Origin of the sequence: Salibacter halophilus (assembly GCF_008806325.1) — a bacterium.
GTDB lineage: Bacteria > Bacteroidota > Bacteroidia > Flavobacteriales_G > Salibacteraceae > Salibacter > Salibacter halophilus.
The window spans coordinates 115,343-230,685 of record NZ_WACR01000008.1; the positions used below are offsets into that span (position 1 = coordinate 115,343).

The window sequence follows — 115,343 nt, forward strand, 5'->3', positions numbered from 1 at the left end:
GTTCGTTGAGCCTCTTGAGGTAATCGAGCCTGATAGCTTCCTCGTATTCGCGTCCGCGTTGCTGGATCTGACTAACGAGAGTAGGAACAGAAGCACGCAGGTAAATCAATAAATCCGGTGGTTGAATGAATGAATTGATGAGGTTGAAAAGAGAAAAGTAATTTTCAAAATCACGGGTTGTCATGAGGCCCATTGCGTGCAGGTTAGGAGCAAAGATGTAAGCATCCTCATAGATCGTACGGTCCTGGATTACCGTTTTTCCTGATTGGCGAATATCGTTGATTTGACTGAAGCGGCTGTTCAGGAAATACACCTGTAGGTTAAATGACCAACGCTGCATTTCAGTGTAAAAATCGTTGAGGTAAGGGTTTTCCTCAACATCTTCAAAATGAGCTTCCCAGTTGTAGTGGTCAGCGAGTAGTTGTGTGAGTGTCGTTTTTCCAGATCCTATATTACCTGCTACTGCAATGTGCATAGTGTTGATTTTTCTCAGTTGTCATTTTGAATCGACCAAAAATAGGTAATCTGTTAAAGTTTTACCTGATAAATATCCAGTTGGTCAGATCCCAGTAAAAACAAATAATCACCATAGACAGCTATGTCTATGTAATTATTGTGTGGTAGTGAGATTGAATTGGTGTTGTTTTCTGAATCTAACACCGTTATTTTCTCATCCTGCAAAATAAAAACTCTATTCGCATAACTGGCAATTGTTTTGCAGTTTTTAAGCGGTAAATGTTTGTAGTAAGTCCCGTAAATGTCAAACACAAAAATCCCTAATTCCTGATCTCTGATATAAAGCCTTTTGTTGGTCTCCAGGAGTTGATCAGCCTGTAGTTTTTTACCGGTTATTTGAAGCAAATTAGGTGTTTGGTTGGTTACGTTTGTTTGCTCATTGAAGCGGACGAGTTCGTAATTGCTCATGTCGTAAATCCAAAAACCGTTGTTATAGGAAGCACATGACGCACTGATTTGGCTGTAACCCAAAAAGTCGAGTGCAACATTATCGCCACGTTTGGCAAGCCGGTTGTCTAAAAAAACGAGTTGCAACTGGTTTTTGAAAAACACCTGTGGCTTTAGCGGATTGGAAACATCAAATGAGGTGATATTTCCAAAACCTTTTATGCTGTTTGTCTGCAGGACTTTCCCTTTTGTGTTTCGCTGTTCAATCAGGTTTTTTCCATATGTGAATACATTTCCCAGTTCATCAACTACCACACCTTCAGCTTCAACCTTTTGGTTAGAGATGAGCTTGAGATCCGGCTTTTGACCTTGGGCTCTGACCGTGAAAAAAATGAAAATGATCAGAGCCGAAAAAAGCCAACTACTGTATGAATTCGAGGATTTCATCAATGTATTTACGATTGTTGGAAAGTCGCGGAACTTTGTTTTGACCACCCAGCTTACCGCGTTTCTTCATCCAGTCGTAGAACGTGCCAGCGGGCAATTTATGTATAATCGGTTCTGACAAAACAAAACTTTTGTATCGTTTTGCTTCATAATCAGAGTTTTGCGACTTGAGTGCGTTGTCAAACGTATCCTTGAAAAACTCGAAGTTTTCGGGCTCCTGGCTAAATTCAATTGCCCATTCGTGACTTCCTTTGCTGTCACCTTCCATGTAAACGGGAGCAGCAGTGTAATCCTTGACAATGGCCTTTGTCTTTTCACAAGCTATAGCCAGCGCTTTTTCGGCATTATCAACGATGAGTTCCTCGCCAAATGCATTGATGAAGTGTTTAGTACGTCCGGTAACACGAATTCGATATGGTTCAAGTGAGGTAAACTCAATAGTATCACCAATTTGGTAACGCCACAATCCGCCATTTGTGGTGATGATCAAAGCGTAATTCACTCCCGTTTCAACTTCGTGGAGCGAAAGCGTTTCAGGATGATCTTTACCCAGCTCTTCCATGGGCATGAACTCGTAAAAAATTCCGTAGTCGAGCATGAGGAGCATTGAGTTGTCTCCATCAAACTGATCCTGAATTCCAAAGAAACCTTCAGAAGCATTGTAAGTCTCTAAATAAGTGACCTTTTCACTATTTAAAATGTTCCTGTATTGCTTTCTGTAAGGGTCAAAACTCACACCACCGTGGGCAAACATTTCCAGATTTGGCCAAACTTCGCTTATGTAATCTTTACCCGTTATTTCCAAAACTCTTCTCAACAGAACGAGCGTCCAGGAAGGAACTCCAGATATACTTGTGATATCTTGCTTGGCGGTTATTTGCGCCATTTTTTCGAGTTTCTCTTCCCATTCTTCCATGAGCGCCACTTCCATTGAAGGTGTTCGCTGAAACTCAGCCCAAAAAGGGAGGTTCCTGATAATCACGGCAGATAAGTCTCCGTAGTAAGAATCTTTATTGAGTTGATTTACCGTGCTACTTCCGCCAAGAACGAGCGCTCTTCCTGAAAAAATGCGTGAATCAGGTTTGTGGTTGTAATAAATCGAGATCATATCCTTGCCACCTTTGTAGTGACAATCTTCGAGTGATTCTTTCGAGATGGGAATGAACTTGCTTTTGTCGCTTGTTGTTCCGCTGGATTTGGCAAACCACTTTATTTCCGTAGGCCACAAAACATTTTGTTCGCCCTTCATGATTCTTTCAATATATGGCTTGAGTCCATCGTAATCGCTAACGGGAACAGCTTTTTTAAAATCAGCTAAGCTTCTAAGTGAAGCGTAATCGTGTTTTTTACCCCATTCTGTTTCGCTACCAGAGTCGATTAGTTCATTGAACCACTCGGCCTGTACTTCATGAGGGTATTTCATGAAAAGCTCTATTTGGTGATAGCGCTTTTTCATGACCCACGACATTATTGAATTTCGTATATCTACCATAGTCTATAGTGAGCAATCTATCCTGACAAAGGTAATAGAACTAAAAAGCCCCGACTATTTGAGTCGAGGCTTTTGTTGCGTAATTATGAAGAAATAAACTATTTGATACGCATTACATAAGGCATTCTCGTTTGAATACCATCCATGTTACGAGCTTTTTCAAGCTCCATTAAGTAGTTGTAGTCAGATCCTAAAATCATATCAGCATACATGTATTTAGCTTGAAATTGCATGTCGCGGAGGAATTTCTCGAAAGGATCTTCCTGTTTAGGGTATTCACGAACTTTGTAATCTCCTTCTTCGAGTTCGGCCTGAGCTGCAGCATAGTTGATGGCGTCTTCGAGTCCGCCCAATTCATCAACCAACCCGATTTCTTTTGCATCAGCACCGGTCCACACACGACCCTGACCAATTTTATCGACTTCTTCAACAGTCATTCCGCGACCTTTAGCGACTCTGCTCAGGAATGTAGAATAAACATCTTCCACACCATCCTGAATTTTGCTGTATTCAAAGTCGTCAAGCGGCTTGCTGATTGTCATGAGATCTGAATGAGCATTTGTTTTAACGCCATCAAAAGTGATCCCTAGTTTATCGTTGAAGAACTTTTTCGCGTTCGGAATAATACCAAAAACACCTATTGATCCTGTAATCGTTGTTGGCTGAGCAAAAATGCGATCACCGTAAGCAGAGATGTAGTAACCACCTGATGCAGCGAGATCACCCATCGAAACAATGAACGGCTTTTCTTCTTTTGCTAATTCAGTTTCACGCCACATTATGTCTGATGCAAGAGCACTACCACCCGGTGAATTAACTCTGAGTACAATCGCTTTTACATTTGAATCTTTTCTCGCTTCGCGAATCGCATTTGCGATAGTTTCAGATCCCATTGTTTGAGTACCGTCACTTTTTCCGGTTTCAATACTACCCTGGGCATAGATGACTGCCACTTTATTTTTGATCTTATAAGAAGGCTTATCGTCATCGTCTTTCTTCTTGAGCGATGTCTTTTTGTATTTGTTGTAAGAAATGAATTCGAGGTCATCGTCTTTTTCAATACTCAGGCTATCGCGTAATTCTGCAGTGAACTCATCGTAATAACGAGTGCCGTCAATCACTTTGTGTTTTAGGGCATCATCAGCAGATGTAATCATCAAGCTATCTGCGAGAAGATTGAGTTGATCTATTGAAAGTCCGCGCTCTGTAGAAATATCACCCAGCATTTTACCCCAAATTGAAGTGAGGTATTTTTTAGTTTGTAATCTATTAGCCTCACTCATTTCAGATTTCATAAAAGGCTCAACAGCACTTTTAAACTTGTTGTTTTTTCCTCTTATTATTTGAGGTTCAACTCCAAGTTTATCCAAAGTGTTTTTGAAAAAAGTAATCTCAGCATTGAGGCCTTTCCATGATAATTCTCCTTCAGGGTACAGGTAAACTGAATTCGCTACTGAAGCAAGATAATAGCCGCCTTGAGAATAATTAGAGGAATAAGCCATTATCCATTTGCCACTCTCTTTGAAGTCTTTAAGAGCGTTGCGCAATTCTACCATGCTGGCCATTCCGCCCGGGTAACTTTTTAAATCAAGGTAAATACCTTTTACGCGGTCATCTTCTTTTGCCTTTTCAATCGACTCTAATAACTCATTTAAACCTATTTGTCCGGCATTTTTGAAAGGACCAACATCTAATTTGGCAAACGGGTTTTCCTCAGCACGGTCTACAATTGGCTGATTGAGTTTGAGGTGCAAAACCGTATTTTCTTTAACTGAAACTTTCTTTTCAGATTTTATTCCATCTTCGAGGCTAGATACTAGCCCGGCAATTGAAATAAAGAAAATAAGCACCAGTAATCCGCCAGCGATTATGAATCCAAAAGCGGATGCGAACATGAATTTAAAAAACTGCTTCATGGTAATTGATTTGAATTTAACTTTCTACAATTGCAAATTTAATAGCAATTTTGGCGACCCTTTCACCAAATACATCAAAGGTGGAATGTCTATATGGATGGATTAAACACAGCATATCTTTTACTCGGAGGTAATCTGGGAGATGTTAAGCAAACCTTTTTGAGGGCTGTTGAAGCCATTGATGAGTTTGCTGAGATAAATGAAAAGTCAGGTTATTACCGGTCAGAGCCGTGGGGCTTTGAGAGCGAATACGATTTTTTGAATCAGGTGTTGTTGGTCAGAACCGGACTCAATCCAAAAGAGCTCCTTCGTAGCTTGCTCGATGTAGAGCAGAAGCTAGGGCGAGAAACTAAAAGGCACAACGAAACCGGTAATTACCAGTCACGGCTGATCGACATCGACTTGCTTTTTTACGAGGACTTCGAGGTGAGCGAAAAGGATCTGACCGTGCCACATCCAAGATTGCATGAAAGGAAGTTTACACTTTTGCCACTCGTAGAAATAGCACCTGATTATATTCATCCATCAAAAAATAAAACGATTAACCAGCTGTTGCATGAATGCGATGATAATGCTGAGGTTGAAGAGATATGAAGTACAGGTACATTGCAATAGAAGGAATAATTGGAACGGGGAAAACATCGCTCGCGCAAAAATTTTCTAGTGATTTAAACGGGAAGTTGCTTTTAGAGGAGTTCGATGAAAATCCGTTTTTACCCCTTTTTTATGAAGAGCCGCAACGCTATGGGTTTCCTGTTGAAATGTCTTTCTTAGCAGAACGCTACCACCAAATCAAAAACAAAATTCAAACGAAAGATCTCTTTCAGCCAATTTTTAGTGATTATATTTTTGAAAAGAGTTTACTTTTTGCACACCTCAATTTATCAGAAGACGAATACGCACTATACAAGCAGATTTTCAAGATAATAACAAGCTCACTGCCAGCTCCTGAAGTCACTTTCTTTCTCTATAAAAAGCCGGAGATTGCATTGGAGAATATCAAGAAAAGAGGCAGATCTTATGAGCAGAATATAACAATTGATTATCTTGATGACCTTCAAAGTCAGTATATAAGCTTTTTTAAACAAAAACTTGATTGGCGTGTGGTATTTATAGACTCATCAAAACTCGATTTTGTGAGTAACATCAGCGACTATAAATTTTTATGTTCGCTGTTAGATAGAGAATATGATGAAGGAATTACCAGAATCATTCCTTAAATTGTCAATCATTTTAATGTAAAAAGTCATTTTTGCAATTGAAGAAACAATAAAATAGATTTGTAACGCACTAAGCATTCAATATAAGAATTTCATTTAAAGTAAAATAACACAACATGAAAGCAAACACCGCAAGAAATCTCTCACTAGTTGTTGCAGCATCTTTAGGAGTGATAGCGTGTAACCCATTGAATAAAATGGCGAAAAACTCTAATGATGTCAATTATTCGGTTACACCAGATCCTTTAGAAATGCACGGAGATAGTGTTGAAATAACCGTCAAAGGTTCTTACCCTGCTAAATATTTCAACAAGAAAGCAGTCGTTGATGTAAAACCTGTATTCGTTTCAGATGGTCAGGAAGTAAAAGAATTTGAAACTATTACACTCGTTGGCCAGGACGCTGAAGAAGACGGAAGAAAAGTCAATTATGATAAAGGAGGTTCTTTTACTTACGTAACAAAAGTTCCTTACAAGCCTGAAATGATGAGTGGAGAGCTCAAGGCTAAAATCGTTGGCCGTTACAAATCAAAATCTCAGGAGCTAGCTACTGTGAAAGTTGCTGATGGTACAATTGTAACGCCTAATCTCGTTGAAGATGACGACAAGCCAATTTTAGGTGCTGACGAGTTCCAACGCATCACAACTGATGTTCACAATGCTCAAATTCACTATTTGATCAACAGTTCTTATGTACGCCCTTCAGAACTTCGCGATGAAGATATGGAGAAGCTCATCGAGATGATCGAAAAGAAAGCTGCTGATTCAAATTACGTTTTCAAAAAAGCAGATATTCAGGCATATGCTTCACCGGATGGTGAATTGTCACTCAATGAAAACCTCGCTGAAGATCGTGCAGGGTCTGCTGCTAAGGCATTGAAAAGACAAATGCGTAAAGCTGATGCTGAAAAAGGAACTAAAGATGAGTTCTACAACCTCGTAGGAAAAGGTGAGGACTGGAAAGGTTTCAAGAAAGCTATGCAAGCTTCTGATATCAAAGACAAGGATCTTATCTTGAGAGTTCTTGAAATGTATCAGGATGTTAAAAAGCGTGAGCAGGAAATCAAAAACCTCGCAGAAACTTACACGGTATTGAAAGATGAAATTCTTCCAGAATTGAGAAGATCACAAATCGCACTTTCAATCGATAAAGTTGGTAAGTCTGACGAGCAAATTGCTCAACTTGCAGCTGATAGCGCTAAAGGTCTTAACGTTGAAGAGCTTCTTTACGCTGCTACTTTAACTGATGATCTCAGCAAAAAGCTCGAGATTTACAAAAAAGCAGCTAAGATCTATCCAGATGACTGGAGAGGTCACAACAACGCAGGTTATGTGAAGCTGATGCAAAATGATGTTAGCGCTGCAAAGTCTTACTTTGAAGCTGCTCAGTCTAAAGCATCTAACAATCCTATCGTGATGAATAACCTCGGTGTTATCGCTCGCCTCAATGGAGACAGAAGTGCTGCAATGGACTATTACAACAAAGCTAACGGAGCAGGTGATGAAGTGAATTACAACAAAGGTATCGTGAATATCCTCAATGGAAACTACGATGCTGCTACTTCAAACTTCTCTAGCTTTAATAGTGTAAATAAAGCACTTGCTCAAATTCTTGCAGGATCTGCTGATCAGGCTGTGAGAACAATTGATGACAGTGATGAGAAAACAACGGCTAAAGCTTATTACCTAAAAGCTGTTGCCGGTGCAAGAACAAATAACAAAGAGTTGGTAATGAATAATCTTAAAACAGCAATTAGCAAAGATCCTTCAATGAAAGATCGCGCTATGAAAGACGCTGAATTTATCGATTATGACCTCTCAACTCTTTAATGAGAACTAATAATTTGAGAAAGGGCGAAATTTTTGTTTCGCCCTTTTTTATTTTCCACTATTTTAGCAACATGAATAAGTGGTTCGTTATATTATTTGCTGCTTTTTTACTCATTGGATCAACTTCGAGTTGTAAGAAGTGCTACAATTGTCGCAAGAAGATTGTAGTGGAGATCAATAATCAGGAAGTTGAAACAGATGAGTATTATGAAGAAGATGTTTGTACAAGCGAAGAAAAAGACGATCTTGAACGCGATGGTTTTCGCTGTTCGAGCAAACGATAGTTTCATCGTGTTTATATGAATGTTATATTTGTGGTTTAAATGAAGATTTTAGATATGAAAAAGATAGTCGGTATAGCGGCAGTATTTGTAGCCGTTTTGGGTTTTACTTCTTGTGAGCAGTGTGCAACGTGTACTTTTAACGACCCTGATAGAGGTCAGCTTACTGAAGATTTTTGTGATAGAGGTAAGGTCTATGACGATACAATGGAAACTTACGATGACGCAGGTTGGGATTGCGTTGAAGATTAATCGAATAAGTCGCAGTTTTTTACTGCTTCCCATATAACAATACCGGCACTCACTGAGATATTCAGTGAGTGTTTTGTTCCCAGCTGAGGGATTTCAATTACGCCCTCACATTTATCGATCACTTCCTGTTCCACGCCAAAAACTTCGTTTCCAAAAACGAGTGCGACTGGATTCTTCCTGTCGTTCTTCCAATTATTCAACATGCTGCTATTTTCAGTTTGTTCAATTGCCCAGGACGAATAACCTTTTGAAGAAAGTTCGTCAATAGCATCAGTTGTTTTTTCAAAATACTTCCATTTGACAGATTCTTGCGCTCCCAAAGCTGTTTTTTGAATTTCTCTGTGTTGTGGAGTAGCTGTGATTCCGCACAGGTAAATCGCCTCAACTCTAAATGCATCTGAGGTTCTGAAAACAGATCCCACATTGTTGATGCTCCTGATGTTATCTAACACCACGATAACCGGAGCTTTGTCTGATTCCCTGAACTCGTCTTTTGATATCCTGTTGAGCTCTTCGTTTTTTAATTTTCTGTTCATAAAATTTGATAACTCATCTGGCTCTGACCGATAAAAACAGCATCACCTTTGTAAATTCGTTCATTGCAAAAAACGACAGTATTTTGGCAAAAACAAAGGAAAAAAATAAGGGGACTGAAACTCCCCTGATGAAACAGTACAATAAGATCAAGGCAAAACACCCTGATGCAATCCTCCTTTTTAGAGTGGGCGACTTTTACGAAACCTTTGGGGAAGATGCGGTGAAAGCGGCTGAGATTCTAGGAATCGTACTCACGAAAAGGAAAAACGGATCTGCTTCACACATTGAGTTGGCGGGCTTTCCGCACCACGCCATGGATTCTTATTTGCCAAAACTGGTCAGAGCCGGTCACCGCGTAGCCATTTGTGATCAGCTCGAAGATCCCAAAATGACGAAGAAAATTGTCAAAAGAGGAATTACTGAGCTCGTAACGCCTGGTGTTTCTTACAACGATAAAATTCTTCACCATACTGAAAATAATTTCCTCGCTGCGGTTCATCTCACTGATGAATTCAGCGGAATTGCTTTCCTCGATATTTCTACTGGAGAGTTTATGTGCGCCCAGGGGAATATTGATTACATCGATAAGTTGTTGCAGAGTCTTTCACCAAATGAAGTGCTGGTTCAGCGGAATAAAATCTCGCAATTTGAGCAGGAGTTTGGCAAGAGTTATCACACTTACCATCTCGAAGATTGGGTTTTCACTTCAGAATTTGGAAATGATTCACTTCTCGAACACTTTAAAACGAAAAGCTTAAAAGGGTTCGGGATAGAAAATCTCGAAAAAGGAATCATTGCTGCCGGTGCCTGTCTCCAGTATTTGAAAGAAACACAGCACCATCAGGTGAGCCACATCAACACGATTCACCGCATCGAGCAGGATAAGTATGTTTGGTTGGATAAGTTTACTATTCGGAACCTCGAACTTTTTTATTCACCAAATGAAGGAGCCAAAACACTTTTCAATATTCTCGATCGCACTGAAAGCCCGATGGGCTCCCGTTTGCTCAAACGCTGGTTAGCGTTACCCCTCAAAGAGAAAAAAGTCATTGAGGAACGACTCGATGCAGTAGAGTATTTCACCAAAAAACCTGATGACAAAAAAGATATTTGGAGTCAGATTTCTTCAGTTGGTGATTTGGAAAGATTGATTTCAAAAGCAGCAGTAAATCGTGTTTCACCGCGCGATGTTATTCAGTTGAAAAAGGCGCTACTCACCATTCCGCCTATCAAAGAAAAGTTGCTGAATGTGAAAACCGAATCGCTCAAGTCGATCGGTGATCAATTGCACCCTTGCGAACACATCAGGCAAAAAATTGAAGAGCAAATTCAGGATGATCCGCCATTGAATGTCGCGAAGGGGAATGTGATTAAAGATGGTGTGAATGATGAGTTGGATGAACTCCGCAAACTCGCCTTTTCTTCTCGTGACTACCTCGAAAAAATGCAAAAGCGCGAGGTTGAAAAAACAGGAATCTCTTCCTTGAAAGTTGGGTTTAACAATGTTTTCGGCTATTACTTTGAAGTCCGTAACACGTTTAAATCGAAAGTGCCTGAGGAGTGGATAAGAAAGCAAACGCTCGTCAATGCTGAGCGCTATATCACCGAAGAGTTAAAGGAATACGAATCGAAAATACTGGGAGCTGAGGAGAAAATCCAGCATCTTGAAACGCAACTTTTTTCAGAACTCGTTCAATCGTTGCAGGAGTATGTTGGTCAGATCCAGCAGGATGCTCAACTCATCGCTAAACTCGATTGCCTGTTGGCCTTTGCCGATTTAGCTATGCGTAATGATTACGTAAAGCCGGTTCTGAACGAAACACTCAAAATCGATATTGAAGAGGGCAGACATCCTGTCATTGAGCAGCAACTTCCACTCGGTGAAGAATATATCAGCAATACGGTGAGGCTTGATAACGATCAGAACCAAATCATGATGATTACCGGACCTAACATGTCTGGTAAATCCGCTATTTTACGACAAACGGCTCTGATTAGCCTGATGGCGCAAATCGGTTGTTTTGTGCCTGCTAAAAAAGTTACACTTGGGCTCGTAGATAAAATCTTTACCAGGGTGGGCGCATCTGATAATATTTCAATGGGTGAATCGACTTTCATGGTTGAGATGAACGAGACGGCCAGTATTTTGAATAACCTCTCTGAACGCAGCTTGATTTTGCTCGATGAAATTGGCCGCGGAACCAGTACTTATGATGGCGTTTCGATTGCCTGGGCAATTGCTGAGTACATTCACGAGTCACCGTTTAAACCGAAAACGCTTTTCGCTACTCATTACCATGAACTCAATGAAATGGCGAATACGTTTGAGAGAATCAAAAACTTCAATGTTGCGATTAAGGAGGTTGACAAGAAAATCATTTTCATAAGAAAGTTGGTGCCCGGTGGGAGCAATCACAGTTTTGGTATTCATGTAGCTGATATGGCCGGAATGCCGCCTGAGGTGATTTCAAAGGCATCGCTCATTTTGAAAAAACTGGAAGATAGTGGAGAAACAGAAACGGGGAAAGAGCAGTTGCAACAGGCACAAAAAGACTCCGATTATCAGTTGAGTTTTTTCCAGCTTGATGACCCTACTTTATTGCAGATCAAGGATCAAATTATGAAGACTGAAATCGATACGTTGACACCCGTTGAAGCCCTGATGAAGCTGAACGAGATTAAAAAACTAATAGGCGGAAAGTAATTTTTAAAAAGATTTTTGAAATTCGAATAAAGTATTACTTTTGCCACCCGTTGCGAAAGTAGCTCAGCTGGTAGAGCATCACCTTGCCAAGGTGAGGGTCGCGGGTTCGAATCCCGTCTTTCGCTCTATTTTTTCCCTCTCACCGAGAGGGTTTTTTATTTTTGAGATGAAATCTCTGCCCGGGTGGTGGAATTGGTAGACACGCAGGACTTAAAATCCTGTGGCCAGTAATGGCCGTGCGGGTTCAAGTCCCGCCCCGGGTACAAAATCAGAGTGAGTGAGAGAGCGAGAGCGAATCACTCCTCTGATTTCTTCACACTCGAACTCGCTCTTTTCTCCTCAGTTATTCTGTATCTCCACTTCTCGTTTCCTTTTTTTCCTTTGAAGCTTTGTTGTGGTTGTTTTTCGTTAGGGTGCTAACAAAGTTGAAGATCATAGTGATGACAGCTCCTGCGATAACACAGAGAATCATGAGCAATGCCAACGATACATCGATTTTCCATGTAGCGAACTTCACGGTAACTGAAGAGGCATTTTGAACGCTGAACATTACCAAAATGACAATTAGTATTATGTTAAGAACTAAAACAACTTTTTTCATTTCAATCTATTTGTTATAATGTAGCAAATCAAAAGTACAGAAATGATTAAAGAGATTAAGAATCGCAGAAGTATAAGAGCTTTTAGTGATAAAAACATAACAGACGATCAATTAAACGAATTGCTCGATGCTGCGCGCTGGGCGGCATCATGTTTTAATGAACAGCCCTGGAAGTTCGCTATTGCCAGTAAAGGATCTGATCATTATGATGGTTTGTTTGAAGCGTTAGCTGAAGGCAATAAAAAGTGGGTGAAAACGTCACCTGTACTAGGTGTCAGTTTGGCTAAAAAGACATTTGATCACAACGATAAACCGAATAAGCACGCATGGCATGATGTTGGCATGGCAATGGCAAACATGGCGATTCAGGCAACAAGTATGGATTTGTACATTCACCAAATGGCAGGTTTTTCGCCCGAAAAGATTGCTGCGTATTTGAATTTGGATGAAAACTACGATCCCGTTGCGATGTTTACAATTGGCTATAAAGGTGAAGTAGATCAATTACCAGATGATTTAGCAAAACAGGAAACAGCCGACCGAAAACGAAAAACAATTGACGAAATAAAATTTTGGTAAAATAGTGATAAGTAGGCTTTTTATTTGTTTCAACAATTGAGCAAAATTGTTGGAAACTATTTCGCTGTATTTCAATATTTGAGTTGATTTACTTCATAAAAAAACCTTAGTTTCGCTACTTTCCAAGGACCACGATTTACATGGATCGAATGAAACTCTACAGGATAAAGCAGTTTTTCATGCTACTTCTTATGGCGCTGATGATTGCCGTTGGCTCATCCTCGTGCTCTGACCGTATTCACTATTCAAGTGACAGGGTCTTTAACGCGCGAAAAGCAATCAATAAGCGTTTAAAGAAAAAGGGGTATAGCAATCAGCAATACCGTTACAATCCGCGGAAGAAATCTCGCTGGAACAAAAAGCGGAAAAGACGCTTTAAAAAGAGCAAGTACAAAACTGGAGGAGGTTTTTTCAGGAGGTTATTCCGCAAGTAATCTCTTCTTGATGCCTGCGTAAATTATATCGACAGCACCTGTGTTTTCTGAAACGTAATTTTTCGACTTTAGCGATGCTTTTTGAAGTTTCGATTCATCACTCAAGATGTTGAAAACTTTGGTCAGATCACTGTAGACTTTCACCTCAAACGCAGCTTCCTGCATCATTAAATCTTGAGCTTCCTGAAAACGTTCATTGTTGGGCCCAAAGATGGTGGGGACTCCGTAAGTAGCAGCTTCCAGAATGTTGTGGATTCCGCTCGTAAAGCCGCCACCAATCAAAGCGATAGTCGCATATTGATAAAGTGATGATAAATGCCCGATTGTATCCACAATCATGATTTTTTTGTCTTTTAAATCTTTAACTGTTTCCCGATCAGTGAAGCGGAATGTTTGCCCGGGCCATTTTTTCTCGTAGCCCTTTAATTTGCTCTCTGTTATTTCGTGCGGAGCAATTACAATCTTGAAATCATTGAGTAATCCGTCATCGATGAGTTTTTCAGTAAACTCATCTTCTTTTTCCCAGGAGCTACCGGCAATGAATACCTTTTGATCCTCAAAAAATGGATTCAGCTCATTAAAGCTTTTTACTTTTTGGCTGAGCTGCCACACACGGTCAAATCTGGTATCTCCGCTCACCTCAACGTTTTCTACCCCGTGAGAGGTAAGTAAATCTTTCGATTTTTCACTTTGCACATAAAAGTGATCTACAAGTTGTAGCGATTTCAAATACCACTTGCCGTAATTCTTGAAAAAAAGTTGTTCATCCCTGAAAATCGCTGATGCCAGAATCAGTGGGATATTTTTATCGTTCAGAGCCTTCATGAAATGGTACCAAAACTCGTATTTGACAAAAACGGCCACTTTTGGTTTTACTAAATCGAGAAAGTCACGAGCATTTTTAGGAGTATCGAGCGGGAGGTAAAGGATTAAATCGGCATGTGGGTAGTTTTTTTTGTTTTCGTACCCTGATGGAGAGAAAAAAGTAAGTACAATATTAGTGTTCGGACTTTCTTCTCTAACGCGCTCTATCAGTGGGCGACCTTGTTCAAATTCACCGAGTGAAGCGCAATGGAACCAAATCGTTTTTTTATCAGTCAGATCCAGTTCATCCACATCAGCTTTCAGTTTCTCGCGCCAGTTTTCACGGCCCGCTAACCACTGTTGTGCTTTTTCTTTTCCGGCAATGGCCGCTACGGAGATTGCTGCTCTATAGGCTCTGACCGTTACGTTGTAAAGGAATTTCATTAGCGGAAATAGTACTCGTCAGGTTGTTTTTGATAGAGAGGAAGTGTCCACCCGAGGCGAATTCCGTAAAGAAGATCGAGGCGTGTTTCATCAGAGGGGCGTCCAATGTCGTATTGGTAATCGCGCCTTGCTTTTGTAAATCCCTGCATGAATTCAAACCCGAAGAAGAAATTGATCAATCTACGGTCGCTGAGGTAACGGTAACCGATGAACTGAGAAGTCATGGCACCAAATGAGAGTCGGTCAAATCCTACCTTATTATCTTTGTAATTGAGCATAGGAACATCAGCGTATTCATCTTCAATGCGAATTTTGTGCTGCATGAAACCACCTCCAACTTTGATCAAAAGCCCGCTATTTGGATTGCTGAAACCGAGCGGAATAACTTTTCCAACTTTTGCCTGAACGGTGAAACCTCTTTCGTATAAAAATATATCAGCAGGAAGTCCACTGAGTCCGAGTACAATTCCCTGGTCATCAGTAAATGGCTCCAGCATCCGGTCGTCTTTTACCTGTCTGCCAAATAGGAGAGAACCGCTCAATCCAAACTCCCAGTTCGATTTCAACTTGACAGAAAAACCACCGCCAATATTGTTGTTATAGCCAAATCGATCAGCCATATCTCCGCCCGGAAACTGGAGGGCGTATGAGACATCAATCAAAGAAGTGAAAACAGCGGAATCTTTAATGCTCACCTGGCTTTTAGCTGCCATTATTGAGAACAAAAAAACTGTTCCAAAAAGTAGTTTTTTAACCATAGCGCGAAGATAACGAAATAAACAGCGATTTATGGTGTTGTTTTTTATTGGTAATTACAATTACATCAGGGTAATTGCGTTCCAAATTTATTATGCAATTGCCAACGTAGAGTTTATCTTCGCAGGGTATTAAAAATATTTTTCTTCAATGGAACCAATTCAACTGGTAGATTTAAAAAATCAATATCTCAAAATAAAAGACGAAGTAGATAAAGCAGTAATCGATGTAATGGATTCCTGCGCGTTTATCAACGGACCTGAAGTAAAGGGTTTTCAAAAAGATTTAGAAAACTATCTCGATGTAAAACACGTGATTCCGTGTGCAAACGGAACGGATGCGCTTCAAATAGCTTTGATGGCTGCCGGAGTAAAAGCAGGAGATGAAGTAATTACTCCCAGTTTTACTTACGTTGCAACCTGTGAAGTAGTAGCCTTGCTAGGCGCTAAACCGGTTTTTGTTGATGTATATCCCGATACTTTCAATATCAATATTGAAGATCTCGAGAGTAAAGTAACAGATAAAACAAAAGCGATTATTCCGGTTCACCTTTACGGTCAATGTGCCAATATGGAAGGTGTAATGGAAGTAGCCAATAAACACAACCTGACTGTTATTGAAGATACGGCTCAGGGTATTGGTGCTGACTACACTTTTAAAAATGGTGACACCAAAAAAGCAGGAACAATTGGCCACATTGGTTGTACTTCATTTTTCCCGTCCAAAAACCTGGGCTGCTATGGAGATGGTGGTGCTATATTTACTAACGATGATGATTTGGCTAATGAATTGAGAATGATCTCAAATCACGGTCAGTCCAGGCGTTATTACCACGATCAGGTTGGAGTTAATTCGCGGCTCGATAGCATACAGGCGGCAATTTTGCGCATTAAACTCAAACACCTGGACGAGTACAACAAAGCGCGAAATGAAGCTGCGAGCTTTTACACAGAAACATTCAGTAAAACGGACAAGATTGTTCCGCCATTTGTTGCTGATTTTTCTACGCACGTTTATCACCAGTACACGGTAAAGTTGAAAGGTGTTGATCGAGCAAAACTTCAGGATTATTTACAGGAACAGGGTGTTCCTTCAAATATTTACTATCCGCTTCCCAACCACAAACAAAAAGCGTTTGAGCACAACGGAACTGATGCCGTTTTGCCTGTCACTGAGCAGTTGGGAACTGAAGTTTTATCGCTTCCTATTCATACAGAACTGACAAACGAACAACTAAATCATATAACTAAATCAATCCTGGACTTTATTAATCAATAATTATGAATATTGCAGTAGTGGGTACCGGTTACGTAGGACTTGTAACCGGAACATGTTTAGCAGAAAGTGGCGCAAATGTTATTTGCGTTGATATAGATGAAGAAAAAGTAGCCAAAATGAAATCGGGGATCGTGCCCATTTACGAGCCACACCTCGATGTTCTTTTTGAGCGCAACATAAAAGCAGGCAGATTACATTTTACAACTGACCTCAAAGAAGCGGTTGAACCTGCTGAATTGATTTTCCTGGCTCTTCCAACGCCTCCCGGTGAGGATGGATCAGCAGATTTGTCTTACGTGTTACAGGTTGCTAAAGACCTGGGCGGAATGATCGAAGATTACAAAGTGGTAATCGACAAGAGTACCGTTCCTGTAGGCACAGCAGATAAAGTGCATGAAACATTAGCCAATGAACTCGACAAGCGTTTTGATCGTGACGATCAGAACCGACCAGAGTTTGACGTGGTTTCAAACCCTGAGTTCCTGCGCGAAGGATTTGCGGTTGATGATTTCATGAAACCCGATCGTGTTGTTGTTGGAACGAGTTCTGACCGAGCGAGAAAATTGATGGATGAGCTTTACAAGCCGTTTGTTCGTCAGGGAAATCCGGTGATTTTTATGGATGAAAAATCTGCCGAGTTGACAAAATACGCTGCAAACGCATTCCTGGCAACCAAGATTACTTTCATGAATGAAGTTGCCAATGTTTGCGAACGAGTAGGCGCTAATGTGGACAAGGTTCGTATTGGTATCGGTTCTGACGAGCGAATAGGAAAACGCTTCCTTTTCCCGGGAATCGGTTACGGAGGAAGCTGCTTCCCTAAAGATGTTCAGGCATTAGCGAAATCGAGTAAAGAAGCAGATTACGACTTTAGAATTTTGGATGCAGTAATGGATATCAACCAAACTCAAAAAACGGCTTTGGTTCCGCGCATTAAAAAATATTTTGGTGATTCACTGAAAGGAAAAAAACTCGCAATGTGGGGGTTGGCCTTTAAGCCTGATACGGATGATATCAGGGAAGCGCCATCACTTTACATTATTGACGAGTTGACTAAAGCAGGTGCTGAGGTTATCGCTTACGATCCTGAGGCAATGGATAATGTAAGAGGGCAAATTGGTGATAAAATCCATTACGCAAACGATCAATACGAAGCACTCAATGACGCTGATGCGCTCGTCATTTGTACAGAGTGGCAAATCTTTAGAAGCCCTGATTTTACAGCTATAAAAAACAAGCTAAAGGAACCGGTAATTTTTGATGGCCGCAATCTTTACTCGCTAGACAGCATGGAAGAAAAAGGTTTCTATTACACGTCAATTGGGCGACAAACAGTAACAAACAAGTAACTCATGAAACGAGTTTTAATAACAGGTGCAGCCGGCTTTTTGGGATCTCACTTATGTGATCGATTCCTTAGGGAAGGTTATCATGTAATCGGGATGGATAATCTTATTACCGGTAATCTCGATAACATTGAGCATCTTTTTTCAGAAAAAAACTTTGAGTTTTACAATCACGATGTAACCAAGTTTGTCCATGTATCGGGTGAGCTCGATTACATCCTGCATTTTGCTTCACCGGCTTCACCAATCGATTATCTCAAAATCCCAATTCAAACACTCAAAGTGGGTGCGATGGGAACACACAATCTTTTGGGATTAGCCAAAGCAAAAAATGCTCGTATCCTGGTAGCTTCAACAAGTGAAGTTTATGGCGATCCGCAAGTTCACCCACAAACTGAAGACTACTGGGGTCATGTGAATCCGGTTGGTCCGCGCGGTGTTTACGATGAAGCCAAACGCTATCTCGAAGCTATCACGATGGCTTATCATACTTACCACGGACTCGAAACTCGTATAGTGCGCATTTTCAACACTTACGGTCCACGGATGAGGTTAAATGATGGTCGTGTACTTCCTGCTTTTGTAGGTCAGGCGCTTCGCGGAGAAGATCTCACGGTTTTTGGAGATGGATCACAAACTCGTTCTTTCTGCTATGTAGATGATCTCGTTGAAGGAATTTACAGATTGTTGATGAGCGACTATGCCAAGCCTGTTAATGTTGGAAATCCAAGCGAAATTTCAATTGCAGATTTTGCTGAGGAAATTATCAAGCTAACAGGAACAACTAATAAAGTAATCTACAAGGATCTTCCTAAGGATGATCCAATGCAACGCCAGCCCGATATCACAAAAGCGCGAGAGATTTTGGGATGGGAGCCTAAAGTCGATAGGAGTGAAGGGTTGAAACGCACTTACGATTACTTTAAGTCACTACCCGAGGAAAAACTCTACAAGAAAGAGCACAACACATTTGAAGAATACATCAAACGCTAGTATGACCAAAAAAATTCTCATAACAGGCGGAGCCGGTTTCATCGGTTCGCACGTGGTTAGGAGGTTTGTTTTAGAGTACCCAAACTATGAAATTCACAATCTCGATTGTCTCACTTATGCTGGCAATCTTGAAAACATTGCTGATATTGACGGGCGTGATAATTACAAGTTCATAAAAGGGAATATTGAAGACGCTGAGTTTATCAACTCACTTTTTGGTCAGAACCAATATGACGGGGTGATTCACCTCGCGGCTGAGTCACACGTTGATCGATCTATTGAAGATCCGCTGGCTTTTCTCAAGACGAATGTAATGGGAACAGCTAACTTGTTGAATGCGGCTAAAGAGGTTTGGGGATCTGACCAAAGCAAAAGATTTTATCACGTTTCAACGGATGAGGTATTTGGGAGCCTGGGAGCAACCGGACTTTTTGAAGAGACGACAGCCTACGACCCAAAGTCGCCATATTCAGCGTCTAAAGCGAGCTCTGATCATTTGGTAAGAGCTTATGGAAATACGTATGACTTTCCATTTGTCATTTCTAACTGCTCAAACAACTACGGACCAAACCAGTTTCCAGAAAAACTGATTCCGCTTTTCATCAATAATGTGAAACAGCGCAAATCTTTGCCGGTTTACGGTGACGGGCAATATACGAGAGATTGGCTTTACGTGGTTGATCATGCAATTGCTATCGATAGCGTTTTTCACGATGGAAAAAATGGTGAGACGTATAATATTGGTGGTTTTAACGAGTGGACGAATCTGGATTTGATTCACGCTCTTTGTGATTTGATGGATGAAAAGCTGGGCAGAGAAAAAGGAGAATCTCGCGAGCTTATTACTTACGTGAAAGATCGCCCGGGGCATGACAGGCGTTACGCTATTGATGCTTCAAAAATCAATAAGGAACTGGGGTGGAAGCCTTCTTTGCAATTTGAGGAAGGTTTATCCAAAACGATTGACTGGTATCTCGAAAATGAAAAGTGGCTGGAGAATGTGACCTCGGGAGATTATCAGGATTACTACAAAAAGCACTACGATAATCGGTAAATGAAATATTCAGGCACAAAAAAAGGTTAGCGTGAGCTAACCTTTTTGCTTTAAAGTATCAGTTTATACTTAACTTAATAATTCAATTTACTTTGAGAAACTTTTCGCCCTTCTAACCAACGCTCGTAAGACTGCTGATCAAGCTTATACCATGCTTTCGCGATATTTTTCTTGAGGGATTTTTTAATTTCTCCTTTCACATTTTTAGGTTGTTCACTCATACTTTCAAAGGTTTAGTTTTGTTTTGCTTGTTAAAAGTAAGCATTTTCCAATAGAATGCAAGATGATTTCCACATTGACTTGTGAAATAAAATTGGCTTAACTTTAACTTTACATGACAAAACGCTTAGTGCACAACGTTTACGATTCTACCTGGCACAACAATAATTTTTTTCGGTTCGTTACCTTTTAATTGTTGTGCGGTTCTCTCGTGTTCGAGTACTGCTTTTTCAACTTCATCCTTTGAAAGGTTTGCATCAACTTTGAGCTTGAAGCGCATTTTACCGTTAAATGAAACCGGGTATTCTATTTCATCTTCAGTGAGGTAATCTTCGTTGAGCTTTGGCCAGTCAGCATCTATGATTGAACTTTCGTGACCTAGCTTTTCCCACAGTTCCTCAGTGATATGCGGTGCGTGACAAGATGCCAAAATAGTCAATGGCTCTAGAACTTCATGTTTGTTGCATTTCAAACTCGAAAGTTCATTTACGCAAATCATGAGGTGACTCACACAAGTGTTGAAGCTGTCTTTTTCCAGATCTTCAGTCATTGCTTTGATGCAAGTGTGGAGTACTTTTAACTCATCTTTAGTTGGTTTTTCTTCAACCACAGAAAATTCATCTCCACTGTGAAATAACCTCCAAAAACGTTTAAGGAATTTACTCACACCATCAATTCCCTGCGTGTTCCAGGGCTTGTGCATCTCAACCGGACCTAAAAACATTTCGTGGAGCCTCAATGCATCAGCTCCGTACTGATCACATAGATCATCGGGGTTTATAACATTGAATTTCGACTTGGACATTTTTTCGACTTCACTACCACATTTATAAGTGCCGTCTTCTTCAGTTATAAATGTAGCGTCTTTAAATTCAGGACGCCATTTTTTAAAGGCTTCCATATTGAGCTTATCACCATCTACAATATTTACATCGACATGAAGTCTTTGTGTTTTGTGTTCTTTTCTTTTACTGAAAGTGACAAAATCATTACTGTCCTCTATCCGGTAAACAAATCTGGAATCTCCCTGAATCATACCCTGGTTGGTGAGCTTTTGAGCCGGTTCATCAAAGGGGATGTGTCCGCGATCGTTGAGGAATTTCGTCCAAAAGCGGAAGTAAAGTAGGTGACCGGTTCCGTGTTCAGCACCGCCCATGTAGAAATCCACATTTTTCCAGTAATTCACTGCTTCCTGCGATGCAAATTCTTCACTGTTATTCGGGTCTTCATATCTAAGGAAATACCAGCTAGATCCGGCCCAGCCCGGCATTGTTGTGAGTTCGAGTGGAAATCCTTCTCCGTTAGGTACAACTCCTTTTTCCGGATCGTAATTCCATTTATCGGCACGTTTTAGAGGTGGCTCGCCATCTTTTGTTGGAAGGTAACTCTCAACTTCAGGTAGCTCGAGTGGCAGGTGTTCGGTTCTGACCGATTTGGGAACTCCGTTTTCATAATAAACCGGAATTGGCTCGCCCCAGTAACGCTGGCGACCAAATACAGCATCGCGGAGTTTGTAGTTGATTTTCTTTTCTCCAATTCCTTTTTCGATGAGCGCACCAATCGCTTTTTTTATGGCACCTTTTACTTTGAGGCCATCGAGGAATTGCGAGTTGGTGAGTTTCCCGCTTTTTTGATCGTTTGCACCTTCGCTGATGTCAGCACCTTCAATAACATTTGGAATAGGAAGATCAAAATGCCTGGCAAAATCCCAATCGCGCTGATCGCCTGACGGAACGGCCATAATTGCTCCGGTTCCATAACCTGCAAGTACGTAATCGCCAATCCAAACCGGTATTTGCTCTCCTGTAAACGGATGCTCAACATAAGCACCGGTAAACGCTCCCGATACGTTTTTCACATCGGCCATGCGGTCACGCTCGCTGCGTTTTTTCGTTTGATCAATGTACTTTTCAACATCATCGTGCTGTTCATCAGTTGTGATTTCCTGCACGAGTTCATGCTCAGGCGCGAGTACCATAAATGATACGCCAAAAATGGTATCAGGGCGCGTTGTAAAAACTTCAATTTTTCGGTCAGATCCGGAAACATCAAACCAAATAGCAGCTCCCTGTGAACGACCGATCCAGTTGCGCTGCACTTCTTTGATAGCATCGGGCCAGTCGAGTTTGTCGAGTCCATCGAGTAAGCGTTGAGCGTATGCTGTGATGCGCATACTCCACTGCTTCATTTTTTTCTGCTCAACCGGGAAGCCACCGCGTTCTGACACGCCATCTTTAACTTCGTCATTAGCGAGCACTGTTCCCAATTCAGGGCACCAGTTTACAACTGCTTCAGACAAATAAGCGAGTCGGTACTTTTGAAGTATTGCTTCTTTCTCACTATCTGAAGCATTTTTCCAATCGTCAGCAGTGAAAATCTCAGTATCCTCATCACAAACAGCGTTGAGGTTTTTGTTGCCTTCCTGTTCAAATACTTCGATGAGTTCTGAAATTGGAAGTGCTTTATCAGCATCTTTACAATACCACGAATCAAAAAGCTGGAGGAAGATCCACTGTGTCCATTTGTAATATTCAGGGTCGCAGGTTCTCACTTCGCGATCCCAGTCAAATGAAAATCCCAGTCTGTCGAGTTGCTCGCGGTATCGTTTTATATTTTGTTCAGTTGTAACAGCAGGGTGCTGACCCGTTTGAATAGCGTACTGTTCAGCGGGTAATCCAAAAGCATCGTAGCCCATTGGGTGAAGCACGTTGTAACCCTGTAGCCTTTTAAAACGAGCGTGAATATCACTCGCGATATAACCCAACGGATGACCAACATGTAGTCCCGCTCCGGATGGATAAGGGAACATATCAAGGACGTAATGTTTTGGCTTTTCGCTATTGATTTTAGCGCTGTAAGTCTTGTCTTGTTGCCACTTTTTGCGCCATTTCTCTTCCACCTGTTTGATCAAATCAGCTGAATATTCCATGCTGTTAGTCTGCGTTTAATACCTACTTTTGAAGCAGCGAATTTAACTAAAAATAAGCCTTATTAAAGGTTATTATTAAAGTGCGCTCCGGCTAAATTCTTATTTTAGCAGCGTTTACTAAAAAGAACGTCCATGTCTAACAAGTTTGAGAGAAGGCGATTGAACACTTCTTATTTTTCTGTTGTGGTGAGTATATCTCTAGTACTCTTTATGTTAGGTATGGTGGGTTTGATTCTTTTGCAGGCAAATAAGCTCAGTAATTACGTAAAGGAAAACATCGGAATATCGATTTACATCAAAGATGATGTGAATGAAGCTGATATCAAGCGACTTCAAAAATCACTTGATGCTTCAAAATATGTGAAGTACACTGATTATGTGGATAAACAAGAAGCTGCAACTCGTTTGCAGGAAGATTTAGGAGAAGACTTCATCGATTTCCTCGGCTACAATCCGTTGTCGACTTCTATTGATGTTTATTTAAAGGCAGAATACGCGAATCCTGATAGTGTGCAAATGATTGAGCAGAGTTGGCTCGATAACCCCAAAGTGAAAGAGGTTGAATACCAAAAGAACTTGCTGAGTATTGTCAACGAAAATGTCCGCAAGATTTCGCTATTGCTCTCAGGCTTTGCGATTTTACTACTTATTATAGCTGTGGCTCTGATCAATAGTACTATTCGCCTCGCGATATATTCAAAACGCTTTTTGATTAGGAGTATGCAGCTCGTTGGAGCTACGCAAAGTTTTATCAGAAAACCGTTTGTCAATCAAGGAATTGTACACGGCTTGTACGGAGCTCTAATTGCTCTGGTATTACTCGCTGGCGTAATTTATTATGCGCAGAGCGAAATGCCGGAGATTTTTGATATGCAGGATGTAGAAATATTTGCTGTACTCTTCGTGATTGTTGTGTTGCTGGGTATGTTTATCTCCTGGCTGAGTACAACTTTTGCGGTGAATCGTTACCTCAAATTAAAAACCGATCAACTTTACATGCGATGAGTAACAAAATTGAACAGAAAGAAGATCTTGCATTTGGCAAGACAAATTATATGATCATGATTGCCGGTGTAGTGCTGGTAGTATTAGGGTTTATTTTAATGTCTGGCGGAGGAAGTGACGATCCAAATGTCTTCAATGAGGAAATCTTCTCATTTAGAAGATGGACACTCGCTCCGGTAGTTGTGGTATTGGGCTACATTGCAGTTTTTGTAGCGATTATGAAAAAAACGAAAGACCACAACCAGGAATAATCAATGGATTGGATTGAAGCGTTGCTCCTCGGAATTATTCAGGGGCTTACAGAGTTTTTGCCCGTAAGTAGTAGCGGTCACCTCGAGATTGGTAAAGCACTTTTTGGATCTGATCGTGTACCTGGAGAGAGTTTGCTTTTTACAGTTGTTCTTCATGCGGCTACAGCTCTTAGTACGTTGGTAATTTTCAGGAAAGATGTCGCTCAAATTTTCAAAGGACTTTTTCAGTTTAAGAACAACGAAGAATCTCAGTTTTCGCTGAAGATTATCGTGTCGATGATTCCGGCAGCGATAATTGGCGTCTTGTTCGATGATGCAATAGAATCATTGTTTGCAGGACAAATATTGTTGGTCGGAGCCATGCTCGGTATAACGGGATTACTCCTTTTCTTAGCTGACAGGGCTAAACGAACGGAAAAAACAGTGAGCTATCAATCTGCATTGATAATCGGGATATCGCAAGCTATCGCTATTTTGCCGGGTATTTCGCGTTCGGGAGCTACGATATCTACATCGGTACTACTCGGAATCGATAAAGACAGAGCTGCGCGTTTCTCCTTTTTGATGGTTGTTCCGCTCATCCTCGGAAAAATGGCCAAGGATATTTTGGATGGAGCATTCACGAGCGGACAGATAGATGTCCCGGCTCTGACCATTGGTTTTGCTGCCGCTTTCATAACAGGACTTTTTGCCTGTACCTGGATGATCAGTTTGGTGAAAAAGAGCAAGCTCACTTATTTCAGTATTTATTGTTTCGTGGTTGGTGCAATCACGATTGTCATTGAACTTCTTTAACTTTTTATATGGATTTTTTAGCCGGTGAAGTGCTGCTTATCGACAAGCCTTTGGAGTGGACATCTTTTGATGTTGTGAAAAAAGTGCGGGGCAGGTTGCTGAAAAAGTTGAACCGCAAAAAAATCAAGGTAGGCCATGCTGGAACGCTCGATCCGCTCGCGACAGGGTTGTTGATTTTATGTACTGGCAAGGCGACTAAGAAAATCGAAACCATTCAATCGGCAGAGAAGGAATACACCGGAACGATTACACTCGGTGCCACAACTCCCAGCTATGATATGGAAACAGAGGTTGACCGGGAGTTTGATGTTTCAGATTTAACTCCGGAAAAGCTCAAAGAAGCTGCTCAATCTTTCGTTGGCGAGCAATTGCAAACTCCACCCGTTTTCTCGGCTAAAAAGATCGATGGCCGAAAAGCTTACGATTACGCCAGGAAAGGTGAGGACGTAAAAATGCGTCAAAATCTCGTTCACATTTACGAGTTTGAATTGACGAGAATCGAATTACCTGAAGTAGATTTTAGAGTGAAATGTTCTAAAGGAACTTACATCCGCAGTTTAGCTTATGATTTTGGTCAGAGCCTGAACAATGGCGGCTACCTGAGCGCCTTGAGGCGTACCGCAATTGGCGACTATCGTATTGAAGATGCTTTGAGTATTGAGGAGGTTGTTGAGCTGGTACTAGAATCATAGGTTTCCCAAATCAGGAAATATATACCATGTGAATTATTAGTTGTTGGTGGTTGCTCAGGGTTCTTACCGTTCTGGTTTACTTTTTGTAACTTTAACCATCAATGCCTATTTCGCTAAAAAGCATACTTGTTATAGTTGTCGTTTTTTCGAGTTTTTTAGTCAGCGCGCAAATGCTGAAATATAAAATACCGAAGATGGGAGTTTGGAAGAGTGCTTTGAAAGTCTGACCAAACTCAAAGTTCAGTTAAAAAGCTAATACATGAATAATACTACTAATCAATAAAACCTATATCAATTATGAAACATTTTCTACTCATAGCAATTGTATTACTCTCCACTTCAGTCTTTTCTCAATCTGTCCTCTACAACGATTCAGATTTAGAGGGTAGAATTGAAAAGAACTATGAAGATGGCTCAATATTGATGAGTTATATCGAGAACAGAGAGTTTTACCTCGATTCAATTTCACCATATGGAGACGACTTCCCGGTAATGAATTTCATCATTCAGGATAGCGGTGATTTAGATGGGTACTATTACGATGATTCATTGGGCTTGTTTGTCGTTAATGTTGTTCCAGATACTTTGGCTTTTGGAGGCTGTGAATTATGTACTAAAACTCATGTTGTTCGATACGATTTTAGTGGAGCTGTAAATTGGGAAATAACTCAAAAGTTGGGGGTGAATGGAAGAAGTAATTTCGAGCTGTTCATAGCCAGGGATAGTATTGTGGTTTTTGGTCATTCCTGGCAGGAAGGAGACTGTTCACCAGATGCCTTTTATCATTCGTTTAGTTTTAATGGCATTAAAGGAACCGGTAAGCAAGTTGGCAGCTGCACAACAAAGAGACTTGCTGAATTTGATGATGGCGTTTATTTTCAACCTATGAGAAGATGTTGGTGCGGAGATTCACATTTTGGGGCAACAAAAATAAGTAGGCTCGAAAGCAACAACACATTAACTACACTAGCTAAGTTTGAAAAAGATAACCATCCATTTTTTTCTGATGATGCAAGAGCTACTCATGTAGATATTATTGATGAGAATTTCTTTTTTGGAAGTATCTCTGAGTATTACAGTAATGCGAGAATGTTCTCAATAATTGAAGTTGAAGACACAAATCAGATTTGGCACAACCTCAATCCGTTGTATGGAATCTCTAAATATTCCGGTCCTTTAAGTCAGGGTAAAAAGGTCTTTGACGTGGTGAAATACGATGATGGCTTTTTGGTTTTATTTGGAAGACAGTACACTTCAAATCTACAGGACACGATAGGTACAAGGTACGACTCAACTGAACTTCAAATCGATTATGTGAATGATGAAGTGACATTCAATTTGCCCATGTGGAAGAAGAGTTTTGAAGGAAAAATTGAAGTGACTGATTTTAGAATTAACGAAAGAACTGGTGAAATATCTGCCTATGTAAATCATAACACTAGAACCGGAACATCTGTAAATGGTAATTATAATGAATTTCTAATGCACATAGAGTTTGACGATCAACCGAGCACATTTATCGAAGATAAAAAAGTAAAATCTGCACTTGAGGTTATTCCTAATCCTGCGAAAAATTTCATCCAGCTCAAAGGAATTGAGCAGGGAGATTATAAAATCTGCAATGTCAATGGAGCTGTTATAAAAAGAGGTAAATTGAGAGGAGGCTTGAAACGAATATCTGTTCAGCAACTCAAATCGGGCTTTTATGTAGTGGATGTTACAAGTGGTTCTGACCATTACAGAGCAAAACTAATTGTTGAGTGATGAAATATTTCATTGAGAAATCCATCTTTTTAATTTTCCTTTTGGCTACTGTGACTGCTCATACACAGTCTGTCATTTATCAAAATGAAAGGGATCATGTGGAAATTGAAAAATATTTCGATGACGGTTCAATTCATATAAGCTACCTCAATAACGATACGTTTTATCTCGATTCGGTTTCGCCAGCAGGACAGTACATAAACTTGATAAATGTTGAGTTGAGTAATGAGGGAGAGTATTATACGAGATATAATTATAATGAAGATTACGGAATATTCACATCTAGGAGCGTTCCCGATACATCTTATTCTCCGGCAGAGGTGAGTTTCTTGCAGCTTTCTAGATATTCAAAAGCTGGCTCTTTGATCTGGCAAAAAGAGGTGAATCCGGGAGAGTTATACGGAAATGGGCAACACTATTTATTGTCGGTTTTAGATGACACTTTATACGCTTACGGTTCAACTTCAGAAGTAGGTGAGTGCGTACCCAAAGCTGTATTTATATCTCTATTGACTGATGGTCAGATCCTCAAAAATAAAATAATGGGAGAGTGTACTGATGTCCGATTTGTAAAAAGCGAAAACGGGTTTACTTTTCAGTTTAGTCAAATGTGTTCTTGTGGAAATTCGCCTCCAAGACCAGCAAAGATTTCTTACTTCAACCATAATCTCGAAAAAGAAAACGAGCTTGTCGTGAGTGGTGAAAACACACCATTTGTTGAGGATGATAAAATAATCACACATTTTAAATTCCTGAGTGAAAGCACATATTTTGGCAGTGCTACCCTACAACATTCTAGTGATGAAGATCCAGTTATAGGTTCCAATTATAATGGAAGTATGAAATGGTTGAGTTTGTCAAATTTCACAACATATACTTATGATGATGAATATCAAGCTAATGGAGAGGTTTATGATGTGATAAAATATGATAATGGTTACTTGCTCTTTTATGGTGCTGGCTTCCATAACGGCTCTTTCGACTCAACTATTTTATTTCTCGATTATGTGGATCAAACTGTTTCTTATGATATACCTTTATGGCAATATACTTCTACTGGGGACCATGAAATTGGCTTTTTGTATGCGCATGAAAATGATGTCTTTTTACAAACGACTAAACGGGAAGGGGATATAAACAATTGGATTAGACAACGACATTTTTGGAGAGTCAATATTCCAGAAACCTGGCAAGGTCAAAAGAGAAAAGTGGAGCTTCCTCCCAAATTGAAAATCTTTCCCAATCCGGCTAATAATTTTGTGATTATTGAAACGCTCACCAGTAGTGAATTAACAATGTTCAGTTCTACCGGGCAATTGATAAGAGAGCGAGATTTAAATATCGGTCAGAACCGGCTTTCACTAACGGGGCTGGCGAGCGGAGTTTATTTTCTCAGATGCAATTCTGAAATAACTGGCAGTGAAGTTAAAAAGCTAATCATTAGATAATTTCTAATTGGACTGGTGTTTGTATATTTACTTACCGACTACAAAAAACCATTATAATGAAATACGTTGTACTTTTTATTTTGAGCCTACTATCGATAAAAGCATCGACACAATCTTTGATCTACAATATTCAGGATCCCAATGCCAAAACCGAAAAAATATTTGATAACGGGGCACTCCATGTTAGCAAGATGGTCGGTTCTGATCTTCGAATAGATTCAATTACACCAAACGGACAAATCATTAATCTGAAGCAATTCCCGCTAAGGCAAGATACTCTCCTGCATGGAAGAAATGTTTTTGTAGGTTATGATTATGAAGATGGAATAGGAGTTTTAACTACCTATTCTTTATCTCCTGATATGACGTATAGCTATCAATATGTAAGACTTTATAAACACGATGATGACGGTAATTATATCTTTCAAAGAGATATTTCACCAACAAATACGAGCCACTTCATTGAATCTTACCTCCCGTATTGGAGAAATGATTCTGTAATGCTTTATGGAAACTCTAACGAAGAGGGAGATTGCCATAGCGATGTTTATTCTGTATTTCTCAATGAACATGCATATAAATTGCATTATAAAAATCTCAGTTATTGTGGTGGCAATAAGCCTTGTTTTAGAGGTGGTTATATGATCGTTAAGCGAAAAGGGGTATGTCAGTGTCACGATCAACCAAATGAACCGCAAGGCTTTAGTGCATTTGATAACAATGGAATTATTCAATCAACATTTGAAGTTGAAAAATGGTACTTTGATGGTTTTAACTACCTAAAAGGAGTAGATTTAAAACCGATTGACGCTGAACATGTTTTTGGAGCAGTTGCTGATGATGACGATGTAATTAGGTTAAAAAACATTCTTGTTACCTATCAGAATCAAAGTAGCCAAAAATGGGAAAAACTCGATACCATTCTCAATTACGGGAACAACCAAAGCGGAAATAATCACACTTACCAAATTATCCCTTTTGGAAATGGCTACCTGGCGTTTATCGGTCAGTCAGCAACAGGATTTGCCGGCAGTACAGAATATTATTACAATACAAATCTGAGACTCATTGAACTCGATCATAACTTCAACGAAGTTCAGGAGCTGTGGAACAGTAATGTAAATGGTAAAACAATTTCAGGGACTATTACATCTGATGTTACTGCAACTGGAGATACCAACATATATTTGAATATAGAGAGCAAAATAGGGAACTCCAATAGCTTCACAAACTCTAATAGATTTGTGAGAATTGGCAATCCGTCAGTTGTGAACTCAAGCAAAAGAAAAGTTCATGACAATAACTTTCATGTTTATCCCAATCCGGTTAATGATAGAATTACTATAAAAGGTCTTTCTAGCGGGAAGTACCAATTTTACAACATAACCGGAATGGTAGTCAAAGAAGGTGAAATCAATGCTGAAGTCTCAAATGTTGATGTTTCTGATCTTACTCCCGGAACTTACATTATAAAGACTTTACAAAACAGCAAAACCCACCATACTAAATTGATCGTAAAATAATTCTATATCAACTTATTGAAAATAAAAATTTTAGGTTATTCTGATTTAACCGCGTCAAATTCAATAGTTTTTCTATTTTTGCAGCCCTCAAAAACGTTGCCTTCATGAAATTATCGCAATTTAAGATTGACGTTCCCAATGAGCTTGTAGCTCAACACCCTGCTCAAGAGAGAGACGAATCGCGTTTAATGGTAGTCAACCGAAAGGAAGGCACCATCGAACACAAAATGTTCAAAGACATTGTGGATTACTTCGGTGAAGGTGATGCAATGGTCATGAACGACACCAAGGTGTTTCCGGCTCGTCTTTACGGGAACAAAGAAAAAACAGGTGCGCGCATTGAAGTTTTCCTTCTGCGTGAATTGAATAAGAAAAGTCGCCTGTGGGATGTATTAGTAGATCCTGCTCGTAAAATCAGAATCGGAAATAAGCTCTATTTTGGAGAAGACGACAGCCTCGTAGCCGAGGTGATCGACAACACCACTTCGAGAGGTCGTACGCTTCGTTTCCTTTTTGACGGACCTTACGAGGACTTCAAGAAAACGGTTTACACGCTCGGTGAAACGCCACTTCCAAAATATATAACTCGCCCTGTTGAGCCTGAAGATGAAGAGCGTTTTCAAACGATTTTTGCAGAAAAAGAAGGCGCTGTAGCGGCTCCAACTGCCGGTTTGCATTTTAGTCGGAACCTGATGAAGCGTCTCGAGCTCCACGGAGTTGAGTTCGCTAATCTAACTCTCCACACGGGACTGGGAACCTTCCGCCCGGTTGAGGTTGAGGATCTGACCAAACATAAAATGGACTCTGAAGAAGCATTTATCAATGAAGATTGTGTTTCTAAAGTCAACAAAGCAAAGCGCGAGAAAAAACGTGTTTGCGCGGTCGGAACCACGGTTATGCGGGCTCTTGAGTCATCAGTCTCAACTGACGACTACCTGAAGCCGTTTGAAGGATGGACGAATAAATTTATTTTCCCTCCTTACGAATTCAGTATTCCAGATTCGATGATCACCAATTTCCACAACTCTGAAAGTACGCTCCTCATGATGGTGGCAGCTTTTGGAGGGTATGATTTGATCATGGAAGCTTACGAAACTGCAATAAAAGAAAAGTATCGTTTTTACGCTTATGGCGATGCGATGCTCATTATTTAAATAGCATTAGTAACTAGTTGCATAAGCTGTTCGTATCTTGCGGACAGCTTTTTTAGTTTTTATGGATCAGCAGGTTAAGCCAAATATTAGAGATTTAAGTTTCGATAAACTCGATAAATTACTGTCAGATCGCGGTGAAAAACCATTCCGCGTCAAGCAGATAAGCGAGTGGCTTTGGAAGAAGCACGCCCGCTCGTTCGATGAAATGACCAACTTGTCTAAATCGACTCGTGCCTGGCTCGGATCTGAATATGACATCAAAAGAGTTGAGGTTGCCGAAGAACAAAAAAGTGAAGACGGAACGATTAAAAGTGCTTTTCGACTTCCTGATGGCCACATCGTAGAAGGTGTGCTCATTCCGGCTGAAGGGCGAATGACGGCTTGTATCTCTTCTCAGGTTGGTTGCAGTTTATCGTGTGCGTTTTGTGCTACCGGAACCATGAAAAGAATGAAAAACCTGAGCGGATATGAAATTTACGATCAGGTTGTGAATATTGCCAGGCAGGCAGAAAAATACTACGATCATCCGCTCACGAACATTGTTTTTATGGGAATGGGAGAGCCTTTGATGAATTTCAAAGGAATGATTGAGAGTATCGAGTATTTGACATCAGAGAAAGGTTTGGGGATGTCTGCAAAACGAATTACAGTTTCAACTGCCGGAATTGCACGCATGATTAAACGAATGGCTGACGAATGTCCAAAAGTGAATTTAGCTCTTTCCCTTCACGCAGCCAGTGAAGAGAAGCGCGATAAGATCATGCCCATTAACCAGTCAAATTCTCTCGATTCATTAGCTGAAGCACTTTCGTATTACCGCAGCAAAACCAGGGCGAATCTTACTTACGAGTACATAGCGTTCAAAGACTTCAACGATTCTATTGAAGATGCTAAAAACCTCGTTAGTTTTTGCAAAAAAGTACCCGCCAAGGTGAACATTATCGAATACAACCCTGTTGATCACGCAGACTTTGAAAGGCCTTCAATTCAAAAAGTGGATGCTTTTGCAGCCTTTTTAGAAGCGAATGATGTACGGGTTACAATTAGGCGAAGTAGGGGAAAAGATATCGATGCGGCTTGCGGACAGCTCGCCAATAAAAACGATGCAGTAAAAAAACCGTAAAAAGGCTACCGAAAATGTTTCAGCCTGTTTTTTAGCGTTTATATTTGTTGGCACACAGAAGCATGGCATTACTCGAAGAAATAAAAGCGCCTATAAAATCTGAAATGGAGACGTTTGAAAAGAAGTTCAGACATTCCATGAAAAGTTCGGTGCCTTTATTGGACAAAATCACGCATTACATCATCAAGCGAAAAGGGAAGCAAATGCGTCCTATGTTCGTTTTTCTCTCGGCAAAGCTCGTGGGAGACGTCAATGATTCAACGTACAATGCTGCTTCGCTCATTGAGTTGTTACACACAGCAACTCTGGTTCATGACGATGTTGTTGATGATGCTTATGAACGCAGGAGTTTTTTCTCGATCAATGCTCTTTGGAAAAATAAAATAGCTGTTCTCGTTGGTGACTACTTACTGTCGAGAGGTTTGTTGTTGAGTGTTGACAAAGGTGAGTTCGACTTGTTGAGGTTGGTGAGTAATGCTGTAAGAGAAATGAGTGAAGGCGAACTTCTTCAAATGGAGAAGACGCGCAAACTCAATATTGATGAAAAAATCTATTTTGATATCATCCGCCAAAAAACAGCAACTTTAATTGCAGCTTGCTGTGCAACAGGGGTAGCTTCCAACAAAAAAGATGAAGAAACAATTCAGCGAGCTAAAGATTTTGGTGAAGCTGTGGGAATAGCATTTCAAATCAAGGACGATCTCTTCGATTACGGTGACGGGTCTAAAATTGGCAAGCCCACCGGAATTGATATCAAAGAGAAAAAGACAACGCTTCCATTGATTTACGCACTCAATAATGCTGATAATTCAACGCGTAGAGGGCTGATTTACAAAATCAAAAATCAGAATAACAACGACAAGAAAGTAAGGGAAGTCATCGATTATGTAAAGGAGAGTGGCGGAATTGAATATGCCCGCAAAACGATGATGGAATACGTTGATAAAGCACTGAAAATCCTTCACACTTTTCCCGAGAATGATGCGCGCAATTCTCTCGAGCAATTAGTCGAATACACGGTTAACAGGAAAAAGTAATTTCGGTTCTGATCGAAAAGAAAAGCCCCATCTTGTTCAGATGGGGCTTCCTTGCTTTTTTAATCAATTACTCCAAGATCTTTTCCAACCTTTTTAAAAGCTTCAATTGCTTTATCGAGGTGTTCACGTTCGTGGGCTGCTGAAAGCTGAACGCGGATTCTGGCTTGTCCTTTCGGAACCACGGGATAGAAGAACCCGATTACGTAAATTCCTTCTTTCAGGAGTCCGTCAGCGAATTTTTGGGATAGCGCAGCATCGTAAACCATTATGGGAACAATTGCTGAGTCCCCGTCTTTGATGTCGAAGCCGGCACTTTTGATGTTTTCTTTGAAGTAATTTATGTTGTCTTCAAGTTTATCTCTCAGATCTGTGCTGTCACTGAGCAGATCAAAAACAGCAATAGATGCTCCCACGATAGATGGAGCCAATGAGTTAGAGAAAAGGTAAGGGCGAGAGCGTTGACGAAGCAAATCAATGATTTCTTTACGGCCGGTTGTGAAGCCGCCCATCGCGCCACCAAGTGCTTTACCAAGCGTTCCGGTGATGATATCGACACGGCCCATTACATTTTTGAGTTCGTGTGTCCCGCGACCTGTTTTACCAATAAAGCCGGTTGCATGACATTCATCAACCATTACGAGGGCATCGTATTTTTCTGCTAAATCACAGATTTTATCGAGTTGTGCTACGTAGCCGTCCATCGAGAAAACACCATCAGTCACAATGATCTTGAAACGAGCTCCTTCAGCATCCTGAAGTTGCTTTTCGAGATCTTCCATATTGTTATTCTCGTAGCGGTAACGCTGAGCTTTAGAAAGGCGCACACCATCAATGATAGATGCGTGATTGAGTGAATCTGAAATGATAGCATCTTCTTTAGTGAGAAGCGGTTCAAAAATTCCACCATTTGCATCAAATGCCGCAGCGTAAAGGATTGTATCCTCGGTTCCCAGGAAGTCTGCAATTTTAGATTCTAGCGTTTTGTGGATGTCCTGTGTTCCGCAAATGAATCTAACTGATGACATTCCGAACCCGTGCGTGTCGAGCGTTTTGTGCGCTGCCTCAATCACTTTTGGGTGCGAGCTTAAACCCAGGTAGTTATTTGAGCAAAAGTTGAGTACTTTTTCACCTGTTGAGACCGTAATCTCAGCACCCTGCTCTGAGGTGATGATGCGTTCGTTTTTATAGAGTCCGTCAGCTTTTATTTGTTTGAGTTCTGACTGTAAGTGTTCTTTGAGTTTTCCGTACATAAACATTCTATTTTGTGCAGGAACAAATATAAGGAATGGAAAGTTGGGAGTAGAATGACTTTTTATTTAGGCTTAACAGTATTTTTATTTTGAAATTAAAACAGTTATTGTTGTGGTAAAATTATATACTATGATCCGGAGAACCCTCTCATTAATAATCCTTACCGTAACATTTATAAACCTATCCTTTTGTCAACCTGTATCAGTGAACTGGCAAACGACTTTTAGAAAAAGTGGAGCCACTGTTTATGATGGAATTGAGTTGAATGATGGTTCAAAATTGATTGTGCTGGGTAAGCAGAGAAAAGAAAAGTATTACTATGCATATATAAATTCAAATGGAGAAAAAGAAAAGAAAAAAAGAATAAGAGCATCAAAGGGGATGAAAAAATTAGACTTTAAGAAGATGATTAATTTTGAAGGAACCCCATATTTTATTTTTACTTCTGTAACCTCATTTGGGAATAAGCTAAATGTTTATTTATTTCCATTCGATAAAGGGAAATATAAAATAGGAAGAGATCCAATTTCACAAATATCTTTAGATGTAGACGGTTCAAGGCACTACAAGTATATTTTGTCTAGTATTCATTATACGCCTAATAAAAAAGGCGCTGTAATTTCATTTTCATCAAAGAAAAAAGCAAGATCTGATTATATCGCTAATAAAGCTGTTGAAGTTTTTCAATCAGATTTAGAATTAAAAGAGGTTGATACGCAATTAAAAGAAAAAGATGAATTTGATCTTCAGGCGGTTGACTATGCTGTGAATAATAATGGAGTTAAGTTTATTTATTATTCAGATTATGTCCCGTCCCATTTGACTTTTACTTCAAGTTCATTGAATGATTATAATCCTCAATACAGAGAGAGAAGTGGGCTGGGAAGACTCTATTCAAATCCATTGGGTCGCTACACTTTAAAGAGGTATAATGGCAATGGACTGAGGCAGGGGCTACGTAATTACTTGAAAGTAATTTATCCAAATGGTGAATCAAAATCATTCAAGATTAGAAGAAATGAAAACGACTTAGGGGTTAATGATTATTACATTTCATTGAATGAAAGTGGAAATGGTTTGCTTCTTTATGGTATTTCAAACATTGAGGATAAAGCATGGATATCGATACATGAATTTGATACGGAGAAAAGTGAGTTTAATTATAAAAAAGCTCAACTTAACCTAGACATTGATGTTGAGGATGACAAAATTAGTTATTATCCAGATGAGGTGAAGTATATTGATAATAAGCCTTGTATAGTTTTTGAAGGTTTTAGATTAGACTACAATAAAAAAAATTTAGTCACCCCTGCAGCATCTTCAAGCATACATCATAAAAGTACTTCTTATACTTTTAAAACAAAGTATACTGATTTATTAGTTGTCGTTTTAGATAGTAACTTGAATGAAGTATACTCAACCAAAATCAATAAAAGGTATAATCACACTTATAGAAAAATAACTAAAAAACCTGAGAGGATTGAGTATTCTTTAGATCCAAAGCTAAATACAGCAAACAAAAAAGATTTTATAGGCGGATATAGCGCGTTTGTGATAAATAGTAAGTTGTATGTGTTTTTCAATTCAGGAGGAGCAGAATATGATAGGTCAGGTGATTATTACAGCCAAAAGGATGATTTGTATATGTATCAATGTGTTATTAATCCAAAAGAGAAAAAAACTATTAAGCGGCAGTTAAGCGATGATGGAAACAATGAATTTATTCCGTTGAGATTTTATCAGTCTTCAAATAAGGTGCACTTATTTAGAAAAGAGTACGGTCGTTTCAGCGTAGGCTATTTGACTTACTAATTTACCAGCTCTGCAATATCATTCTTATTAAAACTCAAGAACACTTTTAAGTTTAATGGGGAGACTATGCTTACAGAGTAAACTCTTGTACATGATTTATGTAAGCTGAAAGGAGATGTGTTTTCTACCATAGCCTCGTAATATTTACTGATCACTCAGCAATTGCTCTTTCTTGATGATTGCGGCCAAACTACTGCGTTTTAAAATCTCTACAGTTTCGTTGCGGACTTCATAAAAAACCTGCCTGATACCGCAAGTTGCTTCATCAATACATTCCTCGCAGCGTTCGTAGTACTTGTATGTAACACAGGGGAGAAAGGCGATTGGCCCGTCAAATAATCGCATCACATCAGCGAGGTTGACTTCCTCTGGTGCCTTAATGAGATAGTATCCGCCACCACGCCCTTTTTTGCTACTCAGTATTCCGGCATTTTTCAGATCCAGCAATATGGACTCCAAAAACTTTTGTGGGATGTTTTCCTGTTCAGAAATATCGCTGATCAAAATAGGTCCTTTCTCGTATTGTTTTGCGAGATGAACGAGAGCGTTGATTGCGTATTTAGCCTTTTTCGAGAGCAATTTTCAGATTTTGGTCAAAGGTAATAAAGCAAAATAAAGGCCCCCGATTGGGAGCCTTTATATTACATCTATTTTAAAAAGGATTATATAACTCCCTGATCCATCATAGAATCAGCAACTTTCACAAAGCCTGCAATGTTTGCACCTTTGATGTAGTCGATATTTCCTTTTTCTGTTTTTCCGTAATGAGCTGTTGCAGCGTGAATATCGCGCATAATTTTGTGTAGCTTTTCATCTACCTCTTCAGCAGTCCAGCTCAAACGCATTGAGTTTTGTGTCATCTCAAGACCAGAAGTTGCAACACCACCGGCATTTGATGCTTTACCCGGAACAAACATAACACCATTGTTTTCAAAATATTCAACCGCTTCTGGGGTTGTTGGCATGTTAGCCCCTTCAACAACAGCTTTAACACCAGCCTTTACAAGACTTTCAGCATTGCTTTCGTCCAGTTCGTTTTGCGTGGCACATGGAAGTGCTACATCGATTGAATCTACAACATCCCATGGACGAGCTCCCTCAAAGTACTCAACATCAAATTTTTCAGCATATTCTTTGATTCTGCCGCGTTTGTTGTTTTTCAGATCCATCAGGAACTCGAGCTTTTCAGCGTGAATCCCATCGTGATCGAGGATTGTTCCTGAAGAGTCAGAAGCAGTTACAACTTTACCACCGAGCTGATTCACTTTTTCGATAGCGTACTGAGCTACATTTCCAGATCCCGATACAGCTACTTGCTTTCCTTTGATGCTGTCATCGTGGTGGTTGAGCATTTCTTCAGTGAAGTAAACCACACCGTAACCGGTAGCCTCGGGTCTGATCAAAGAACCGCCCCAGTTTCTTCCTTTACCGGTAAGAACGCCAGTAAACTCATTTCTCAATCTCTTGTACTGGCCAAACATGTAACCGATCTCACGACCACCAACACCAATATCTCCGGCAGGGATATCAGTATCAGGACCAATGTGACGAGAAAGCTCAGTCATGAACGACTGGCAAAAACGCATTACTTCGCCATCAGTTTTCCCTTTAGGATCGAAGTCGGCACCACCTTTACCACCGCCCATTGGGAGCGTAGTAAGTGCATTTTTGAAAATCTGCTCAAAACCGAGAAATTTCAAAATTGACTGATTCACTGAAGGATGAAAACGTAGTCCACCTTTATATGGTCCAATTGCCGAGTTGAACTCAACACGGTAACCGCGATTAACCTGGATATTTCCATTATCATCAACCCATGGAACGCGGAATGTAATGATGCGCTCCGGCTCAATCATTCGTTCAAGGATGTTTGCTTCCTTGTACTCAGGGTTATCCTCAATGAAAGGAATAATGGTTTCAACAACCTCTCGAACCGCTTGCATAAATTCTGGTTCGTGTGAGTTTTTGGTTTTTACTTTTACCATAAACTCGTCAACGAGGGCTTCATGTTTTGCTGATGACATACTTAAATGCTTTTAATTTTATGGGCAAATCTATGCTTTTTTTTGTCATTTTTAGAACGCCATATAGCCCATAGCCGACAAAAGCTTTAGCAATTTGTTAAATCAGTTGAGTTGGTACATTTTGCCCGGTAAAGATTTTATCAACCCATTCATTTCAAGGTTGAATAAATGTGTGCTTATTTGGCTGGAACTTTTGTTCAACTCGAGCCCTATTTCATCCACAGCTAGCTTTTTATCCTTCAGTAAATCTAAAATTGACTGCTCTTCTTCACTCAACTCTACAAAAAGCTTTTTCTGAACTTTCTTTTTCTTTTTTGATTTTTCCCATCCCATTTGATACTCAATATCTTTTACGTCTTCAATCAACGCAGCCTGATGAGATTTTATGAGAAAGTTGCAACCGCGAGAGTTGTTGTCAGTGGATTTTCCGGGAAAAGCAAATACGTCCCTGTTGTATTTGAATGCGAGTTTGCCCGTGATGAGTGAACCGCCCTGGAGTCTGGATTCCATAACGAGTGTAGCATCGCACAGACCGGCAATTATTCTGTTGCGCTCGGGAAAGTTGCCCATGTCAGGGTTTGTGCCGCTCCAGTAGTCAGTGATTAAACCACCATTTTCGAGCATTCGCTTAGCTGTTTGAGTGTGCTCTCTCGGGTAAATTCTGTCGAGACCATGAGCTAAAACTGCTGCAGTTTGCAGGTTGTTTTCCTGCGCTGTTCTGTGAGCTGTAATGTCAATCCCAAAAGCCAGTCCGCTTATGATGGTGACATTGTGCTGAGCGAGTTCTGACACGATCTTTTCTGTTTGTTCCTTTCCGTAAGGAGTTGCTTTTCGCGTTCCTACAACAGCAACCATTTTTTCAGCGTTCAAATCCATCAATCCTTTTGTGAAAATGCAAAGCGGAGCATCTTTACAAAACTTCAACCTGCGCGGGTATTCACGGTCAGAGATGAAATGAACCTGAATATCGTGTTTCTCGATAAATTTCAGTTCCTGTTCAGCTCTTTTCAGGGCGACATTATCGGCCAGATTGTTGACGATTCTTTCGGTAATCTTACTGATTTTCACCAGTTCTTTCTTGGGAGCTTTGAAAACTTCCCTTGCTGATCCGTATTCATCGAGGAGCGTACGACCAATTGAAGGGCCTATGTGAACAGTTTTGGCGAGCGCAATTTGGTAGAGTGTTTCTTCTGTGAGTGGCATGAAAAAAGATTTACGGTTAAAAGTAAGGATTTTGTTTTTCTTTTCCAGAATTTGTCACTGGAAGTTAATACCTTGTAAGATCGCATTAAAATTGGTTGACCACAGCGTTTAATTTTTATCAATTATTAACCTATTTTCGCAATATGCGACCCGTTGAGGAACATATCTACAAATTGCTTTTTGATCACGATTGCGTGGTGCTGCCCAATGTTGGCGGTTTTTACACTGTTCAGTCGTCAGCTAAGCTAAAAGCAGGCAATCACAAGATTGACCCTCCCGGGAAATTCGTGGCATTCAACAAGGATTTACGCCACAATGACGGATTGCTGATCAATTCAATTTCGTCTTTTGAGAACATCGATTACGATAAGGCAAAAGAAGTCGTAAGAGACTTTGCCCGGCCGTTGGAAACTGCTATTCGCAAACGTGAAGGGTTTGCCTTAAACGGATTGGGCACAGTGCATTTCAATAGCGAGGGCAGCCTGCAGTTTGAGGCTGATAAAACGGTGAATTTTGACCGCGATGCGTTTGGATTGGAGTCTGTGATAGCTCGACCTGTTTCTGCTGAAAGAGCAACTTCTTCAGTTGAGTCACGGTCAGAGCCGGAAACCGATACCTCACGTTCCACATCCTGGAAGCGCGTTGCAGCCGCAGCAGTTTTGTTGCCGATATTGGGATACGGTGCGTGGTTCTTCACTGCTACTGATGTCCTCAAGCCGAATTACAGGTTTCATACAAGTGATCTCAATCCTTTCACTGATAAGATTTGTGAAGTTTATCATCCCAGATCGGGGAGTTTTGATTTGAGTTTTGAAGAGATTAGATCTCAAAAGAATCTCAAAAGTCTCACACTTGTTGAGGGCGGTCGCTCTATTCCGGTAGTAGACGAGAAGCCTGCTGGTTCAGGCTCTGACCGAAAAACAGCAACAAAATCTCAACGCGGAAATTATCACCTCATTGTGGGGTGTTTCAGCGAGAAGCAAAATGCTGAGCGCTACATGAACAAGCTGACAAACCTGGGGTATGATCCGTACATCGTTGATGTTAAGAACGGGTTGTTGAGGGTAAGTGCTGAAAACGTATCGAGCAGATCGGCTGCTGAACAGTCTTTATCAAAGGTGAAAACCGAAGTTCAGTCTGGCGCCTGGTTACTTACAAAGTGATTTTTGAACATAAAAAAAGCCGATCCTGAGATCGGCTTGTAATGTTGTATAGCACTTTTTACAAGTAGTGCTTGAGTAAATTCGAGTTTGCTTTCTTTCTCAAACTTCTCAATGCTTTTTCTCTTATTTGACGAATTCGCTCACGAGTTAAACCTAAACTATTAGCGATTTCTTCAAGCGTCATGGGTGTTTCACCATTTAATCCGAAAGATAATCTCACAACATCAGCTTCGCGTTGCTTGAGCGATACAAGTACGCGCTCAATATCTTTGCAAAGTGATTCACGCATCAATGTGTCTGAGGGGTGAGAAGAATTTTCGTTAGTCAAAACATTCAAAAGACTGTTTTCTTCACCTTCGATAAGTGGAGCGTCAACAGAAACTTGTTTTTGACTGTAAGTAAATAGATCGGCAACGTTATCAGAGTTGCTTTCGAGCAGATCGGCAATTTCTTCATTTGACGGGGGCCTTTCGTGAGTTTGCTCGAGTTTAGAGTAAGCGTTGGCAATTTTTTGAATTGCACTTACTTTGTTGAGTGGGAGGCGTACAACGCGTGAGTTTTCAGCGATAGCCTGCATAATGCTTTGACGAATCCACCAAACTGCGTAAGAGATAAACTTAAATCCTTTGGTTTCATCAAACCTTTTAGCAGCAGTAATAAGTCCGATATTACCTTCAGCGATAAGATCTTCAAGTGTTAAACCGTGACCCTGATACTGTTTTGCTACTGAAATTACGAACCTCAAGTTCGCATTGACCAAACGGTTGAGTGCAATTTCATCGCCTTGTTTAATGCGTACCGCTAAGGAAACCTCCTCTTCAGGAGTAACCATTTCCTCTTTTGATACATCACTTAAATATTTGTCGATTGATTTGCTATCCCGATTGGTTAACTGTTTCGTAATTTTTAACTGACGCATGTATGACCTTTTATCGTTTTAGAATCTTTGAAAATACAATAAAATTTTGTTCTTCAACAAGTTTTTGTTGAAAAAAGCTCCTCGTTAAAACGAGGCGGCAAAACTACTTAATAATTTAATACTGGTCCAGAAAAATATTATCCTCGCAATTTATCCAGTAGGTTATTAAGATTTTCTGCTTCATTTACGGAGAGTGTGTGAAATTGTTGTTGAAATTTTCGAAATTCTTCATCTAACACTTCCAAAAGGTCGAGTCCTTTTTCGGTAATAGCGATTTCTTTTTGGCGTCTGTCGTACTTGCTTGTGGTTCTAACGATTAGTTCTTTGTCTAGCAGTTTGTCTACTAATCTTGAGGCATTTGAGTTTTTGTCGAGCATTCTTTCGCTGATCAAGCCAATACTTGCCGGATCAGGATGTTGGCCGCGCAAAATTCTCAATACGTTGTATTGTTGTTGTGAAAGACCTCTTGGTTTTAAAAACTTCAAATGAGCCCCGTTGAGCCAGCTGGAAGTAAAGAGTATGTTAACTAAAAGTTTTTCGTATTCCGTTTTAAACTTTTTCTGTTTAATTTCATCCTCTAATTTCATAACTCATTTGTGTAATTTAACATAACCGTTCAGCAAGTTTATTTTGTTTGTAGGTACAAAATACTTCATTGAAGATAACAAATAAACAAAATATTATAAACCTGAGTTTGGGTTATTGAAAATCATTTACTTGATAACGATGGAACACGTAAATATTACAGTTAAAGGGAAAGTACAGGGTGTTTTTTTTAGGAAGTCTACACAGGAAAAGGCTTACGAACTTCAAATTTCAGGCTATGTACAAAACGAACGTGACGGTTCAGTTTACATAGAGGCCGAAGGCGAAAAAGAGAGGATTGATGAATTTATAGAGTGGTGCAAGAAAGGGCCTAAAAATGCTGAGGTAACTGAAATTAAAATCCGAAAGGGGAATTTTCAGAATTATGAGGATTTTGAAATTGCTTATGTGTGAGGTTGTAGCGTTTAAGGTTTAATTAGGTTTAGTGTTTAAGGGGGTGAGTTTTGCTTCTAAGCGTTAAACCCGGATGCTGAGCGGAGACTTGGCGGAGTCGAAGTAGAAGGGAATTAGGAGGTCGAGGATGAGGCCTAGAGAGTTCCAATTGTGCTCTTTGAAGGGTTACACTCAGCATTCAAGATGAACATTAATGCTCTACGAAATGAAAATTCTACGCTCTCTTCAATTCAATAACAGTAATTTCTGGAGGCATACCAACTCTGCCGGGAAACCCGATATATCCGATTCCGCGGTTGACGTAGAGTTTTTGTTTTCCTACAGAATATTCACCGGCCCATCTCGGATATTTGTACTTTACCGGGCTCCATTTGATATTGCCTAATTCTACACCAAATTGAGCACCGTGTGTATGACCTGATAGTGTGAGATCTACATCCTTATGATTTTTGATGGTTTCGTAATCCCAATGAGAAGGATCGTGAGACATCAAGACTTTGAAAGGAGTATTCTCAACACCATTTTTAGCCTTTGAGATATCACCTAATTGGGGAAATGGTTTAACCCCCCAGTTTTCAACTCCTAAAACAGCAATCTCTTCTCCGCTCCGTTTCACAGTTCGGTTTTCGTTTCGCAACAGGTCGAATCCCATTTCTCCGTGGATTTCTGTAAGTCTGTTAAAGTTTTCCTGTTTTGCTTCTTCACTGGGCCAACTGCTGTAATCTCCATAATCGTGGTTTCCTAAGATTGAAAACTTTCCGTCTTTCGCCTTAATCTCTTTGAAATAAGGAATCCATTCTTCAGCTTCTTTTGCGAAATTGTTTACCAGATCTCCGGTAAAGAGAACGAGATCAGCATTCAGGTTATTGATGAGTTCGAGCGCTTTTTCTACGGGTTTGTAATTGCTGAAAAATGAACCAACGTGAGCATCTGATATTTGAACAATTTTATACCCGTCAAATGATGCCGGGAGATTATCAAACTTCATGGTTTTACGTACAATTCTGAAATCCCACCTGCCTTTTATCATTCCGTACGCTGCTCCAATGAACGGGATGGAAGCCACCACAATTCCGGTATGGTAGAGAAAACGGGCGCGTGACATTCCGCCTGCGGATTCACTCGGTTCTGACGAGAATTTTTTGGCTATCCATTGCGTCAGCATCCAGCCGTCATCAATTATTTGGAAAAAGCTGAGGACTAGTTTAGGTAAGTAGAAGAGCAGCGTGATGCCAAAAAGGAAGTAGTAGAACTTGTAGTATTTATAACTGCCCATGAACGGCATATTGAAATACATGAAAAGGTACCAAATGGCTACACCGGCAAAAATTGCCCAGTGTACAATTGATAAAATACGTTTTGTGTAAGCTCCCGGCAGGTCAGATCCAATTATTTTAATGCTGCGATACGTGTACAGGTCAAAGATGAAGAGTACGGCTAAGAGGATTAAAATTGGGGTGATTGACATAGATTTCATTTGACTGTCTACTAAACTTTAATCTTTGTTTTTTGTTCGCAGGCGCTTGTAAATTCTAATGGTCAGCATCAACATAACCGCAAAAAGTACCAGGCCGATTAACCCGTAAATCCAGTTCATCGACTTCACGACTATGATGAACACAATAGCTACCAAAAAAAGTGTGGCTACCTCGTTCCAAATACGCAATTGCGTAGGTGAGTACTTTACGTTGTTTTGTTTCAATTTGTTATAAATGTGCTGGCAACTGAAGTGGTAGAGGTACAGGAAAAAGACAAAGGTGAGTTTGAGGTGCATGTAAGGAGCGCTCCACAGGCCCATTTTGGTGATGAGCCAAATCCCAAAAATCATGGTCAGAACCGCGCTCGGCCAGGTTATTCCGTACCAAAGCCTTTTTTCCATTAGCTGAAATTGTGACTGGAGGATTGATTTCTCCGGCTCTGACCGTTGTTCAGCTTCAGTGTGATAGATGAATAACCTTACGATGTAGAATAACCCTGAAAACCAGGTAACCACAAAAATGATATGAAGTGCTTTGATGTAGAGCATAATGAGGAGCAAAATTAGCGAAAGTCTCGATGTGTGTTTGGAGATTGGGTTTATTTATTTTGAATTGAGTTTTAAGGCAAGGTTGAGGTCGAGGCTGAGGAGATAAGTTCTCTCGCTTTGCTCAAGAACGAAATAGTGAGATATGTTTTTCGCGAGGCTCAAAACGAGATAGGAGAGTCAAGGTCAAGGTTGAGGTCAAGAGAAGTTCTGATGGTAGTTTTGGTTAGTTTGATGCTTGAGGTGTTAAAGATTTGTGGGTTTGGTAGTTTGGAGGTTTGGAAGTTGGGTGGTTATGAATGATGAGTGATGAATTGGGTGAGGTTAGTGTTTAAGGGGTGGTAACGCAGCGTTCGCAGCGGGTTCGCTGGCGCTCCCTTTTTTTAACCATGAAGAAGTTAAGGGGCATTAAGGGTTGATTTAACCCGGATACCCGTCCCGCAGCAAGTGCGTGGATATAAGAATTACAAACCATTGACTTGCGTCAAGTGGTAAGTTCTTCTAAGAGATGCCGAGCGGGGCATTGAGCGGAGCCGAAATGCGGAGTCTAGGTATTAGGGAGTTAGGAGGTTGAGGTCAAGGTCGAGAGCCTTCCAATGATGATTTTGGTTTGTTGTAATAGTGAGTTGTTATTGATTTTGACGGTAGAGGTTTGTTACAGCTAACAATCCAAAGCCCAATCTTAAAATTCATAATTGTAATTTCGCTCGCAGATTTTTACATATTTATGAAAAAGAAAAAAACACCTTCAGATTCTAAAACGGTTTCAACTCATATCGTTTTACCTAACGACACGAATACACTTGGTAATTTAATGGGAGGAAAGCTACTCCACTGGATGGATGCCGCTGCAGCTGTTTGTGCTCACCGCCATGCTGAGCGTGTTGTTGTGACAGCTTCAGTGAATCATGTGGCATTTAACCACGCCATTAAAGTTGGTGATTTTGTTACTCTTGAAGCAAAAGTTGCCAGGGCGTTTACGTCATCGATGGAAATATACATCGATGTAATGGTAGATGACCACAAAACCAACGATCGCAAAAAATGCCAGGAAGCGATTTATACGTTCGTTGCAGTTGACCAGTACGGAAATACAATTGATGTTCCACAGCTCAAACCCGAAACAGAGGAAGAGAAAAGCCGATTTGACGATGCACTCAAGCGCAAACAACTTGCCTTACTACTTGCTGGAAAAATAAAACCTGATGCTGCAACTGAAATAAAAGCTTTGTTTGAGTGATGTTGATCTAATTGTGAGAAGGATGAATGGTGTTTCTAGTTTGATACAGAGTCGTCTTCCACAAAACGTATTTCATTGGGAGGTAAATCAAATAAAGCCTTAATCTTTTTAAGAGATTCAGCATCTGCTTTTTCTATTCCTTTTGCTCTGTTTATAAGACTATCTAATACAAGAGCTTCTTCATAAGTCAAGTAGTCTTTTGTTGAAATATTTAGAGAGATGGTGTAAAAATTTGTATTAAATAATTCTGTTTGATTACTTTTATATAGCCTTTCCAATAAGACCTCATGCGCATAATACTCTAAAGGTGTTATATCTTTTATGATTATTCTTACTATATCTGGATATAATATAAATGATTCAGGTATGTCACTAAAGCCCTCTTTTTTTTGAATAGTTACAGATATTTCATTTTCTTCCTTTCTATTAAGAAGAAGTTTTAATTTGTACTCATTATTAGTGTTAACTAGTTTTCTTGTTATACTATTTTTATCAAGTTCAAATGAAGTAACTTCAAGTACACTATTAGACCAGTTCCTATTATAGAAATCGTAGGGTAGGTAAAACACCAACTCTGGAATATTTTTGGCCGAGTCATATTTTATGCTGTCAGCTATTTCACTTAGAGTTATGTGCTTTTTGATTTTTGGTTCAATACTGACTTGCTTCTCAGGTTTGTGTTTGCAATTGCTCAATACTAATACTAATGCAATCAATACAGCAAGAGGTCTCCATGTATTATTGACATGGCGTTTCATATTTTATACTTGTTAGTAACTGATCTTTTATTCCCACCTACCAAAAGGAAAAATAGTCCATTGGAGTATGCAAGATAGCGTAGTAACAATCAAAATAACTAAAATAGTAGTAAGGTTATATTTCAGTCTTTGATTTTTTGGATAGCTTGAGAATTCTTCGTGAATCTTCATCCATCTTTTATTTCTAAATGAATACCACATAAGGATAATGACAAGTGGTACAAACGGAATGGCCATCCAGTATTTACTGTCTAATCCCCAGTAGATATCATCAGGTATTAAAAGGAAAAAGACTGGATTTAATACCATGAAGAAAATGTATATCGCTAATAGTACAAGAAGATGTGTAAATGATGTTTCTTGATAATCCAACGATTTTTTCTTGTGTAGCTTTTTCACGAAAAGGCTAAACCAGTATATGATAGTGTTGAGTATTACCACAAAAAATAATTTACAGGAACAGCTAAAGTACTGAAAAGTGTTGGTTTACAGATATAGTCTGTAAGGTACATAGTTGTACGTATCATCCTGCCTGTTTCCCGAGTTGGGAGAGTATGTGGTTGTTAATCCTGAAAGTGCAAATTGAAACATGAACTACGTTTATTAGTAAATGATAATTTTTAATTCGATTGTTAATCATTTCCTACAATCCCTAGTTCTGATATCGGAATAATATCATCAGAATACCCACTAGTAAAGCCGATTGTTCTTCTCTTTTTTATATCGAAGACAAAACTATCTCCATGGTTTGCTCCCGTTACATTAAAATAAGCATAATCACTTGAGTAATGTCCGAAGACACAATATCGGTGGTCCTCTTCCATGATAATTGGATAATAATACTTATTACCAACATTTATGAATCTATTAGTGTTATTTGCAAGGTATCTACTATAATTATTTATACTTCCACTTTCATCAAATACCTTTTGGCTTGTTGAAAATTCAGATAAAATAATATAGTAAAACTCACTGTCTTCAGTTGTTTTTCTCATTAGATCGAGATACTTGTTATCCAAATTTTCAAGATTATTACAGTATTCTAATAACACGCTGTCAAGTATAGGGTCAAACTGCATGTCAATAACATTTTCGTTTTTAATATCTTTAACAAGTCTTATTTGAGCTTTAATGGAGCTGAATGCAACTGTTAAAAGAAGTAAAAAAATAATTTTTTTCATTTTAGTAGTCATTTTTGAATGAAGAGAGAGTGTAGTGTTCACTGCTCCCACGGGAATTGATTGCGTGGTTGTGTCTATACGCTTACAAGCTAAAACTACAAATTTTAGGCTATTAATTCTCTATCACACGTTATAGCTTAGCGAATCCTGCGGTATAGGGGGTAATTAAACTATTTTAATAAGCCTTGCTTTTTTTCGCTTCTGTCCATCAGTTTTTAAAGTGGAAAGAACTTAAAAGTGCAAATTGAAACATGACCATTGTTACTAATTGAGCTTATATATTACATAAGCAATACACATTATGAGGGAAAACCCAATTAAAAAATTTAATAATGATTGACTTCTGTATTTCTTTATTAATTTTTCTTGTTTGGAACTACTAGAGTCACGAAATAGTAGTTTACTGACAATTATTCTAAGTTCTAAACCGATCCAACTAAATAAAAGAGTTATTTCATGTCCTAGCCACAGCATAGTTAGTTTTTATTTCTGATCAAGTGATTTTGTTTTAAAAACATTATACCCAGCTCCCGCGCAACTCCATCGCGTGGTTGTTTCAAGCTTTTTTCTACTGTCAAGCTAAAACTACAAATTTTAGGCTATTAGTCTCAGTCACATGTTATGCTATTGCGAATCCTGGTGTATTGAGTGAGCTTGAAATATTATAAAGCCTTGCTCTTTTCGCTTCTGTCTATCAGTTTTTTATAGTTGAAAAAAACCTAAAAGCGCAAATTGAAACATGACCAAAAGGGTTATGTCTTCGTTTATTTCCTTATTTTGTAAATAAAGCATGGTACTTTATTTTCAAGTTTTTCCAAAATAGCTTTGTCTTCAATGTCTTTTGAAACAGTAATTTTCACCTTACGGAGGTTAGGCAACTCAAGTAGAGATTTAGGTAAATATGGGATTTTTTGAGCATCAAATTCAATGAATTCAATTTTGTTTAGTTCACTAAACATTTCATCTGTTAGCCACAGTTCATTTGAGCCTAAATAGATCAATTTTAAGTTGCTTAGTTTTCCTATTTCATTAGGTAGATCACCTTGTTTAAAGTCAGCTTCAAGACGTAACTCCTCTAAATTTGATAGACAATGTATTTTATCCGTTACCTGTAGTCTCGAACCAGCATTTGACATTTCAATTAGAATGATATTTTGAAAGCGTGTTATTGAAGCTGGAATTGAATCATTATCATTTGAAGTTGGGCCTTTTTTAGGTATGTTCGAAATCCAACAGGCAGAATCTATCGTTCTCTGGTGGAGTTCATTTATACTAACTGTATCATTGAATTCGACTGAATAAGAGTCTGAATCAGAAAAATAAATTATTTCAAAGCATTCATCACTTGCCAGGTAGGTTTTAATATTTCTATAAAAATAATTTTCTATAGTGTCGCAGTGTTTAATACTTTGAGAAAATAACAATGGAGAAAAGCTCAAATAACTAACGGTTATAAGGAGCTTTAATATTTTCTCTGTTTTCATTTCCATTTTTCCAAGCTTTTTTTCCATAGCTATTGCCCCCAGCTCCCTCGCAACTCCATCGCGAAGTTGTTTTAAGCTTTTTTTTACTGTTAAGCTAAAACTACAAATTTTAGGCTATTAATTCTCAATCACATGTTATCCCATTGCGAATCTTGCGATTGTAATCTCATTTATCTCAAAAGTAATGATTTGGGCTCGATAGTTTTAGTTGGAGGGTTGATTGAGGCATATTGATAAATATTCAATTTGTGTACCTTTGGTTATCAGTGTATCGTTCCATAAGTAGTTATTAGACTGAAAATAATGGATGTGATGAAAAAACAGGTTGTGTTGAGTATTGAGGAAAGTAAGTACAAAAAGTTTCTGTCTCTTTTGGAGACGTTGGATTATGTTACAATAACTGAGCAACAGGAAATCCCTGATTGGCAGAAAGATGAAGTTAGCAATCGAAAAAAACTCATCAAAAAAGATGTGATGAAAACTCGTCCCTGGGAAGAGGCTGAAAACGATATTTTCAAGTAGGAATGGGTTATCATGTTGCTATTGCAGAGGAAGCTGAAGCCGATATTAGAGAAGCTTTTCTTTGGTATGAAGATCAAAAAAACGAATTAGGAGATTTATTTCAAGATTACATTTTTAAAGCTGTTAAAAGTGTTAGAATAAACCCTTTAAAGTATCAGGTAAGGTATGATGATGTAAGGATTTGTTTTTTGAAAAAATTCCCTTACGGTGTTCATTTTACAGTTACTGAAGATGAAATCCTCATCATTGCTGTATTTCACACATCTTTAGATCCGCAAAAGAGATATAAAAGATGATTTTTTTATCTTTAATCTTTCTTCTACCCCTGCGCTTTCTTCCTCTTCAACTCAAAATTCTGACCGAGGTAAACTTTTCTCACCTGTTCATCTTCGTCTGTTACCCGCCCGGTTGTAGTGGAGTGCATCAATCAAGACAATAGCTTTATTTTAATTTAAATGTATTTAGAGGTGAGAGGTTTTCTTTGTTGTTAGCGAGAATAATAACCATTAATAGCTTCCCTTTCTTGTTAAAGAATGTGACATTAAAATCTTTCTTGTTTCTAGTTTTTATCAGAAGTTTTACATCATATTCATCATCGGAAAGAGCAAAGCCATCTGAAATAAAATTTAAATTTAGATAGTCATTACTTCTATTATGTGATTTATATTCATTGTCTGGTGGCATGAACAATATTAAGCTGTCAATTATGACATCTTCTTTTTCTGGCTTCATTATAAAATTGATATTATTACTATCAAGGGATAAAGTAACGTTAGGATTAATTAAAATATCATCATAATTGTAGTTGTCATAGACTGAAATGTTTGAAACTTTCACCGGAGAGTAGTTTTCCAAGGAAAAGAAATAAAGGTTACTTTTCTTTTTGGTTTCTAAAATATGTATTTCAGAAATTTTGTTTTTGTAAGAGTTAACTAAGATTAATTCATTAAATAAAGAGTCAGAAAATAGAGGGTAAGCAGTTTTTAACTTGTTTTTATTGAAATTATTATCTTCTTCAATGTAATATTGATTGATGCCTTCCATCTGATATACACCTACTCCAAAACTTATAATAATTATAGAGATGGATATGATTAAAATAACTTTAAGGTATTTATTCATAATCTTTACAAGTTAGCCGGGTTAGGTCTTAATATTGGTGATTTAGTCCAAGGCATAAGAATTAGTACTACATCTCTGGAATCCCTCTTCCCACAATTCAACCACTTGTATAGTATCAAATGCACCTAACTAACCTCACTTCAACTTTCTGTTAACGTATTCCTCATAATCCATTTCGCCTGTAACAACTCGTTTTACGGGAAAAAGGAGTTTGTTGAAATTGAAGAAACGGTCAAAAAATGAACGCTCTTTACTACGAATCAATCTTCCAGTGTCGCTTGAATAAGCCCAATTTTTAACAAGCTCTCCATTTTTGTATTTGCTAACTCCATTTCGGTGTAAGTATTTCCCGTCTACTATTTTGCCATTTTTATATATTAAAACTCTATCCAATTCACTATTTCCGTCCAGGCCATATTCAAAAGCAGGGCCATGTTTTTTACCGTTTTTATAATTATATACGTAAGAAGCTAAAGATATTCTATGCCAGTTAATAGTTGAGTCCCTGAACTGATTTTTGAAGTAGTATTTTTTACTGTAGTACCATGTGCAAACTCCTTCAGCTTTGCTAGTATTTGGAGATATCATTATTGAATATTGTAAGGCTTTAAATGTTATGTTCTTTTCAATCTTATATTTATGCGCAATGAATTGACCACATGGTTTTCCACTACAGTAGTAACCTGTCATAATTTTAATTGTGTCATAAATAAAATACTCGATTTTACCATGTTTAATTCCTTTATAATATTGGCAGATAGTCTTTACTTTTATAGGATTATCATTCCTTTCTTCATCAGATAAGTACCAATCACTTATATAAAATACTTTATTTAAACTTTTTTTAAATACATAATACTTGAAATTATTTTTCGCATAATCTTGAGTAAGAGGTAGAAATACAGAATCGGGTGTTTCCTCCACTATTCTGAATTCAGTGTTTTGTGATAAGATGAAAACAGGCAATGAAGCAAAAAGAAAAAACGATAAAGTGTACTTGATAATTTGAGTCATAGAGTTGTAATTGACTCAAATATAGAAATTAGAAACAACAGTTAGTTCATTGTTCCGTGAGCTGGATTAAGCTAATCAACTACCCCTGCGCCTTCTTTCTCTTCAACTCAAAATTCTGACCGAGGTAAACTTTTCTTACCTGTTCATCTTCGGCTAGTTCCTCGGCTGTTCCGGCTTTAAGGATGTTGCCTTCAAAGAGGAGGTAAGCGCGCTCGGTAATGGAAAGTGTTTCCTGCACATTATGGTCGGTGATGAGAATGCCGATGTTGCGATATTTGAGCTGGTAAACGATGGTTTGGATGTCTTCAACGGCAATAGGGTCAACACCCGCAAAGGGTTCATCTAACAGGATGAATTTTGGATCGACAGCAAGCGCTCTGGCAATTTCTGTCCGCCTGCGTTCACCGCCTGATAATAAATCACCGCGGTTCGTGCGCACGTGGTTCAGACTAAATTCATCGATCAACGACTCCAGTTTTTCTTCCCGTTCGCGTTTGTTGAGATCTGTCATTTGCAGTACGGCCATGATATTGTCTTCAACACTCAACTTTCTAAAAACCGAAGCTTCCTGGGGTAAATAACCAATTCCAAGTTTTGATCTCTTGTACATCGGGTATTTGGTGATGTCCTGTTGATCGAGGTAAACGTTTCCTTCATTGGGTTTTATAAGTCCCACTATCATGTAGAATGAAGTTGTTTTACCTGCTCCGTTAGGACCCAGTAAACCCACAATTTCACCTTGATTTACCTCAACAGAAACGCCCTTTACAACAGTTCTGCTCTTGTATTTCTTGACAATATTTTCGGCTCTGAGCTTCATGCTATTTCCTTAAAATGAAATTTGAATTTTACCGCGTATGCCGTAACCTTTAACGCCCCATAACTCACTAACTCCTTCATTATCTAGGTAAGTGAGTCGTTTCACAATATCAAAACGAAAGAGCTTTAGTATATTTTCAATACCGGCACTCACCTCAACGTAAGGTTTGCGCTCAAGGGTTCCCATTTCTTCCGGTAAAACGACAAGGTCAGTATTTGTGGTATCCGTATTGGCATCGCTCAATGATCCCATCACAGCTTTAGCTGATACAACAGCTCTCCATTTTAGGCGATCCATGAACGGAACATTACTCGTCAATAATCCATTAAAATGATGTTGAACCATGATGCTGGCAGATTGATCACTACCAAATTCCACAAAATTCATCAGGTTAAACGAGCGGTCGTCATAGGTGAAGGTCTCATTCCCGCGGTGGATGACGAGCAATGGATAAGGCACAGCACCAAAGATTTTGTTTCCTTCAATCTCAACGTCAGAGAAACCGAAGATTCCCAACTTAAAGCGCTTGGTGATGCTGAGGTACAATTTGTGATATTCGTAATCGCTGATTTGTGGCGGACTATAAGTGTAGTCAAACGTGAAAACCGGAGCCGTTGTCTTGATCTGCGATCTGGCAAAACGCCCCTGAACGAACTTCTCGTTGATGGCCAGTCTGGTTCTGAGTGTTAACTCTGTAACGTTAATCGGTTCAATTTTGTCGATTGGATCTCCCTGTGGCGTATAGTCAGAACCGAACTGAACAAAGTCGTTAAAAGCCGAGCTCATGAGGTTTTTGTTGTCGACCCTGAATGTGTTTTGCAAACCGATGAACCACTCTTTTTGAAAATAGGCAGTCCACTTTTGCTGGTAGAGCATATTATCGGCCGGACCTCTCCTCAGCGAAAGGAAAATGTTGTCGTTATCGCTCCAGTTGACATCAAAACCGGGCTGATACACATCATCAGTGTAGCTGAGATGCAGCTTCGTGAGCGGAGTTTTACTGAAGTAGTACTCAGCCGTTCCGGAATATTTCCAGCGCTCATCATTTAATCCGTAAGCGCCATATCCTTCAAAGCGCCAGTTTTCGTGAAAGTTGAGATTTGTTCGGCCACCAACTCGAAACCGGATGCCCTCAACATCATTGTAGCTCATGAAAGAAGTAATAGGCCCTATGTCAATTGGCCCGGCTTTCGTGTATCCGCTCAGCAAAAACTCACCCACATTGGCAACCGTTTTAAACTCAGGAAGGCTCTGAATAGTATCAGCCATTTGGTAAATCCCTTCTTCCTGATCGGTGAGTGTGTCGTGGCGCATTTCCTTCCAAAACTCATCATCCCTGTCGGTTGCGCTGTCGGCAATCACTTCATTGTTCAGACCCGAATAAATATCGTCAGGTCGCGGTTTGTTGATGATGAAATCATCGTAGCTCACGGTTTTCGTGTTGTAGAGTCCCAGCCCTTCGTCAGCGGGCTGAATATCAACCGTCATTTTATCTTTTGTGAGAATCCAGCCGATGCTGTCGTGATAGGTGAACTCCTGGTTAATGCGCAAATCTTCCAGGAAATTGATGTTGATGCGGCTGTCCACATTCATTTCAATTTCTTTCACAACGTAGTTGAGTGTGCTGTCGCCAACCAGCATTTTTCCCGTGAAAGCAACCAATTGCGGATCTCTGGGTATAAATGAAAGTTCTTTGAATTTGACTCCGTCAATCATCATGGAATCGGTGATGTAGTAACGGTAAACATTTGGTCCGAGCCCTGATATTGGCGAAGTAAACGACTTATCCAACAGGTCGATGGTGTTGTCGTAAATATCCACTTCAGAACCGAGCTTATCGAGAAACTGACTGACTCCTTCACCAAAAACGCTGTTTTCAAATCCCGATAGTTTGAGGCCTTTAACAACTTCCTTTTCAGACTCAGGATCTGACCGGTAATAGACTTTCGATACTTTTTCTTTGATGAGAATTGGGATGTAAGGTTTCCCGTTCATATCACTGGTGTCGATGTACTGGAAAGCGATTTTGAAACTTCTCAACGAATTTCGTTTGGTCCATTTATCGGTAAAGTTGTTGAGATCGTACTCGTCTTTCGTGTACTTGTTGTATTCCAAGTACTCCAGGTTCTCGCTGTTCATGCGGTTTTGATCGCGGTACTTGAGCACATTCCTGATGAGGATCACAGCCGGATTGTCTTTGTTGCGGTATCGTTTTTTCTTGTCGGCTTTGATTTCAACTTCTTTTAGTTGCTCAGCAGTTTGTTTGAGCTCGAAGTTGACTTCTTGCTTTTCACCGGGCTGAATCATTCGTTCCTGCGGCTTGTAACCAACGAAAGAAGCCCTCAATTTATCTGAAGCCCACTGGGTTTTGATTTCGTAATAACCGTTGAGGTCAGTTGTTGTGCCAATGTTCTTGTTGACAAAAGAGATGTTCACGAAGGGGAGTGGTTCACCCGTTTTGGCATCTGTAACTGTGCCTGAAACGAAGGTGTATTGGGCTCTGACCATTGAAGCAGAAAAGCTCACTAAAAGCAGTGTTAAGGCGAAATATAGATATGTTCGCAAGCTTGTTTTCATCAATGGGGTTTACACAGTTTAGTTAAGTTGGCTAAAGTAATGAATGCCTTTTAACTGGCTCGTTCTTTTTTAGCTTCCTTTTTGGTTATGTAAATGGAGAGCAAGATACTTATTTCGTAAAGGATCATCAAGGGCAGGCAAACCAGTATTTGGCTGAACAGATCTGGAGGTGTGATAATAGCTGCGATAATCAACGCAATCACGATGAAATGCCTGCGGTATTTTCGCAAAAATTGCGGTGTTATGAGTCCTATTTTCGTGAGGAAATAAACTAAAATTGGAAGCTCAAATAAAACGCCACTGGCCAAAACAACTGTTGTTACGGTTGTGATGTAAGTACGCAATGTGGGAATCGTTTGAACTGCTTCACTCACAGAATAGGTGGAGAGAAAATTGATCGATAGTGGCGCTATTACGTAATACCCGAATAGCACTCCAGTGAAGAACAGCAGTGATGTAAAGAACACGAGTCCGCGCGTCATTTTTCTTTCACTCGGCTGGAGGCCGGGTTTGATGAAACGCCACAGTTCCCAAATCAAATAAGGGAACGCGATTACGAGCCCGGCCACGATAGATACCAAAATGTGAGAGGTAAACTGACCGGTCATGCTGATGTTTTGCAACTTTGGGATGTTTTGACCAATGCACAAAAAATCAGGATCGCTAAAAAGCTGAGGCAGTGATGTGTTGAGCCAGTTTGAGAATGAGCAAAGTTTTTGAAAAGTCCAAAACTCAGGACTTTTTGGAGCGAAAATGATTCCGTCAAAAATGAGTGATTTATTGGCAAAGACTAAGATTGCGCCAATGATAATAGCTGCAGATCCTCTTACGAGGTGCCATCTCAATTCCTCGAGGTGATCGAGAAACGACATTTCAGATTCTTCGTGTTGCGGAAGTTTTTTCGCCATAATTAAGTGGGCAAAAGTAAAATTTTTGTTTTCAGAAAAACTGTTAAAGAACTTATTCGTTTGATAAATAAACTATACATTTGAAATATTCTTTAAAGCATTCACTATGAATAGATTCATTCTTTTCTTAACAGCGGTATTCTCACTGGGGATGTTTGTTCTATTGAATGAAACCACCTCAATCAAAACGGATAACAACAATACTTCGATTTATAACGGTCAGAGCCAGCTTTCTTCAGTACAGTTGAGCAGTGATTCACTGGGTTTGAGCCCGTCAAATATCGATGGCTTAAAAGGATCTGACCAAAGCTCAGATAAAAACCAAAAGCCAAATCAATCTGATGAAAATGGTTTTTGGGATTACGTGAAAGAAAGCCTCGATAAACACAAAATCGATTTCCCTAATTTTTTCGAATTACTTCCGGCAATTGCTATTTAATTAGCACTTTTGACGCATAACTTCGTTTTTGTGTGAATGATGAGGAAAGTAGCGCTCAATTTAGCCCGCGTATCTCTGGTTTTTTCCATGTTAGTTGTTTTCGCGGGGAGCTTTGTGAGGATGACAGGATCGGGGATGGGGTGCCCGGATTGGCCCAAATGTTTTGGACACATTATTCCGCCAACTGATGAAGATCAGGTGAAATGGGAGTCTGAAAAATTCTTTGAACAGGGGCAAATGATTTTGCATGAAGAAGCGCTCTGGATTGCGAATGCCTCATTTGAAACAAGTGAATCTTTCAACCCAAATAACTGGGAAAAATACACGCGCCACGATTACGCTCATTTCAATGTTTATCACACCTGGACAGAATACATCAACAGGTTAATCGGTGCCGCAACCGGAATTCCAACTTTCTTTCTATTCCTGGTAGGTCTTTTCTACTGGAAACGCGATAAGGTTGTTACGCTTTTTGCTGCAGCATCTCTTTTTTTACTTGGATTTGAGGCCTGGCTAGGGAAACTAGTCGTAGATGGCAATCTCGTACCCAATCAAATTACCATTCACATGTTTGGAGCGCTGTTGATTGTGACGATTCTCACTTTGTTGATCAACAGGCTCAAAAATAACTCAAGATCACTCATAGGGAAAAAAACGTTCTACCTGTTCTTGATTGTGATCGGAATATCGATTTTGCAAATCTTGCTGGGAACAGGTGTTCGCGAAGAAGTTGATCATTTACTCAAAAGCGGAATTGAACGCATCAATTTGATTGAAAACTTACCTGTCATTTATGCTATCCACAGGAGCTTTTCTATCCTGGTAATGTTGATCAATGGATATTTGATCTATAAGCTGATTAAGGCCGGAACCGGACAAAAAGCCTATCTCTTTATGTGGGGAGGGATTTTGCTGATTGAAGTTTTACTCGGAATTGGACTCACTTACTTAGGATTTCCAAAAGAAATGCAACCCGCACATTTGATTTTTGCTTTTTTGCTATTCCTCGTTCAGCTTTACGTGTTCTTGCAGGTAAAACCGGATAGGGATTAATCACGGTCAGAGCCGAATTACTTCCACTTAAATGATCTTATGAAGTGCTCGATATCCTCCTTGACAAATTGCTCAGCCGGAGCGATAGAATCTGGTTTGGGAGCCGTTTCAAAGTAAAGAGAAGCGTGTAAATAATGATCAGTACTATCTGTGATGAAAAACTGGTAGTTCGATGCGGTACTCCCTTTGAAGTCGTATGAAATACCGTAAACGTCATCTTCCCTTTTCGTTATCAGGCTTTCTTCGATGTCATTTGCTTTTACGATATGCTTCATCACGAGATCTCGACTATCTTCAGTAAGCTGACGCAATGAATCTTCAACGTGTTCACCAAAGTAAGAAACGTAAATGCGAGCTTTGAACTGAGGGTAGAGGATGTTGAACCAACACGGATTTCTGTTCGTGTCTATTCTTTTGTAGTCTAGTTTGCTGTGCTCGCTGTATTCAAAAGTGAAAGGGCAGTTACCTTCAAACTTGTCGTAAGAGTGTTGTGGTAATTCAATCCTGTGGTAACCGCGCGGTTTTGGCGTATAATCATCTGAACAGGCCGAGAAAAACGACACAATAATAATCAGTAAAAAACTCAGTAACTTATTCGTTTTGGCTCTCATTGTCATCATTCATCGATTCATCTTCAATAGTGAGTTTCACTCGCTTAATCCGTCTCTTGTCTGAAGCTTCAACAGTGAACGTGTAGTTCTCAAATGTAACGCGTTCATTCTTTTGCGGAATTTTCCCGGCAAGCTCCAGGACAAAACCTGCTAATGTATCAGCTTCGCCCTTGCTCTCTTCAAAAATATCTCCTTCGATATCCAGGACGCGGTACACATCGTTGAGCGGTGTTTTTCCTTCAAAAACGTAATTGTGGTCATCGAGTCTGGAATAAACCAAATCCTCATCGTCAAACTCATCACTGATTTCGCCTACAATTTCTTCAATGACGTCTTCGAGTGTTATAATACCGGAACTTCCACCGTATTCGTCAACAACGATAGCGAGATGGATTTTCTTGTCCTGGAACTCCTTGAGCAGATCGTCAATTTTTTTGTTTTCCGGAACGTAAAAAGGCTCTCTCATGAGCTTTGTCCACTCGAAAGATTCTTCTTCATTCAGATAGGGAAGTAGATCTTTGAGATACAGAACACCTTTAACATTATCGAAGTTTTCTTCAAATACCGGAATTCGCGAATACCCCGATTCTGTAATTTCTTCCAGCAACTCTTTGTACGGAGTAGCTTCATCGATGGCCACAACATCGAGGCGTGGAGTCATAACTTGCTTGACATCAGTTGTGCCAAACTTCACGATCCCTTTCAATATGCGTTCATCCTCTTCGCGGATTTCGTGCGTATCAGTGATCTCAAGAGCGTGAGAAAGTTCGTTGACAGAGATGTTATTCCCTTTTTTCTTCATCCTACGGTCGATGAATCGTGTGGATCTGACCAAAAGTGTGACGAGTTTTATACGATCGAATATTTTGTAAGCTGTGTGTAAAGGCAACGCCATTGTGCGCGATAACTGCATCGGATATTTTGAGGCGTAAACTTTTGGAATCACTTCACCTGTCAACAGAATGAGGAATGTGATGGCGACAACATTCACCAAAAAGGCAATCATGCCAGATGAAATGTAAATTCCCAATAAGGTGGTGCTCTCAAAGCTAAACAGCATTTGACTCAAGAGTGATGAGAGTAAAATGATGGCAACATTGATGAAGTTGTTGGATATCAGTATGGTTGCCAACAGTGATTTAGTGTGATCCAACAGGAATAAAATCACTTCAGCCGTTTTGCTGTTTTCTTCTTCCAGATCTTTCTTGTGAGTGGGAGAGAGGCTGAAAAATGCAACCTCAGAACCCGATACAAGTGCTGATCCCAGCAAAAGTATAATTAGAGCTACAATACCTGAGATAACTTCCCAGTTTAAAATTGTGATGTCAGCGATATAGAGTGAAAGCGAATGACTACTCGGTTCGTCCAATTCAGTTTGATTTAGTTCGACTTAAAACGGCAAATCATCATCCATCTCAGCTGAGTTGTCCTGAGCCTGATTTTGTGCTGGCGGAGCCTGGTCGTATTGAGATGAATTACCTCCGTAGCTCTGCGATTGATTACCCTGACCAGATGATTCGTTTGGTCCGCTCAACATAATCATTTCATTAGCTTCAATCTCGTAAACTTTACGCATGATTTTGTCATTATCCTCGTAAGTTCTCGAGCGAATTTTACCTTCAATGTAAACGCGATTTCCTTTGTTGAGGTATTTTTCTGCAACTTCAGCAAGCCCTCTCCACATAACGATATTGTGCCATTCAGTTCGCTTTACGAGCTCACCGCTTTTGTTCTTGTAAGTTTCGTTGGTAGCCAGTGTAAATCGAGCTAAAGTGGCACCACTTTCAAATGTCCTCATTTCAGGATCCTGACCTAAATTACCTATTAATGTCACTTTGTTTAAGCTCGCTGCCATAATTGATCTTTGTTTTTAAAGTAGTAAACAAAGCTAAGTAAAACGCAGGCTATTTCAAATAATGAGGAGCCTCCTCTTCAACAAAACGCTCAATTAATCTCGGGATAGGGTAACTTTCAAGCGATTTGGTTCTCACTATGCTTTCGTGATAAACCGTTTCGCTTTCAAATTCAACCTCGTAAAAACGAGCCCAAATTCTTTGATGACTCAGCAAATGTTTTCGGTCTGATCCGATTTGCGTCACCTTACTCACCTTGTGGTTCTGAAAGCGGTCATCGGTTTCAATCAGCTTTTTCAATTCACTGAACTGGTGCTTGTGGTTTTTGGTTTCAATCATCGGGAACTGGTAGAGATTTTGCCAAATTCCTTTTTGATCGCGTTTTTCAATTGCCAGTCCGCTCGCGTTATTGGTGATAATGAAATTGAAGAAACGCTCTCTTACTTTAGTTTTTTTCTTTTTTACCGGGAGATCTTTTACTCTGTTAAGAACCAGGGCCGTGCATTGATCGCTAAGCGGGCACTTGTCACATTTTGGATTAGTAGGCGTGCAGTGAAGGGCACCAAACTCCATAATTGCCTGGTTGAACTCATCGGGCCTGCTGTTTTCCATCAGCTCGAGAGCAGCCTCACTGAAAATTTTATAAGATTTTGGAGTGTTAATCGGTTCGTCAATATTCAAATATCTACTGATAACCCTGTAAACATTACCATCTACAACCGGAACGCGTTCGTTTTTTGAGAAAGAAGCAACAGCAGCGGCAGTATATTTTCCAACACCTTTAAGCTTTAGAAGGTTTTTATAGTCGGTTGGAAATACGCCATTAAACTCAGTTATGACCTGGTCAGCAGCTTTTTTGAGATTTCTGGCTCTACTGTAATACCCGAGTCCCTGCCACATATTGAGCACTTTTTGTTCATCAGCATTAGCCAATGCCCTAACTGTGGGAAATTCTTTTTCGAACTTCAAATAATATGATTTTCCCTGTTCTACTCTCGTTTGTTGGAGGATTATTTCAGAAAGCCATATATAATAAGGGTTTTTGGTGTTTCGCCACGGCAATTCACGCTTGTTCTTTTGATACCAATTGATTAAGTCGACCGAAAAACTCATGTATTCTACTTTTCAGATTTCAAAAATACATTGATTTTATTTTCGCATTACAAATATTACAGTATCTTTGCAGGCCTCGAAATAGAAATTATAAAACCGTAATAATTAAAGACTTACAATTATGACTAAGGCAGATATCGTTACAGAAATCTCTGAAGAAACAGGAATTGAAAAGGTGATGGTGCAGGCGACTGTAGAAACTTTCATGGAGCAGGTAAAGGCAGCATTGACTAAAGGAGAGAATGTTTACTTGAGAGGTTTTGGTTCGTTTATCGTGAAAAAACGCGCTGAAAAAACTGGTCGTAACATCTCAAAGAACACTACGATCATTATCCCAGCTCACAATATTCCAGCATTTAAGCCGGCAAAGACGTTTGTTAATGACGTTAAAGAAAACGTAAAAGTTAAAAAGTAATTGACATTTGAAGTTTAGCGGATTACAAATAATTATCATCCTAAGTGCTGTAGCCATTGGTGCAGCACTCTTTTTTGCGCGGACAACCCCGAACGAAAAAGAAGTTGCTGCTAAACAAAAAGTTGAAAAAAACGTAGAAGATCAGAGTGGATCTACAGGATCTGAAAGTGATATAAACGCACAAATTGATTCAGCTCTAACGAAGGTTAGGAGCGAGGCCCCAATGGCCGGAATCATGAAGTTGCGAGAAATCGCTGAGAATAATCCTGAGAATATTCGTGTTCAAATGGAACTAGGAGCGCTGTCCATTCAAACAGGACAGCTCGACAAAGCTGTTACACGTTTTAAGCGAGTGATTGAACTCGATACCAACTTTATTGAGGCGCATTACCTGTTAGCTGTAGTAAACGCTAATAAAGGTGATACGCTATCGGCAACAAAAGGGATGGAATTTGTCGTTGATAATGCCGGTAATCCTGAATTGCTGAAGCAAGGAAAAGAATTTTATAAAGAACTTAAAAAGAATTAATATGCCAAGCGGAAAGAAGAGAAAAAGACATAAGATGGCGACTCATAAACGTAAAAAACGCTTACGTAAAAATCGTCACAAAAAGAGAAAGTAATTCAATAACGTATTCTTTCTTTAGCCCCCACGTGGGGCTTTCCTCATTTTAGCGTTTTTCACTTCTAAATTGACATTACGTGAAAAAAGATCTCATTGTAAATGTTACAAATAAGGAAGTTGAAATTGCGCTGCTCGAGGATAAGAAGCTGGTTGAATTACATAAGGAAAAGCACAATAACGACTACACCGTTGGTGATTTATACCTGGGGAGAGTAAAGAAACTCGTTCCCGGGTTAAATGCTGCATTTGTTGATGTTGGGTACTCAAAAGATGCCTTCTTGCATTATTTTGATTTGGGTCCGCAAGCTGCAAATGTGCTGTCGTATCTGGGAGACGTTCGCTCGAAAAAAGCAAACGCTTCTAACCTTAAAAACTTTAAGCTGTTACCTGATATTGATAAAGGTGGCAACATTAAAGAAGTACTAAAGCCAGGCCAGGAAATTCTTGTCCAAATAGCGAAAGAGCCAATTTCAACTAAAGGCCCCCGCATTTCAACTGAGTTGAGTATTGCCGGGAGGTATCTGGTTTTAGTCCCTTTTACAGACAAGGTATCGGTTTCTTCCAAGATTAAACATCGCAAGGAAAAAGACCGGCTGAGACGTCTTGTACACAGTATTAAGCCAAACAACTTTGGTATCATAGTCAGAACCGTAGCTGAAAACAAAAAAGTTGCGGATCTCGATCGCGATCTCAGGGAGTTGTTGCAAAAATGGGATGAGTGTTTTCATAACCTAAAAGGTGCTAATCCGCCAGTTAGGGTATTAGGAGAACTCGACCGCACTTCAGCTCTGCTGCGTGACGTGTTGAACGATTCCTTTAACAACATTGTCGTCAATGAAGAGAAGTTGTACAAGGAGATTCAAAATTACATGAAAAGTATTTCCCCTGATCAGGCAAAAATTTGCCGACAGTACAAGGGAAAGAAAAGTGTATTTGATCACTTTGGAGTCGAGCGTCAAATCAAAGGTTCATTTGGGAAAAATGTAACCATGTCAAGTGGCGCCTACCTCGTGGTAGAACACACTGAGGCGCTTCATGTAATTGACGTCAATAGTGGTAATACAGCCAAGAAAGAAGATTCTCAGGAACGCAATGCGTTGCGAACAAATCTCGAAGCAGCTGAAGAAATTGCTCGTCAACTCCGATTGAGAGATATGGGCGGAATCATCGTTGTCGATTTCATCGATATGCAGGATTCCAATAACCGTAAAACACTCTTCAATAAGGTCAATGAAGTGATGAAACTCGACCGGGCTAAACACTATGTTTTGCCACCGAGTAAGTTTGGGTTGGTTCAGATCACTAGACAGCGAGTAAGACCAGAAATGGATATTAAAACCGCTGAAGAAATCCCCACTAAGGATGGAGATACACAGGAAGTTCAGGCTACGATCTTACTCATAGATGATATCGAAAATGCTTTGCGTTTTGCCATTAAAGATCAAAACGAAAAAGTTGCTTTAATTAAAGCTCATCCATTCATCGATGCTTACTTTAAACAGAACAAAAAGAAATACCAGTGGAAGTGGTTCATGAATTACAAACGCTGGATTAAAATTCAGCCCAGAACGGCTTATCCACTCATGAAGTTCAAGTTGATCAATGCCTCTAATGAAGAAGTGACAACCAATTGATTTTGCTATGTCATTCGGCAAGCAACACGTATATACTGTTCAACAGGCTCTTACCAAAGCGATGAAGTACTGCGCTTACCAGGAACGTTGCCAAAGTGAAGTTTATAAAAAGCTTCGCGATTGGGGCATGAGTCACAATGATAGCGAAGAAGTACTGGCGGAGTTGATCTCTGATAATTTCATCAATGAAGAGCGATATACTGAAGCATTTGTTCGAGGAAAGTTGCGGTCTAAAGGATGGGGTAAGTTGAAGATTTCCTACAAACTGAAAGAAAAACAAATCTCCAACTACAATATTGATCACGCTTTAAAACACATTGAGCAAGAGGAATATTTGAGTATTCTGGAAAGAGAAGCCAAAACAAAACTAAAACTGATCAATTCAAAACCTGATAGAGAAAAGAAAGCCTCGTTATTGAGGTTTCTTCAAAGTAAAGGTTTTGAGAATAACTTGATTTGGGACTGGATTAATAACAACTTGTAATATGGTATCACAAGACGAATTGAAGAAACTAACCGGGCGCCTGGATGCGTTAAGGGGGTATCTTTGACCTGGAAAGCAAACGGGAAGAGATAAAGGAAAAGGAACTCAAATCTCAGGATCCAGAGTTTTGGGATGATCCTAAAAAAGCTGAGTCAATCCTCAAAGAGATAAAAAGACTCAAAAACTGGACAACAGCTTTTGATGCAATAAGTGAAAAGAAAGATGAACTCGAAGTTTTAATCGAATTTCACGAAAGCGGAGAAGGATCTGAGGAGGAAATCGATAAAACGTATTCTCAGTTAATCGAAGATGTAGAGGATCTCGAGTTCAAGAATATGCTTTCAGAACCGGAAGATGAGTTAGATGCGGTCCTTGAAATTAATCCCGGAGCCGGTGGTACAGAAAGCCAGGACTGGGCTTCAATGCTTTACCGCATGTATTTGATGTGGGCAGAGAAGAACAACTTCAAGGTAAAAGAAATCGACTATCAAAAGGGTGATGAAGCGGGTATTAAATCTGTTACCATTGAGATCCAGGGTGAATTTGCTTACGGTTATTTAAAGGGTGAGAATGGTGTTCACCGACTCGTGAGAATATCACCTTTTGACTCTAATTCAAGGCGTCATACATCCTTTGCCTCGGTTTTTGTTTATCCTGTCATTGATGACACAATTGAGATTGAAGTAAATCAATCTGACATCAACTGGGAAACATTCAGATCGGGTGGTGCCGGTGGGCAAAACGTAAATAAAGTTGAGACCGGTGTTCGTTTAGAGCACAAACCATCAGGTATAATCATTCGTAATACTGAAACCCGTTCTCAGTTGAAGAATAAAGAGAACGCGATGCGTCTTTTGAAATCTAAGCTTTACGAAATAGAGATGCGTAAGCGTCTTGAAGAGCGCGATTCAATAGAAGGAGACAAGAAGAAAATCGAATGGGGTTCTCAAATCCGCAGTTACGTATTCCATCCATATAAAATGGTTAAAGATGTAAGGACAGAGGTAGAAACCTCCAATGTTCAGGCAGTCATGGATGGCGATCTCGATAAGTTCATTAAAGGATACCTCATGGAGTTTGGAGGTAGCAAGAAAGAGGACTAATAAATAACTTCCTTTTTTCAAGGCATAAAAAAAAGGCTTCTCAATTGAGAAGCCTTTTTTGTTGGTTTAAAGAAGTTGGAGTTACTTCACAACTACTTTGTATGTCGCAGATTTACCTTCTTGATCTTGAACTTCAATTAGGTAAATTCCTTTGTTCATGTCAGATAGGTTGAAACGTTTTTGAGCGTTTCCAGAAACATTAACTCTATCCTGAGCAACAGTTTGTCCAACGATGTTACGAACAACAATGTCGTAAGCACCATTAAGACCGTTGAAGTTAACTTCAAACTGACCGTTGTTAGGGTTTGGATAAACTTTGATGTTATTAGTTAATGTTAATTCACCATAACCAACTAAATCATCAACGACTTCAGAGCCTGTTATAATACATCCGTTATCATCAGTAACAGTAATAGTATAAGTATCATTAGTTGTAACAACAATGTTGGCAGTTGTTTCACCAGTACTCCACTCATAACTGTAAGGTGTTGTACCACCAGAAACTGAAGAAGTTACATCACCTGATGCGGGATCATGGTCTGTATTTAATGTCAATGGAGAAGGCTCGTCAACAAATTCAGTTCCACCAACTGTTTCACAACCACCAGCATCAGTAATAGTAACACTGTACTGTCCTGGAGCTAGTCCAGAGATGGTTTGACCCGATTGTCCATTACTCCATGTGTAAGTGTAAGGAGTAGAACCACCAGTTGCATTTGCTGTTAGTGAACCATCGTTATCACCATTACAAGTAACATCAGTTACATCGTATCCACCAAATAGTGGAGCGTTTGCATTAGTCATGATAACTTCAACTGTACCTGTACAACCGTTAGCATCAGAGATAGTTACCATATAAGAACCAGCTGCCAAACCTGAGTTAGTAGCAGTCATAGTTCCGTCAGGCCATTCAACATTGTAGTTGTTAGCTCCAAAAGTTACTGTAGCTACACCATCAGCAAGACCACAAGAAGCTTCAGTATCAACATTAAAGTTTCCAGTTAACTCATCACATGCAAAACCAGCAACGTTAGCTTTAATCTTAGGATTCAGGCTAGTGAAGAACCAGTCTTGAGCTGCGTTGTTATCAGGTCTTACGAAAACAGTTTGTGGATCAGCACCTGGTTGGCCCTGTGCCATAGATACTGAGTCACCAAATGTTTGGAAACCTACGATGTAATCACCAGGAGTAAGGTTGAGATCAGTGATGTCATAATTTGACCATGCACCAATATCACCAGCTCCAAGGTTATAGAATGAATTTGGATCTGTTGATGTTAAGTTGTTAAAGTTAGCATCCCAAACACAAATTTGAACCTGAGCATTTTCAGCAGAAAAGCTAGAGAAATAGATGTCTACAGACTCAAGTGTATCAAGTTCTTTAATCGTCATGCTAAATCCAATAGCATAATTGTAACCCTGGTAGAAGTTACCCTGGTCTAAAGTGATACTATCATCAGCACGTGAATAAACATCTTCAGTAATATTCAAATTAAAGTTAGTCGTGTCGTTTACTGGGAAATCATCTGTGTTATCAGAATTCGCAACAAAATCAATTGAATAATTACCAATTGGTTTGTTCATAATTACAGTACCAGAGTTACCTAGTGAATCTGAACTACCAGTAGCCAAGCTTGGATTTGATGTAGTTTGAGTTTCTAAAGAACCGTTAAAGAATACATCAACTCTACTATTTGGTTGAGTTTGAGACCCCTGATTTGTTATTTCACCACTGAAAGACACTGTATCAGTACTAGCGTGATTCAAAGGAATATTAGCATAGTAATAGTTTTGACCTTGATTTAGACCCCAGTTAAAGAAGTTATCATCAAGAGTAAGGTCATTATCTGGGCCTTGAACAAACTGGATGTCGTCAATTTGCCAGAAATAATAACCTGAACCATTCGCATTACTTACTGTAGCACCATCAAATACGAACTGTGCCTTTACGTTATTGTTACCAGGAATATTAAATGGTATTGGAACGTATATCATTTCAGCGTTTGGTGTTGCTGAATTCACAGTAAAATCATCAGTATAGATATCTACTGTATCAGGATAAGTCATACCACCATCAGTAGAAAAAGCTACATGTGCAGTAGCCTGGAATCTTCTAAAATAAGAAGTCATTCTCAGGTAAACACTTTGGTAACCTGTAAAGTCCATTGTTGGAGTTTCAAGAATACCAATGTGTGGAGTAGGAACTGGTCCACTACCCATTGTTTGAGGACTACCATTGTTATCGAGGTAATCACTGTCAAAAATCATGAAACCATTAGAATTGGTCATTGATGCGATTGGACCTCTTTGACCATTGTAAGCACCTCTTGAACCTGTAGTATTATTAGGATTGGTACTTGTACCTCTGTATTCCCATGCTAGAGGAGCTGATGAGTTGTTGAGAATGAAAGAACTCCAGGCTCCATTAGAGCCATCACCTGCTAAACCATTTCCGAAAGTTTCTTCGAAAATTGTATCTCCGTTAAGAGCTGTTGGTGCGTTTCCACCAGAGCGGGTAAATGTGTAACCTTGATCAGATGTCCTTTCCGCGACATTCATTGCCTTAGGGGCTTCAGGTACATCTTGCAGGGCAGTTTGAGCACTTAACCCGCCAGCTAATGCCAGCCCTGCGACTGTTAGTAAATATTTCTTCATAATTTAATTAATTTAATTTACTCTATTCGAGTCCGTGAAATTAATAATAATTTAATTCACAAACGAATTCTTAAAGAGTAAAGTTTGTTATTCGATCATTACAAATATAGTGACTTTACCATATGTTGTCAATAAAATAATAATTCCTCATGCTTATACAGCCTGATACTCTTCTATAGGTAAGCAACTACATACTAAGTTTCTATCGCCATAAGCGTTATCAATCCTTCTCGAGTAACTCCAAACTTTAGCATCGAGCAAATAAGGAACAGGATAAGCAGCTTTTTCACGGCTATATGGTTTGTCCCATTCACTGGTAGCTATCATACGAGCTGTGTGAGGAGCATTTTTCAACACGTTCTCCTTCTTGTCTGCTTCACCTTCTTCAATCAACCTTATTTCTTCTCTTATTTGGCGCATTGCTGTTATGAATCGGTCGAGCTCATCTTTGTCTTCACTTTCTGTTGGTTCGATCATCATTGTGCCTGCAACAGGGAATGATACGGTTGGTGAATGGAAGCCATAATCGATCAGTCGCTTGGCCATATCTTCAACTTCAATGTTTGCAGTTCTCTTGTAGTTGCGACAGTCGATAATCATTTCGTGCGCTACAGTATTATTAGAGCCAACGTAAAGAACATCATAGTGATCTTTCAGCTGTGCTCTAATGTAATTCGCATTTAAAATTGCCATTTTAGAAGATTTCGTCAATCCTTTTTGTCCCAACATTTTGATATAACCGTAGGAAATCAACAGAATCAATGCTGAACCATAAGGTGCCGCAGATATTGATGAAATTCCATTTTCACCACCCGTTTTATGAAGTGGATGAGTTGGGAGGAAAGGTGTCAAGTGTTTTGCAACACCAATAGGCCCCATACCAGGTCCACCGCCACCGTGCGGAATAGCAAATGTCTTGTGAAGGTTGAGGTGACAAACATCAGCACCGATTAATCCCGGAGATGTAAGGCCAACCTGAGCGTTCATATTTGCTCCATCCATGTATACCTGTCCGCCATGAGCGTGAATGATATCGATGATCTCTTTTATTTTCTCTTCAAATACTCCATGAGTTGAAGGATACGTTACCATCAAAGCAGATAGCTCATCACTGTACTTCTCAGCTTTTTCTTTCAAATCATCAACATCGATGTTTCCGTTGTCATCGCATTTTACCACAACTACTTTCATGCCTGCCATCACTGCTGATGCCGGGTTAGTTCCGTGAGCAGATGAAGGAATCAAACAAACATGACGCTGATGATCGTTATTGCTTTCGTGATAAGCTTTGATAACCATCAATCCGGCATATTCGCCCTGAGCGCCAGAGTTTGGCTGAAAGGATACGCTGTCAAATCCTGTGATTTCCGAAAGATCCTTACCTAACTCATCAATAATTTCTTTGTAACCCTGAGTTTGATCTACCGGAGCAAATGGGTGAACGTTTGCGAAATTTTGATTTGAAATTGGAAAAAGCTCAGATGCTGCATTCAATTTCATTGTGCAAGACCCCAGTGAAATCATCGAATGCGTAAGAGAAATATCTCTGTTTTCGAGTTTCTTCATGTACCGCATGATTTGTGTCTCAGAGTGGTACATATTAAAGATGTCGTGGTTGAGGAAAGAGGTTGTACGTTTAAATTCATTTGGCACTTTTACCTGATCTGCTCTATCAAATTGTTGGTCAGATCCGGCAAGAGTTGAAACGAGAACTTCGCTCATCCTTTCTGCATTCTCCCAGGTTTTCGTTTCGTCCAGGCTGATGGAAATCGTGTTCTGACCGTAATAAAGGTTGAAGCCGGCTTTTTCCATTTCAGCCTTGACTTTCGCCATTTGGCTTTGATCGGCTCTGACCGTGAGCGTATCAAAATGCGTGTTGTTCACGATTTCAATTCCGGCCTTTTCAAGTGTGTTGCGAACGCTTTGTGTTTTGTCGTGTATCGTTTGTGCGATGTCAATGATTCCTTCAGAACCGTGGTACACAGCATAAAAACCGGCCATTACCGCGAGAAGTGCCTGAGCCGTGCAGATGTTTGAAGTAGCTTTATCTCTGCGGATGTGTTGTTCGCGTGTTTGAAGAGCCATGCGGAATGCGGGATGACCATCTTTGTCTTTACTCACACCGATGATTCTGCCCGGTATGTGTCGCTTGTATTTTTCGTGTGTGGCAAAATAGGCTGCGTGCGGACCACCATATCCCATCGGGATACCGAAACGCTGAGTTGATCCTACTGCACAATCGGCATTCATGCTGCCCGGTGATTTCAGCAGTGCGAGCGACATGATATCAGCGGCCATACACACTTTAATATCGTTTGTGTGGGCCTTTTCAATAAAGTTAGAATAATCGACTACTCTTCCTGTTGCAGTTGGATATTGAAGGAGTGCTCCAAAATAAGTGTTGTCGAGCACAACATCTTCAAAGCTGCCTGTTTCCAGCTCAATACCTAGCGGAGTAGCGCGTGTTTTGAGAACTTCTTTAGTTTGCTCAAACACATCTTTATCGATGAAGAATTTTTTGACACCGGCTTTTTGAGCTTGTCTCGAGCGAGTGTTGTAGAACATGATCATGGCCTCTGCTGCTGCAGTTGCTTCATCTAAGAGAGAAGCGTTGGCAATTTCCATGTTGGTCATGTCCATGACCATCGTTTGAAAATTGAGAAGCGCTTCGAGCCTTCCCTGAGCAATCTCGGCCTGATAAGGTGTGTAGGCAGTGTACCAACCAGGGTTTTCCAGAATGTTGCGCTGGATTACGGCTGGTGTAATTGTTCCGTAATATCCCTGACCGATGAAGTTTTTCATCTGTCGGTTTTTTTGTCCCAACTCGTTAATGTGGTTAGTAAACTCAAACTCGGTCATAGCCTTTGAAATATCTAAAGGCTTTTGCATCCTGATTTGCTCAGGAACAGTTCTATCAACGAGTTCATCGAGGCTGTTACAACCAATAGCCTCTATCATTTCTTTAACATCTTGTTCAGATGAACCTATGTGTCTGCGCTCAAAGCTACTCCACTTCATTTTCAACACTTTTTAATGAATTTGGCTGGCAAAATAACTCAAAAAAAATGGCTATTTAAACCTTGTTCACGTTTATATTTTACCTAACCAATTTTCTGTTATCTTGTTTGAGAGAACGGGTTAATAATTGGAGAGTTTCTTTTCTTTGTTTATCACTTTGATTGTATGAACAAGCTGTTGAACTTTTTTCTCTTCTCAAACCTGTATGTGTTGCTCGTGATAGCAGCGCTGATAGGCTGTACACAGCTCGCAGTAATTGGAGAAACTCAAGTGAACGATACAGTTTGGTTTATTCTTTTTTCAACTCTCGCTCTATATCCTGCTCATCGCTTGTATGGAGTAATAAGGAGTAAAAGCTCGCGATTGGTTGAAAGAGTGTATTTCATGAATGATTACAAAACGGTTTTGGCGGTAATCGTTTTGATCGGACTAGCGGGAACCGGATATTTTTTTCTTGAGCTCTCATGGGAGCAACAGAAAAAAGTTTTCATCCCTTCATTTTTGGGGTTAGCTTATTCTTTTCCTGTGATTCCGGTTAATGGCAAATTCATTCGTTTACGCGACTTACCCTACATCAAAGTATTTGCAATATCAGCTGTTGTCAGTTATCTCACAACTGTTTTTTTACCGGTGACTGAAATGTTGAACTCATCAGCTTCGTGGGGACTTTTTTTTAAGCGTTTTTTCTTTTTGTTAGCTATTACACTTCCGTTTGATATTAGAGACTTAAGAGTTGATAAAAGGGAAGGGTTGCGAACAATTCCCAATCAAATGGGCGTAAAAGTTTCAAAGTGGATATCGGGAATCGCGTTGTTTAGCTATGTGTTGTTGGCTTTGCTTTTTGTGGCTCTGACCGATAGTGAAGTTATTCTTTTTGTCGCGCAATTTATCACGGCTGCGTGGGTGCTTTTCTTTTTGGTCAGAACCAAACCAAACCGCTCAGAGTATTTTTATTCTTTTGGATTTGAGGGAGCAGCTATTGTCGAGGTGGTTTTACTTTTAATCCTTGTAAACCTGATATAATCGGCTGGTTACAGTTTTGTTGCTGAAATTCTTTTCGCTGACTAATTTGTGCTTGAAATTGCCGAAAAAGAGGTTGTAATCTGGCAGACTCATTTGAAGTTTTCCGCGGAAAGGCAAGAAAATGAGATAGAGGATTAACATTTTCAGTTTTGAAAAGGCATCTTGCTTTTGAACGAAGTCGCTGAACAGAATAAATCCTTTGTGTTTCACACTCACAATTACTGATTTGGCAACGGCCTTCATCTTTCTTTCGGGAATGATATCCAACACGAAAGGGAGAACCATGACATCAATATCTTCCAGGTTGATGTCTTCCATGTATTCTTCTTTGAAGAAAATTCTCCTTGAAGTACCAAATCGCTTTTTGGCTTTTTCCATCATCGATTCTGACGGTTCAATAAAGTAGATCGTGGCATTTTTGAATTTTTCGAGGAGCGGATTCAGGATGTCACCCGAGCCACCTCCTACAACTGCGAGCTTCGTTACGAGCTTAGGGTCGAGACGATGAAATTCGCGCTGAGCCTTTGAGATGGAAGGAAAGAAGAAGTTCCGCATTGTTTCGTAGAACGGAGCAACGAGTCGGTAACCTACAAATCGCACGATTGATTAGCCTTTTGTGAGTTTTTGGAATACATCTTCTAAGTTCATCTCTTCAGAGTTTAATTGCAATACTTTCATTTTTTGCTCAACCGCGAATTCAAAGATGAGCGGTCGTACATCGCTACCGGTTTCGCATTCTATTCGGTAATGTGTTCCGTGAACATTTTGAACGCGCGTTACACCTTCAATCTTATTGATGAGCTCAATGTTAGGATCAGTGTCAAATTCTACTTCGATGAGCTGAGAAGCACCCGAAACTTTTCTCAATTCAGTCGTGGGTTTGTCAGCGACAATTTCTCCTTTGTTGATGATGATGACGCGATCACAAATAGCCTCAACTTCCTGCATAATGTGCGTACTCATCATAACCGTTTTTTCGCGGCCGATGTTTTTAATCACATTCCTGATTTCCACAATTTGATTGGGGTCTAGTCCGGTTGTGGGTTCATCCAAAATCAATACCTCCGGATCGTGCAAAAGAGCCTGGGCTAGACCAACACGCTGGCGATAACCTTTTGAAAGAGCACCGATTTTTTTGTTTTGCTCTTTTTCCAGCCCAACCAAATCGATCATTTCCTTAATGCGCTCTTTCTTGTTCTCTACATTGTGCAACCCTGCACAAAAAAGCAGATACTCTTTGACATACATTTCGAGATATTGCGGGTTGTGCTCTGGCAGGTAACCGATGCTCTTTTTGACCTTCATCGGCTGTTCTTCCACATTGTGACCCGAGACGAACGCCTCGCCAAGAGTTTGCGGAATAAAACACGTCAAAATTTTCATCATCGTACTTTTTCCGGCACCGTTTGGCCCCAAAAAGCCTACAATCTCTCCCGGCTTCACCTCAAATGAAACATCATTTAAAGCCTTCTGCTCTCCGTATATTTTGGTTACGTTCTTTACTGTTATCGACATAGTTTGCTTTTGCGAATGGTCAAAAGTAAAAAAATACAATCTTCGCGTTGTAAATACTCAGTTATGGTTCATGGAGTAGTGGTAAAATCGACTGGTAGCTGGTACAAAGTGAGAACGCCAGATGGCCAGGTTTATGATTGCCGACTTAAAGGAAAGTTCAGGCAAAAGGGAATTAAATCGACTAACCCGGTTGCTGTGGGCGATGAGGTTGCCATAAAACTCAGTGATGACAACAGCGAAAATGTCATTACAGATATCGCTGATCGCAAAAACGCACTTATTCGTAAATCAACCAAACTCTCTAAACAAACACACATCATCGCTTCCAATGTCGATCAAATTGTGATAATCTCCTCAATTGTCGACCCCAAAGTGGCGTTCGGATTTATCGATCGCATTTTGGTGAGTGCCGAGGCTTACCGAATCCCGGCTCTGATCGTGTTCAATAAATTTGATCTTTGTCGGTCAGATCCTGCAATCGACACCCTTGCTGAAGCGCTGGCGATATACGATTTAGCCGGCTATCCGGTTCTGCTTACTTCAACCAAAACCGGGAAAGGTTTGGAGGAATTCAAAGCACTTTTACACGATAAATATTCGGTACTCACCGGGCAGAGTGGTGTGGGGAAATCATCGCTTATCAATGCTATTCAGTCGAATCTCGACCTCAAAACGGCAGATGTTTCGGGTTATAATGACAAAGGACAGCACACAACTACCTTTGCTGAGATGCACGAACTCGATTTTGGTGGTTTCATCACGGATACTCCCGGGTTACGTAGTTTTGGTGTTGTCGATTTTGAAAAAGAGCATTTGAGTCATTACTTTCCTGAGATGCGTGAGCGAATTCAGGACTGTAAGTTCAATAATTGCATGCACATCAACGAGCCAGGCTGCGCGATTAAAAAAGCAGTTGAAGAAGGTGAGATTGCAGGTAGGAGATATGATAATTACATCGAGATGTTGAATGACGATTCATTTCAAAAACAATTTTAATGAGGGCATTAATTCAGCGTTCAGGAAACGGGAAAGTTGTGGTTGATGACGAAGTTACGGGTGAAATCTCGAGCGGACTTGTCGTTTTGTTGGGAATCGGTCGTGATGATACTGATGAGGATCTCGATTGGATTGTTCGAAAAACCGTCAACATGCGGCTTTTTGAGGGATCTGACCAAAAAGAAGTTTCAGTGCTCGATACTGAAGGCGAAGTACTACTCGTGAGTCAGTTCACGCTGCATGCCAGTACTAAAAAGGGAAACAGACCTTCATACATCAACGCGGCAAAACCCGATGTAGCGGAACCGATGTATGAAAAAGCAATTCGTAAATTTGAGGAAAGTGGTGTATCGGTCAGAACCGGAAAGTTTGGAGCCCACATGGAGGTTTCGTTTACGAATGACGGTCCCGTTACAATTTGGCTCGATTCAAAAAATAAAGAATAATGGAAAAGGAAAAGTTTGAAGCCATCCAGGCTGAGGTTGACGATTGGATCAAAAACGTGGGAGTTCGCTACTTTAATGAGCTCACTAATATGGCTCAATTGAGTGAAGAAGTTGGGGAAGTAGCACGCATAATCGCCAGGAGATATGGTGAGCAAAGTGAGAAAGAAAAAGACAAGAACAAGGATTTAGGTGAAGAGCTGGCTGATGTAATCTTTGTAGCAGTTTGCCTGGCAAATCAAACGGGAGTCGACCTGCAAAAAGCCTGGGATGAAAAGCTACAACTCAAAACAAAGCGTGATAAAGAGCGTCATCAGAGTAATGAAAAGTTAAGGTGATTCAACTTTTAACCGAAGCCCGTTTAAGTCGGTCGTTGATTGCAAGACCCAGTCCTTTTTCAGGTACAGGCTCAGTAATTAATATCTCGATATTTGATTTTTGAAAGTCGCGGAGGTAACTGAATAAGTTTTGAGCTGCTTCGCTTAGTGATCCTGTTGGCGAAAGTACTTTTACTTCAATAACATTCTCAAAATTTTCAAACCTATTGCTGTCAAAAGCTAGTACCCCGACTTTTTTATTCTTGTGTTCTGATAAAAGCTTTTGGGTATCTCCAAATTCTACTTTAACTCCGGGATTGTAATGAGAACTGAGCATGCCCGGAGCTGTGGGGTTTGATGACGATGTTTTGACTCTTTTAACTTTCTTTCCAATTACTGATTCAATTTCTTCAACCGAAATGCCTCCCAATCTCAGCACTTCAACGTCATTATCTACGACTTTTACGATGGTCGATTCGAGACCTACTTCACATTTTCCTCCATCGAGAATGTAAGGAACCTTTTCGCCTAATTGGTTCTGAACGTGAAGAGCTGTAGTTGGACTGGTAAACCCAAAAGGGTTGGCACTTGGGGCTGCCAGTGGAAATGAGAGGTTTTTTAAGAGATCGAGCGTCAATTGATGATTGGGGATTCGCAGACCAACAGTATCGTGTCCGCTCGTGACAATACCGGGAATGACGTCCCGCTTTGGTAAGATAAAAGTGATCGGACCCGGGCAAAACTTTTCAGCCAGTCGATAGACGATATCACTTTCTACAACTGCATACTTCTCGAATTCATTTATATCATGAGTGTGTACGATCAACGGATCAAATTTAGGTCGCTGTTTGGCCTCGAAAATTTTGATGACCGCATCTTCATTGAGCGCGTTTGCTGCTAATCCGTAAACCGTTTCGGTTGGAATGGCAACAAGCTCTCCACGCGTTAAAAGTTCAGCTGCATATTTTTGGTCGGCCCCAATCATAAATTCACAAAAAAGGGGAAGTCAAAGCTTCCCCTTAAATTTAGAAATATCGATAGAAATTATTCTGCGAGAATAATAATCTTGTTTTTCAATACCTCCACAACACCACCGTTTATAGCAAAGTCGAATTCGGTATCCTTCGCGATATCCGTAATGAATTCGCCAGAAAGCTCATCGAATTGTTTGTTGCCACTCACCGATTGCTCGATGTAAACGCGACCTTTTTGAAGTGCGCTAATGAGCGGTGCGTGATTATTCATAACTCCAAATGAACCATCGATACCCGGCATTTTGACGTGGTCAACTTTGCCGCGATAGAGTAGTTTTTGAGGAGTTAAAACTTCGAGTAACATATTGCTTGTTCTTTAAATTAAGCTTCAGCTAACATTTTTTCACCGGCTTCGATTACATCATCGATATCACCTTTGAGGTTGAATGCAGCCTCAGGGTATTTATCGAGTTCACCGTCAATGATCATGTTGAAACCTTTGATTGTATCTTCGATCGGAACCAAAACTCCTTTGAGGCCGGTAAACTGCTCCGCTACGTGGAACGGCTGAGAAAGGAAACGTTGAACGCGTCTTGCGCGGTGAACAACGAGTTTGTCTTCCTCTGAAAGTTCATCCATACCTAGGATTGCAATAATATCCTGAAGTTCTTTGTATCGCTGAAGAATCTCTTTTACATCCTGAGCACATTTGTAGTGTTCATCACCTACAATGTCTGGAGAAAGAATTCTGGAAGTTGAATCCAACGGATCAACAGCTGGGTAAATACCGAGCTCAGCAATTTTTCTCGAAAGTACTGTTGTTGCATCGAGGTGAGCAAATGTTGTTGCAGGAGCGGGGTCTGTCAAGTCATCCGCAGGTACGTAAACCGCCTGTACAGATGTGATCGATCCACTTTTCGTTGAAGTAATACGCTCTTGCATTTCACCCATCTCAGTAGCGAGTGTTGGTTGGTAACCTACCGCTGATGGCATACGACCTAGAAGTGCTGATACCTCAGAACCTGCTTGGGTAAAGCGGAAGATGTTATCGATAAAGAAAAGGATATCTTTTCCACCGCCATCACCACTACCATCACGGAAATATTCAGCTAATGAAAGACCTGAAAGGGCAACACGTGCACGTGCTCCTGGAGGTTCGTTCATCTGACCGAATACAAATGAAGCGCGAGATTCTTTGAGTTTATCTTTATCAACCTTGCTGAGATCCCATCCGCCTTCTTCCATAGACTTCATGAAATCATCACCGTAAGTGATAATGCCTGATTCAAGCATTTCTCGAAGAAGGTCATTTCCCTCACGAGTACGCTCTCCAACACCGGCAAAAACACTAAATCCATCGTATCCTTTTGCAATGTTGTTGATGAGTTCCTGAATCAATACTGTTTTACCAACACCGGCACCACCAAACAAACCAATTTTACCACCTTTTGAATAAGGCTCGATGAGGTCGATCACCTTAATACCGGTAAATAGGATTTCAGAAGATACTGATAGATCTTCAAATCTTGGAGCTTCCTGGTGGATAGAACGGCTGTTCTCTCTCGATACCTGTTCCAAACCATCGATGTTGTTTCCAATCACGTTGAACAAGCGACCGTTTACTGCGTCTCCTGTTGGCATTGAGATTGGCTTGCCTGTAGCAATAACATCCATATTTCGCTGAATACCTTCTGAGGAATCCATCGCAATGGTTCTGACTGTATCTTCACCAATGTGTTGTTGAACTTCGAGTACAACAACTTCACCGTTTGGTTTAGTCACTTCGAGTGCATCGAGGATATCCGGGATACCTGTTTTATTATCGAAACGGACATCGATTACCGCACCAATTACCTGACTAACTTTACCTTTCATTTCAGACATTTCTGAGCTGAGTTTAATTACTTATGCCTTTAGTTAAATTCGGGTGCAAAAGTAGAATATTCTATGAATTAATTTTCCTTTGTGAATAACTTTATCACTTTTTAAAGAGCAATTTTCACAAAAGGCGATCATACTGTACTTTTTTAACAAATTTGCATCAAAATTTTATTGAGTCAGGTGAAAGTATACAGAGGTATTGATGAGTTTGAGAAGGTTGATAATGCGGTAGTTACAACCGGAACTTTTGATGGAGTTCACATAGGGCACAGGAAAATTCTCAATCGGCTTGGGCAAGTTGCTGAAAATGTGGATGGAGAGTCTGTTTTGCTCACTTTTTACCCGCATCCCAGATCTGTCCTACAGCCCGAGTCACAGATTAAAATGCTCAATACTTTAGATGAAAAAATAGACTTGCTCGAAAAGGCAGGTATCGATAATTTGATTATTCATCCTTTCACAAAAGAGTTTTCACGTACATCTTCGGTGGAGTTTGTTCGAGATATTTTGGTGAATAAGATCGGGACGAAGAAACTCGTAATCGGTTATGACCATCATTTCGGTCGGAACCGTGAGGGCAGTTTTGAGCACCTCAAAGAATTTGGTCCTGTCTATGGTTTTGATGTTGAGGAAATCTCTGCGCTCGATATAGATGAGGTGAATGTGAGTTCAACGAAGATCAGGAAGGCCCTGGAAGAAGGTGATGTGCAAACGGCTAACACTTTTTTGAGTTATTCTTATCCATTAAGCGGAAAAGTAGTTAAAGGTGAAATGCTGGGCAGATCACTCGGCTATCCTACTGCGAATATCGATATTGAAGAATCGATAAAATTGATTCCGGCTAATGGTGTTTATGCCGTTAAGGTGAAAGTTGGTGGGGAACAATTTAGTGGAATGCTCAATATTGGCGTTCGACCAACTGTTAGCGAGTCTCACGAAAAGTCTGTAGAGGTTAATATTTTCGATTTTGACCGCTATATCTACGGTGAGGAAATTACGGTAGAGTTTATACAGCGCATTAGAAACGAGAAAAAATTCAGTTCGGGCGAAGAGCTCGCGGAACAATTGAAACAAGACAAGGAAGCATGTCAGGAAGCACTCGGAGCACAATAGTTTTGCTGGTTCTGACCATGCTAGCTTTTTGGGGCTCTGACCATGAGCTCAATGCACAAGTTGATTCCAGTAAAGTTTATAAATCGATTGAAAAGGCTTCTGAAAACCCGGATGAAGTGTTTCACTTAAAGCTCAAATGGAACCGATACGAGTCTTTTCCAGCAGAGGTTTTTCAATTTAAAAATCTGATCTCACTCAATTTAGATCGCAACAGGATTGATTCGATTCCGGCTGAAATATCAAAGTTGAAGTCTCTCGAAAAGCTCAGTCTTGAGTTTAATAAATTGGTATACGTTTCTCCTGAAATTGCTCAATTGAATAACCTCAAAGAACTGAGACTCGGTGATAATGAAATAGCTACTCTGCCAGAATCAATGGGTGAATTGCAGAAGCTCGAGATTTTGAGTTTGTGGAGCAATAATATAGTTGAAGTACCCGGATCGTTTAAAAGTTTAAGTTCGCTGAAAACTGTTGATCTGCGACATATTCGCCATACCGAGGCTGAGCAGGGAGCGATAAGAGCTATGTTGCCCAATAATATTGAATTAAAATTTTCAACAACCTGTAACTGTGATTAATATGAAAGCTGTTGTAGAAATATCTATGTATCCATTGACTGATGATTATATTCCGCCAATTGATGTTTTCCTGGAAAAAATAAGGACTTATCCTGAGGTGAAAGTGTCAACCAACCCAAGCAGTACGCGAATAATTGGTGAATACGATGAGGTGATGAGTTGTGTAAACGAATCGATTAAAAACAGTTACGAAGGTGGTGTCAAAGCAACTTTTGTGATGAAAGTTCTGAATAATCCCGCAGAGAAAACAAAATGGGATGATTGAGGCGATCAAGTCTTCTTACCAGGAGATGCCCTGGATCGAGCTTATTGCGGTTTTATCAGGTGTTTTGTACCTGGTTTTAGCTGCATTTGAGAACATCTGGTGCTGGTTTTGGTCGCTGTTATCAGTTGTTTTGTACATGTACATTTTGTCCAATGCTAAACTGTGGGCAGAGACTGGTTTACAGTTTTATTATCTCGGAACAACAGCTTATGGATTCTATGTGTGGAAGTTTGGCGGAAGAAATAAGGCGGAGAAAGCCATCGAGAAGCTCGATATAAAGCAGCATTTTTTATTTTCCGGATTGATTGTTTTGGGAGCTCTGGGGCTGGGAAGCTTTTTACATTTCAATACTGATGCTTCAATGCCGTTTGTCGATTCTTTTACCACTGTTGGAGCTATTGTGGTCACTTACATGGTAACCCGAAAATATTTAGAAAACTGGCTGTATTGGATTGTAGTTGATGGAGTTGGTGTTTACATGTACTGGAGCAAGGAGCTTTATTTAACTGCTTTACTATTTTTGGCCTATACAATAATGGTTGTTTTCGGCTATTTCAAGTGGCTGAGAGATTATCACAACCAGGATTCAAATTAAAAGGGGGAATCTTGAAGAAAGTATTAATTACAGGTCCGGAGGCTACGGGTAAATCTAAACTTGCCCGTCAACTGGCTCAGCACTTTGATAGTGATTGGGTTGAAGAGTATGCACGAACTTATTTAAATAAAAATGGACCGGGCTATTCACGGTCAGATCTCGACCATATTCTTCGTGGGCAGTTGGATTGGATTCAGCAGGCCGAGAAGGGACAAAATGAATGTCTCTTTTGCGATACCGGTCCGGAGGTGATTTATATTTGGAGTAAGCATAAGTACGGGGTTGTTTCTAATGAGATTGAACGAGCTGCTGATGAATACAGGTTTGACAAAGTCTTACTGATGAATATAGATCTTCCCTGGGAGCACGACCCACTCCGTGAAGCACCTTCACTGGATGAACGAAGAATCATTTTTAACCGGTATGTCTCCTTTTTTCAAGAGCGAAATATCGACTATACTTTGATTTCTGGTAGTGGGCTGGATCGATTTTCTTCTGCGTTAAATTCTTTGAAGTGCTGATTTTGCAGCATTCTTGAAACGTTAAAATTCTGTTAAAACAATACACTATCTATACTCTAACTATGCTTGATCTATGCTTTTGGTATACGTGGGTTTGGAGTTGGGAGGTTGGGATGTTTGTTCCAGCCAACGGCCAATTGCAAACAGCTAAGGCCGAGGTCAAGGTCAAGGCTGAGGCTAAGGTTGAGGAGTAGAGTTCTAATGGTGCCCCCGGTCGTTGCGTCACGAGCTTTTAGAACTGACCGATAGCGTCAGTAGGTCTAAGTTCATCTAAGTCTTGACTTTCGTCAAGGACTAAGATTCACTAAGATTTGGGAGTTCTTGTTGTATGAAATGTGAAATACCGCACACCATTATGTTTTCACTTTTCATGTAGGGTTCTGACTGTGGTGTTACAATAAAATTTTTTGTTGTGTCAAGTCCTTTAATTCCATTTCTAAAACCTTTTGTGATTTTAGGAGCTGTTGAAAATTTCACTTCTACTGATGCAATAGGTTTTCCAGCTCTAGTGATCACGAAATCTATTTCTGTGCCTCCTCGCGTGCGGTAAAAGAACAGTTCAGTATTTTCAGGTTTGTTAGCTGTAAGCTGTTGTAGAATGAATGCTTCAAATGATGCTCCGGCTACAGGCATTCCCAGTAAGCTGTCATAATCAGGTATTTTTAGTAATCTGTGTAAGATTCCCGTATCCGTAATGTAGATTTTAGGGGATTTGACCAGTGATTTTTTCTTGTTAGATGAAAAAGGGCGTAGGGTTTGAATCATGAACGAACCTTCGATGAAGTCCATGTAGTTTTTAACTGTATGGTAGGTGATTCCGAGTGAGTTTCCTATTGCAGAAAGATTCAGTAGATTTCCGTTTTGCCAGGCTAACATTTCCCATAATCTTCGAGTCATAATGGGAGAAGTAGGCATTCCCAAAAGTGGCAGATCCCTTTCTATGTAGGTTTTTATGAAGTTTTCGAGCCGGTTTTTTGCTCTTTTCTCGGTAAGAGCCAGAATGCTATCGGGGAATCCGCCAAGGAAGTGAAGTTTTCGTAAATCAATTTCATCGATTTCATCAATTGAGAAGGGGTACATGTGGATATAGCTTACTCGACCTGCAAGACTTTCAGAACTTTCTCTCACGATATCAGGACTAGCTGATCCTAATATAATAAATCTAGCAGGGGTTTTATGTTCATCCACTTCAGATCTCAATATTTTGAAGAGGTCTGGCTTTGTTTGTATTTCATCAATGATAATGCATTTATCACGGTGTGATGCGAAGTACCATTCAGGATCAGAAAGTTTTTCATAATCTGATGGCTTTTCAAGATCAAGGTAGATACAATTCTTGAAGTCAGATTTCATTATTTGTTTTGCGAGCGTTGTCTTCCCTACTTGTCGCGGGCCTAAAATTCCTATAACAGGGAATTGTTCGGCAATTTCGAGTACTTGCTTTTGATATTTACGAACTACCATGATGTAAAAATAGAAATTATATTTCTAAATTTACATGATCATTGAGGTTAAATTAGATCGAGGGCGTTCTATTTATATTTTAGGTTTGCTTGGTGGTTAAGTTGTTAAGGGTTTGGAGTTGGGAGGTTTGAGGTTTGTATCGCAGCGGTCGCGAAGATTTTTTTATGTTAGTTCTGCTGAATAACGCAGCGTTCGCAACGAGTTCGCTGGCGCTCACTGTTTCTTTATAAACCATTAAGAGGTTAAGGGGCATTAAGGTTTGATTAAATCTGAATACCCTGCTGCCGAGCGGTGCACTGAGCACAGTCAAAGGCGGAGTCGAGGTATAGAGAGTTAATAGGTCGAAGCCAAGGTCTAGGTCAAGGTCAAGGTTGAGGCTGAGGTTGAGGAGGAGAGTTCTAATGATATTTTGACTTATTTGATTACTTAAGTCGCTAAGGGTCCCGACCCTGCGGGTCGAGCTTTTAGTGCTGACCGATAGCGTCAGTAGATCTGAGTTCATCTAAGCTTTGGCTGTGTTAAGTATAATGTCTAAGATCCCGTTCCTTGCGTCACGAGCTTTGAGTGTTTACCGATAGCGTCAGTAGATCTAAGTTCATCTAGTCTTTGACGTGGTCAAAGAGCAAGATTCACTAAGATTTGATGTTATTTCTGCTGGTGTCGCGGAGGTCGCGAAGTAGACACAAAGCTCACGGAGGGTTAATAAGTGCTTTTATCAGCTGTGAATTTTCAGGTTTCTTTGTGATTTGAAGAGGGTAGCTTATCAGCTATTTGCCAATCAACAGCTCAAATTGAATTGTTAGAAGTCGATATGACAATTTTATATATTTAAGTGTATTGGTTATTTGTGCTGATGGTTATGTTTGTGTAGTCAATCAGGTAATTGATTTTGTGATTGTTTAATAGTTTGAGTAAATTTGTTACTCGAATTAAGTTGATTGATTCAATCATGCCTGCACTCAAAAAAAAGTCTAAAGGACCTCAATGGTTCGTCATTTACACGAAATCCAGAAACGAGAAAAAGGTTGCTGAACGGCTCACGGATATGGGGTTTGAAATCTATTGTCCGCTCGTTAAGACTGTCAAACAGTGGAGCGACCGCAAAAAGAAAGTAGAAGAGCCGTTGTTGAGATCTTATGTTTTTGTTTTTATCGAAGAGCATTTGCGAGAAGGGGTTTTTGAAGTCCCCGGAGTTGTGCGGTATTTGTATTGGCTCGGAAAGCCGGCTGTGGTAAAGCAGGAGGAGATCGATGCGATGAAGAAATTCTTGAGGGAAATTCCGACCGAGAATGTCAAACTCGATTTTGAGAAGTACGATGAGGTTGAGGTGAAATCCGGAGCGTTTGCTGGTCAAACGGGTAGGTATCTCTATCAAAATGGAAATGAGGTCGTGTTGCAGTTGGAGAGTCTGGGGACTGTTGTGAAGGTTAGTGTTGGGGTTGAGAGTTTGTGATGGGGGGTGAATGATGAATGTTGAATTATGAATGTTGAGTTGGGTTTTTTGAGATTAGTGTTTAAAGTGGGGTAACGCAGCGCTCGCAGCGAGTTCGCTGGGGCTCACGTCTTTTAAACCATTAAGAAGTTAAGGGGCGTTAAGGGTCCCGACCTTTGCGGGTCGAGGATTTAAGAGCTTCTAAATTCTGACTTTTGGTCAGAATAAGAATCTCTAAGATTTGGAGTTGGAAGGCTTAGGAGTTTGGTTAGCCAACCAGCCAACCAGCCAACCAGCCAACCAGCCAACCAGTCAATCAGGCTAGAACGCTTGTGGTTCTGACCGTTAGTATAAGCAATAATGGGTTTTTTTGTTAAATTGAGTAGTTTTTTTGCACTAATTGCTTGCGTTTTTATGCTTGATGTGTGAAATTTGGGTCGAAATTGATTTCTGCGGATTTATCCGTGGATTTCTATGCTTTCAACTTGTTGGTTTTCAGTTTTCCGACTTGCTTCTGTGGGAGTGAGGAGGCGGAGCTGTGGGTGACGTTTAATGTTTAAAAAAGAGGTTACGCAGCGCACGCGGAGATGGTTTGATGTTAGCTCTGCTGAAAACGCGGAGAACGCAGCGGGTTCGCTGGCGCTCACGTAATTTAACCATTAAGAAGTTAAGAGGGATTAAGTTATGTGGCTTTTAACGCAGCGATCACTGCGATTTCGCTGCGGACGCAGCGTTACTGCTAAAAGACAATCGCTACCACATGATCTCACTTAACCTTGACCTTGGTCCTTTTCTGAAATTCTACACGTCAGTTTCCGAGGCAGGATAAGTTCGTAGTTTTATAAGAGTGGTTAGTTCTGAGTTGATTCTCGTCTCAAGATGATGGTATGATCGTTAAACCTGATTAAACATTAAACCAACTAAACCTACAATATACATTTTGCTAATATTTTTACTCGTTGCTAGATACTTTAATTACATCGAAGACCAGAGTTAAGTTACTGGTTAAGTTTTTTTTGAATCCGAAGAGCAGTGCTTATTTGCGCTCGCTTGAATCGGAGTTTGGAGAGAGTACGAATTCTATTCGCTTGGAGCTGAATAAGTTTGAGGAGGCTGATCTTCTCAATTCAACTATGAATGGGAATAGGAAAGTGTTCAAGGCAAATGAACGCCACCCTTTATTCAGTAATATTAATGGTCTTGTCAGAAAGCATCTCGGAATTGATGCTCTCGTTGAACATGTTGTTAAGCGACTCGGTGGGTTGAAGTTTGTTTATCTCACGGGCGATCTTGCAAAAGGAATTGATACGAATATTATAGACCTCATACTGGTTGGTGATGATATCAATCGGGTTTACCTCACTGAGCTTGTGGAGAAAGCTGAAAAATTAATCGATCGTAAAATTAGATTTGCGATTTATTCAATTGAAGAGCATGAGTCTGCCCGAATGGAGATTGAGAAGGAAGGTGGGCTTTTGGTTTTTAATGGGTGAGGTTGAGTTATTAGTGATGAATGTTGAATTATGAATTCAGAGAATGAGAGCGGGAGAAGAGATATGTTCTTTCGCGAGCTCAAGAACGAAATAGGAAATATGTTTTTCGCGGAGCTCAAAACGAGATAGTGAGAATGAGAGTGAGAGCGGAAGAGGACAAGTCCAGTAGCAAGTCTTGGATCTAAGTTCATCTAAGCCTTGACTTGTGTCAAGTATAATGTCTAAGACCCCGTTCCTGGCGTTACGAGGGTCTAAGTTCATCTAGTTTTTGACTGTGGTCAAAGAACAAGATTCACTAAGATTTAAATAAATGATATAGTTGAATGGCCCGTATGGGCTTTAAAAGTTTTTTTATGAAAAAAATTGCAACGATTGGTTTGGGTTATGTGGGTTTACCACTGGCGGTTGAATTCGCGAAAAAGTTTCCTGCTGTGGGCTTTGATATTGATGCTGATCGCGTTAAGGAACTCAACTCGGGTCACGACTCTACGCTGGAGGTCGAAGACGATAACCTGCAATCGGTTCTGACCGATAAACCTACTGATAAAGGATTGCAGATATCTGACAAGCTGGATGATATTGCTGATTGTAATTTCTTTGTGATTACTGTTCCTACTCCAACTGATAGATATAACCGACCTGTCCTTACTCCGCTCATCAAAGCGAGTGAAAGTGTGGGGCAGGTTCTGAAAAAAGGTGATATCGTTGTTTATGAGTCTACCGTTTATCCGGGTGCAACGGAAGAGGATTGTGTGCCTGTATTGGAACGTGTGAGCGGACTCAAGTTCAATGAGGATTTTTATGTAGGGTATTCACCTGAGCGTATTAATCCGGGTGATAAGGAGCATACGGTGGCTCTGATCAAAAAGGTGACATCGGGTTCTACACCGGAGGTTGCGAAAGAAATTGACGACTTGTATAAGGAGGTGATCACTGCGGGTACGCATTTGGCTCCGACCATTAAAGTGGCTGAGGCTGCGAAGGTTATTGAAAACTCACAGCGCGATATCAATATTGCGTTTGTCAATGAGTTGAGTAAGATTTTTGGTCTGATGGACATTGATACGAATGATGTGATTGAGGCTGCTTCTACGAAGTGGAACTTTTTACCGTTCAGACCCGGCCTGGTTGGCGGTCATTGTATTGGTGTTGATCCGTATTACCTGGCACAAAAGGCGCAGGAAGTGGGTTATCATCCTGAGATTATTCTGGCCGGTAGGCGACTCAATGACGGCATGGGCGAGTATGTTGCCGGTGAGGTTGTGAAGTTGATGAATCAAAAAGGTCGCAGAGTTGGGAAAGCTCCGGTATTGTTGCTGGGGGTTACGTTTAAGGAGAATTGTCCTGATATCCGCAATACGAAGGTGATCGATATTTATCATGAATTAGAGGAATACGGCTGTAAAGTTGATGTTTATGATCCGTGGGCTGATCCTAAAGAGGTGAAGGAGGAGTATGGCATAGATATTATTACTGATCAGAACCAGTTGCAGAAGGATCGTTATAAATCGATTGTTTTGGCTGTAGCGCACAGGGAGTTTATCGAGATGGATTTTGATTTGTATAAGGATGGTGAAGCTGTTGTGTATGATGTGAAGGGGGTGTTGGATAAGAGTAGGGTTGATAAGAGGTTGTAGGTGAGTTTGGAGTTTGAGGTGAAGGTTGAGGAGGAGAGAAGTTCTAATGATATTTTGGCATTATTGAGGGCATAAGTTTTTAAGGGGCCCGTTCCTTGCGTCACGAGGGTCTAAGTTCATCTAAGCTTTGGCTAGTGCCAAAGGCTAAGATTTACTAAGAGTTGAGGAGGAGGTGAAGGTTGAGGAGGGAAGTTCTAATAATGTATTGGGATTGCTTGATGGTTAAGGTGTTAAGGGGTCCCGACCCTTGCAGGTCGAGCTTTTAGTGCTGACCGATAGTGTCAGTAGATCTAAGTTCATCTAGTGTTGAGGTCAAGGTTGAGGTTGAGGTGAAGGTGCATTTATGAATACATTAAAACTTTATTTCTCATCAAAATATCACTTATGGTAGAGTCATTTATGGATGTGGAAGTGTGGAAGTTAGGTCATAAGCTATCCTTAGAGGTTTTTCGATTAACTAAGGACTTGCCCAAAAAAGAAGATTATGCTCTAACTTCTCAAATTAGACGTTCTTCAACCAGTGTTTCAGCTAACATAGCTGAGGGATTTGGCAGAAAGAATAGTAAAGATAAAATCTATTTTTATACTATTTCAAGAGGCTCAACTTTTGAAATTCAAAGTCATCTTCTCTATGGTGTCGAGATTGGCTATTTTAATGAGAAGTTTGGTAATAGAGTAATTGATGAATACGATGATCTAAAAAGGCAGTTGAATATGATCATGAAATCTCTAAGATAAGCTGGAATGATTTTCGTGTGAGGCTTATTTATTGTTTCTTCACCTTTACCTAAGCCTTCACCTTCTTTATTTTATAAGTACTTTAATATAATGAGTAAGCAAATAAGTTTATTGATAACAGGAGGAGCCGGCTTTGTAGGTTCCAACCTCGTTGAACATTTTCTCGATGATGATCGGATTGGGCTTGTGCGGGTGATCGATGATCTCTCAAACGGGTATTACGAGAATGTTGAGGAGTTTTTGGATCATCCAAAGTTTGAGTTTGTGGAGGGATCTATAACAGATTATCAGCTCTGCGAAAAGGTGATGAAGGGTATCGACAAGGTGAGTCATCAGGCTGCTTTGGGGAGTGTGCCGCGGAGTATTGAAAACCCGATGAATACGAATGAAGTAAATGTTGGCGGGACGGTTAATATTCTGCACGCGGCATTGAAAGCAGATGTAGAGCGTGTAGTTTGTGCGTTTTCAAGTAGTACTTATGGAGATAGTAAAGAACTACCCAAAGTTGAAGCGAATATCGGTAAGCCACTCTCGCCATATGCTGTTAGCAAAGTTACTGCTGAGCAATATGCCGATGTATTTGGCAAAACTTATGGCTTGAACTGGATCGGACTGCGGTATTTTAATATTTACGGCCCGAGACAAAATCCGGATAACCCATATGCAGCTGTCATCCCTATTTTTTGTAAGGCTTTTATCGAAGGAAAAGGAATTACGATCAACGGAGACGGGGAGACAAGCAGAGATTTTACATACGTGGCAAATGCCATTCAGGCTAATGACCGAGCCTTGTTTACTACAAATAAGCATGCTCTAAACCAGGTTTATAATACTGCCTGTGGGGATCAGGTTACATTGAATGAGATGGTTCAGATGCTCAGTGAGATATCAGGAAATGAAGTCCCCGTTCACTACGGGCCGGAAAGGCCGGGGGATGTGAAGCACAGTAGGGCTGATATTTCGAAGATCGAGTATTTGTTGGAGTACAAGCCGGAAGTAAGGTTTAAGGAAGGGCTTGAGAAGGTTTATCGTTGGTATGAGGAGGAGATTAAGAAGGCTGAGGAAGCGGGGTTGTGAGTGTTGAATGATGAATTATGAGTGATGAATGATGAGTGTTGAATTGGGGGTTGTTGTAGGATGAGGTCAAGGTCAAGGCCGAGAGAGTGGGAGAGTACGAGGTCAAGGTTAAGGTTAAGGTTGAGAGCGTTCTAATGATGTTTTGGGATTGCTTGATGGTTGAGGTGCGAAGGGCCCCGTTCCTTGCGTCACGAGGGTCTAAGTTCATCTAGTCTTTGACGGTGTCAAAGAGCAAGATTCACTAAGAGTTGAGGTTGAGGAGGAGAATTCTAAAGATATTTACGGATTATTGAGTGCTTAAGGTGTTAAGGGACCGGTTCCTTCACGAGGGTCTAAGAGCTTCTAGAATCTGACTTTTGGTCAGATTAAGAATCTCTAAGATTTGGAGGTTTGGAAGTTGGATAGTTTGGTGTTGATATATTTTGAAGCATGTATGTCCCAAGAAGATGCTCTTCAACGCGAAAAGTATTTAAAGACCCATTATGGGAAGATATTTTTAAGAAATCGCTTGAAATATTATTTCACGAGGTAAGGGAAGGATAGTAATCATTAGAATAATGGACTCATCTATAAAGTATCATAAAGTATTGGTAACTGGCTCCGCTGGCTTTATTGGTATGCATACTGCAATACGATTAGCTAAAGAAGGTTATGATGTTGTGGGGATTGATAATCTCAATACCTATTACAGTGTGGATCTCAAATTGGCTCGTTTACGAGAGCAGGGTATTGCTACAAACAGGATTGAGTATAATAAAATGTTATCCGGTAATAGTGGGATACGCTTTATGCAGCTCGATTTAGCAGATGCTCATTTATTGGAAGAGCTTTTTGAAAAAGAGCAGTTCGATTATGTTGTGCATCTGGCTGCTCAGGCTGGTGTTCGCTATTCGATAGAAAACCCTCATGCCTATATTGATGCCAATGTTAAAGGCTTTATGGATATTCTAGAGGGTTGTCAGAAAAATGATGTAAAGCATTTGATTTATGCCAGTAGCTCATCAGTTTATGGGATGAATAAAAAAGTTCCGTTTGAGGAATCTGATCAAACCGAACAACAGGTCAGCTTATACGCTGCAACCAAAAAAGCGAATGAGGCTATGGCTCACAGTTATGCTTGTGTTCACGGACTTCATGTGACCGGGTTGCGATTTTTTACTGTTTATGGGCCTTATGGACGTCCAGACATGGCGATTTTTAAGTTTACAGATAGGATTATGAACAATGAACCGATCGATGTCTATAATAATGGAGACCTGAGCAGGGATTTTACTTATATCGATGATATTGTAGAGGGCGTCTTTAAGCTAATCCCAAAACGACCTGAAACTGATATTCCTTACTCCATCTTTAACATAGGGAGAGGAGAGCCCGTTCAACTCGATGCATTTATCAAAGCTATTGAAAAGGCTATTGGTAAAGAAGCCAAACGTAATAATTTGCCAATGCAGCCTGGGGATGTAAAGCAGACATGGGCATCAACTTCAAAACTGAAAGACTGGATTGGGTATAAGGCCAAAGAGGATATGGAAGTGGGAGTAGCGAAGTTTGTGGAATGGTATAAGCGTAAAATATCGCTATAGTGAGTCTTAAGAGAAAGACTTTCTTAGGTCTGAAATGGACTGCATTACAACAAGTTATTACTCAGGGAGCGACATTTATTATTGGTGTTTTACTAATGAGGTTTCTTAGCCCTAAGGAGTTTGGGTTGTTAGCTATGGTTACAGTTTTTAGTAGCTTTTTAAATATTTTCCAAGACTTTGGACTCACAAGCTCATTAATTCAAAAAAAAAACATTAAAGATGGAGATCAACAGGTTATCTTTTGGGTAATGCTTGTTATTAGCATAATTCTTGCGGGAGTATTATTTCTTTCATCAGGTTTTTTAGCTGATTTTTACGAGGAGCCAGAAGTAAGCAAAATTGCTAAAGTATTATCAGCAACTTTCATAATTGGGGTTTTTGGTTCAGTAAATTCTGCAGTTTTAAGGCGGAATATGCGGTTTAAAGAAATCTCATTATTCAGATCATTGTCAGTATCTATTAGTGGTATAATAGCTGTTTATTTAGCTTATAAAGGCTTTGGAGTTTGGTCGCTAGTTAGTCAAAACATTATTAATATTTCTCTTTTTAGTGTTCTAATTAGTTTTAAAGGTGACTTTAAGCCTAAGTTAATGTTCAAAAAAGATACGCTTAAAGAACATTTGAGTTTTGGTATTCCCCTTTTTGGATCTCGATCATTGAATTACTTTAGTAAGAATACAGATAAGCTTTTGATTGGGAAGTTTTTAACTAAAAGTGACTTGGGTATTTATACCCGGGCTTTTAACTTACTTTATTTACCAGTACATAAAGTCGGTCTAGTTTTTACCGGTGTTTTATTCAGTGCATTTTCAAAAATGAAAAGTGATAGTTCTAAAATATCCGGAATATATTTAAATATAACTAAGTTGATAATTTATGGTCTTGCTCCATTTTTAATATTACTTCAAGTTTACACTCGAGACATTGTCGTTAAATTGTTTGGTATAGAATGGGTCGGTATTGTTTTATTGGTCAAAGTGTTTATTTGGTTAATTTTCTTTCATGTTTTAACACTTTTAAGAAGCAATATCTGTCTTTCACAGGGGCATTCCAGACTTGAGTTCCACTATTCTTTTTTTGGAGCGGTATTAGATTTAATTGCTGTTGGAACAGGAATTGCTTTCGGAATAGAATGGGTTGCAATTAATCTTGTAGTATCTATGTTTATTAAGTCTGTATATTCAATTCATTTGATGTCTAAAAGCTTGATGGTCAGCTTTTCAAAAATGTTAAAAGGATTGTTGCCTGCGGTGATTGTTCTGTTTCTTTCATATAGTGTCGGATATTTGGCGAGCATAGGGATTGAGTCTTTTATATCTCTTTTTTATTTTAAAGTTGGAATACTTCTAACTTTATTAATTATGACACTTTTAATTACCGTTAAATTATTAGATAAAAAAGTCTATTATTTTGCATTACAAAACATAAGGTTATTATATTCAAATAAACAAAAATAATGAGCAATCAGGTATATATTCATATAGGCTTGATGAAAACGGGAACGACTTACCTGCAACAAACAATTTTCCCATCTTTAAACTTAATCTATTTAAGGGATTTTAGAGATTTTAAGCAAGACTTCAATGACAAAAGTGTGTTATATAGTAATGAAGGTCTTGGAGGTTCAGTTTATCATCCAAGAGATAAAAGGGGTATGTATTACAGCTTCAAACAAGCTCTTTCAAATATTCAAAAGTTAATACCTAATGCTAAAATAATAGTTTGTTTTCGCGAGCCAAGTTCTTTTTTGTTGAGTTCATACAAGCAATACTTACATGAAGGCGGCACTTTGAAGTTTGAAGATTTTTTTAACTTAAAAGGAACGGCATTAGTTAATCCCGATGATTTAATTTTTTCAAACTACGTCAAACATCTCAAGAAATCATTTAGTATTGAGGAACTTTTTATTTATGACTATGATTCTTTTAAAAATGATAGAGAATATGTGTTGAAAGACCTTTTCTCTTTTCTTGGACTTGAAAATAACTCAATAATTAATAGGGATAAAAGAAAAAAAGGGAATCCATCTGTTCCTTTATTATACGAACCAGTGTTAAGAAAATTGAATGCAGTGAATTCCTTTCTTAAAGAAAGAATTGGTATAGGTTTAAAGTTTCATCTTTTTGGGAAAATATTGAATCCAAGAGTTTTTTGTCAGTATCTCCTTCCAAAGATTTATAGGCCTAAAAAAGAAAGAAGTGTTGTTAGTATACAAAAACACTATAAAAATGATTGGAAGTTGTTGAAAGAGTCGATATCTAATTGATCTTTGAGATAGTTAAAGATATTGTTTATTAATAAATCATTTTTTTATTTAGAAATTTAGACATTAATGGATTTATCAGCTAAATCAATTCTAATCACAGGCGGCACAGGTTCTCTCGGCACGGCCCTAGTCAAGCATATCACAAGGAATTATTCTGATGTCAGAAAAATTGCAATTTACTCACGCGATGAGCAAAAGCAATTTCAGATGGCTCATGATTTCCCAAAAGATGAATATCCACAGTTACGTTTTTTACTTGGTGATGTTCGTGATAGGGAAAGATTGAAGCGAGCCTTAAAAGACATAGACTATGTCATTCATGCAGCAGCAATGAAACATGTTCATTTAGCCGAATACAACCCTGATGAATGTGTCAAGACAAATGTAGGAGGTGCTGAAAATGTTATTCATGCAGCTCTCGAAACAAATGTTGAGCGAGTGGTTGCTCTTTCAACTGATAAAGCTTGTGCTCCAATAAATCTTTATGGAGCTACCAAGCTGACATCGGATAAGTTATTTATTGCGGCCAATAACATTAAAGGATGGAATCCTATCAAGTTCTCAGTAGTTCGGTATGGAAATGTAATGGGTAGTAATGGGTCTGTTATCCCTTTTTTCCTTAAAAAGAGAAAAGAAGGTAAGTTACCGATTACTGATCCGGGTATGACGCGCTTCAATATCTCTTTACAGGGAGGGGTTGATATGGTTATGCATGCTTTAGAATATGCGTGGGGAGGTGAAATCTTTATTCCCAAAATCCCTTCTTATAAAGTTTCTGATGTTGCAGAAGCAATTGGTCCAAAGTGTGAGAAACCGGTTGTTGGTATTCGACCCGGTGAAAAAATGCATGAAGAAATGATTTCCTCTTCAGATTCTTTTTACACATATGATCTCGGTAAGTATTACACAATTATTCCTTCTAGCCCAAGGTGGAGCGTAGATGAATTTGTAAAAGCTCACAATGCCAAAAAAGTTCCTGAAGGGTTTCGTTACAACTCTGGTGAGAATGAAGAGTGGGAGACTGTTGAGAGTTTGAGAGAGTTGATCAGGGAACATGTTGATTCGGAGTTTCGCGTTTAGCTTTTCGCTGTTGGTCATTAGCTATTAGCTATTGGCTTTTGGCTGTTAGCTGTTAGCTGTTAGCCAACTGCCAAGCGCTATAAGCGATTAGTCATTATGAGAAATTTTAGAAATTGGGACGTTTATAAGAATGCTAAAAAGGTTGTAGTTTTTATTTACTCTACAACTGAGCAGTTGCCCGATTCTGAAAAGTATGGTTTAACTAATCAACTAAGAAGAGCTTCAATCTCTATAGTTGCGAATATCGCTGAAGGTGCAGGCCGAAGTACTGAAAGAGATTTTAAGCATTTTTTAACAATGTCTCTTGGTTCATCTTTTGAAGTTGAAGCTTTACTGGAAGTATCGGCCGACTTGAATTTAATCGAAAAGCAAAACCAAGAATCTTTGCTACACGAATTAGGTGTCATTCAAAAGCAATTAAACGCTTTTATCACAAAACTGAAGTAGATATTATCATGTCTAAAAGGAATAATTATTTGGAACAAGAGCCAAAGGCCAACAGCCAACAGCCAAGTGCCATACCATATGGAAAACAAAACATCACTCAAGATGACATCGATGCAGTAGTTGAGGTGCTCAGGTCTGATTATCTTACTCAGGGCCCTAAAGTGAAGGAATTTGAGGAGGCATTTGCAGAATATGTAGGATCTGAATATGCTGTTGCTGTATCGAATGGGACAGCTGCACTGCATTTAAATTGCATAGTATTAGGGGTTAAACCCGGAGATAAAGTCATTACAACTCCTATAACCTTTGCCGCTTCGGCAAATTGTGTTAGATATTGTGGAGGAGAGGTTGTTTTTGCTGACATTAATCCTGAAACCTATTTACTCGACATTGATGAAGTAAGGAAACAGTTAGAGGCAGATGATGATATAGTAGGGATTATTCCGGTAGATTTCGCAGGCAGGTGTGTGGATATGGAGTCTTTTCGGCAACTCGCGGATGAATTTGACTGTTGGATTATCGAAGATGCCTGTCATGCACCGGGAGGCTTTTTCGAGAATAAGGGAGGAGAAATAGTCAGAGCCGGAAGTGGACGCTATGCAGACCTCGCTATTTTTTCTTTTCACCCCGTAAAACATATTGCATCAGGGGAAGGGGGGATGATCACCACCAATGACAAAGAATTGTATGAAAAGCTATTGGAATTAAGAACTCACGGTATAACAAAAGACAGCGCCAAATTTCAAAATGAAAAGCAATTCGCAGCTTCGCAGCTTCGCGATTCGAATATCGAAAACCGAAAATCGAACAGCGAATGGCCGGGTTGGTATATGGAAATGCAAGCTCTCGGGTATAATTATCGAATTTCTGATATAAACTGTGCCCTTGGACTTTCTCAACTTAAACGAGCAGATGAAGGATTGCGAAATCGTCATGAAATAGCTTCCTGCTATTATGAAGCATTTAAAAACCTCCCACAAATTACAGATCGTAATTCGCAATTCGAGCTTCGAACTTCGAACTTCGAACTTCGAAAAACGAAAATCGGACACGCTCATCACCTATACATCATCGAAGTAGAGGATCGATTAGGTCTCTACAACCATCTTCGTGAAAACAATATTTTCGCTCAAATACACTATATTCCTTGTCATTTAATGCCTTATTACAGGGAGCTAGGCTGGAAGTATGGAGATATGCCTAATGCTGAAAACTATTATTCTGGATGTATTAGTTTACCAATGTATCCAACTCTAAGCGAGGGGGAACAAGATTTCATTATTGAAGCTATCGATAAATTCTTAAACGTGTAAGGTTTTAGTATGGTGAGTAAACAGCGAATAGCGAACAACGAACAGCGAGGAAACCTGTGCATCATACCAGCTCGTGGCGGCAGTAAACGAATTCCACGAAAGAACATTAAAGACTTTTTGGTCAAACCCATTATTGCTTATTCCATTGAAGCGGCATTAAAGTCCAATTTGTTTGAAGAAGTAATGATTTCTACCGATGATGAGGAAATAGCTAAGGTGGCGAAGGCCTATGGGGCAAAAGTCCCTTTTATGCGCAGCAAAGAAAATGCAGATGATTACGCCACTACTTTAGACGTAGTGAAGGAGGTAATAGCTTCGTACAAAGATCTGGCGATGGCTTTTGATAATATTTGCATCCTGTACCCAACCGCGCCTTTTGTAACGGCCGCAAGGCTGAAAGAGGGCTACGATCATTTAGATACTAATAATGCTGCCATTCCAGTGACGGAATTCTCTTTTCCTGTGTGGAGGGCTTTTAAAATAGAAGCAGAACAACTCGCTTATCAGTGGCCCAAACATGAAAAAAGGCGCTCGCAAGATTTAGAAACATTATATCATGATGCGGGGCAGTGGTATTGGATTAAAACCGATAGTATTCAAGATACATTAGTGCCAAAAAAGACAGCACCTGTCGTCCTAAACTCCATGGAAGTACAAGATATAGATACGATAGAGGATTGGGAGTTGGCTGAGTTAAAATTTCAAAAAATGTTTTCGAAACAAGAGTCATGAGAGCCTATAAATGCCTTAACCAGCAAGTCATAGCATCAGGCGAATACAAACTCGTTCCAATTCGGCATGAAGATCGCTATAAAATTATGAAATGGCGTAATGAACAGCTCTATCATTTGCGCCAGTCAGAGCCATTGACAAAAGAGTGGCAGGATAAATATTTTGAAGAGACAGTAAGTAAGTTATTTGAACAGCAAGAGCCTGATCAGATCCTTTTTTCGTTTTTAAAGAATGAAGAGTGTATTGGTTATGGCGGTCTTGTACACATAAATTGGATTGACAAAAATGCTGAGATCTCTTTTATTATGGGTACTAGTTTGGAGAAAGAGCACTTTAAAAGAAACTGGTCTGAATACTTATCGCTAATTGAAAAAGTAGCTTTTGAAGAACTCAACCTCCATAAGATATATACTTATGCATTTGATATTCGTCCAAGCCTATATTCTATTTTTGAAAGAAATGAGTTTAAAAAAGAAGCTGAATTAATAGAACATGTATCAATTAATAAAAATGATTTTCACAATGTCATCATTCACTCAAAAATAAATAAAGAAATATGAAAGAGTATGTTTCTGAACGATTAAAGATTAAGGAAATATCAGACACTGATATTGATTCAAGACTTCTTTCTTGGTTTGAGGACCCTGCATTGATGAAGTTTTATACTAGTTCAAAAAAGAAAATAACGAAGAAAGAATTAATCACGAGTATTAATAAAGGTAGGGAAAAAGGTAACACGTTTACTTTTTTGATTTGTAATAATCAAAATGATGAGTCAATTGGAACTTTGAAATTAGGCCCCATAAACTTAGCACATAAAACGTCTGATCTTGTTGCTTTGATTGGAGATAAATCATCTGTTGAAGGAAAAGGCTTAGGTACTGAAGCTATTAAATTAGGAGGAAAAATAGCATTTGAGAATTATGATTTAAGAAAACTTTATGGAGGTATGTATGCTTCTAATATAGCTTCAATTAAAGCTTATACTCGTGCTGGTTGGATAGTTGAAGGGGTTTTGAAGGGGCAATATTTGGTAAACGGTGAAAATGAAGATCGAGTTTTAGTAGGTTTTTTTAATCCTAAATATTTTACACAACAAGAAATAGAAGAAGCAAAATATGAAAATTGGTACAGAGAAAATTGATAATGGCTCTTCTGTTTTTATAATAGCTGAACTTTCAGCTAATCATAACGGAAGTCTTGAAACAGCAATTGAAACAATTAGAGCAGCTAAAAGAGCAGGGGCAGATGCAATAAAATTACAAACATACACGGCTGATACCATCACTATTGATTCAAACAAAGAAGATTTTTTGATTAAAGGGACAATATGGGATGGACGAAAACTATACGATCTTTACAAAGAAGCTTATACACCCTGGGAGTGGCACAAACAGCTCTTTGATTGTGCCCATGAAGAAGGTTTAATCTGTTTTTCTTCGCCATTTGACAAAACAGCAGTAGATTTTTTAGAAGAATTGAAAGCCCCAGCTTACAAGATAGCTTCATTTGAGATTACAGATATTCCATTGATTGAATACACTGCATCAAAAGGTAAGCCTATTATTCTTTCAACTGGCATTGCCGGTAAAGAAGATATCGAATTAGCTCTCGATGCATGTAAACGAGCAGGAAATAATGATATCGGACTGTTAAAATGCACTTCGAGTTATCCTGCACCCATCGAAGAAGCTAATATGGCAATGATCCCTGATTTTAAAGAACGTTACAATGTTATACCTGGACTTTCTGATCATACATTGGGTACAACAGTTCCTGTAGTGGCTACTTCTTTGGGAGCAAAAATTATCGAAAAGCATTTTATTCTCGATAAATCTGTAGGAGGACCAGATGCTTCTTTTTCTCTCGATGAAAAAGAGTTTTCTGAAATGGTGAAAGCTGTGAGAGATGCTGAAAAAGCCGTTGGGAGGGTGGATTACACTCCAACTGATAAACAAAAAGCAGGCAGAGCCTTTAGTCGTTCACTGTATGCAGTGAAGGATATTAAAAAGGATGAAGAAATAACTGAAGAAAATGTACGGAGTATAAGGCCAGGTTTTGGGCTACATCCTAAATATTATAATATCATTTTAGGGAAAAAAGCAGTGAGAAACTTAAACTACGGCAAACCACTTGATAAAAGTGATTTCGAATCGTAGAGTAAATGTATGTAATGGTAAATAGATTTAAAAATCAAAAGTTTTTTAACGATAGACCAGATAGAATATTAAATCTAGCAAATAGGTTAACACCTTTGTTAAATGAATTGCATAGTATTGATAGATCAGAGCGATTTTGGTTACATCTTCTCTCATTGTATTTTAAATCTTGTATAGGACAGCAGGAGTATATGAGCTCTAAAGGTTTTTCACCGAAAGTACCACTGAATATAATTAATAGTTATGTTCCGATAACAAGAAAGCAAATTATATTTGGTTATGTGGGGTATGTTTTAAAGGCGTTACAGTCAAAGACAAAATTTAAAGATGTTAAAAGAGTATTGTTAAAATCTAATGTAATTATATGCGGAACCAGAAAAGAAAAAATTAAAGCAGCAATTGGTGGGGATTTTTTTGAGAATTTCATCCCTTTAAAAGTTTTAATAAAGCCAAACATCTCAAGAAGAAGAAAAAATAGAATAATTGCAGAAAGTCAGAAAGATATCTTTATTAAGAATGTTCTCTTATGTTTACCACGTTTTTATGTTGAATATTTTGACTGGTTTATAAAAAAAATTCCGATATTAAATTCTAATCAAAAAGAATTTCATTTTGAACATACGGGAGGGGTGTTTGATGAGTATTTATTGGCACAATATCAATCGAAAGGTAGTCGTGTAGTAGCATATCAAACAGGTGGCTATATGGGCGAGTTAAAAGATCATCCCGATAAAACTCTCTATGAAGTAATAGATGAATTGAGAACATATGGATGGAAGTATCATAGAAAAGACTTTCCGTTTAGGGCATTAAGGCTAGAAGAGTACATGAATAACTATAGTAGTGTTGATGTTCAAAATCCAAACATTGACTTATTGATAGTATTTTCAAAAATTGATCAGAGGAAGATTGATTATTATAATTCAATAATTGATAATATTGAAAATAATATTGATAGAGAAAAGTTTAGAGAAATTACTTGTCGAATGAGACCAACATCACTTTCAAAAGTTGGTTTCAATAGTACACAAAAATTAGTAATACCAAAAAGTTTTAATGTTGATTACGGACGTGATCCTATGTTTAAAGTATCAGCTAATGCTGAACTGGTTTTGATTACTGATTGGCCAAGCACTAATTTTTTAGAGTCTTTAAAAGTTGGGAAACCTGTATTAATCATTACTGATTTTTTTCGCCAACCTGCACCTCAAGTTTTAGAGTATATCTCTTTTTTTAAGCAAGAGAAAGTTATTCATGAATCAGTTACATCACTTATAGAGTTTATTAATAATGTAGATATTGCAACTTGGCAAAAGGAAGTTCAGTCAAAATCTAAATTCAAAGAGTTTAAGAAGTTATATTTAGGAGAGTAGTTTTTAATTTTCAGAAAGATATCTATGAGCTTTAATTTATCAGTCTTTTTAAGAGCATTAAATCGTTTTGTTTTTGAAGAAAATAGAAAGAAGATTATTATTGCTGGTTGTGGCAGGACAGGGACTAGTCTATTATCTGCTATTATTGGAGCCCATCCTAATGTAACTGCGATCGATTTTGAAACATATGCTTTTGTTGAGATTTTTTCAAAAAACTATAGATATAATTTTTTCAAAAAAAAATATGAGCTGTTAAGGTTAGAGTATTTAAAAACTCGATTAGAAAATAACGTTACTTCTAATTTACTCTGTGAGAAAACTCCGAGAAATTTATATTACATTAATGAAATTAGAGAATTGTATGAAGGTAATGTTAAGTTTTTATTGATGATTAGAAACGGTAGAGACGTTTTAACTTCAAAGCATCCAGGGCAGTCTGAATATTATATTAGCATGTCACGCTGGATAAGTGATACAAGTTTGACACTTGATATCTGTGAGGATGATACAAATAATGATGTTATGCTTGTCTCTTATGAAGGGTTAATAAATAAGCTTGAACTTTCTGTTAAACAGATTACTGATTTTTTAGAAATCCCATATGACAAATCAATGTTAGAATTCTCAAAACACAGCACTGTAAAAAAGCATGGAGCTTTTCATGATGGTCAGGTTAAAGATATTTATAAAACTTCATCTATGAGATGGAAAGATACTGATCATAACGAACGAATAGCTGAGATCAATAACTCAAAAGAAGTTCAAAAGCTATTAAAAAGAGTAGATAATAAGACTACCTCTTTGCTTAAGGACCTTGATTCAATTAAATTGTAAGCTTCAAGATGAATTTTCACCATGATTTTCGTCAATCTTACTCTTTCTTATAGTTGTTGTTTTACTCCATACTCTATATTTTACCATTTTTTAATTTAAATTCTATTTGATTATTCTAATATGATAAAGAAAAATATTTTAATAGTAAGTGGTGAATTTCATCCTACACAGAGTCCTCGTTCTTTCAGAACAACTGAACTTGCTAAAGAACTATCAAAGCAAGGGAATAATGTTACTGTTCTAGCTCCTAATATTGATGCAGAGAGCTATAGGTTAGCAGATGAGTTTGGTCTAAAGGTCGATAATATTGAACTCTCGTGGAGTAAATTATTTCCTGATGATATTAAAATTTGTTACATGTTAAATAGAATATTTAAATTTTTCTTGGAATATCCGGATATTCAGCTGGCTCTATCTCTCAGGAAGAAATTAAAAAAATATTCTAATTATGACGTGTTGATATCAATAGCACAACCTTTTCCTATTCATTGGGGTGTATCATTTATTTGGGATAAATTTAATAAAGCAAAAAACCCTGCTAAAACTTGGGTAGCAGATTGTGGGGATCCCTATATGAATGTTAAATATGAAAAGATACCTAAGCCTTTTTATTTTAATTTGTTAGAGCGAAGTTTTTTAGATAAAGCTGATTACGTTACAGTACCTTTTGAGGATATGATTTCATTATTTAATTCAAATTATCGATATAAATTTGAAGTAATACCTCAAGGCTTTAATTTAAATGTTAGTGATTTACCAGAGTATAAAGAAAATGAGATACCAACATTTATTTATTCAGGAACAATCATACCTGGTAGTAGAGACCCATTTGAACTGATCGATTATTTAGAAAAAAAGAAGTTAGATTATAAATTTATTATATATACAAAACAGAAACATCAATTACAGAAGTATAATCATCTAATAGGAAATAAAATTTATGTTAGGGACTATGTCAAAAGAGACAATCTTCTAGAGTCTTTATCTAAAGTAGATTTTTTGGTTAATATAGATTTGCCAAAGAGTAATGGTAAAACCATAGCTGTTCCAACTAAGTTAATTGATTATCGTATCAGTGGCCGTCCTATTCTTTCCTATTGTTATACAGACTTTCCGAAAAAGGTTGTCGATGAATTTATGCGAGGGAAATACGACAATGCTTACGTGGATGAAAATTTTGAAAGATTTAATATAAAAAATGTTGCTAAAGAATTTTTACGTCTAACTTAATGACTAATTTCCGATTATATGCTTTGCTTTTTATTATTCAGCCTTTTCTTGCACTGATTGTTGCTTTCTACAATAAAAGGTGGGAGTTATTTCGTGTAGTACTATGGCTATATGCAGGTTATTATGGTTTTACTATTGCAGTTGGAGCTGAATCACAGGGCTCGGACATTGTTCGTTACATAGCTGAAATGCAGTCATTACATAACAAGAGTTTTGATACACTTAGTTCATATTGGTCTTATTATCAAAATTCCGGAGAGATTGATTTTTTAAGAAGTTTTTTGGCAATTTCTGTATCCAGGTTTACTGAGAGCCAAAATGTCCTGCTTTTAATATATGGTTTGATTTTCGGTTATTTCTATTCTGGAAATACTTTTTTAGTCTTGAAATACCTGCGATTAAATACATTTTATAATAAGCTATTATTCTTCTCATTTTTGTTAATAATGCCATTATGGACTATGGGAGGATTTAGGTTTAATACTTCAGTACATATGTTTACTTATGGCGTATTGTTGTATTTTTTTGAAGGTAATAGAAAAGCCTTGATATATTGTTTCTTAACGCCTCTGGTTCACTTTTCATTCTTGATACCCGTATCTCTTCTTGTTGGATTTAGTTTTTTTAAAAAGATGAATATACGGTTTTTCTTTTTGTTTTTTGCACTGTCGTTTTTTGCACCTAGCTTTAGTTCAAATACAATTCAAACATATATTAACTCGGTAGGAAATCAAACTTTTCAAGAGCGGACAGATAGTTACGTTGATGAAAACAAAGTAAGTAATTATCGAGAATCGTCAAATACTGTTTTTTCGGGTAAAAGAAACTGGTATGCTGATTTATATACAAAAGGTTATCGTTGGGTTATTTTTGGCTATTTGTTGTTGTTTTACTTTAAAAGAAAAAGTTTAACACTAAAAAATAAAGAAAACATATTATTTAAGTTGTCACTATTGATTTTTGGATTCACAAATCTAATTGACGATATACCTTCAGGGAAACGCTTTTTTTTAATTGCAGAATTGATAGCTACAGCCTTAATTCTTGTAGTGCTATATCGCCATTCAATTTTTAGATTCATCAAGATTTACAAGTTAGTCTCGTTACCATTGGTATTATTATTTCTTATTGTTTCAATTCGTGCAGGCTTACTGCTTACAAGTGTAGAAGGTGTATTCGCCAATCCACTTTTAGTTCTCTTTATGAACGGTGAATACACAGATTTAAACTCTTTATTAAGAGCTATTACAGGCTGATAATGTTAGGAGTATTCAAAAGAAATATCATTAATTGTTATGGTACAAGCATCATGAACCCCGTTGTTGTTTTCGAATCTGACGATTGGGGTATGATTAGATCCCGATCTAAAGATTCATTGAGTCATTTAAGCGAAAAGGGTTATCCTGTTGAATATTGTACTTATAATCGTTTTGACTCGATTGAACGCAATCAAGATATAATTGGTCTTTTAGAAATATTAGATAAGCACAAGAGTTTTGATGGTAGCCCAGCTAAGTTCACGATAAACAATATAGTAGCTAATCCTGATTTTGATAAAATCCATGAAAATGGGTATCAAAAGTATTATTATCAATCATTCACAGAAACACTTAAGGAGTATCCTGAAACGGATTTGGTAATGGATCTTTATCGTCAGGGTTTAAAAGATGGACTCATTCAATCTCAGTTTCATGGACGAGAACACGTCAATGTTAATAGGTGGCTGGATGCTTTAAAAACAGGTGATAAACGTTTTCATGATGCTTTTGAAGAACGACAGTTCACTGTTGCAGAGCAGGGTAGAACAAGTGGACGAAGAGATTATTTAGATGCTTTTGGTCGGGCTTACAATATAGAGTTTGAAAGCGAAGAGTCTATTATTAGATCAGGTCTTGACTTATTTGAGGAAATATGGGGATTTAAATCTAAAAGTTTTATAGCACCCTGTTATACATGGTCACCTGAAATAGAACGACATTTGTTCAGAGGAGGAGTGAAATATATACAAGGAACACATATTCAAAGGATTCCAAGGGAGGGACTTGATCTCAAAATAAAAAAGAAATATCATTGGCAAGGAAGAAAGAATAAATCTGGTTTAAAATCCATTGTTAGAAATGTCATGTTTGAACCATCAGAGCATAATTCTGATCCCTCAATGGTTGATCATGCAATGGCTCAGATAAAGAACGCCTTCTTTTGGAATAAGCCAGCTGTAATTAGTACTCACAGAGTGAACTATATTGGAAGACTGAATCCAGATAATCGAGATAAAAATCTTAGGTTACTCGATAAACTTTTAACACAAATACTAAAAAACTATCCTGATGTTCGTTTTATGAGCAGCGATGAATTAGGCAAGTTATACAACAAGTAATTATGTGTGGGATTACAGGGTTCATAGATTATAAAAAGGATACATCAAAAGCTACTTTAAATCAAATGGTAGCCTCTTTAAGACATCGTGGGCCAGATGATGAAGGAGCGGAAGTATTTCAACGGGAAGGATTAAATATTGGGCTCGGGCAATCTAGGTTATCAATAATAGATTTATCAAAGGATGGTCATCAGCCTATGCATTACAACCAGCTCAGTTGTGTATTCAATGGTGAAATCTATAATTACAAAGAAGTAAGGAACGAATTGAAAGAACTGAATCATGAGTTTATAACTGGTTCAGATACTGAAGTAATACTTCATGCATATGAAGAGTGGGGACTTAAATCCGTTGAGAAGTTCATCGGGATGTTTGTTTATGTTATTTACGATAAAGGCAGTCAGGTTATAACGATAACTAGAGACAGGGCAGGAGTAAAACCACTTTATTACTATCAAAAAGATGATTTATTTCTATTTGGCTCTGAATTAAAAGCTCTGATGACTCATCCTGGGTTTAAGAAGGAAATTAATAAATCGGTTATGCCTACATATTTAAATTACGGTTATATTCCTGCTCCTAATTCAATTTTTCAGGATACATATAAATTAAATCCTGGGCATCACTTAATAATTGATTTAAAAAAGGGATGTCATAATATTCAAAAGTATTGGGACGCAGCAGATTTCTTCAGGGAGCCTAAGTTTGAGATAAGTTATGAAAAAGCAAAAAATCAGCTGCACGAACTTTTAAAGTCAGCATTCAGTTATCGGATGGTCTCAGATGTGCCAGTTGGTGTCTTTTTAAGTGGTGGTTATGATAGTACAGCAGTAGCTTCAATTTTACAATCAGAGAGCAAGGAAAAAATTAGGACTTTCACAATAGGGTTTGAGGAAGGTAATAATGAAGCACCCTATGCTAAAGAAACTGCTGAATATATCGGTTCTGACCATACTGAGTATTACTGCACAACTCGAGAAGCCCAGAGAATAATTGAAGATTTGCCTTATTATTATGATGAGCCATTTGGTGATAGTTCTGCTATTCCTACCATTTTGGTTAGTAGGCTTGCAAAAGAAAAAGTTACAGTTGCCTTATCAGCAGATGCTGGAGATGAGTTGTTTTTTGGGTATAAAAGCTATTTCTTACAAAGTAAAAACCTCAAAAAACTAGATTTAATACCGAGGCTATTCAAACCATTAGTATCAAAATTTGCAGGACTCTCAGGCTTTCTTCCCGGAGATGAGTCACAAAAGCATAAGGTGCGATCTTTTTACTCTTCACTCAATCAGACCGAAGTAGAACAAGCTAAACTTCTTTTCAAAAATGCTAATAGCAAACCAGATGAATATATAAGTAGGTTTTTCAATGAAAAGCCAGAAAGCTTGTCTACTATATATGACACTATAGATGTAAATATGTTTAATTGTTCTGAAGATGTGTTTTTAGCTGTTGATTATAAGAACTACCTCCAGAACGATATACTTACAAAAGTAGATCGAGCTACGATGAGTACTTCATTAGAAGGAAGAGAGCCTTTTTTAGATCACCGGCTTTTAGAGTATTCAGCCAGATTACCAATTGACTTCAAATATATTGGTGGAAGTGTTGGAAAAAAAATACTTCGTGATATTGTTCATGAGTATGTACCAAAAGAAATGATGGAACGGCCAAAGTCTGGTTTTTCAATTCCTGTTTTGGAATGGTTAAGAGGAGACCTAAGACATCTGCAGGAACAGTATCTATCCAGAGAAGCGCTTTCATGGTCAGGCCTTTTTAATGTCGATTTTGTTTTAGCCGAACTTGGAAAGTTTAATAAAAAAAATATGCATTACAGTCCTCTTATCTGGTATATATTAATGTTTCAGATGTGGTATGGAAAGTGGGTTAGGGATTGATTACTAGTCTTTTTAGCGTGTTAAGCTATGGGTAGAAGGGGATTGATTCTCGTAATTTCTTCACTAACCTCAGGCGGGGCTGAAAGAGTGATGTCTGAAATAGCAAATCATTCTATAGACCGTGCTGATGTTAGCCTTATTGTTTTATCCAAAAGAGAAAAGTTTTACCATGTCAATGATAAAATAAATTTCATTGAGCCACATTTTACGATTGATGAGATGTCAAGAATGGTATTTATGTGGAAAAACTTTTTCTGGCTCAGAAGAACACTAAAGAGTTTAAAAGCTAAATCGGTTCTGAGTTTTGGTGGGAAATACAATTCCTATGTTCTTCTCGCTAACATGGGTTTAGGTAAAAGAGTCTTTGTTTCTGATAGAAGCAGACCGGGTATAAGTTACGGTAAGTTTTTAGATATTCTCAACCCTTTAGTTTATAAAGTTTCAGCAGGTATTATTGCACAAACAACTAAAGCCAAAGAGTATGCGAAAAAACAAACTGGTCACAAAAACATAAAAGTAATTCCAAATCCTGTTCCAATAATCTCTCATGATAATCGATTAAAGGCTAAAGAAAATATTATTTTGAGTGTTGGGCGGTTTATTCCTTCAAAGCATCAAGGTTGGTTAGTCTCATATTTTAGTGAGATTGACAATAGTAACTGGAAATGTGTCTTCTTGGGAGATGGGGTTACTTACAATGAAGTAAGGCAACAAGTAGAAAAGTCCGCAAAATCGAATAAAATCGAATTGAAAGGAAATGTGTCAAATGTTACTGATTGGTATATGAGGTCAGCAATATTTGCTTTTACTTCAACATCTGAAGGATTTCCAAATGCCCTGGCAGAAGCAATGGCTGCTGGTTGTGCCTGTATTGCATACGACTGCATAGCAGGGCCGTCTGATATTATTGATAATGAAGTGAATGGCTTTTTGATTCCTGAGGGCGATCATGAAACGTATAAGAAAAAACTGTCTGAGTTGATGGGAGATGCTGAGCTACGTAAAAGGTTTGGAAAAGCAGCGAGGGAAAAGATGAAACAGTTTGAGGCTTCAAAGATCACAAAACAATTTTTAGATTTTATTTTAGAGTAGAAGGCTACAGTATGTCACTCAGTGACATCTGTGGGAGTAATTCATTATGAAAATAGCTATAAATACATCACATCAACGTTTTGGTGGGGCAATTCAGGTCGCTCTTTCGTTTATAAATGAGTGTAGGAATTTCACTCAGCATGAGTTTTTTGTTTGGGTAGGGCCAGGGGTTCGAAAATCACTGGTTCAAGATGAGTTCACTTCGAATTTTCACTTTGAACACTTTGACTTTGGAGCTATTAACCTCCAAAAAACTTTTGAGATCAACCGAACTATGCAGGAAGTGGAGAATCGGGTTCAACCTGATGTGATTATCGCTACTTCAGGACCTTCATACTTTCACTCAAAGGCTCCTCAAATTATAGGGTATAATTTGCCATTGTATATTTACCCGGAATCACCATTTATTAAAGGCCTTTCAGCTTACAGTTCATTTCGGAGATACCTGAAAAAGAAACTACATTTCTATTTTTTCAAAAGAGATGCTGATATATATGTCGTTCAAACTGATGATGTGAATAAAAGAGTGCGTAAAGCACTCGGGTCTGACCAGGTTTATACTGTCACAAATACAGCCAGTAATTATTATAAAGACTGGGAAAAATGTCCTGCAAAATTGCGACATAAAGATGAAAATACTTTCCGGTTTGTAACTATCTCCTCATATTATGGACATAAAGATCTCGAAATAATTCCAAAAGTACTCGAGATATTGAAATCAAGAGGGGTAGGGAATGTAGAGTTTGTTTTGACATTAAAGGAGGAAGATTATCAAAAGTATATTGGATTTCACGGTCAGATCCAAAATGTAGGACCAATCAAGCCTCCCGAATGTCCTTCGTTGTACAGTGAGTGTGATGGGATGTTTTTACCTACACTTGCAGAGTGTTTTTCGGCATCGTATCCTGAAGCGATGATCATGGAGAAACCTATCCTTACTACGGATTTGGGATTTGCCAGGAGTATATGTGGGGATGCGGCTTTGTTTTACGAGCCTAAAAATGCTGAGCATGCTGCAGATCAAATTGAAAGATTGATTGAAGATAAAGATCTCCAGGGTGATTTGATAGCAAAAGGAAAAGAGCAATTAAAGACGTTTGATAGCCCACAGGAAAGAGCGGAAAAGTATATTAATTTGTGCGAAAAATTAGTGATAGAATCTCACAAAGAATAGGCCCAGAGTCTCAAAAATTAAAAATATGAAAATATACATAGCAGGTCATCGAGGAATGGTAGGGTCTGCAATTTGGCGGAATTTAGAAAAATCAGATAACAACAATTTAATAGGTCGTACAAGCAAAGAGCTCGATTTAAAAGACCAAAAAGCTGTTAATGATTTTATAGAATCTGAAAAGCCAGATGTCATTATTGATGCAGCAGCAAGAGTAGGGGGGATATTGGCAAACAATGAATACCCGTATCAGTTCCTTATGGAAAATATGCTTATTCAGAACAACCTGATTAATGCTTCAGTGAATAATAAGATTAAAAAGTTTATTTTCCTTGGAAGCTCATGCATTTATCCGAAGATGGCTCCTCAACCACTAAGGGAAGAACATTTGCTTACTGGTCCATTAGAACCGACAAATGAATGGTATGCCATTGCAAAGATTAGTGGTGTAAAAGCTACTGAATCTGTACGTAAGCAATACGGTTACGATTATGTCAGCTTAATGCCAACTAACCTATACGGGCCATATGATAACTTTGACCTTAAAACATCTCATGTACTTCCTGCGATGATTCGTAAATTTCATGAGGCAAAGTTAAATGGTAATAAAAATGTAAGTCTATGGGGAACGGGCTCTCCTAAAAGAGAGTTCCTGCATGTCGATGATCTGGCAAAAGCAGTGCGGTTTGCACTTGAGAATGAGTTGCCTGAAAACCTCTATAATGTAGGGTACGGATCTGATCTTTCAATAAAAGAGCTGGCAGAATTGATTCAAAAAATTACTGACCATAAAGGCAGAATAGATTGGGATCCATCAAAACCTGATGGAACTCCGAGGAAATGGATGGATAGCTCAAAGTTGAGAAATAATGGATGGAAGCCATCTATTGAACTTGAAGATGGCATTCGAGCTACATACTCCTGGTTTTTAGATAATGTAGATCAAATTAAAGAAGTAAAAATAAATAATTGATGAAGGTAGCATTAATCACTGGTATAACAGGACAGGATGGAGCTTATTTAGCAGAGCTCCTGTTAGATAAAGGTTATAAAGTTCACGGTATTAAAAGGAGAGCATCTCTTTTTAACACTGACAGAATAGATCATCTGTATCAAGATCCTCATGTCGAGGATCCAAGGCTTGTATTGCATTATGGCGATTTGACTGACTCGATGAATTTGACTCGTATTATTCAGGAGGTAAAACCTGATGAGATATACAATCTCGCAGCAATGAGTCATGTAAAAGTTAGTTTTGATACACCTGAATATACAGCTAATGCTGATGGCATAGGGACCTTGAGGATTCTCGAAGCAGTTAGATTACTCGGGCTTGAAAAGAAAACAAGAATTTATCAGGCTTCGACATCTGAACTTTATGGACTGGTTCAGGAAGTTCCTCAATCTGAAAAAACTCCATTTTACCCAAGGTCTCCTTATGCAGTAGCTAAACTCTATTCCTATTGGATTACGGTAAATTATCGCGAAGCATACGAAATGTTTGCCTGTAACGGAATTCTGTTTAATCATGAGTCACCATTGAGGGGAGAGACTTTCGTTACCCGAAAAATCACTAGAGCTGTAGCCAAAATAGCTTTAGGGTTACAGGATAACTTTTATATGGGGAATCTCGATGCTCAAAGGGACTGGGGACATGCCAGGGATTATGTAGAAGCGATGTGGAAAATACTCCAACAAAATAAGCCTGAGGATTATGTAATTGCAACTGGAAATACCACCAAAGTACGTGATTTTATTAAAAAATCTTTTTCAGAACTCGGGATTGATATTCAATTTGAGGGAGAAGGGATTGAAGAAGTTGGGATTATTGAGAAGATTGATCAGAACCGCTACACTGAAGTAACCGGGATTAATAAAAATGAAATGCCTGCTTCATTAAAAGAACTCCCTAAAAAGGTTTTACAAATTGACCCACGTTATTTTAGACCTACCGAAGTTGAGCTTTTGATCGGTGATGCTACGAAGGCCAAAAAGAAATTGAATTGGGAACCTCAGTATGATTTAGATGGACTGATAAAAGAAATGGTAGCCTCTGATGTTGATCTGTTTAAAAGAGATATTCATTTAAGAAAAGCAGGACATAAAATTTTAAGACAGGAAGAGTGATTTAATATGTCACTTTAAAGCATGAGAAGAAAGATTGTAATACTAAATCAGGCTGCTAACTACTTAACCGTAGGCTTTGCTAATGCATTTAATAAAGAATTTGATGAGGTAGTTCTTGTAACGGGAAGTGTTCATGTTCAGGGAGAAGAATTAGATAATGATATAAAGATTCATTATATCAACAAGTGGCATGAGAGACCTGCGAGTAAAAAAGCATTTTCTTATCTGCTTGCCCTTTTCCGGATGTGGTGGCTATTATTGACAAAGTACAGGAAATATGAAGTTTTTTTTGTTTCAGTACCACCAATGGGGTATTTACTGAATTTAGTAGTGTTCAACAAGTTTAGTATGGTGATTTGGGATGTCTTTCCTGATGCCTTTAAAATTACAGGAATGAAAGAAAGTCATCCTGTATACCGGATATGGTCTGCTCTAAATAAAATTTCCTTTCGTAATGCGTTTCGAGTATTTACAATAAGTGAAAAAATGGCCGAATTATTAGAGCAGTATGCACCCAGTGACAAAATTATCATCCAACCAATATGGTCCATATTTCAGGAGAACAACAAGGTTGAAAAGGAGTCTAATAAATTTATTAAACAACATAACTTAAAGGATAAGTTTATTGTACAATATTCAGGTAATATAGGATTGACTCATAATGTAGAAGTATTGATTGATATTGCAGAAAGATTAAAAGAGAACAACAAAATACTTTTTCAAATAATTGGTAGAGGACCTAGAAAGCCCGTTCTTGAAAAAATGGTTAAAGAGAAGGACTTGCCAAATTGTGAGTTTTTACCCTTTCAGTCAGATGAAATGTTTCCTTACTCACTAAGCGCAGCTGATCTTGGAACAGTCATATTAGATGAAACAACAAGTAAAGGCAGTGTGCCAAGCAAATCTTATAACTTGATGAGTTATGGTGTTCCGTCCTTATATATTGCCTCAAAGGATAGTCAATTAAGCGTTTACGCAAATAAGTATAGTCATGCTAAATGCTTTTCAAAGTCTGAGTTAGATGAGGTCTCTGATTTCATAATGGAATTGAGTAATGATATTGAATTACAGAGAAGAATGTCTGAAAATGCGGTAAGGGCATCTGAAGATTTTAAGAGGTCAAACGCAGATAAATTTGTAAATAAATACTTAGATTAAGTATAATGCATATTAAAAAACAGATATTTAATCATCTGAAAAATCTTCCCGGGTGGCGAACCAAACGAAAACTGGTAGTTATTTCTGTAGATGATTATGGAAATGTTCGCCTCGATTCTAAAAAAGCCCGGGAGAATATGGATAAAGCCGGACTTAAAGTGCACTCTCGCTTTGACGCCTATGATACACTTGAAACAAGAGATGATCTGGGGGCTTTGTTTGAGGTTTTGACCTCAGTAAAAGATAAAAAGGGTAATCATGCTGTTTTTACACCCTTTGCTTTGCCCTGTAATATCAACTTTGAAGCGATGCAAGAAGAAGGGTATGAGCGCTATATTTACGAGTTGCTTCCTGAAACATATGCAAAGTTGAGTGCACTTCAACCACAAGCGTATAAAGGAACATGGGATTTGTGGAAAGAAGGAATCGAGAAAGGGCTGATGGCACCACAGTTTCATGGGAGAGAGCATTTTAATTTAAAAGTATTCGAGTCGAATTTAAATTTAGGAGACAAAAGCACTTTAGTTGCTTTAAAAAATCGTAGCTATACGAGCATAAATAACAGCTTGCATCCAAGACTCTCGTATACAGGTGCTTTTGACTTAGAAGACTTGTTGGGTTTAAAAGGGTATCATGCAATTGTTAAAGATGGAACTAGACGTTTTAATGAAGTATATGGCTATTATCCCGATTACTTCAATCCGCCAGGAGCAAGAGAACATAGTGATTTGCATGAAGCTTTACATGATTGTGGAATAAAATATATGGATGCACCACTTATTAAAAAACAGATAAAAGAGGGTGGTGGTTATTCATATGATATGTCTTATCTAGGTAAGAAAAATAAATTGGGTCAGAGGTTTCTTATCCGAAATGTGGTCTTCGAGCCAGGGTTTACGGGGGTAGAAACTGCTGTAAGTATTGCTTGGAAACAGATAAATGCGGCATTCAGACTAAACAAACCTGCTATAATCAGTAGCCATCGGGTTAACTTCTCAGGTTTAATTACAGAATCTAATAGGACGGAAAGCCTAAAAGCATTGAAGATTTTAATTGAGATGATTACTGCAAATTATCCGGAAGTCGAGTTTATATCTGCATTAGAGCTTGCTAAAATCATAACTAAAGATGGGCGATAATCCTTTATTGTATAAACTAAATAGTTTGAACTTTCCAGATGATACTGTTAGCGTAGAGCATCTTGACATTCAATTGTGGAGGCCATCTCTGTATAATTGGAAGCCACCTGGAAAAGGATGGAAATACATGATATACACAGTTTTTCATTTCATCAATGTTTTCAGGAATAATAGATACGCTGCTTTAATAATAAAGCTTAAAAAGTCCAATCAAATAGTTGCATCTCTACTAATAGTACCTACTTATTTCAAGTGGAAATTTATGAGTAATCATGATGTGCAGTTTACTTATGTTCTTGTCAACTCAAAACACAGGGGTGAAGGTCTTGGTAAGTTGCTATTAAACAGGGCAATAAGAAGTTTAACTGATTTTAAAGGAGATGTTTGGTATGTTACAACAAAAGACAATTTAAACTCACAAAGACTTGCCGAAAAATGTGGGTTTACTTTCTACCGGCTTGGTAAACGTAGCAAATTTAAAACGATTGATTAAATGAACTTTAGAAAGAAAGTTTTCTGGATAGTAGACCTTCTTAATAGAGGTGCAATAAAAAAGGGAGTAAAAAAATTAAATGATGCTTATGATATAGATATAAGGACTTTTCACTTATTATACTCTGAAGAGTCTTTAAATGCCCTTATCAATTATGCTTCCTCTAAGGTGGATTATTATCCATCGAATGGTAAGGTGTTATCAGATTTTAAATCAATTAGTAAGTTAGATATCAGAAATGAATTAAACCATTTCCTATCACCCGACTTTGTTCAGAGTGAGTTAATTGAACAAGTCACCAGTGGTTCAACTGGCGTGCCATTTACTACATACTGGAGTAGGAGGAAGAAACAGTTCAATTCTATTGATACAATCTTTTTTAATCAATTGGCTGGATATGATATTGGGATTAAATTTTATTATTTCAAGATTTGGAATGAACTAAACAGGAAGTCTTTTTTGAAAAGAAATATAGAGAATGTAGTACCTGTTGATGTTCGTGATTCGAGCGATTCTTTTTGGATTAGATTGATTCAAAATCTAAGTAACGCGAAAAGAAAGGTTTTCTTATTAGGGTATGCTAGTGCGATTGAAGAGCTTTCCAAAACTTGTGAACGTCAAGATGTTAAACTTCATTCTAAGATTCTGGGTATTATAACCATGTCAGAGGCACTACCCGACAGTGCTAAAGCTCATATGAGGCAATGGCTTTCGGAGAATGTATTTGCGAGATACTCTAATATGGAGAATGGGATAATAGCTCAACAGGTAGATGAAAGCGGTAGGTTTTTAATTAATAGTCATAGCTTTAAAGTAGAGACTTTAAAGATGGACAGTGACGAGTCAGTTTCAAAAGGAGAGATAGGAAGGATAGTGATAACTGATATTTATAATTACGCAATGCCTCTTATTCGTTATGATACAGGTGACTTAGGTCGTATCTCTTCCTGTGGTATGTATTTAGATCATATCGAGG

The 115,343-nt window shown here is 38.9% G+C and carries 111 protein-coding genes and 2 tRNA genes (2 of these 113 running past the window's edge); 75 read left to right on the plus strand and 38 right to left on the minus strand.

The annotated features are described in order from the left end of the window. From F3059_RS10255 to sppA, 4 genes are all read right to left on the minus strand, one after another. Positions 1–475: the 5' portion of a deoxynucleoside kinase gene (locus F3059_RS10255; protein WP_151168898.1), read on the minus strand. The gene continues 155 nt to the left of window position 1, outside the view; the window shows 475 of its 630 coding nt (coding positions 1–475); the start codon lies at positions 473–475; its stop codon lies off the left edge, out of view. A 53-nt stretch (positions 476–528) separates the two neighbouring features. Then, positions 529–1,350 (minus strand): hypothetical protein, encoded by an 822-nt coding sequence (locus F3059_RS10260; protein WP_151168900.1) that lies wholly within the window; start codon positions 1,348–1,350, stop codon positions 529–531. Then, the gene (locus F3059_RS10265) at positions 1,325–2,806 is read right to left on the minus strand and encodes a GH3 auxin-responsive promoter family protein (RefSeq protein ID WP_151168902.1); all 1,482 of its coding nucleotides are present in this window, start codon (positions 2,804–2,806) and stop codon (positions 1,325–1,327) included. Before F3059_RS10265 ends, F3059_RS10260 begins: the two co-directional genes overlap by 26 nt. 134 nt (positions 2,807–2,940) lie before the next feature. Then, positions 2,941–4,758, minus strand: coding sequence for a signal peptide peptidase SppA (gene sppA, locus F3059_RS10270; protein ID WP_151168904.1), 1,818 nt, complete (start codon positions 4,756–4,758; stop codon positions 2,941–2,943). A gap of 93 nt (positions 4,759–4,851) precedes the next feature. Between sppA and folK the strand changes: the two genes are divergently transcribed. The 5 genes from folK (at position 4,852) to F3059_RS10295 (ending at position 8,340) form a co-directional block, all read left to right on the plus strand. Continuing rightward, positions 4,852–5,352, plus strand: a complete 501-nt coding sequence (gene folK / locus F3059_RS10275; RefSeq protein ID WP_151168907.1) for a 2-amino-4-hydroxy-6-hydroxymethyldihydropteridine diphosphokinase — start codon at positions 4,852–4,854, stop codon at positions 5,350–5,352. Then, a complete protein-coding gene (locus F3059_RS10280; RefSeq protein WP_151168909.1) occupies positions 5,349–5,978 on the plus strand; it encodes a deoxynucleoside kinase in 630 nt (209 codons plus the stop codon). Before folK ends, F3059_RS10280 begins: the two co-directional genes overlap by 4 nt. Before the next feature lie 116 nt (positions 5,979–6,094). Further along, positions 6,095–7,807 carry a tetratricopeptide repeat protein gene (locus F3059_RS10285; RefSeq protein WP_151168911.1) on the plus strand — a complete coding sequence of 571 codons (1,713 nt, stop codon included), beginning with the start codon at positions 6,095–6,097 and terminating at the stop codon, positions 7,805–7,807. Between the two features lie 71 nt (positions 7,808–7,878). Beyond that, positions 7,879–8,091 carry a hypothetical protein gene (locus tag F3059_RS10290; protein ID WP_151168913.1) on the plus strand — a complete coding sequence of 71 codons (213 nt, stop codon included), beginning with the start codon at positions 7,879–7,881 and terminating at the stop codon, positions 8,089–8,091. 54 nt (positions 8,092–8,145) lie between these two features. Continuing rightward, positions 8,146–8,340 carry a hypothetical protein gene (locus F3059_RS10295; protein WP_151168915.1) on the plus strand — a complete coding sequence of 65 codons (195 nt, stop codon included), beginning with the start codon at positions 8,146–8,148 and terminating at the stop codon, positions 8,338–8,340. On the opposite strand, the gene F3059_RS10300 is transcribed toward F3059_RS10295, so the two are convergent. Then, positions 8,337–8,876, minus strand: coding sequence for an RNA methyltransferase (locus F3059_RS10300; protein WP_151168917.1), 540 nt, complete (start codon positions 8,874–8,876; stop codon positions 8,337–8,339). The two genes, F3059_RS10295 and F3059_RS10300, sit on opposite strands and share 4 nt — an antisense overlap. A gap of 128 nt (positions 8,877–9,004) precedes the next feature. On the opposite strand from F3059_RS10300, the gene mutS reads away from it, so the two are divergent. The 3 genes from mutS to F3059_RS10315 all read left to right on the plus strand — a co-directional run bounded on the left by mutS (position 9,005) and on the right by F3059_RS10315 (position 11,844). Continuing rightward, on the plus strand, positions 9,005–11,581 hold the full coding sequence (gene mutS, locus F3059_RS10305) for a DNA mismatch repair protein MutS (RefSeq protein WP_151169135.1): 2,577 nt from the start codon (positions 9,005–9,007) through the stop codon (positions 11,579–11,581). A 52-nt stretch (positions 11,582–11,633) separates the two neighbouring features. After that, positions 11,634–11,706 (plus strand) — tRNA-Gly (locus tag F3059_RS10310). Positions 11,707–11,758: 52 nt separating this feature from the next. Then, a tRNA-Leu gene (locus F3059_RS10315) sits at positions 11,759–11,844 on the plus strand. A gap of 80 nt (positions 11,845–11,924) precedes the next feature. Here the strand turns inward: F3059_RS10315 and F3059_RS10320 are convergent. Further along, positions 11,925–12,182: a LapA family protein gene (locus F3059_RS10320; protein WP_151168919.1), complete on the minus strand. Its 258-nt coding sequence runs from the start codon at positions 12,180–12,182 to the stop codon at positions 11,925–11,927. A gap of 42 nt (positions 12,183–12,224) precedes the next feature. On the opposite strand from F3059_RS10320, the gene F3059_RS10325 reads away from it, so the two are divergent. Together F3059_RS10325 and F3059_RS10330 are read left to right on the plus strand one after the other, a co-directional pair. Then, a complete protein-coding gene (locus tag F3059_RS10325; RefSeq protein WP_151168921.1) occupies positions 12,225–12,761 on the plus strand; it encodes a nitroreductase family protein in 537 nt (178 codons plus the stop codon). A 140-nt stretch (positions 12,762–12,901) separates the two neighbouring features. Next, positions 12,902–13,195, plus strand: a complete 294-nt coding sequence (locus tag F3059_RS10330) for a hypothetical protein (RefSeq protein ID WP_151168923.1) — start codon at positions 12,902–12,904, stop codon at positions 13,193–13,195. Here the strand turns inward: F3059_RS10330 and F3059_RS10335 are convergent. Both F3059_RS10335 and F3059_RS10340 read right to left on the minus strand, forming a co-directional pair. Continuing rightward, complete coding sequence (locus F3059_RS10335) at positions 13,181–14,443, minus strand: 3-deoxy-D-manno-octulosonic acid transferase (protein ID WP_151168925.1); 1,263 nt, start codon at positions 14,441–14,443, stop codon at positions 13,181–13,183. The two genes, F3059_RS10330 and F3059_RS10335, sit on opposite strands and share 15 nt — an antisense overlap. Beyond that, entirely contained in the window at positions 14,443–15,201 is a 759-nt protein-coding gene (locus tag F3059_RS10340; RefSeq protein WP_151168927.1) for a hypothetical protein, read from the minus strand. The genes F3059_RS10335 and F3059_RS10340 overlap by 1 nt, the downstream gene beginning before the upstream one ends. Positions 15,202–15,349: 148 nt before the next feature. Here F3059_RS10340 and F3059_RS10345 point away from each other — a divergent pair, with 148 nt between their 5' ends. From F3059_RS10345 to rfbB, 4 genes are read left to right on the plus strand one after another with little or no spacing between them, the layout of a single operon-like run. Beyond that, positions 15,350–16,477, plus strand: coding sequence for a DegT/DnrJ/EryC1/StrS family aminotransferase (locus tag F3059_RS10345; protein WP_151168929.1), 1,128 nt, complete (start codon positions 15,350–15,352; stop codon positions 16,475–16,477). A 2-nt stretch (positions 16,478–16,479) separates the two neighbouring features. Further along, positions 16,480–17,826 (plus strand): UDP-glucose dehydrogenase family protein, encoded by a 1,347-nt coding sequence (locus tag F3059_RS10350; RefSeq protein ID WP_151168931.1) that lies wholly within the window; start codon positions 16,480–16,482, stop codon positions 17,824–17,826. Between the two features lie 3 nt (positions 17,827–17,829). Beyond that, positions 17,830–18,816, plus strand: coding sequence for a UDP-glucuronic acid decarboxylase family protein (locus tag F3059_RS10355; protein WP_151168933.1), 987 nt, complete (start codon positions 17,830–17,832; stop codon positions 18,814–18,816). Between the two features lies 1 nt (position 18,817). Further along, complete coding sequence (rfbB, locus tag F3059_RS10360) at positions 18,818–19,870, plus strand: dTDP-glucose 4,6-dehydratase (protein ID WP_151168935.1); 1,053 nt, start codon at positions 18,818–18,820, stop codon at positions 19,868–19,870. 74 nt (positions 19,871–19,944) lie between these two features. Here the strand turns inward: rfbB and F3059_RS13695 are convergent, their stop codons facing one another. Together F3059_RS13695 and leuS are read right to left on the minus strand one after the other, a co-directional pair. Beyond that, complete coding sequence (locus F3059_RS13695) at positions 19,945–20,091, minus strand: hypothetical protein (protein ID WP_170265151.1); 147 nt, start codon at positions 20,089–20,091, stop codon at positions 19,945–19,947. A 125-nt stretch (positions 20,092–20,216) separates the two neighbouring features. After that, on the minus strand, positions 20,217–23,018 hold the full coding sequence (leuS, locus tag F3059_RS10365; RefSeq protein ID WP_151168937.1) for a leucine--tRNA ligase: 2,802 nt from the start codon (positions 23,016–23,018) through the stop codon (positions 20,217–20,219). A 132-nt stretch (positions 23,019–23,150) separates the two neighbouring features. On the opposite strand from leuS, the gene F3059_RS10370 reads away from it, so the two are divergent. The 10 genes from F3059_RS10370 to F3059_RS10415 all read left to right on the plus strand — a co-directional run bounded on the left by F3059_RS10370 (position 23,151) and on the right by F3059_RS10415 (position 33,810). Continuing rightward, positions 23,151–24,023, plus strand: coding sequence for a cell division protein FtsX (locus tag F3059_RS10370; protein WP_151168939.1), 873 nt, complete (start codon positions 23,151–23,153; stop codon positions 24,021–24,023). Continuing rightward, positions 24,020–24,274: a DUF3098 domain-containing protein gene (locus F3059_RS10375; RefSeq protein WP_151168941.1), complete on the plus strand. Its 255-nt coding sequence runs from the start codon at positions 24,020–24,022 to the stop codon at positions 24,272–24,274. Before F3059_RS10370 ends, F3059_RS10375 begins: the two co-directional genes overlap by 4 nt. A gap of 3 nt (positions 24,275–24,277) precedes the next feature. Continuing rightward, positions 24,278–25,069 carry an undecaprenyl-diphosphate phosphatase gene (locus tag F3059_RS10380; RefSeq protein WP_151168943.1) on the plus strand — a complete coding sequence of 264 codons (792 nt, stop codon included), beginning with the start codon at positions 24,278–24,280 and terminating at the stop codon, positions 25,067–25,069. Positions 25,070–25,077: 8 nt separating this feature from the next. Then, positions 25,078–25,761: a tRNA pseudouridine(55) synthase TruB gene (gene truB, locus F3059_RS10385; RefSeq protein WP_151168945.1), complete on the plus strand. Its 684-nt coding sequence runs from the start codon at positions 25,078–25,080 to the stop codon at positions 25,759–25,761. Positions 25,762–26,058: 297 nt separating this feature from the next. Continuing rightward, entirely contained in the window at positions 26,059–27,525 is a 1,467-nt protein-coding gene (locus F3059_RS10390) for a T9SS type A sorting domain-containing protein (protein WP_151168947.1), read from the plus strand. Continuing rightward, positions 27,525–28,973 (plus strand): T9SS type A sorting domain-containing protein, encoded by a 1,449-nt coding sequence (locus tag F3059_RS10395; RefSeq protein WP_151168949.1) that lies wholly within the window; start codon positions 27,525–27,527, stop codon positions 28,971–28,973. Before F3059_RS10390 ends, F3059_RS10395 begins: the two co-directional genes overlap by 1 nt. 56 nt (positions 28,974–29,029) lie before the next feature. Next, entirely contained in the window at positions 29,030–30,496 is a 1,467-nt protein-coding gene (locus F3059_RS10400) for a T9SS type A sorting domain-containing protein (RefSeq protein WP_151168951.1), read from the plus strand. Between the two features lie 104 nt (positions 30,497–30,600). Beyond that, positions 30,601–31,650 carry a tRNA preQ1(34) S-adenosylmethionine ribosyltransferase-isomerase QueA gene (gene queA, locus F3059_RS10405; protein ID WP_151168953.1) on the plus strand — a complete coding sequence of 350 codons (1,050 nt, stop codon included), beginning with the start codon at positions 30,601–30,603 and terminating at the stop codon, positions 31,648–31,650. A 61-nt stretch (positions 31,651–31,711) separates the two neighbouring features. Next, positions 31,712–32,773 carry a 23S rRNA (adenine(2503)-C(2))-methyltransferase RlmN gene (gene rlmN, locus F3059_RS10410; protein WP_151168955.1) on the plus strand — a complete coding sequence of 354 codons (1,062 nt, stop codon included), beginning with the start codon at positions 31,712–31,714 and terminating at the stop codon, positions 32,771–32,773. A gap of 62 nt (positions 32,774–32,835) precedes the next feature. Then, positions 32,836–33,810: a polyprenyl synthetase family protein gene (locus F3059_RS10415; RefSeq protein WP_151168958.1), complete on the plus strand. Its 975-nt coding sequence runs from the start codon at positions 32,836–32,838 to the stop codon at positions 33,808–33,810. Between the two features lie 59 nt (positions 33,811–33,869). On the opposite strand, the gene kbl is transcribed toward F3059_RS10415, so the two are convergent. Then, the gene (gene kbl / locus F3059_RS10420) at positions 33,870–35,060 is read right to left on the minus strand and encodes a glycine C-acetyltransferase (RefSeq protein WP_151168960.1); all 1,191 of its coding nucleotides are present in this window, start codon (positions 35,058–35,060) and stop codon (positions 33,870–33,872) included. A gap of 205 nt (positions 35,061–35,265) precedes the next feature. On the opposite strand from kbl, the gene F3059_RS10425 reads away from it, so the two are divergent. Continuing rightward, positions 35,266–36,873: a hypothetical protein gene (locus F3059_RS10425; protein ID WP_151168962.1), complete on the plus strand. Its 1,608-nt coding sequence runs from the start codon at positions 35,266–35,268 to the stop codon at positions 36,871–36,873. A 144-nt stretch (positions 36,874–37,017) separates the two neighbouring features. Here the strand turns inward: F3059_RS10425 and F3059_RS10430 are convergent, their stop codons facing one another. The 3 genes from F3059_RS10430 to dprA all read right to left on the minus strand — a co-directional run bounded on the left by F3059_RS10430 (position 37,018) and on the right by dprA (position 40,100). Beyond that, positions 37,018–37,452 carry an RrF2 family transcriptional regulator gene (locus tag F3059_RS10430; RefSeq protein ID WP_151168964.1) on the minus strand — a complete coding sequence of 145 codons (435 nt, stop codon included), beginning with the start codon at positions 37,450–37,452 and terminating at the stop codon, positions 37,018–37,020. 83 nt (positions 37,453–37,535) lie between these two features. After that, positions 37,536–38,897, minus strand: coding sequence for an NADP-specific glutamate dehydrogenase (gdhA, locus tag F3059_RS10435; protein WP_151168966.1), 1,362 nt, complete (start codon positions 38,895–38,897; stop codon positions 37,536–37,538). A gap of 102 nt (positions 38,898–38,999) precedes the next feature. Continuing rightward, positions 39,000–40,100, minus strand: a complete 1,101-nt coding sequence (gene dprA / locus F3059_RS10440; protein WP_151168968.1) for a DNA-processing protein DprA — start codon at positions 40,098–40,100, stop codon at positions 39,000–39,002. Positions 40,101–40,243: 143 nt separating this feature from the next. Between dprA and F3059_RS10445 the strand changes: the two genes are divergently transcribed. Further along, positions 40,244–41,263 carry an HU domain-containing protein gene (locus F3059_RS10445; protein WP_151168970.1) on the plus strand — a complete coding sequence of 340 codons (1,020 nt, stop codon included), beginning with the start codon at positions 40,244–40,246 and terminating at the stop codon, positions 41,261–41,263. 58 nt (positions 41,264–41,321) lie between these two features. On the opposite strand, the gene F3059_RS10450 is transcribed toward F3059_RS10445, so the two are convergent. Together F3059_RS10450 and F3059_RS10455 are read right to left on the minus strand one after the other, a co-directional pair. Next, positions 41,322–42,182: a sigma-70 family RNA polymerase sigma factor gene (locus tag F3059_RS10450; protein WP_151168972.1), complete on the minus strand. Its 861-nt coding sequence runs from the start codon at positions 42,180–42,182 to the stop codon at positions 41,322–41,324. A gap of 137 nt (positions 42,183–42,319) precedes the next feature. After that, the gene (locus F3059_RS10455; protein WP_151168974.1) at positions 42,320–42,769 is read right to left on the minus strand and encodes a MarR family winged helix-turn-helix transcriptional regulator; all 450 of its coding nucleotides are present in this window, start codon (positions 42,767–42,769) and stop codon (positions 42,320–42,322) included. 139 nt (positions 42,770–42,908) lie between these two features. On the opposite strand from F3059_RS10455, the gene F3059_RS10460 reads away from it, so the two are divergent. After that, positions 42,909–43,181 carry an acylphosphatase gene (locus tag F3059_RS10460; protein ID WP_151169137.1) on the plus strand — a complete coding sequence of 91 codons (273 nt, stop codon included), beginning with the start codon at positions 42,909–42,911 and terminating at the stop codon, positions 43,179–43,181. 214 nt (positions 43,182–43,395) lie between these two features. Here F3059_RS10460 and F3059_RS10465 read toward each other — a convergent pair whose 3' ends face one another. Together F3059_RS10465 and F3059_RS10470 are read right to left on the minus strand one after the other, a co-directional pair. Further along, positions 43,396–44,649 carry a metallophosphoesterase gene (locus F3059_RS10465; RefSeq protein ID WP_170265152.1) on the minus strand — a complete coding sequence of 418 codons (1,254 nt, stop codon included), beginning with the start codon at positions 44,647–44,649 and terminating at the stop codon, positions 43,396–43,398. Positions 44,650–44,676: 27 nt separating this feature from the next. After that, the gene (locus F3059_RS10470; protein WP_151168978.1) at positions 44,677–45,207 is read right to left on the minus strand and encodes a CopD family protein; all 531 of its coding nucleotides are present in this window, start codon (positions 45,205–45,207) and stop codon (positions 44,677–44,679) included. Between the two features lie 724 nt (positions 45,208–45,931). Here F3059_RS10470 and F3059_RS10475 point away from each other — a divergent pair. After that, entirely contained in the window at positions 45,932–46,444 is a 513-nt protein-coding gene (locus F3059_RS10475; RefSeq protein ID WP_151168980.1) for an acyl-CoA thioesterase, read from the plus strand. A 35-nt stretch (positions 46,445–46,479) separates the two neighbouring features. Here F3059_RS10475 and F3059_RS10480 read toward each other — a convergent pair whose 3' ends face one another. From F3059_RS10480 to F3059_RS10490, 3 genes are all read right to left on the minus strand, one after another. After that, positions 46,480–47,202: a hypothetical protein gene (locus F3059_RS10480; protein WP_151168982.1), complete on the minus strand. Its 723-nt coding sequence runs from the start codon at positions 47,200–47,202 to the stop codon at positions 46,480–46,482. A gap of 632 nt (positions 47,203–47,834) precedes the next feature. Next, positions 47,835–48,383 carry a hypothetical protein gene (locus F3059_RS10485; protein WP_151168984.1) on the minus strand — a complete coding sequence of 183 codons (549 nt, stop codon included), beginning with the start codon at positions 48,381–48,383 and terminating at the stop codon, positions 47,835–47,837. Positions 48,384–49,147: 764 nt separating this feature from the next. Further along, positions 49,148–49,894, minus strand: coding sequence for a leucine-rich repeat domain-containing protein (locus F3059_RS10490; protein ID WP_151168986.1), 747 nt, complete (start codon positions 49,892–49,894; stop codon positions 49,148–49,150). A 285-nt stretch (positions 49,895–50,179) separates the two neighbouring features. On the opposite strand from F3059_RS10490, the gene F3059_RS10495 reads away from it, so the two are divergent. Further along, a complete protein-coding gene (locus F3059_RS10495) occupies positions 50,180–50,389 on the plus strand; it encodes an addiction module protein (RefSeq protein ID WP_170265153.1) in 210 nt (69 codons plus the stop codon). Positions 50,390–50,391: 2 nt separating this feature from the next. Beyond that, positions 50,392–50,685, plus strand: coding sequence for a type II toxin-antitoxin system RelE/ParE family toxin (locus F3059_RS10500; protein ID WP_151168989.1), 294 nt, complete (start codon positions 50,392–50,394; stop codon positions 50,683–50,685). Positions 50,686–50,830: 145 nt separating this feature from the next. On the opposite strand, the gene F3059_RS10505 is transcribed toward F3059_RS10500, so the two are convergent. The 5 genes from F3059_RS10505 to tatC form a co-directional block, all read right to left on the minus strand. Further along, positions 50,831–51,511 carry a hypothetical protein gene (locus F3059_RS10505; RefSeq protein WP_151168991.1) on the minus strand — a complete coding sequence of 227 codons (681 nt, stop codon included), beginning with the start codon at positions 51,509–51,511 and terminating at the stop codon, positions 50,831–50,833. A gap of 135 nt (positions 51,512–51,646) precedes the next feature. Further along, positions 51,647–52,435, minus strand: a complete 789-nt coding sequence (locus F3059_RS10510) for a hypothetical protein (protein WP_151168993.1) — start codon at positions 52,433–52,435, stop codon at positions 51,647–51,649. A gap of 169 nt (positions 52,436–52,604) precedes the next feature. Further along, positions 52,605–53,345 (minus strand): LPS export ABC transporter ATP-binding protein, encoded by a 741-nt coding sequence (lptB, locus tag F3059_RS10515; protein ID WP_151168995.1) that lies wholly within the window; start codon positions 53,343–53,345, stop codon positions 52,605–52,607. A gap of 9 nt (positions 53,346–53,354) precedes the next feature. After that, positions 53,355–55,922, minus strand: coding sequence for a DUF5686 and carboxypeptidase-like regulatory domain-containing protein (locus F3059_RS10520; protein ID WP_151168997.1), 2,568 nt, complete (start codon positions 55,920–55,922; stop codon positions 53,355–53,357). 50 nt (positions 55,923–55,972) lie between these two features. Further along, entirely contained in the window at positions 55,973–56,830 is an 858-nt protein-coding gene (gene tatC / locus F3059_RS10525) for a twin-arginine translocase subunit TatC (protein ID WP_151168999.1), read from the minus strand. A gap of 106 nt (positions 56,831–56,936) precedes the next feature. Between tatC and F3059_RS10530 the strand changes: the two genes are divergently transcribed. Together F3059_RS10530 and F3059_RS10535 are read left to right on the plus strand one after the other, a co-directional pair. After that, positions 56,937–57,269 carry a hypothetical protein gene (locus F3059_RS10530; RefSeq protein WP_151169001.1) on the plus strand — a complete coding sequence of 111 codons (333 nt, stop codon included), beginning with the start codon at positions 56,937–56,939 and terminating at the stop codon, positions 57,267–57,269. A gap of 36 nt (positions 57,270–57,305) precedes the next feature. Beyond that, on the plus strand, positions 57,306–58,322 hold the full coding sequence (locus F3059_RS10535; RefSeq protein WP_151169003.1) for a COX15/CtaA family protein: 1,017 nt from the start codon (positions 57,306–57,308) through the stop codon (positions 58,320–58,322). 17 nt (positions 58,323–58,339) lie between these two features. Here the strand turns inward: F3059_RS10535 and gldD are convergent, their stop codons facing one another. Genes gldD through mutY form a run of 4 tightly spaced genes read right to left on the minus strand, consistent with a single transcriptional unit; the run spans position 58,340 to position 61,899 of the window. Continuing rightward, positions 58,340–58,942, minus strand: a complete 603-nt coding sequence (gene gldD, locus F3059_RS10540) for a gliding motility lipoprotein GldD (RefSeq protein WP_151169005.1) — start codon at positions 58,940–58,942, stop codon at positions 58,340–58,342. Then, positions 58,914–60,302, minus strand: coding sequence for a gliding motility-associated protein GldE (gene gldE / locus F3059_RS10545; RefSeq protein WP_223274596.1), 1,389 nt, complete (start codon positions 60,300–60,302; stop codon positions 58,914–58,916). Before gldE ends, gldD begins: the two co-directional genes overlap by 29 nt. 21 nt (positions 60,303–60,323) lie before the next feature. Continuing rightward, on the minus strand, positions 60,324–60,788 hold the full coding sequence (locus F3059_RS10550) for a single-stranded DNA-binding protein (RefSeq protein WP_151169007.1): 465 nt from the start codon (positions 60,786–60,788) through the stop codon (positions 60,324–60,326). A gap of 49 nt (positions 60,789–60,837) precedes the next feature. Continuing rightward, positions 60,838–61,899: an A/G-specific adenine glycosylase gene (mutY, locus tag F3059_RS10555; RefSeq protein ID WP_151169009.1), complete on the minus strand. Its 1,062-nt coding sequence runs from the start codon at positions 61,897–61,899 to the stop codon at positions 60,838–60,840. A 121-nt stretch (positions 61,900–62,020) separates the two neighbouring features. Here mutY and F3059_RS10560 point away from each other — a divergent pair, with 121 nt between their 5' ends. The 5 genes from F3059_RS10560 (at position 62,021) to prfB (ending at position 66,160) form a co-directional block, all read left to right on the plus strand. After that, positions 62,021–62,314, plus strand: a complete 294-nt coding sequence (locus F3059_RS10560; protein WP_151169011.1) for an HU family DNA-binding protein — start codon at positions 62,021–62,023, stop codon at positions 62,312–62,314. Between the two features lie 7 nt (positions 62,315–62,321). Continuing rightward, positions 62,322–62,843: a tetratricopeptide repeat protein gene (locus F3059_RS10565; RefSeq protein WP_151169013.1), complete on the plus strand. Its 522-nt coding sequence runs from the start codon at positions 62,322–62,324 to the stop codon at positions 62,841–62,843. 173 nt (positions 62,844–63,016) lie between these two features. Further along, complete coding sequence (locus tag F3059_RS10570; RefSeq protein WP_151169015.1) at positions 63,017–64,573, plus strand: Rne/Rng family ribonuclease; 1,557 nt, start codon at positions 63,017–63,019, stop codon at positions 64,571–64,573. Between the two features lie 7 nt (positions 64,574–64,580). Further along, entirely contained in the window at positions 64,581–65,057 is a 477-nt protein-coding gene (locus F3059_RS10575; RefSeq protein ID WP_151169017.1) for a regulatory protein RecX, read from the plus strand. A gap of 1 nt (position 65,058) precedes the next feature. Further along, positions 65,059–66,160 (plus strand): peptide chain release factor 2 gene (prfB, locus tag F3059_RS10580; RefSeq protein WP_151169019.1). Its coding sequence is split into 2 segments (ribosomal slippage): positions 65,059–65,121 and positions 65,123–66,160, totalling 1,101 coding nucleotides; the frame shifts between segments, so codons are not numbered across the junction. Positions 66,161–66,241: 81 nt separating this feature from the next. Here prfB and F3059_RS10585 read toward each other — a convergent pair. Both F3059_RS10585 and gcvP read right to left on the minus strand, forming a co-directional pair. Then, positions 66,242–68,815, minus strand: a complete 2,574-nt coding sequence (locus F3059_RS10585; protein ID WP_151169021.1) for a T9SS type A sorting domain-containing protein — start codon at positions 68,813–68,815, stop codon at positions 66,242–66,244. Positions 68,816–68,968: 153 nt separating this feature from the next. Next, on the minus strand, positions 68,969–71,833 hold the full coding sequence (gene gcvP, locus F3059_RS10590; RefSeq protein WP_151169023.1) for an aminomethyl-transferring glycine dehydrogenase: 2,865 nt from the start codon (positions 71,831–71,833) through the stop codon (positions 68,969–68,971). A gap of 165 nt (positions 71,834–71,998) precedes the next feature. Between gcvP and F3059_RS10595 the strand changes: the two genes are divergently transcribed. After that, positions 71,999–72,856: a UbiA family prenyltransferase gene (locus F3059_RS10595; RefSeq protein ID WP_151169025.1), complete on the plus strand. Its 858-nt coding sequence runs from the start codon at positions 71,999–72,001 to the stop codon at positions 72,854–72,856. On the opposite strand, the gene F3059_RS10600 is transcribed toward F3059_RS10595, so the two are convergent. Together F3059_RS10600 and gldA are read right to left on the minus strand one after the other, a co-directional pair. Beyond that, positions 72,833–73,456, minus strand: coding sequence for a class I SAM-dependent methyltransferase (locus tag F3059_RS10600; protein WP_151169027.1), 624 nt, complete (start codon positions 73,454–73,456; stop codon positions 72,833–72,835). The genes F3059_RS10595 and F3059_RS10600 overlap by 24 nt on opposite strands. Before the next feature lie 6 nt (positions 73,457–73,462). After that, positions 73,463–74,371 carry a gliding motility-associated ABC transporter ATP-binding subunit GldA gene (gldA, locus tag F3059_RS10605; protein ID WP_151169029.1) on the minus strand — a complete coding sequence of 303 codons (909 nt, stop codon included), beginning with the start codon at positions 74,369–74,371 and terminating at the stop codon, positions 73,463–73,465. Between the two features lie 63 nt (positions 74,372–74,434). Between gldA and rsgA the strand changes: the two genes are divergently transcribed. From rsgA to F3059_RS10620, 3 genes are read left to right on the plus strand one after another with little or no spacing between them, the layout of a single operon-like run. Next, complete coding sequence (gene rsgA / locus F3059_RS10610) at positions 74,435–75,367, plus strand: ribosome small subunit-dependent GTPase A (protein WP_151169031.1); 933 nt, start codon at positions 74,435–74,437, stop codon at positions 75,365–75,367. After that, the gene (dtd, locus tag F3059_RS10615) at positions 75,367–75,813 is read left to right on the plus strand and encodes a D-aminoacyl-tRNA deacylase (protein ID WP_151169033.1); all 447 of its coding nucleotides are present in this window, start codon (positions 75,367–75,369) and stop codon (positions 75,811–75,813) included. The genes rsgA and dtd overlap by 1 nt, the downstream gene beginning before the upstream one ends. Further along, the gene (locus F3059_RS10620) at positions 75,813–76,148 is read left to right on the plus strand and encodes a nucleotide pyrophosphohydrolase (protein ID WP_151169035.1); all 336 of its coding nucleotides are present in this window, start codon (positions 75,813–75,815) and stop codon (positions 76,146–76,148) included. Before dtd ends, F3059_RS10620 begins: the two co-directional genes overlap by 1 nt. Before the next feature lies 1 nt (position 76,149). On the opposite strand, the gene F3059_RS10625 is transcribed toward F3059_RS10620, so the two are convergent. The 3 genes from F3059_RS10625 to atpD are packed head-to-tail and all read right to left on the minus strand — an operon-like array spanning position 76,150 to position 78,985. Continuing rightward, on the minus strand, positions 76,150–77,112 hold the full coding sequence (locus F3059_RS10625; RefSeq protein ID WP_151169037.1) for an L-threonylcarbamoyladenylate synthase: 963 nt from the start codon (positions 77,110–77,112) through the stop codon (positions 76,150–76,152). 59 nt (positions 77,113–77,171) lie between these two features. Beyond that, positions 77,172–77,465: a F0F1 ATP synthase subunit epsilon gene (locus F3059_RS10630; protein WP_151169039.1), complete on the minus strand. Its 294-nt coding sequence runs from the start codon at positions 77,463–77,465 to the stop codon at positions 77,172–77,174. Between the two features lie 17 nt (positions 77,466–77,482). Continuing rightward, on the minus strand, positions 77,483–78,985 hold the full coding sequence (gene atpD / locus F3059_RS10635) for a F0F1 ATP synthase subunit beta (RefSeq protein ID WP_151169041.1): 1,503 nt from the start codon (positions 78,983–78,985) through the stop codon (positions 77,483–77,485). A 177-nt stretch (positions 78,986–79,162) separates the two neighbouring features. Here atpD and F3059_RS10640 point away from each other — a divergent pair, with 177 nt between their 5' ends. From F3059_RS10640 to F3059_RS10660, 5 genes are read left to right on the plus strand one after another with little or no spacing between them, the layout of a single operon-like run. Beyond that, a complete protein-coding gene (locus F3059_RS10640) occupies positions 79,163–80,095 on the plus strand; it encodes a bifunctional riboflavin kinase/FAD synthetase (RefSeq protein WP_151169043.1) in 933 nt (310 codons plus the stop codon). Then, positions 80,068–80,673 carry a leucine-rich repeat domain-containing protein gene (locus F3059_RS10645; protein WP_151169045.1) on the plus strand — a complete coding sequence of 202 codons (606 nt, stop codon included), beginning with the start codon at positions 80,068–80,070 and terminating at the stop codon, positions 80,671–80,673. The genes F3059_RS10640 and F3059_RS10645 overlap by 28 nt, the downstream gene beginning before the upstream one ends. 1 nt (position 80,674) lies before the next feature. Then, positions 80,675–80,938 (plus strand): YkoF family thiamine/hydroxymethylpyrimidine-binding protein, encoded by a 264-nt coding sequence (locus F3059_RS10650; RefSeq protein WP_151169047.1) that lies wholly within the window; start codon positions 80,675–80,677, stop codon positions 80,936–80,938. Then, the gene (pnuC, locus tag F3059_RS10655; protein WP_151169049.1) at positions 80,931–81,533 is read left to right on the plus strand and encodes a nicotinamide riboside transporter PnuC; all 603 of its coding nucleotides are present in this window, start codon (positions 80,931–80,933) and stop codon (positions 81,531–81,533) included. Before F3059_RS10650 ends, pnuC begins: the two co-directional genes overlap by 8 nt. An 11-nt stretch (positions 81,534–81,544) precedes the next feature. Then, on the plus strand, positions 81,545–82,054 hold the full coding sequence (locus F3059_RS10660) for an AAA family ATPase (protein WP_170265154.1): 510 nt from the start codon (positions 81,545–81,547) through the stop codon (positions 82,052–82,054). A 294-nt stretch (positions 82,055–82,348) separates the two neighbouring features. On the opposite strand, the gene F3059_RS10665 is transcribed toward F3059_RS10660, so the two are convergent. Next, positions 82,349–83,518 carry an ATP-binding protein gene (locus tag F3059_RS10665; protein WP_151169053.1) on the minus strand — a complete coding sequence of 390 codons (1,170 nt, stop codon included), beginning with the start codon at positions 83,516–83,518 and terminating at the stop codon, positions 82,349–82,351. A gap of 949 nt (positions 83,519–84,467) precedes the next feature. Between F3059_RS10665 and F3059_RS10670 the strand changes: the two genes are divergently transcribed. The 29 genes from F3059_RS10670 to F3059_RS10810 all read left to right on the plus strand — a co-directional run. Beyond that, entirely contained in the window at positions 84,468–84,971 is a 504-nt protein-coding gene (locus F3059_RS10670; RefSeq protein WP_151169055.1) for a UpxY family transcription antiterminator, read from the plus strand. A gap of 1,067 nt (positions 84,972–86,038) precedes the next feature. Further along, positions 86,039–86,443 carry a hypothetical protein gene (locus F3059_RS10675; RefSeq protein WP_223274597.1) on the plus strand — a complete coding sequence of 135 codons (405 nt, stop codon included), beginning with the start codon at positions 86,039–86,041 and terminating at the stop codon, positions 86,441–86,443. Positions 86,444–86,796: 353 nt separating this feature from the next. Next, positions 86,797–88,080, plus strand: coding sequence for a nucleotide sugar dehydrogenase (locus F3059_RS10680; RefSeq protein ID WP_151169059.1), 1,284 nt, complete (start codon positions 86,797–86,799; stop codon positions 88,078–88,080). Positions 88,081–88,464: 384 nt separating this feature from the next. Continuing rightward, on the plus strand, positions 88,465–88,818 hold the full coding sequence (locus F3059_RS10685) for a four helix bundle protein (RefSeq protein WP_151169061.1): 354 nt from the start codon (positions 88,465–88,467) through the stop codon (positions 88,816–88,818). Between the two features lie 90 nt (positions 88,819–88,908). Further along, positions 88,909–89,895, plus strand: coding sequence for an SDR family oxidoreductase (locus tag F3059_RS10690; RefSeq protein WP_151169063.1), 987 nt, complete (start codon positions 88,909–88,911; stop codon positions 89,893–89,895). A gap of 557 nt (positions 89,896–90,452) precedes the next feature. After that, on the plus strand, positions 90,453–91,478 hold the full coding sequence (locus F3059_RS10695; RefSeq protein WP_151169065.1) for an NAD-dependent epimerase/dehydratase family protein: 1,026 nt from the start codon (positions 90,453–90,455) through the stop codon (positions 91,476–91,478). Further along, positions 91,478–92,935 (plus strand): lipopolysaccharide biosynthesis protein, encoded by a 1,458-nt coding sequence (locus tag F3059_RS10700; RefSeq protein WP_170265155.1) that lies wholly within the window; start codon positions 91,478–91,480, stop codon positions 92,933–92,935. Before F3059_RS10695 ends, F3059_RS10700 begins: the two co-directional genes overlap by 1 nt. Beyond that, positions 92,935–93,744 carry a sulfotransferase domain-containing protein gene (locus F3059_RS10705; RefSeq protein WP_151169069.1) on the plus strand — a complete coding sequence of 270 codons (810 nt, stop codon included), beginning with the start codon at positions 92,935–92,937 and terminating at the stop codon, positions 93,742–93,744. The genes F3059_RS10700 and F3059_RS10705 overlap by 1 nt, the downstream gene beginning before the upstream one ends. A 66-nt stretch (positions 93,745–93,810) precedes the next feature. Then, the gene (pseB, locus tag F3059_RS10710) at positions 93,811–94,824 is read left to right on the plus strand and encodes a UDP-N-acetylglucosamine 4,6-dehydratase (inverting) (RefSeq protein WP_151169071.1); all 1,014 of its coding nucleotides are present in this window, start codon (positions 93,811–93,813) and stop codon (positions 94,822–94,824) included. 96 nt (positions 94,825–94,920) lie between these two features. Beyond that, a complete protein-coding gene (locus F3059_RS10715; RefSeq protein ID WP_151169074.1) occupies positions 94,921–95,271 on the plus strand; it encodes a four helix bundle protein in 351 nt (116 codons plus the stop codon). Positions 95,272–95,279: 8 nt separating this feature from the next. After that, positions 95,280–96,584 carry a UDP-4-amino-4,6-dideoxy-N-acetyl-beta-L-altrosamine transaminase gene (pseC, locus tag F3059_RS10720; RefSeq protein ID WP_151169076.1) on the plus strand — a complete coding sequence of 435 codons (1,305 nt, stop codon included), beginning with the start codon at positions 95,280–95,282 and terminating at the stop codon, positions 96,582–96,584. 9 nt (positions 96,585–96,593) lie between these two features. Continuing rightward, complete coding sequence (gene pseF / locus F3059_RS10725) at positions 96,594–97,316, plus strand: pseudaminic acid cytidylyltransferase (protein WP_151169078.1); 723 nt, start codon at positions 96,594–96,596, stop codon at positions 97,314–97,316. Next, positions 97,313–97,876: a GNAT family N-acetyltransferase gene (locus F3059_RS10730; protein ID WP_151169080.1), complete on the plus strand. Its 564-nt coding sequence runs from the start codon at positions 97,313–97,315 to the stop codon at positions 97,874–97,876. The genes pseF and F3059_RS10730 overlap by 4 nt, the downstream gene beginning before the upstream one ends. Further along, the gene (locus F3059_RS10735) at positions 97,873–98,460 is read left to right on the plus strand and encodes a GNAT family N-acetyltransferase (protein ID WP_151169082.1); all 588 of its coding nucleotides are present in this window, start codon (positions 97,873–97,875) and stop codon (positions 98,458–98,460) included. Before F3059_RS10730 ends, F3059_RS10735 begins: the two co-directional genes overlap by 4 nt. After that, the gene (gene pseI / locus F3059_RS10740; RefSeq protein ID WP_151169084.1) at positions 98,435–99,475 is read left to right on the plus strand and encodes a pseudaminic acid synthase; all 1,041 of its coding nucleotides are present in this window, start codon (positions 98,435–98,437) and stop codon (positions 99,473–99,475) included. The genes F3059_RS10735 and pseI overlap by 26 nt, the downstream gene beginning before the upstream one ends. A gap of 14 nt (positions 99,476–99,489) precedes the next feature. Beyond that, entirely contained in the window at positions 99,490–100,848 is a 1,359-nt protein-coding gene (locus F3059_RS10745) for a hypothetical protein (RefSeq protein ID WP_151169086.1), read from the plus strand. A gap of 24 nt (positions 100,849–100,872) precedes the next feature. Next, positions 100,873–101,682 (plus strand): sulfotransferase family protein, encoded by an 810-nt coding sequence (locus tag F3059_RS10750; RefSeq protein WP_151169088.1) that lies wholly within the window; start codon positions 100,873–100,875, stop codon positions 101,680–101,682. 120 nt (positions 101,683–101,802) lie between these two features. Beyond that, complete coding sequence (locus F3059_RS10755; protein WP_151169090.1) at positions 101,803–102,912, plus strand: glycosyltransferase; 1,110 nt, start codon at positions 101,803–101,805, stop codon at positions 102,910–102,912. Next, entirely contained in the window at positions 102,912–104,168 is a 1,257-nt protein-coding gene (locus tag F3059_RS10760; RefSeq protein ID WP_151169092.1) for an EpsG family protein, read from the plus strand. The genes F3059_RS10755 and F3059_RS10760 overlap by 1 nt, the downstream gene beginning before the upstream one ends. Positions 104,169–104,170: 2 nt before the next feature. Beyond that, entirely contained in the window at positions 104,171–105,289 is a 1,119-nt protein-coding gene (locus F3059_RS10765; RefSeq protein ID WP_151169094.1) for a hypothetical protein, read from the plus strand. 2 nt (positions 105,290–105,291) lie between these two features. After that, positions 105,292–107,187 carry an asparagine synthase (glutamine-hydrolyzing) gene (asnB, locus tag F3059_RS10770; protein WP_151169097.1) on the plus strand — a complete coding sequence of 632 codons (1,896 nt, stop codon included), beginning with the start codon at positions 105,292–105,294 and terminating at the stop codon, positions 107,185–107,187. A 27-nt stretch (positions 107,188–107,214) separates the two neighbouring features. Next, positions 107,215–108,279: a glycosyltransferase gene (locus F3059_RS10775; RefSeq protein ID WP_151169099.1), complete on the plus strand. Its 1,065-nt coding sequence runs from the start codon at positions 107,215–107,217 to the stop codon at positions 108,277–108,279. Positions 108,280–108,325: 46 nt separating this feature from the next. Continuing rightward, positions 108,326–109,453 (plus strand): glycosyltransferase, encoded by a 1,128-nt coding sequence (locus F3059_RS10780; protein ID WP_151169101.1) that lies wholly within the window; start codon positions 108,326–108,328, stop codon positions 109,451–109,453. A 16-nt stretch (positions 109,454–109,469) separates the two neighbouring features. Beyond that, complete coding sequence (locus F3059_RS10785; RefSeq protein ID WP_189683221.1) at positions 109,470–110,423, plus strand: GDP-L-fucose synthase family protein; 954 nt, start codon at positions 109,470–109,472, stop codon at positions 110,421–110,423. Next, positions 110,420–111,577 carry a GDP-mannose 4,6-dehydratase gene (gmd, locus tag F3059_RS10790; protein WP_223274598.1) on the plus strand — a complete coding sequence of 386 codons (1,158 nt, stop codon included), beginning with the start codon at positions 110,420–110,422 and terminating at the stop codon, positions 111,575–111,577. Before F3059_RS10785 ends, gmd begins: the two co-directional genes overlap by 4 nt. 21 nt (positions 111,578–111,598) lie before the next feature. Further along, on the plus strand, positions 111,599–112,735 hold the full coding sequence (locus F3059_RS10795; protein WP_151169107.1) for a glycosyltransferase family 4 protein: 1,137 nt from the start codon (positions 111,599–111,601) through the stop codon (positions 112,733–112,735). A 5-nt stretch (positions 112,736–112,740) separates the two neighbouring features. Continuing rightward, positions 112,741–113,874, plus strand: a complete 1,134-nt coding sequence (locus F3059_RS10800; protein ID WP_151169109.1) for a hypothetical protein — start codon at positions 112,741–112,743, stop codon at positions 113,872–113,874. Then, positions 113,864–114,367, plus strand: coding sequence for a GNAT family N-acetyltransferase (locus F3059_RS10805; RefSeq protein WP_151169111.1), 504 nt, complete (start codon positions 113,864–113,866; stop codon positions 114,365–114,367). Before F3059_RS10800 ends, F3059_RS10805 begins: the two co-directional genes overlap by 11 nt. Further along, a protein-coding gene (locus tag F3059_RS10810; RefSeq protein ID WP_151169113.1) for a phenylacetate--CoA ligase family protein crosses the window boundary here: on the plus strand, positions 114,368–115,343 show its 5' portion. 305 nt of this gene lie beyond the right edge of the window; only the first 976 of its 1,281 coding nucleotides appear in the window; its start codon is at positions 114,368–114,370; its stop codon lies off the right edge, out of view. It begins immediately after the preceding gene.

What these genes read in the sequence shown, in the direction of transcription:
- F3059_RS10260 (WP_151168900.1), bottom strand. Translation starts at nt 1,350, where the DNA reads ATGAAATCCTCGAATTCATACAGTAGTTGGCTTTTTTCGGCTCTGATC.
- F3059_RS10265 (WP_151168902.1), bottom strand. Translation starts at nt 2,806, where the DNA reads ATGAAAAAGCGCTATCACCAAATAGAGCTTTTCATGAAATACCCTCAT.
- sppA (WP_151168904.1), bottom strand. Translation starts at nt 4,758, where the DNA reads ATGAAGCAGTTTTTTAAATTCATGTTCGCATCCGCTTTTGGATTCATA.
- folK (WP_151168907.1), top strand. Translation starts at nt 4,852, where the DNA reads ATGGATGGATTAAACACAGCATATCTTTTACTCGGAGGTAATCTGGGA.
- F3059_RS10280 (WP_151168909.1), top strand. Translation starts at nt 5,349, where the DNA reads ATGAAGTACAGGTACATTGCAATAGAAGGAATAATTGGAACGGGGAAA.
- F3059_RS10285 (WP_151168911.1), top strand. Translation starts at nt 6,095, where the DNA reads ATGAAAGCAAACACCGCAAGAAATCTCTCACTAGTTGTTGCAGCATCT.
- F3059_RS10290 (WP_151168913.1), top strand. Translation starts at nt 7,879, where the DNA reads ATGAATAAGTGGTTCGTTATATTATTTGCTGCTTTTTTACTCATTGGA.
- F3059_RS10295 (WP_151168915.1), top strand. Translation starts at nt 8,146, where the DNA reads ATGAAAAAGATAGTCGGTATAGCGGCAGTATTTGTAGCCGTTTTGGGT.
- F3059_RS10300 (WP_151168917.1), bottom strand. Translation starts at nt 8,876, where the DNA reads ATGAACAGAAAATTAAAAAACGAAGAGCTCAACAGGATATCAAAAGAC.
- mutS (WP_151169135.1), top strand. Translation starts at nt 9,005, where the DNA reads ATGAAACAGTACAATAAGATCAAGGCAAAACACCCTGATGCAATCCTC.
- F3059_RS10320 (WP_151168919.1), bottom strand. Translation starts at nt 12,182, where the DNA reads ATGAAAAAAGTTGTTTTAGTTCTTAACATAATACTAATTGTCATTTTG.
- F3059_RS10325 (WP_151168921.1), top strand. Translation starts at nt 12,225, where the DNA reads ATGATTAAAGAGATTAAGAATCGCAGAAGTATAAGAGCTTTTAGTGAT.
- F3059_RS10330 (WP_151168923.1), top strand. Translation starts at nt 12,902, where the DNA reads ATGGATCGAATGAAACTCTACAGGATAAAGCAGTTTTTCATGCTACTT.
- F3059_RS10335 (WP_151168925.1), bottom strand. Translation starts at nt 14,443, where the DNA reads ATGAAATTCCTTTACAACGTAACGGTCAGAGCCTATAGAGCAGCAATC.
- F3059_RS10340 (WP_151168927.1), bottom strand. Translation starts at nt 15,201, where the DNA reads ATGGTTAAAAAACTACTTTTTGGAACAGTTTTTTTGTTCTCAATAATG.
- F3059_RS10345 (WP_151168929.1), top strand. Translation starts at nt 15,350, where the DNA reads ATGGAACCAATTCAACTGGTAGATTTAAAAAATCAATATCTCAAAATA.
- F3059_RS10350 (WP_151168931.1), top strand. Translation starts at nt 16,480, where the DNA reads ATGAATATTGCAGTAGTGGGTACCGGTTACGTAGGACTTGTAACCGGA.
- F3059_RS10355 (WP_151168933.1), top strand. Translation starts at nt 17,830, where the DNA reads ATGAAACGAGTTTTAATAACAGGTGCAGCCGGCTTTTTGGGATCTCAC.
- rfbB (WP_151168935.1), top strand. Translation starts at nt 18,818, where the DNA reads ATGACCAAAAAAATTCTCATAACAGGCGGAGCCGGTTTCATCGGTTCG.
- F3059_RS13695 (WP_170265151.1), bottom strand. Translation starts at nt 20,091, where the DNA reads ATGAGTGAACAACCTAAAAATGTGAAAGGAGAAATTAAAAAATCCCTC.
- leuS (WP_151168937.1), bottom strand. Translation starts at nt 23,018, where the DNA reads ATGGAATATTCAGCTGATTTGATCAAACAGGTGGAAGAGAAATGGCGC.
- F3059_RS10370 (WP_151168939.1), top strand. Translation starts at nt 23,151, where the DNA reads ATGTCTAACAAGTTTGAGAGAAGGCGATTGAACACTTCTTATTTTTCT.
- F3059_RS10375 (WP_151168941.1), top strand. Translation starts at nt 24,020, where the DNA reads ATGAGTAACAAAATTGAACAGAAAGAAGATCTTGCATTTGGCAAGACA.
- F3059_RS10380 (WP_151168943.1), top strand. Translation starts at nt 24,278, where the DNA reads ATGGATTGGATTGAAGCGTTGCTCCTCGGAATTATTCAGGGGCTTACA.
- truB (WP_151168945.1), top strand. Translation starts at nt 25,078, where the DNA reads ATGGATTTTTTAGCCGGTGAAGTGCTGCTTATCGACAAGCCTTTGGAG.
- F3059_RS10390 (WP_151168947.1), top strand. Translation starts at nt 26,059, where the DNA reads ATGAAACATTTTCTACTCATAGCAATTGTATTACTCTCCACTTCAGTC.
- F3059_RS10395 (WP_151168949.1), top strand. Translation starts at nt 27,525, where the DNA reads ATGAAATATTTCATTGAGAAATCCATCTTTTTAATTTTCCTTTTGGCT.
- F3059_RS10400 (WP_151168951.1), top strand. Translation starts at nt 29,030, where the DNA reads ATGAAATACGTTGTACTTTTTATTTTGAGCCTACTATCGATAAAAGCA.
- queA (WP_151168953.1), top strand. Translation starts at nt 30,601, where the DNA reads ATGAAATTATCGCAATTTAAGATTGACGTTCCCAATGAGCTTGTAGCT.
- rlmN (WP_151168955.1), top strand. Translation starts at nt 31,712, where the DNA reads ATGGATCAGCAGGTTAAGCCAAATATTAGAGATTTAAGTTTCGATAAA.
- F3059_RS10415 (WP_151168958.1), top strand. Translation starts at nt 32,836, where the DNA reads ATGGCATTACTCGAAGAAATAAAAGCGCCTATAAAATCTGAAATGGAG.
- kbl (WP_151168960.1), bottom strand. Translation starts at nt 35,060, where the DNA reads ATGTACGGAAAACTCAAAGAACACTTACAGTCAGAACTCAAACAAATA.
- gdhA (WP_151168966.1), bottom strand. Translation starts at nt 38,897, where the DNA reads ATGTCATCAGCAAAACATGAAGCCCTCGTTGACGAGTTTATGGTAAAA.
- dprA (WP_151168968.1), bottom strand. Translation starts at nt 40,100, where the DNA reads ATGCCACTCACAGAAGAAACACTCTACCAAATTGCGCTCGCCAAAACT.
- F3059_RS10445 (WP_151168970.1), top strand. Translation starts at nt 40,244, where the DNA reads ATGCGACCCGTTGAGGAACATATCTACAAATTGCTTTTTGATCACGAT.
- F3059_RS10450 (WP_151168972.1), bottom strand. Translation starts at nt 42,182, where the DNA reads ATGCGTCAGTTAAAAATTACGAAACAGTTAACCAATCGGGATAGCAAA.
- F3059_RS10455 (WP_151168974.1), bottom strand. Translation starts at nt 42,769, where the DNA reads ATGAAATTAGAGGATGAAATTAAACAGAAAAAGTTTAAAACGGAATAC.
- F3059_RS10460 (WP_151169137.1), top strand. Translation starts at nt 42,909, where the DNA reads ATGGAACACGTAAATATTACAGTTAAAGGGAAAGTACAGGGTGTTTTT.
- F3059_RS10465 (WP_170265152.1), bottom strand. Translation starts at nt 44,649, where the DNA reads ATGTCAATCACCCCAATTTTAATCCTCTTAGCCGTACTCTTCATCTTT.
- F3059_RS10470 (WP_151168978.1), bottom strand. Translation starts at nt 45,207, where the DNA reads ATGCTCTACATCAAAGCACTTCATATCATTTTTGTGGTTACCTGGTTT.
- F3059_RS10475 (WP_151168980.1), top strand. Translation starts at nt 45,932, where the DNA reads ATGAAAAAGAAAAAAACACCTTCAGATTCTAAAACGGTTTCAACTCAT.
- F3059_RS10480 (WP_151168982.1), bottom strand. Translation starts at nt 47,202, where the DNA reads ATGAAACGCCATGTCAATAATACATGGAGACCTCTTGCTGTATTGATT.
- F3059_RS10485 (WP_151168984.1), bottom strand. Translation starts at nt 48,383, where the DNA reads ATGAAAAAAATTATTTTTTTACTTCTTTTAACAGTTGCATTCAGCTCC.
- F3059_RS10490 (WP_151168986.1), bottom strand. Translation starts at nt 49,894, where the DNA reads ATGGAAAAAAAGCTTGGAAAAATGGAAATGAAAACAGAGAAAATATTA.
- F3059_RS10495 (WP_170265153.1), top strand. Translation starts at nt 50,180, where the DNA reads ATGAAAAAACAGGTTGTGTTGAGTATTGAGGAAAGTAAGTACAAAAAG.
- F3059_RS10500 (WP_151168989.1), top strand. Translation starts at nt 50,392, where the DNA reads ATGGGTTATCATGTTGCTATTGCAGAGGAAGCTGAAGCCGATATTAGA.
- F3059_RS10505 (WP_151168991.1), bottom strand. Translation starts at nt 51,511, where the DNA reads ATGAATAAATACCTTAAAGTTATTTTAATCATATCCATCTCTATAATT.
- lptB (WP_151168995.1), bottom strand. Translation starts at nt 53,345, where the DNA reads ATGAAGCTCAGAGCCGAAAATATTGTCAAGAAATACAAGAGCAGAACT.
- F3059_RS10520 (WP_151168997.1), bottom strand. Translation starts at nt 55,922, where the DNA reads ATGAAAACAAGCTTGCGAACATATCTATATTTCGCCTTAACACTGCTT.
- tatC (WP_151168999.1), bottom strand. Translation starts at nt 56,830, where the DNA reads ATGGCGAAAAAACTTCCGCAACACGAAGAATCTGAAATGTCGTTTCTC.
- F3059_RS10530 (WP_151169001.1), top strand. Translation starts at nt 56,937, where the DNA reads ATGAATAGATTCATTCTTTTCTTAACAGCGGTATTCTCACTGGGGATG.
- F3059_RS10535 (WP_151169003.1), top strand. Translation starts at nt 57,306, where the DNA reads ATGATGAGGAAAGTAGCGCTCAATTTAGCCCGCGTATCTCTGGTTTTT.
- gldD (WP_151169005.1), bottom strand. Translation starts at nt 58,942, where the DNA reads ATGATGACAATGAGAGCCAAAACGAATAAGTTACTGAGTTTTTTACTG.
- F3059_RS10550 (WP_151169007.1), bottom strand. Translation starts at nt 60,788, where the DNA reads ATGGCAGCGAGCTTAAACAAAGTGACATTAATAGGTAATTTAGGTCAG.
- mutY (WP_151169009.1), bottom strand. Translation starts at nt 61,899, where the DNA reads ATGAGTTTTTCGGTCGACTTAATCAATTGGTATCAAAAGAACAAGCGT.
- F3059_RS10560 (WP_151169011.1), top strand. Translation starts at nt 62,021, where the DNA reads ATGACTAAGGCAGATATCGTTACAGAAATCTCTGAAGAAACAGGAATT.
- F3059_RS10575 (WP_151169017.1), top strand. Translation starts at nt 64,581, where the DNA reads ATGTCATTCGGCAAGCAACACGTATATACTGTTCAACAGGCTCTTACC.
- F3059_RS10585 (WP_151169021.1), bottom strand. Translation starts at nt 68,815, where the DNA reads ATGAAGAAATATTTACTAACAGTCGCAGGGCTGGCATTAGCTGGCGGG.
- gcvP (WP_151169023.1), bottom strand. Translation starts at nt 71,833, where the DNA reads ATGAAGTGGAGTAGCTTTGAGCGCAGACACATAGGTTCATCTGAACAA.
- F3059_RS10595 (WP_151169025.1), top strand. Translation starts at nt 71,999, where the DNA reads ATGAACAAGCTGTTGAACTTTTTTCTCTTCTCAAACCTGTATGTGTTG.
- gldA (WP_151169029.1), bottom strand. Translation starts at nt 74,371, where the DNA reads ATGTCGATAACAGTAAAGAACGTAACCAAAATATACGGAGAGCAGAAG.
- rsgA (WP_151169031.1), top strand. Translation starts at nt 74,435, where the DNA reads ATGGTTCATGGAGTAGTGGTAAAATCGACTGGTAGCTGGTACAAAGTG.
- dtd (WP_151169033.1), top strand. Translation starts at nt 75,367, where the DNA reads ATGAGGGCATTAATTCAGCGTTCAGGAAACGGGAAAGTTGTGGTTGAT.
- F3059_RS10620 (WP_151169035.1), top strand. Translation starts at nt 75,813, where the DNA reads ATGGAAAAGGAAAAGTTTGAAGCCATCCAGGCTGAGGTTGACGATTGG.
- F3059_RS10625 (WP_151169037.1), bottom strand. Translation starts at nt 77,112, where the DNA reads ATGATTGGGGCCGACCAAAAATATGCAGCTGAACTTTTAACGCGTGGA.
- F3059_RS10630 (WP_151169039.1), bottom strand. Translation starts at nt 77,465, where the DNA reads ATGTTACTCGAAGTTTTAACTCCTCAAAAACTACTCTATCGCGGCAAA.
- atpD (WP_151169041.1), bottom strand. Translation starts at nt 78,985, where the DNA reads ATGTCTGAAATGAAAGGTAAAGTTAGTCAGGTAATTGGTGCGGTAATC.
- F3059_RS10645 (WP_151169045.1), top strand. Translation starts at nt 80,068, where the DNA reads ATGTCAGGAAGCACTCGGAGCACAATAGTTTTGCTGGTTCTGACCATG.
- F3059_RS10650 (WP_151169047.1), top strand. Translation starts at nt 80,675, where the DNA reads ATGAAAGCTGTTGTAGAAATATCTATGTATCCATTGACTGATGATTAT.
- pnuC (WP_151169049.1), top strand. Translation starts at nt 80,931, where the DNA reads ATGATTGAGGCGATCAAGTCTTCTTACCAGGAGATGCCCTGGATCGAG.
- F3059_RS10665 (WP_151169053.1), bottom strand. Translation starts at nt 83,518, where the DNA reads ATGGTAGTTCGTAAATATCAAAAGCAAGTACTCGAAATTGCCGAACAA.
- F3059_RS10670 (WP_151169055.1), top strand. Translation starts at nt 84,468, where the DNA reads ATGCCTGCACTCAAAAAAAAGTCTAAAGGACCTCAATGGTTCGTCATT.
- F3059_RS10680 (WP_151169059.1), top strand. Translation starts at nt 86,797, where the DNA reads ATGAAAAAAATTGCAACGATTGGTTTGGGTTATGTGGGTTTACCACTG.
- F3059_RS10685 (WP_151169061.1), top strand. Translation starts at nt 88,465, where the DNA reads ATGGTAGAGTCATTTATGGATGTGGAAGTGTGGAAGTTAGGTCATAAG.
- F3059_RS10690 (WP_151169063.1), top strand. Translation starts at nt 88,909, where the DNA reads ATGAGTAAGCAAATAAGTTTATTGATAACAGGAGGAGCCGGCTTTGTA.
- F3059_RS10695 (WP_151169065.1), top strand. Translation starts at nt 90,453, where the DNA reads ATGGACTCATCTATAAAGTATCATAAAGTATTGGTAACTGGCTCCGCT.
- F3059_RS10705 (WP_151169069.1), top strand. Translation starts at nt 92,935, where the DNA reads ATGAGCAATCAGGTATATATTCATATAGGCTTGATGAAAACGGGAACG.
- pseB (WP_151169071.1), top strand. Translation starts at nt 93,811, where the DNA reads ATGGATTTATCAGCTAAATCAATTCTAATCACAGGCGGCACAGGTTCT.
- F3059_RS10715 (WP_151169074.1), top strand. Translation starts at nt 94,921, where the DNA reads ATGAGAAATTTTAGAAATTGGGACGTTTATAAGAATGCTAAAAAGGTT.
- pseC (WP_151169076.1), top strand. Translation starts at nt 95,280, where the DNA reads ATGTCTAAAAGGAATAATTATTTGGAACAAGAGCCAAAGGCCAACAGC.
- pseF (WP_151169078.1), top strand. Translation starts at nt 96,594, where the DNA reads ATGGTGAGTAAACAGCGAATAGCGAACAACGAACAGCGAGGAAACCTG.
- F3059_RS10730 (WP_151169080.1), top strand. Translation starts at nt 97,313, where the DNA reads ATGAGAGCCTATAAATGCCTTAACCAGCAAGTCATAGCATCAGGCGAA.
- F3059_RS10735 (WP_151169082.1), top strand. Translation starts at nt 97,873, where the DNA reads ATGAAAGAGTATGTTTCTGAACGATTAAAGATTAAGGAAATATCAGAC.
- pseI (WP_151169084.1), top strand. Translation starts at nt 98,435, where the DNA reads ATGAAAATTGGTACAGAGAAAATTGATAATGGCTCTTCTGTTTTTATA.
- F3059_RS10745 (WP_151169086.1), top strand. Translation starts at nt 99,490, where the DNA reads ATGGTAAATAGATTTAAAAATCAAAAGTTTTTTAACGATAGACCAGAT.
- F3059_RS10750 (WP_151169088.1), top strand. Translation starts at nt 100,873, where the DNA reads ATGAGCTTTAATTTATCAGTCTTTTTAAGAGCATTAAATCGTTTTGTT.
- F3059_RS10755 (WP_151169090.1), top strand. Translation starts at nt 101,803, where the DNA reads ATGATAAAGAAAAATATTTTAATAGTAAGTGGTGAATTTCATCCTACA.
- F3059_RS10760 (WP_151169092.1), top strand. Translation starts at nt 102,912, where the DNA reads ATGACTAATTTCCGATTATATGCTTTGCTTTTTATTATTCAGCCTTTT.
- F3059_RS10765 (WP_151169094.1), top strand. Translation starts at nt 104,171, where the DNA reads ATGTTAGGAGTATTCAAAAGAAATATCATTAATTGTTATGGTACAAGC.
- asnB (WP_151169097.1), top strand. Translation starts at nt 105,292, where the DNA reads ATGTGTGGGATTACAGGGTTCATAGATTATAAAAAGGATACATCAAAA.
- F3059_RS10775 (WP_151169099.1), top strand. Translation starts at nt 107,215, where the DNA reads ATGGGTAGAAGGGGATTGATTCTCGTAATTTCTTCACTAACCTCAGGC.
- F3059_RS10780 (WP_151169101.1), top strand. Translation starts at nt 108,326, where the DNA reads ATGAAAATAGCTATAAATACATCACATCAACGTTTTGGTGGGGCAATT.
- F3059_RS10795 (WP_151169107.1), top strand. Translation starts at nt 111,599, where the DNA reads ATGAGAAGAAAGATTGTAATACTAAATCAGGCTGCTAACTACTTAACC.
- F3059_RS10800 (WP_151169109.1), top strand. Translation starts at nt 112,741, where the DNA reads ATGCATATTAAAAAACAGATATTTAATCATCTGAAAAATCTTCCCGGG.
- F3059_RS10805 (WP_151169111.1), top strand. Translation starts at nt 113,864, where the DNA reads ATGGGCGATAATCCTTTATTGTATAAACTAAATAGTTTGAACTTTCCA.